General features: G+C 70.5%; 94 protein-coding genes, 1 tRNA gene and 2 pseudogenes (1 of these 97 running past the window's edge). 41 read left to right on the forward strand and 56 right to left on the reverse strand.

Annotated features, from left to right (window positions below):
* Nucleotides 1-202, forward strand: partial view of an MMPL family transporter gene (locus JAV51_RS09930; protein ID WP_197320384.1) — the 3' end only. The gene continues 1,982 nt to the left of window position 1, outside the view; the window shows 202 of its 2,184 coding nt (coding positions 1,983-2,184); its start codon lies beyond the left edge, outside the window; its stop codon occupies nucleotides 200-202.
* Here the strand turns inward: JAV51_RS09930 and JAV51_RS09935 are convergent.
* From JAV51_RS09935 to hisD, 4 genes are read right to left on the reverse strand one after another with little or no spacing between them, the layout of a single operon-like run.
* Nucleotides 199-357, reverse strand: a complete 159-nt coding sequence (locus JAV51_RS09935) for a hypothetical protein (protein ID WP_197320385.1) — start codon at nucleotides 355-357, stop codon at nucleotides 199-201. The genes JAV51_RS09930 and JAV51_RS09935 overlap by 4 nt on opposite strands.
* Complete coding sequence (hisB, locus tag JAV51_RS09940) at nucleotides 358-957, reverse strand: imidazoleglycerol-phosphate dehydratase HisB (RefSeq protein WP_197320386.1); 600 nt, start codon at nucleotides 955-957, stop codon at nucleotides 358-360.
* Nucleotides 954-2,054, reverse strand: a complete 1,101-nt coding sequence (locus JAV51_RS09945) for a histidinol-phosphate transaminase (protein WP_197320387.1) — start codon at nucleotides 2,052-2,054, stop codon at nucleotides 954-956. Before JAV51_RS09945 ends, hisB begins: the two co-directional genes overlap by 4 nt.
* Nucleotides 2,051-3,376, reverse strand: a complete 1,326-nt coding sequence (gene hisD, locus JAV51_RS09950; protein WP_197320388.1) for a histidinol dehydrogenase — start codon at nucleotides 3,374-3,376, stop codon at nucleotides 2,051-2,053. Before hisD ends, JAV51_RS09945 begins: the two co-directional genes overlap by 4 nt.
* A 48-nt stretch (nucleotides 3,377-3,424) precedes the next feature.
* On the opposite strand from hisD, the gene JAV51_RS09955 reads away from it, so the two are divergent.
* A complete protein-coding gene (locus JAV51_RS09955) occupies nucleotides 3,425-4,234 on the forward strand; it encodes a carbon-nitrogen hydrolase family protein (RefSeq protein ID WP_197320389.1) in 810 nt (269 codons plus the stop codon).
* Between the two features lie 13 nt (nucleotides 4,235-4,247).
* Here the strand turns inward: JAV51_RS09955 and nadC are convergent, their stop codons facing one another.
* From nadC to nadA, 3 genes and pseudogenes are all read right to left on the reverse strand, one after another.
* On the reverse strand, nucleotides 4,248-5,105 hold the full coding sequence (gene nadC / locus JAV51_RS09960; RefSeq protein ID WP_307845834.1) for a carboxylating nicotinate-nucleotide diphosphorylase: 858 nt from the start codon (nucleotides 5,103-5,105) through the stop codon (nucleotides 4,248-4,250).
* Nucleotides 5,102-6,736 carry an L-aspartate oxidase gene (locus JAV51_RS09965; protein WP_197320391.1) on the reverse strand — a complete coding sequence of 545 codons (1,635 nt, stop codon included), beginning with the start codon at nucleotides 6,734-6,736 and terminating at the stop codon, nucleotides 5,102-5,104. Before JAV51_RS09965 ends, nadC begins: the two co-directional genes overlap by 4 nt.
* A pseudogene (gene nadA, locus JAV51_RS09970) lies at nucleotides 6,733-7,743 on the reverse strand (quinolinate synthase NadA); the annotation flags it as partial. The gene JAV51_RS09965 and the pseudogene nadA, both read right to left, overlap by 4 nt.
* Nucleotides 7,744-7,843: 100 nt before the next feature.
* On the opposite strand from nadA, the gene JAV51_RS09975 reads away from it, so the two are divergent.
* Both JAV51_RS09975 and JAV51_RS09980 read left to right on the forward strand, forming a co-directional pair.
* The gene (locus JAV51_RS09975) at nucleotides 7,844-8,563 is read left to right on the forward strand and encodes an NUDIX domain-containing protein (RefSeq protein WP_197320393.1); all 720 of its coding nucleotides are present in this window, start codon (nucleotides 7,844-7,846) and stop codon (nucleotides 8,561-8,563) included.
* Nucleotides 8,564-8,579: 16 nt separating this feature from the next.
* Nucleotides 8,580-9,302: an LON peptidase substrate-binding domain-containing protein gene (locus JAV51_RS09980; protein WP_197320394.1), complete on the forward strand. Its 723-nt coding sequence runs from the start codon at nucleotides 8,580-8,582 to the stop codon at nucleotides 9,300-9,302.
* Between the two features lie 6 nt (nucleotides 9,303-9,308).
* Here the strand turns inward: JAV51_RS09980 and JAV51_RS09985 are convergent, their stop codons facing one another.
* The 6 genes from JAV51_RS09985 to JAV51_RS10005 form a co-directional block, all read right to left on the reverse strand.
* Nucleotides 9,309-9,884: a DUF2567 domain-containing protein gene (locus JAV51_RS09985; RefSeq protein ID WP_197320395.1), complete on the reverse strand. Its 576-nt coding sequence runs from the start codon at nucleotides 9,882-9,884 to the stop codon at nucleotides 9,309-9,311.
* A 46-nt stretch (nucleotides 9,885-9,930) separates the two neighbouring features.
* Nucleotides 9,931-10,140: a hypothetical protein gene (locus JAV51_RS20450; protein ID WP_307845835.1), complete on the reverse strand. Its 210-nt coding sequence runs from the start codon at nucleotides 10,138-10,140 to the stop codon at nucleotides 9,931-9,933.
* A 10-nt stretch (nucleotides 10,141-10,150) separates the two neighbouring features.
* Nucleotides 10,151-11,167: a biotin synthase BioB gene (bioB, locus tag JAV51_RS09990; RefSeq protein WP_197320396.1), complete on the reverse strand. Its 1,017-nt coding sequence runs from the start codon at nucleotides 11,165-11,167 to the stop codon at nucleotides 10,151-10,153.
* A 72-nt stretch (nucleotides 11,168-11,239) separates the two neighbouring features.
* Nucleotides 11,240-11,965, reverse strand: coding sequence for a dethiobiotin synthase (gene bioD, locus JAV51_RS09995; protein ID WP_307845836.1), 726 nt, complete (start codon nucleotides 11,963-11,965; stop codon nucleotides 11,240-11,242).
* 35 nt (nucleotides 11,966-12,000) lie between these two features.
* A complete protein-coding gene (locus JAV51_RS10000; RefSeq protein WP_197320397.1) occupies nucleotides 12,001-14,265 on the reverse strand; it encodes a SulP family inorganic anion transporter in 2,265 nt (754 codons plus the stop codon).
* 301 nt (nucleotides 14,266-14,566) lie between these two features.
* Nucleotides 14,567-15,859 carry an adenosylmethionine--8-amino-7-oxononanoate transaminase gene (locus JAV51_RS10005; RefSeq protein ID WP_197320398.1) on the reverse strand — a complete coding sequence of 431 codons (1,293 nt, stop codon included), beginning with the start codon at nucleotides 15,857-15,859 and terminating at the stop codon, nucleotides 14,567-14,569.
* A 42-nt stretch (nucleotides 15,860-15,901) separates the two neighbouring features.
* Between JAV51_RS10005 and JAV51_RS10010 the strand changes: the two genes are divergently transcribed.
* Nucleotides 15,902-16,546: a uridine kinase gene (locus tag JAV51_RS10010; protein ID WP_197320399.1), complete on the forward strand. Its 645-nt coding sequence runs from the start codon at nucleotides 15,902-15,904 to the stop codon at nucleotides 16,544-16,546.
* Nucleotides 16,547-16,559: 13 nt separating this feature from the next.
* Here the strand turns inward: JAV51_RS10010 and JAV51_RS10015 are convergent, their stop codons facing one another.
* The 5 genes from JAV51_RS10015 to JAV51_RS10035 all read right to left on the reverse strand — a co-directional run bounded on the left by JAV51_RS10015 (nucleotide 16,560) and on the right by JAV51_RS10035 (nucleotide 22,283).
* On the reverse strand, nucleotides 16,560-17,756 hold the full coding sequence (locus JAV51_RS10015) for a glycosyltransferase family 4 protein (RefSeq protein WP_197320400.1): 1,197 nt from the start codon (nucleotides 17,754-17,756) through the stop codon (nucleotides 16,560-16,562).
* A gap of 45 nt (nucleotides 17,757-17,801) precedes the next feature.
* Complete coding sequence (locus tag JAV51_RS10020) at nucleotides 17,802-18,854, reverse strand: C40 family peptidase (RefSeq protein WP_197320401.1); 1,053 nt, start codon at nucleotides 18,852-18,854, stop codon at nucleotides 17,802-17,804.
* 459 nt (nucleotides 18,855-19,313) lie between these two features.
* Nucleotides 19,314-19,559 (reverse strand): hypothetical protein, encoded by a 246-nt coding sequence (locus JAV51_RS10025; protein ID WP_197320402.1) that lies wholly within the window; start codon nucleotides 19,557-19,559, stop codon nucleotides 19,314-19,316.
* Nucleotides 19,560-19,596: 37 nt separating this feature from the next.
* Nucleotides 19,597-20,805, reverse strand: coding sequence for a M15 family metallopeptidase (locus JAV51_RS10030; protein ID WP_197320403.1), 1,209 nt, complete (start codon nucleotides 20,803-20,805; stop codon nucleotides 19,597-19,599).
* A gap of 74 nt (nucleotides 20,806-20,879) precedes the next feature.
* Nucleotides 20,880-22,283 (reverse strand): NYN domain-containing protein, encoded by a 1,404-nt coding sequence (locus JAV51_RS10035; RefSeq protein ID WP_197320404.1) that lies wholly within the window; start codon nucleotides 22,281-22,283, stop codon nucleotides 20,880-20,882.
* 118 nt (nucleotides 22,284-22,401) lie between these two features.
* Here JAV51_RS10035 and JAV51_RS10040 point away from each other — a divergent pair, with 118 nt between their 5' ends.
* Together JAV51_RS10040 and JAV51_RS10045 are read left to right on the forward strand one after the other, a co-directional pair.
* Nucleotides 22,402-24,096 (forward strand): DEDD exonuclease domain-containing protein, encoded by a 1,695-nt coding sequence (locus JAV51_RS10040; RefSeq protein ID WP_197320405.1) that lies wholly within the window; start codon nucleotides 22,402-22,404, stop codon nucleotides 24,094-24,096.
* A gap of 81 nt (nucleotides 24,097-24,177) precedes the next feature.
* Nucleotides 24,178-24,462, forward strand: coding sequence for an Lrp/AsnC family transcriptional regulator (locus JAV51_RS10045; RefSeq protein ID WP_197320494.1), 285 nt, complete (start codon nucleotides 24,178-24,180; stop codon nucleotides 24,460-24,462).
* 136 nt (nucleotides 24,463-24,598) lie between these two features.
* Here the strand turns inward: JAV51_RS10045 and JAV51_RS10050 are convergent, their stop codons facing one another.
* The 4 genes from JAV51_RS10050 to JAV51_RS10065 all read right to left on the reverse strand — a co-directional run bounded on the left by JAV51_RS10050 (nucleotide 24,599) and on the right by JAV51_RS10065 (nucleotide 29,008).
* On the reverse strand, nucleotides 24,599-26,260 hold the full coding sequence (locus JAV51_RS10050) for a cytochrome bc complex cytochrome b subunit (RefSeq protein ID WP_197320406.1): 1,662 nt from the start codon (nucleotides 26,258-26,260) through the stop codon (nucleotides 24,599-24,601).
* Nucleotides 26,257-27,405: a ubiquinol-cytochrome c reductase iron-sulfur subunit gene (locus tag JAV51_RS10055; RefSeq protein WP_197320407.1), complete on the reverse strand. Its 1,149-nt coding sequence runs from the start codon at nucleotides 27,403-27,405 to the stop codon at nucleotides 26,257-26,259. Before JAV51_RS10055 ends, JAV51_RS10050 begins: the two co-directional genes overlap by 4 nt.
* Before the next feature lie 104 nt (nucleotides 27,406-27,509).
* Entirely contained in the window at nucleotides 27,510-28,334 is an 825-nt protein-coding gene (locus JAV51_RS10060) for a cytochrome c (RefSeq protein WP_197320408.1), read from the reverse strand.
* Nucleotides 28,335-28,378: 44 nt separating this feature from the next.
* Nucleotides 28,379-29,008, reverse strand: coding sequence for a heme-copper oxidase subunit III (locus JAV51_RS10065; RefSeq protein ID WP_197320409.1), 630 nt, complete (start codon nucleotides 29,006-29,008; stop codon nucleotides 28,379-28,381).
* Nucleotides 29,009-29,167: 159 nt separating this feature from the next.
* Between JAV51_RS10065 and JAV51_RS10070 the strand changes: the two genes are divergently transcribed.
* On the forward strand, nucleotides 29,168-29,578 hold the full coding sequence (locus JAV51_RS10070; protein ID WP_197320410.1) for a hypothetical protein: 411 nt from the start codon (nucleotides 29,168-29,170) through the stop codon (nucleotides 29,576-29,578).
* A 173-nt stretch (nucleotides 29,579-29,751) separates the two neighbouring features.
* Nucleotides 29,752-30,777, forward strand: coding sequence for an anthranilate phosphoribosyltransferase (gene trpD, locus JAV51_RS10075; RefSeq protein WP_197320411.1), 1,026 nt, complete (start codon nucleotides 29,752-29,754; stop codon nucleotides 30,775-30,777).
* Between the two features lie 186 nt (nucleotides 30,778-30,963).
* Here trpD and JAV51_RS10080 read toward each other — a convergent pair whose 3' ends face one another.
* Together JAV51_RS10080 and coxB are read right to left on the reverse strand one after the other, a co-directional pair.
* Nucleotides 30,964-31,380: a cytochrome c oxidase subunit 4 gene (locus JAV51_RS10080; RefSeq protein ID WP_197320412.1), complete on the reverse strand. Its 417-nt coding sequence runs from the start codon at nucleotides 31,378-31,380 to the stop codon at nucleotides 30,964-30,966.
* Between the two features lie 50 nt (nucleotides 31,381-31,430).
* Nucleotides 31,431-32,378 carry a cytochrome c oxidase subunit II gene (coxB, locus tag JAV51_RS10085; protein WP_197320413.1) on the reverse strand — a complete coding sequence of 316 codons (948 nt, stop codon included), beginning with the start codon at nucleotides 32,376-32,378 and terminating at the stop codon, nucleotides 31,431-31,433.
* Between the two features lie 137 nt (nucleotides 32,379-32,515).
* On the opposite strand from coxB, the gene asnB reads away from it, so the two are divergent.
* Nucleotides 32,516-34,444: an asparagine synthase (glutamine-hydrolyzing) gene (gene asnB, locus JAV51_RS10090; protein WP_197320414.1), complete on the forward strand. Its 1,929-nt coding sequence runs from the start codon at nucleotides 32,516-32,518 to the stop codon at nucleotides 34,442-34,444.
* 23 nt (nucleotides 34,445-34,467) lie between these two features.
* Here asnB and JAV51_RS10095 read toward each other — a convergent pair whose 3' ends face one another.
* Entirely contained in the window at nucleotides 34,468-35,877 is a 1,410-nt protein-coding gene (locus tag JAV51_RS10095; RefSeq protein WP_197320415.1) for an FAD-binding oxidoreductase, read from the reverse strand.
* A 229-nt stretch (nucleotides 35,878-36,106) separates the two neighbouring features.
* A complete protein-coding gene (locus tag JAV51_RS10100; protein ID WP_197320416.1) occupies nucleotides 36,107-36,484 on the reverse strand; it encodes an iron-sulfur cluster assembly accessory protein in 378 nt (125 codons plus the stop codon).
* A 138-nt stretch (nucleotides 36,485-36,622) separates the two neighbouring features.
* Here JAV51_RS10100 and JAV51_RS10105 point away from each other — a divergent pair, with 138 nt between their 5' ends.
* Together JAV51_RS10105 and JAV51_RS10110 are read left to right on the forward strand one after the other, a co-directional pair.
* Nucleotides 36,623-37,294, forward strand: a complete 672-nt coding sequence (locus tag JAV51_RS10105) for a DUF3043 domain-containing protein (RefSeq protein ID WP_197320417.1) — start codon at nucleotides 36,623-36,625, stop codon at nucleotides 37,292-37,294.
* Between the two features lie 427 nt (nucleotides 37,295-37,721).
* A complete protein-coding gene (locus JAV51_RS10110; RefSeq protein ID WP_197320418.1) occupies nucleotides 37,722-38,717 on the forward strand; it encodes an aldo/keto reductase family protein in 996 nt (331 codons plus the stop codon).
* Between the two features lie 61 nt (nucleotides 38,718-38,778).
* Here JAV51_RS10110 and JAV51_RS10115 read toward each other — a convergent pair whose 3' ends face one another.
* Nucleotides 38,779-39,501: a 2-C-methyl-D-erythritol 4-phosphate cytidylyltransferase gene (locus JAV51_RS10115; protein WP_197320419.1), complete on the reverse strand. Its 723-nt coding sequence runs from the start codon at nucleotides 39,499-39,501 to the stop codon at nucleotides 38,779-38,781.
* A gap of 93 nt (nucleotides 39,502-39,594) precedes the next feature.
* Here JAV51_RS10115 and JAV51_RS10120 point away from each other — a divergent pair, with 93 nt between their 5' ends.
* Nucleotides 39,595-40,563: a nicotinate-nucleotide--dimethylbenzimidazole phosphoribosyltransferase gene (locus tag JAV51_RS10120; RefSeq protein WP_197320420.1), complete on the forward strand. Its 969-nt coding sequence runs from the start codon at nucleotides 39,595-39,597 to the stop codon at nucleotides 40,561-40,563.
* 42 nt (nucleotides 40,564-40,605) lie between these two features.
* On the opposite strand, the gene JAV51_RS10125 is transcribed toward JAV51_RS10120, so the two are convergent.
* On the reverse strand, nucleotides 40,606-41,709 hold the full coding sequence (locus tag JAV51_RS10125; RefSeq protein WP_197320421.1) for a branched-chain amino acid aminotransferase: 1,104 nt from the start codon (nucleotides 41,707-41,709) through the stop codon (nucleotides 40,606-40,608).
* A gap of 54 nt (nucleotides 41,710-41,763) precedes the next feature.
* Here JAV51_RS10125 and JAV51_RS10130 point away from each other — a divergent pair, with 54 nt between their 5' ends.
* Nucleotides 41,764-42,075 (forward strand): hypothetical protein, encoded by a 312-nt coding sequence (locus JAV51_RS10130; protein WP_197320422.1) that lies wholly within the window; start codon nucleotides 41,764-41,766, stop codon nucleotides 42,073-42,075.
* Between the two features lie 2 nt (nucleotides 42,076-42,077).
* Here JAV51_RS10130 and JAV51_RS10135 read toward each other — a convergent pair whose 3' ends face one another.
* Nucleotides 42,078-42,971, reverse strand: coding sequence for a hypothetical protein (locus JAV51_RS10135; protein ID WP_197320423.1), 894 nt, complete (start codon nucleotides 42,969-42,971; stop codon nucleotides 42,078-42,080).
* A 127-nt stretch (nucleotides 42,972-43,098) separates the two neighbouring features.
* Here JAV51_RS10135 and JAV51_RS10140 point away from each other — a divergent pair, with 127 nt between their 5' ends.
* Nucleotides 43,099-44,595, forward strand: coding sequence for a leucyl aminopeptidase (locus JAV51_RS10140; protein WP_197320424.1), 1,497 nt, complete (start codon nucleotides 43,099-43,101; stop codon nucleotides 44,593-44,595).
* A gap of 27 nt (nucleotides 44,596-44,622) precedes the next feature.
* Entirely contained in the window at nucleotides 44,623-45,663 is a 1,041-nt protein-coding gene (locus tag JAV51_RS10145; RefSeq protein WP_374059007.1) for an SMI1/KNR4 family protein, read from the forward strand.
* Between the two features lie 18 nt (nucleotides 45,664-45,681).
* Here JAV51_RS10145 and JAV51_RS10150 read toward each other — a convergent pair whose 3' ends face one another.
* Entirely contained in the window at nucleotides 45,682-46,059 is a 378-nt protein-coding gene (locus JAV51_RS10150) for an oxidoreductase (protein ID WP_197320425.1), read from the reverse strand.
* A gap of 215 nt (nucleotides 46,060-46,274) precedes the next feature.
* On the opposite strand from JAV51_RS10150, the gene lpdA reads away from it, so the two are divergent.
* The 5 genes from lpdA (at nucleotide 46,275) to lipB (ending at nucleotide 51,919) form a co-directional block, all read left to right on the forward strand.
* Nucleotides 46,275-47,648, forward strand: coding sequence for a dihydrolipoyl dehydrogenase (gene lpdA, locus JAV51_RS10155; RefSeq protein ID WP_197320426.1), 1,374 nt, complete (start codon nucleotides 46,275-46,277; stop codon nucleotides 47,646-47,648).
* Between the two features lie 80 nt (nucleotides 47,649-47,728).
* Complete coding sequence (gene sucB, locus JAV51_RS10160) at nucleotides 47,729-49,510, forward strand: 2-oxoglutarate dehydrogenase, E2 component, dihydrolipoamide succinyltransferase (RefSeq protein WP_197320427.1); 1,782 nt, start codon at nucleotides 47,729-47,731, stop codon at nucleotides 49,508-49,510.
* A 77-nt stretch (nucleotides 49,511-49,587) separates the two neighbouring features.
* Entirely contained in the window at nucleotides 49,588-50,475 is an 888-nt protein-coding gene (locus JAV51_RS10165) for a TIGR01777 family oxidoreductase (RefSeq protein WP_197320428.1), read from the forward strand.
* Between the two features lie 12 nt (nucleotides 50,476-50,487).
* A complete protein-coding gene (locus tag JAV51_RS10170) occupies nucleotides 50,488-51,159 on the forward strand; it encodes a phosphatidic acid phosphatase (protein ID WP_374059008.1) in 672 nt (223 codons plus the stop codon).
* 10 nt (nucleotides 51,160-51,169) lie between these two features.
* Nucleotides 51,170-51,919, forward strand: coding sequence for a lipoyl(octanoyl) transferase LipB (gene lipB / locus JAV51_RS10175; protein ID WP_197320429.1), 750 nt, complete (start codon nucleotides 51,170-51,172; stop codon nucleotides 51,917-51,919).
* Between the two features lie 18 nt (nucleotides 51,920-51,937).
* Here lipB and JAV51_RS10180 read toward each other — a convergent pair whose 3' ends face one another.
* Entirely contained in the window at nucleotides 51,938-52,873 is a 936-nt protein-coding gene (locus tag JAV51_RS10180; protein ID WP_197320430.1) for an LLM class F420-dependent oxidoreductase, read from the reverse strand.
* A 19-nt stretch (nucleotides 52,874-52,892) separates the two neighbouring features.
* Nucleotides 52,893-53,528, reverse strand: a complete 636-nt coding sequence (locus JAV51_RS10185; protein ID WP_197320431.1) for a TetR/AcrR family transcriptional regulator — start codon at nucleotides 53,526-53,528, stop codon at nucleotides 52,893-52,895.
* A 141-nt stretch (nucleotides 53,529-53,669) separates the two neighbouring features.
* Here JAV51_RS10185 and JAV51_RS10190 point away from each other — a divergent pair, with 141 nt between their 5' ends.
* The 4 genes and pseudogenes from JAV51_RS10190 to JAV51_RS10205 all read left to right on the forward strand — a co-directional run bounded on the left by JAV51_RS10190 (nucleotide 53,670) and on the right by JAV51_RS10205 (nucleotide 57,004).
* Nucleotides 53,670-54,215 carry a hypothetical protein gene (locus JAV51_RS10190; RefSeq protein WP_197320432.1) on the forward strand — a complete coding sequence of 182 codons (546 nt, stop codon included), beginning with the start codon at nucleotides 53,670-53,672 and terminating at the stop codon, nucleotides 54,213-54,215.
* Between the two features lie 19 nt (nucleotides 54,216-54,234).
* Nucleotides 54,235-55,166 (forward strand): annotated as a pseudogene (locus JAV51_RS10195) (oxidoreductase).
* 37 nt (nucleotides 55,167-55,203) lie between these two features.
* The gene (gene lipA / locus JAV51_RS10200) at nucleotides 55,204-56,211 is read left to right on the forward strand and encodes a lipoyl synthase (protein ID WP_197320433.1); all 1,008 of its coding nucleotides are present in this window, start codon (nucleotides 55,204-55,206) and stop codon (nucleotides 56,209-56,211) included.
* Between the two features lie 139 nt (nucleotides 56,212-56,350).
* Nucleotides 56,351-57,004 carry a DedA family protein gene (locus tag JAV51_RS10205; protein WP_197320434.1) on the forward strand — a complete coding sequence of 218 codons (654 nt, stop codon included), beginning with the start codon at nucleotides 56,351-56,353 and terminating at the stop codon, nucleotides 57,002-57,004.
* Between the two features lie 246 nt (nucleotides 57,005-57,250).
* Here JAV51_RS10205 and JAV51_RS10210 read toward each other — a convergent pair whose 3' ends face one another.
* Nucleotides 57,251-58,720, reverse strand: coding sequence for an MFS transporter (locus JAV51_RS10210; RefSeq protein ID WP_197320435.1), 1,470 nt, complete (start codon nucleotides 58,718-58,720; stop codon nucleotides 57,251-57,253).
* A 25-nt stretch (nucleotides 58,721-58,745) separates the two neighbouring features.
* Nucleotides 58,746-62,315: a DNA polymerase III subunit alpha gene (gene dnaE, locus JAV51_RS10215; RefSeq protein WP_197320436.1), complete on the reverse strand. Its 3,570-nt coding sequence runs from the start codon at nucleotides 62,313-62,315 to the stop codon at nucleotides 58,746-58,748.
* Nucleotides 62,316-62,528: 213 nt separating this feature from the next.
* On the opposite strand from dnaE, the gene JAV51_RS10220 reads away from it, so the two are divergent.
* A complete protein-coding gene (locus JAV51_RS10220) occupies nucleotides 62,529-63,293 on the forward strand; it encodes a PP2C family serine/threonine-protein phosphatase (protein ID WP_197320437.1) in 765 nt (254 codons plus the stop codon).
* Between the two features lie 91 nt (nucleotides 63,294-63,384).
* Here JAV51_RS10220 and JAV51_RS10225 read toward each other — a convergent pair whose 3' ends face one another.
* Nucleotides 63,385-63,972 carry a DUF4383 domain-containing protein gene (locus JAV51_RS10225; RefSeq protein WP_197320438.1) on the reverse strand — a complete coding sequence of 196 codons (588 nt, stop codon included), beginning with the start codon at nucleotides 63,970-63,972 and terminating at the stop codon, nucleotides 63,385-63,387.
* Between the two features lie 120 nt (nucleotides 63,973-64,092).
* On the opposite strand from JAV51_RS10225, the gene JAV51_RS10230 reads away from it, so the two are divergent.
* Nucleotides 64,093-64,617, forward strand: coding sequence for a 2'-5' RNA ligase family protein (locus tag JAV51_RS10230; protein ID WP_197320439.1), 525 nt, complete (start codon nucleotides 64,093-64,095; stop codon nucleotides 64,615-64,617).
* A gap of 3 nt (nucleotides 64,618-64,620) precedes the next feature.
* Here the strand turns inward: JAV51_RS10230 and JAV51_RS10235 are convergent, their stop codons facing one another.
* From JAV51_RS10235 to JAV51_RS10250, 4 genes are all read right to left on the reverse strand, one after another.
* Nucleotides 64,621-65,583, reverse strand: a complete 963-nt coding sequence (locus JAV51_RS10235) for a neutral zinc metallopeptidase (RefSeq protein ID WP_197320440.1) — start codon at nucleotides 65,581-65,583, stop codon at nucleotides 64,621-64,623.
* Nucleotides 65,584-65,796: 213 nt separating this feature from the next.
* A tRNA-Val gene (locus tag JAV51_RS10240) sits at nucleotides 65,797-65,871 on the reverse strand.
* Between the two features lie 45 nt (nucleotides 65,872-65,916).
* Nucleotides 65,917-66,372, reverse strand: coding sequence for a peroxiredoxin (locus JAV51_RS10245; RefSeq protein WP_197320441.1), 456 nt, complete (start codon nucleotides 66,370-66,372; stop codon nucleotides 65,917-65,919).
* Between the two features lie 111 nt (nucleotides 66,373-66,483).
* Nucleotides 66,484-66,909, reverse strand: coding sequence for a DUF3052 domain-containing protein (locus JAV51_RS10250; protein ID WP_005444257.1), 426 nt, complete (start codon nucleotides 66,907-66,909; stop codon nucleotides 66,484-66,486).
* Between the two features lie 405 nt (nucleotides 66,910-67,314).
* Here JAV51_RS10250 and aceE point away from each other — a divergent pair, with 405 nt between their 5' ends.
* The 6 genes from aceE (at nucleotide 67,315) to JAV51_RS10280 (ending at nucleotide 75,226) form a co-directional block, all read left to right on the forward strand.
* Nucleotides 67,315-70,128: a pyruvate dehydrogenase (acetyl-transferring), homodimeric type gene (aceE, locus tag JAV51_RS10255; protein ID WP_197320442.1), complete on the forward strand. Its 2,814-nt coding sequence runs from the start codon at nucleotides 67,315-67,317 to the stop codon at nucleotides 70,126-70,128.
* A 249-nt stretch (nucleotides 70,129-70,377) separates the two neighbouring features.
* Entirely contained in the window at nucleotides 70,378-71,607 is a 1,230-nt protein-coding gene (locus tag JAV51_RS10260; RefSeq protein ID WP_197320443.1) for a CdaR family transcriptional regulator, read from the forward strand.
* A gap of 125 nt (nucleotides 71,608-71,732) precedes the next feature.
* On the forward strand, nucleotides 71,733-72,650 hold the full coding sequence (locus JAV51_RS10265; protein ID WP_307845841.1) for an ACP S-malonyltransferase: 918 nt from the start codon (nucleotides 71,733-71,735) through the stop codon (nucleotides 72,648-72,650).
* Nucleotides 72,647-73,627 (forward strand): beta-ketoacyl-ACP synthase III, encoded by a 981-nt coding sequence (locus JAV51_RS10270; RefSeq protein ID WP_197320445.1) that lies wholly within the window; start codon nucleotides 72,647-72,649, stop codon nucleotides 73,625-73,627. Before JAV51_RS10265 ends, JAV51_RS10270 begins: the two co-directional genes overlap by 4 nt.
* A gap of 73 nt (nucleotides 73,628-73,700) precedes the next feature.
* A complete protein-coding gene (locus JAV51_RS10275) occupies nucleotides 73,701-73,946 on the forward strand; it encodes an acyl carrier protein (RefSeq protein ID WP_005462424.1) in 246 nt (81 codons plus the stop codon).
* A gap of 32 nt (nucleotides 73,947-73,978) precedes the next feature.
* Nucleotides 73,979-75,226: a beta-ketoacyl synthase gene (locus tag JAV51_RS10280; protein ID WP_197320446.1), complete on the forward strand. Its 1,248-nt coding sequence runs from the start codon at nucleotides 73,979-73,981 to the stop codon at nucleotides 75,224-75,226.
* A 72-nt stretch (nucleotides 75,227-75,298) separates the two neighbouring features.
* On the opposite strand, the gene JAV51_RS10285 is transcribed toward JAV51_RS10280, so the two are convergent.
* Nucleotides 75,299-75,790: a DUF3145 domain-containing protein gene (locus JAV51_RS10285; protein WP_197320447.1), complete on the reverse strand. Its 492-nt coding sequence runs from the start codon at nucleotides 75,788-75,790 to the stop codon at nucleotides 75,299-75,301.
* Between the two features lie 367 nt (nucleotides 75,791-76,157).
* Here JAV51_RS10285 and JAV51_RS10290 point away from each other — a divergent pair, with 367 nt between their 5' ends.
* Complete coding sequence (locus JAV51_RS10290; protein WP_197320448.1) at nucleotides 76,158-77,453, forward strand: hypothetical protein; 1,296 nt, start codon at nucleotides 76,158-76,160, stop codon at nucleotides 77,451-77,453.
* A gap of 6 nt (nucleotides 77,454-77,459) precedes the next feature.
* On the opposite strand, the gene JAV51_RS10295 is transcribed toward JAV51_RS10290, so the two are convergent.
* Nucleotides 77,460-78,872: an NAD(P)/FAD-dependent oxidoreductase gene (locus JAV51_RS10295; RefSeq protein ID WP_197320449.1), complete on the reverse strand. Its 1,413-nt coding sequence runs from the start codon at nucleotides 78,870-78,872 to the stop codon at nucleotides 77,460-77,462.
* Nucleotides 78,873-78,981: 109 nt separating this feature from the next.
* On the opposite strand from JAV51_RS10295, the gene JAV51_RS10300 reads away from it, so the two are divergent.
* A complete protein-coding gene (locus JAV51_RS10300; RefSeq protein WP_197320450.1) occupies nucleotides 78,982-79,410 on the forward strand; it encodes a histone-like nucleoid-structuring protein Lsr2 in 429 nt (142 codons plus the stop codon).
* 1 nt (nucleotide 79,411) lies between these two features.
* On the opposite strand, the gene JAV51_RS10305 is transcribed toward JAV51_RS10300, so the two are convergent.
* From JAV51_RS10305 to JAV51_RS10315, 3 genes are read right to left on the reverse strand one after another with little or no spacing between them, the layout of a single operon-like run.
* The gene (locus tag JAV51_RS10305) at nucleotides 79,412-80,791 is read right to left on the reverse strand and encodes an NAD(P)(+) transhydrogenase (Re/Si-specific) subunit beta (protein ID WP_197320451.1); all 1,380 of its coding nucleotides are present in this window, start codon (nucleotides 80,789-80,791) and stop codon (nucleotides 79,412-79,414) included.
* The gene (locus tag JAV51_RS10310) at nucleotides 80,788-81,099 is read right to left on the reverse strand and encodes an NAD(P) transhydrogenase subunit alpha (RefSeq protein WP_197320452.1); all 312 of its coding nucleotides are present in this window, start codon (nucleotides 81,097-81,099) and stop codon (nucleotides 80,788-80,790) included. The genes JAV51_RS10305 and JAV51_RS10310 overlap by 4 nt, the downstream gene beginning before the upstream one ends.
* Complete coding sequence (locus JAV51_RS10315) at nucleotides 81,100-82,215, reverse strand: NAD(P) transhydrogenase subunit alpha (RefSeq protein WP_197320453.1); 1,116 nt, start codon at nucleotides 82,213-82,215, stop codon at nucleotides 81,100-81,102.
* A 122-nt stretch (nucleotides 82,216-82,337) separates the two neighbouring features.
* Here JAV51_RS10315 and JAV51_RS10320 point away from each other — a divergent pair, with 122 nt between their 5' ends.
* Nucleotides 82,338-82,748: a secondary thiamine-phosphate synthase enzyme YjbQ gene (locus tag JAV51_RS10320; protein WP_197320454.1), complete on the forward strand. Its 411-nt coding sequence runs from the start codon at nucleotides 82,338-82,340 to the stop codon at nucleotides 82,746-82,748.
* A gap of 13 nt (nucleotides 82,749-82,761) precedes the next feature.
* Here the strand turns inward: JAV51_RS10320 and JAV51_RS10325 are convergent, their stop codons facing one another.
* On the reverse strand, nucleotides 82,762-83,781 hold the full coding sequence (locus tag JAV51_RS10325) for a hypothetical protein (RefSeq protein ID WP_197320455.1): 1,020 nt from the start codon (nucleotides 83,779-83,781) through the stop codon (nucleotides 82,762-82,764).
* Between the two features lie 12 nt (nucleotides 83,782-83,793).
* A complete protein-coding gene (locus tag JAV51_RS10330; protein WP_197320456.1) occupies nucleotides 83,794-85,542 on the reverse strand; it encodes a proline--tRNA ligase in 1,749 nt (582 codons plus the stop codon).
* Nucleotides 85,543-85,702: 160 nt separating this feature from the next.
* Between JAV51_RS10330 and yaaA the strand changes: the two genes are divergently transcribed.
* Nucleotides 85,703-86,446 (forward strand): peroxide stress protein YaaA, encoded by a 744-nt coding sequence (gene yaaA / locus JAV51_RS10335; RefSeq protein WP_197320457.1) that lies wholly within the window; start codon nucleotides 85,703-85,705, stop codon nucleotides 86,444-86,446.
* Here the strand turns inward: yaaA and JAV51_RS10340 are convergent.
* Nucleotides 86,433-87,545 carry an FAD-binding oxidoreductase gene (locus tag JAV51_RS10340; RefSeq protein WP_197320458.1) on the reverse strand — a complete coding sequence of 371 codons (1,113 nt, stop codon included), beginning with the start codon at nucleotides 87,543-87,545 and terminating at the stop codon, nucleotides 86,433-86,435. The genes yaaA and JAV51_RS10340 overlap by 14 nt on opposite strands.
* Before the next feature lie 274 nt (nucleotides 87,546-87,819).
* On the opposite strand from JAV51_RS10340, the gene JAV51_RS10345 reads away from it, so the two are divergent.
* Nucleotides 87,820-89,148, forward strand: a complete 1,329-nt coding sequence (locus JAV51_RS10345; RefSeq protein ID WP_197320459.1) for a DEAD/DEAH box helicase — start codon at nucleotides 87,820-87,822, stop codon at nucleotides 89,146-89,148.
* A 9-nt stretch (nucleotides 89,149-89,157) separates the two neighbouring features.
* On the opposite strand, the gene JAV51_RS10350 is transcribed toward JAV51_RS10345, so the two are convergent.
* Nucleotides 89,158-89,892, reverse strand: a complete 735-nt coding sequence (locus JAV51_RS10350) for a PIG-L deacetylase family protein (RefSeq protein ID WP_197320460.1) — start codon at nucleotides 89,890-89,892, stop codon at nucleotides 89,158-89,160.
* A gap of 42 nt (nucleotides 89,893-89,934) precedes the next feature.
* Here JAV51_RS10350 and JAV51_RS10355 point away from each other — a divergent pair, with 42 nt between their 5' ends.
* Nucleotides 89,935-91,125 carry an 8-amino-7-oxononanoate synthase gene (locus JAV51_RS10355; protein ID WP_197320461.1) on the forward strand — a complete coding sequence of 397 codons (1,191 nt, stop codon included), beginning with the start codon at nucleotides 89,935-89,937 and terminating at the stop codon, nucleotides 91,123-91,125.
* 3 nt (nucleotides 91,126-91,128) lie between these two features.
* Here JAV51_RS10355 and JAV51_RS10360 read toward each other — a convergent pair whose 3' ends face one another.
* Both JAV51_RS10360 and JAV51_RS10365 read right to left on the reverse strand, forming a co-directional pair.
* Nucleotides 91,129-91,581 carry a GNAT family N-acetyltransferase gene (locus JAV51_RS10360; RefSeq protein ID WP_197320462.1) on the reverse strand — a complete coding sequence of 151 codons (453 nt, stop codon included), beginning with the start codon at nucleotides 91,579-91,581 and terminating at the stop codon, nucleotides 91,129-91,131.
* Nucleotides 91,574-92,359 (reverse strand): trypsin-like serine protease, encoded by a 786-nt coding sequence (locus JAV51_RS10365; RefSeq protein ID WP_197320463.1) that lies wholly within the window; start codon nucleotides 92,357-92,359, stop codon nucleotides 91,574-91,576. Before JAV51_RS10365 ends, JAV51_RS10360 begins: the two co-directional genes overlap by 8 nt.
* 273 nt (nucleotides 92,360-92,632) lie before the next feature.
* Here JAV51_RS10365 and JAV51_RS10370 point away from each other — a divergent pair, with 273 nt between their 5' ends.
* A complete protein-coding gene (locus JAV51_RS10370; RefSeq protein WP_197320464.1) occupies nucleotides 92,633-94,024 on the forward strand; it encodes a mycothione reductase in 1,392 nt (463 codons plus the stop codon).
* A gap of 4 nt (nucleotides 94,025-94,028) precedes the next feature.
* On the opposite strand, the gene JAV51_RS10375 is transcribed toward JAV51_RS10370, so the two are convergent.
* Both JAV51_RS10375 and JAV51_RS10380 read right to left on the reverse strand, forming a co-directional pair.
* Complete coding sequence (locus JAV51_RS10375) at nucleotides 94,029-95,249, reverse strand: MFS transporter (RefSeq protein WP_197320497.1); 1,221 nt, start codon at nucleotides 95,247-95,249, stop codon at nucleotides 94,029-94,031.
* Between the two features lie 81 nt (nucleotides 95,250-95,330).
* Nucleotides 95,331-96,581, reverse strand: coding sequence for an MFS transporter (locus JAV51_RS10380; protein WP_197320465.1), 1,251 nt, complete (start codon nucleotides 96,579-96,581; stop codon nucleotides 95,331-95,333).
* A 42-nt stretch (nucleotides 96,582-96,623) separates the two neighbouring features.
* On the opposite strand from JAV51_RS10380, the gene JAV51_RS10385 reads away from it, so the two are divergent.
* Entirely contained in the window at nucleotides 96,624-97,310 is a 687-nt protein-coding gene (locus JAV51_RS10385; RefSeq protein ID WP_197320466.1) for a FadR/GntR family transcriptional regulator, read from the forward strand.
* Nucleotides 97,311-97,316: 6 nt separating this feature from the next.
* Here JAV51_RS10385 and JAV51_RS10390 read toward each other — a convergent pair whose 3' ends face one another.
* The 4 genes from JAV51_RS10390 to map form a co-directional block, all read right to left on the reverse strand.
* The gene (locus tag JAV51_RS10390; protein WP_307845847.1) at nucleotides 97,317-99,155 is read right to left on the reverse strand and encodes a GAF domain-containing protein; all 1,839 of its coding nucleotides are present in this window, start codon (nucleotides 99,153-99,155) and stop codon (nucleotides 97,317-97,319) included.
* 4 nt (nucleotides 99,156-99,159) lie between these two features.
* The gene (locus JAV51_RS10395; protein ID WP_197320468.1) at nucleotides 99,160-100,482 is read right to left on the reverse strand and encodes an MFS transporter; all 1,323 of its coding nucleotides are present in this window, start codon (nucleotides 100,480-100,482) and stop codon (nucleotides 99,160-99,162) included.
* Between the two features lie 42 nt (nucleotides 100,483-100,524).
* On the reverse strand, nucleotides 100,525-101,277 hold the full coding sequence (locus tag JAV51_RS10400; RefSeq protein WP_197320469.1) for a 3-hydroxybutyrate dehydrogenase: 753 nt from the start codon (nucleotides 101,275-101,277) through the stop codon (nucleotides 100,525-100,527).
* Between the two features lie 101 nt (nucleotides 101,278-101,378).
* Nucleotides 101,379-102,236 carry a type I methionyl aminopeptidase gene (gene map, locus JAV51_RS10405; protein ID WP_197320470.1) on the reverse strand — a complete coding sequence of 286 codons (858 nt, stop codon included), beginning with the start codon at nucleotides 102,234-102,236 and terminating at the stop codon, nucleotides 101,379-101,381.
* Nucleotides 102,237-102,291 lie beyond the last annotated feature (55 nt).

Raw genomic sequence — 102,291 nt, forward strand, 5'->3', positions numbered from 1 at the left:
GGGTGTCGCGGTGGACGCCTTCGTGGTGCGGATGACGATCGTGCCCGCACTGATGTCGTTGCTGGGCCGCAGCGCGTGGTGGCTCCCGCGTTGGCTCGACCGCGTCCTGCCCAACGTCGACGTCGAGGGCGAGAAGCTGACCCGCGCGTCGACGGACGGCGACTCGACCGACGACCGCGAGCCCGAACCGGCCGCGCGCTAGGACGACAGCCAGATCACGGCGCCGCCGCCCGCGAGCAGGGCGGCGGCGCCGATCGCGAGCGCCAGCCCTTTCGACTTCTTCCACAGGCTGAAGGTGCCTCCGGCGAGGAACCCGGCGAGCGCGAACAGCAGCAGCCCGACGACGTCGCTCGACACCTACAGCACTCCCTTCGTGGACGGGATGCCGCCCGCCCTGGGGTCCGGTTCGGTGGCGGCCCGCAGCGCCCTCGCGACGGCCTTGTACTGAGCCTCGGCGATGTGGTGCGGGTCGCGGCCGTGGACCACACGCACGTGCAGGGCGATCTGCGCGTGGAAGGACAGCGAGTCGAACACGTGCCGGGTGAGCACGAACGGGTAGTTGCCGCCGATGGTGAAGCTGTTGAACTGCTCGGGCTCCCCGACGTGCACGCAGTACGGACGACCCGACACGTCGATGGCGGCATGGGCCAGCGTCTCGTCCATCGGGATCCACGCGTCACCGAAGCGTCGGATGCCCTTCTTGTCGCCCAACGCCTCCCGGACGGCCTGCCCGAGCACGATCGCGGTGTCCTCGACCGTGTGGTGGGCGTCGATGTGCACGTCGCCCTGCGCCTCGATCCGCAGGTCGAGGCTGCCGTGCACGCCGAAGGCATGCAGCATGTGGTCGTAGAACGGGACCCCGGTGGACACCTCCACCCGGCCGCTGCCGTCGAGGTCGACCTCGACGCGGATGGACGATTCCTTGGTGGTGCGCTCCACCTTGCCGACCCGGCTCACCGCGGGACCTCCTTGCTCACCTCTAGGAAGGTGTCGTTCTCCTCGGGCGTGCCGATGGACACGCGCAGATGACCCGCGATCCCGATGTCCCGGACCAGCACTCCGGAGTCCACGTAGGACTTCCAGGCCGCCGTCGGGTCGGTGAAGTCGCCGTACAGGATGAAGTTCGCGTCGCTGGGCACCGGAGTGAATCCGAGCTGTCGCAACGCCTCCGCCACCCGGTCACGCTCCGCGGCCAGAGTGGCCACCGACGCCAGCGTCGCGTCGGCGTGCCGCAGCGCCGCCCGAGCGGCGGCCTGCGTGAGCGCCGACAGGTGGTAGGGCAGGCGCACCAGTTGCAGGGCGTCCACCACCGCCGGAGCGGCGGCCAAGTACCCGAGCCGCCCACCCGCGAACGCGAACGCCTTGCTCATCGTGCGCGACACCACGAGCTTCGTCGGGTACGCGTCGAGCAGTCGCACGGCGCTCGGCTGCGACGAGAACTCCGCGTACGCCTCGTCGACGATCACGACCCCGGGAGCGGCCCGCAGCACCGCCTCAAGGTCGGCGAGCGGGATCGACCCGCCCGTCGGGTTGTTCGGACTGGTGAGGAACACGACGTCGGGAGCGCGCTCGGCCACCAGCGCGGCGGCCTTCTCGGCGTCCAGCGTGAAGTCCGACCGCCTCGGCGCGGGCAACCAGTCGGTGCGGGTCCCCGCCGCGATGATCGAGTGCATCGAGTACGACGGCTCGAAGCCCAACGCCGTCCGCCCCGGACCGCCGAACGCCTGGAGCAACTGCTGCAGGATCTCGTTGGAGCCGTTCGCCGCCCACACGTGCCGCTCGGTCAGCGGCACGCCCGTGGACGTCGACAGGTAGGCGGCGAGGTCCTGCCGCAGCGCGACGGCGTCGCGGTCGGGGTAGCGGTGCAGCTCCCTCGCCGCCGCACGCACGGCCTCGGCCACGTCGGCGACGAGTTCGGCCGGCGGCGGGAACGGGTTCTCGTTGGTGTTCAGCCGCACGGGGACGGCAAGCTGCGGTGCGCCGTACGGGCTCTTGCCCCGCAGGTCGTCGCGCAGGGGAAGCTGGTCGAGCGTGATCTCGTCGCCCGCGCTCACGCGTCGTCACCCGCCAGGCGCGCGGTGACGGCCTCGCCGTGGGCGGGCAGGTCCTCCGCATTGGCGAGCGCCACGACCTTGTCCGCTACCTCGCGCAGAGCCTGCTCGCTGTAGTCGACGACGTGGATGCCGCGCAGGAAGCTCTGCACCGACAACCCCGAGGAATGCCGGGCGAAGCCGCCGGTGGGCAGCACGTGGTTGGAGCCCGCGCAGTAGTCGCCGAGCGACACCGGCGCGTAGGGGCCCACGAACACCGCGCCCGCGTTGCGGACCCGCGCGGCCACCTCCCTGGCGTTCTCGGTCTGGATTTCCAGGTGCTCCGCGGCGTAGGCGTCCACGACCCGCAGTCCGTCGTCCACACTGGACACGAGCACGGTGCCGGACTGCGCGCCCCGCAACGCCTGCTCCACCCGTTCGCTGTGACGGGTCGAGGCGACCCGCTTCTTGAGCTGTTCGTCCACCTCGTCCGCGAGTCGCTCCGACGTCGTGACGAGCACGCTCGCGGCCAACGTGTCGTGCTCGGCCTGGCTGACGAGGTCGGCCGCAACGTGCGCCGGGTCGGCCGTCTCGTCGGCCAGGATGGCGATCTCGGTGGGACCGGCCTCGGAGTCGATGCCGATGAGCCCGCGCAGCATGCGCTTGGCCGCCGTCAGATAGATGTTGCCCGGCCCGGTCACGAGGTCGACCGGCTCCAGCTCGGCGCCGTCGGTGTCGGTGCCGCCATACGCGAGCAGCGCGACGGCCTGCGCACCGCCGACGGCCCAGACCTCGTCGACCCCCAACAGCGCCGCCGCCGCGAGAATCGTCGGGTGCGGCAAGCCACCGAAGTCGGCCTGCGGCGGCGAGCACAGCACCAGCGACTCCACGCCCGCCGTCTGCGCGGGCACCACGTTCATCACGACGCTCGACGGGTACACGGCGAGGCCACCCGGCGCGTACAGGCCGACCCGGCGCACCGGAACCCACCGCTCGGTGACAGTGCCGCCCTCGACGACCTGCGTGGTGACGTCCTGCCGACGCTGGTCGGCGTGCACTGCCCTCGCCCTGGCGATCGACTCCTCCAGCGCCTCCCGCACCGTCGGGTCGAGCTCGTCGAGGGCCTTCGCGAGTTCGGACTCCGGCACCCGGACGCGCTCCGGACGAACGCCGTCGAAGCGATCGGCGTACTCCAGCACAGCGTCGACCCCGCGCTCGCGCACCGCGTCCACCACCGGCCGCACCTGATGCAGCACCGCGTCCACGTCCACTTCGGCGCGCGGCAGCAGAGCGCGCAGCTGGGCCGGTGACGGAACGCGACCTCGCAGGTCGGTGCGGTTCAACATACCGACTAGGGTACGAGGCAGGACCGCGTCCGCGCCCGGGAGGTAGCCGTGCTCCGAGTCGGTTTGTGCCAGGTCACATCCAGTGCGGACCCCGAAGGGAATCTGCGCACGATACGCGAGTGGACGGCCACCGCCGCCGCCCGGGGAGCGCGTGTCGTCGTGTTCCCGGAGGCCATGTCGGCCCGCTTCGGGGTGCGCCTGACCTCCGTCGCCGAACCGCTCGACGGCCCGTGGGCTCACGGCGTCCGCGACGTCGCCGACGAGTTCGGCGTCCTCGTCGTCGCGGGCATGTTCACGCCGGACGGCGACCGGGTGCGCAACACGCTGCTGATCACCGGACTCGGCCACCACCTCGGCTACGACAAAATCCACCTCTACGACGCGTTCGGCTTCCGCGAGTCGGACACGGTGGCGCCGGGCGACCAGCCCGTGACGGTGACGGTCGACGACGTCACCCTCGGGTTCGCGACCTGTTACGACGTGCGTTTCCCCGAGCTCTTCCAGCACCTCGCCGAGGCGGGCAGCAGCGCGGTCGTGGTGCCCGCCTCCTGGGCCGGTGGCGAGGGCAAGCGCGAACAGTGGGAGCTGCTGGTGCGGGCCCGCGCCCTCGACTCGGGAACGTGGGTGCTCGGCTGTGATCAACCCGACCCGGCCACCGTCGGTCTCGACGTGCCTCCCACGGCTCCGAACGGCGTCGGTCACTCCACGGTCGCCGATCCCTTCGGCCGCGTCCACGCCCGACTCGGCGCGGGCCCGGAACTGCTGGTTGTGGACGTGGACCCCGCCCGAGCCGAGGCGTCCCGCGCGGCCACGGCCGTGCTCGCCAACCGGACCTGGGGCGCCGCCGCGCGCCGGTGACGCCCCCGCGTCGTCAGGCCGTCGGCAGGTCCATCCCGATGTCGAGCGCCGGTGCGGAGTGCGTGAGCGCACCGACGGCGAGGTAGTCCACGCCGGTCTCCGCGTACTCACGGGCCCGCGCGAGCGTGAGCCCTCCGGACGCCTCCAACCGCGTCTTCGGCGACAGATCGTCGCGCAGCTCGACCGCCCGTGCGCACTCGCTCGGACTCATGTTGTCGAGCAGCACCTCGTCGGCACCCGCTCGCAACGCCTCCCCGAGCTGGTCCAGGTCGTCGACCTCCACCTCACAGGGCAGACCACTCGCCCGCTCCCGTGCGAGCCGCAACGCCTCGGTCACCGAGCCCGCGGCGACCACGTGGTTGTCCTTGATGAGGACGGCGTCGCCCAGCCCCATCCGGTGGTTGACCCCGCCCCCGCACCGCACGGCGAACTTCTCCAGCATCCGAAGGCCGGGCAGCGTCTTGCGTGAGTCGCGGATCGCGCACCCGGTGCCCGCCACGGCGGTCACCCACGCCGCCGTCGCGGTGGCCACTCCGGACAGATGACACAGCAGATTCAGCGCCGTGCGCTCGACCGTCAGCAACCCGCGCACCGGACCGCGCACCACGAGCGCGGGCTCGCCCGCGCGCAGCGTCGCGCCGTCCTCGCAGGCCCACGTCACCTCGTGTGCGTCACCCAGCACCTCGTCGAACACGGCCTTCGCCACCTCGACACCGGCGATCACTCCCGCCGCCCGCGGGGTCAACTGCGCGGTAACCACCTGGCCCTCGGGCACGGTCGCCTCCGTCGTGACGTCCGGCCCGTACCGCAGGTCCTCGCCCAACGCCGTGGTGACGACACGTCGCACCTCGGCGGGATCCAGCTCACTCACGCCACACCCTCCAGGATCGGATCGGCCAGGACGGGCTGTCCCGACGGGTTCAGTCGCACGGTCTGACTCCGCAACCATCGACGGTCGTCGCGCTCGGGACGGTCGTGGCGCACATGGCATCCCCGCGTCTCCTCGCGGGCACTCGCCGCGGCCAGCACCGCGCGAGCCACCAACGTCAACGCCGCGTCCTCCACCGCCTCCACCGTCCACAACGGAACGTCCTGGGTGGAGACGTCGAGAGCGGACCCCGCGACGGCCATGCCGTCGGCGTCCCGTCCGATGGCGGCATAGCGGCTCATCAGCCGCTGCACCACGGGCCGCGACACCACGGGAGCCCTCGGCACCGGAGCAGCGATGCCCCGTTCCCTCGGCAACCGACCGGACGCGACGTCGGCGGCGACGGCCTCCACCGCCCGGCGTCCCATCACCAGTCCCTCCAGCAGGCTGTTCGAGGCGAGCCGGTTCGCACCGTGGAGTCCGGTGCGGGCCACCTCGCCCACCGCGTACAGCCCCGGGACCACGGTCCGCCCGTGCGGGTCGGTGATCACCCCGCCGCACGCGAAGTGCGCGGCCGGAACCACCGGGATCGGCTCGCGCGCCGGGTCGACCCCGGCCGCAGCACACGCCGCCGCCACGGTGGGGAACCGCTCGGCGAACCCGGCGATGCCGGTGGCGTCGAGATAGACGTGGTCGTCGACCCCGCCGGGCGCCGAGGCGAGCCGCCGGGTGATCGCCGCCGACACCACGTCACGCGGCGCGAGATCGCCGAGCGGGTGCACGCCCTCCATCACCCGTCGTCCCGCGGCGTCGACCAGCACGGCGCCCTCGCCCCGGACCGCTTCCGTGACCAGCGGGCAGCGGCCCTTCGCCTCGGGCGTGTAGAGCACCGTGGGGTGAAACTGCACGAACTCCAGGTCCGCCGCGGTCGCTCCCGCCCGCAGTGCCAGAGCCAGTCCGTCGCCGGTGGCTTGTTCCGGGTTCGACGTCGAGCGGTAGAGCTGACCGAGGCCGCCGGTCGCGAGGACCACCGCCCGGGCTCGCACGACGCCGGGCGTGGCGTCCGGCCCCGCGAGCACCCGCACTCCGCACACCTGCCCGGACGGCGCGGTGAGGGCGTCCACGGCGACGTGGTGCTCCAGCACGGCGAGCCCGTCGGCCGCGGCGCTCAGCGCCCGCTGCACCTCGGCACCCGTGGCGTCACCGCCCGCGTGGATGACGCGGAAGGAGCTGTGCCCGCCCTCCCGGGTGCGAGCGAGTCGCCCCGAATCGTCGGCGTCGAACCGGGCACCGCGGTCACGCAGGCGTCGCACGGCCTCGGGACCGTCCGCGACGATCGCGCGGACCGCCTCCACGTCACACAGCCCGCCGCCGGCCGCGAGCGTGTCGGACACGTGCGCGTCGAGGGAGTCCCCCTCGTCCGCCTCGTCGGGGAGGACGACCGCCACCCCGCCCTGCGCCCAGCGGGTGTTGCCGTCCGACAGGTGTCCCTTCGTCACGACCAGCGTCCGGAGTCCGAGTTCGGCCGCCCGCAACGCGGCGGTGAGTCCGGCGACCCCGCTGCCGATCACGACGACGTCGGCGTCGGCCTCCCACCCAGTTTTCGACTCGTGGTCGGAAACCAGCGGGCTCATTCCCCACCGCCGGGCGTACCGATCTCGACCATGCGCTGCACCGACGCCCGCGCCCGCGCGGCCACCTCCGGGTCGACGTGGACCTCGTCCAGCCCGTCCCGCAGCGAGCGGAGCAACGCGGCCGGGGTGATCATCTTCATGTAGCGGCAGGACGCCCGGTCGTTCACGGCCCGGAAGTCGATCTCCGGCGCAGCCTTGCGGAGCTGGTGCAACATACCCACCTCGGTGGCCACGAGCACCGAGGTGGCCTTCGTGTCCCGTGCCGCGGTCAACATGTCGCCTGTGGACAGGATCTTCACCCGCTCCGGCGCGACGGTGCCCTCACCGGCCAGATACAGAGCGGACGTGGCACACCCGCACTCGGGGTGGATGAACAGGTCGGCGTCGGGATTCGCCGCGGCCCGCTCGGCGAGCTCGGGTCCGTTGATCCCGGCGTGCACGTGGCACTCACCGGCCCACACGTGCAGGTTCTCCCGTCCAGTCACGCGCTTGACGTGCGCTCCGAGGAACTGGTCCGGGCAGAAGAGGACCTCCTTGTCGGCGGGGATCGAGGCCACGACGTCCACGGCGTTGGACGACGTACAGCAGACGTCGGTCTCGGCCTTCACCTCGGCCGTCGTGTTCACGTAGGACACGACGACGGCCCCGGGGTGGCGCGCCTTCCAGTCGCGAAGCTGCTCGCCGGTGATGGAGTCGGCCAGCGAGCATCCCGCTCGCTCGTCGGGGATGAGCACCGTCTTGTCCGGAGACAGGATCTTCGCGGTCTCGGCCATGAAGTGCACACCACAGAAGACGATGGTCGAGGCCTTGCTCGACGCCGCGACACGGCTCAGGGCGAGCGAGTCGCCGGTGTGGTCGGCGATCTCCTGGATCTCGGGAAGCTGGTAGTTGTGCGCGAGGATGACGGCGTCACGCTGCCGAGCGAGCTCGCGCACCTCCTCGGCCCAGGCCGCGTCCGCCACGACCCCGTCGTACGGAGCGAGCTCGTCAGTGTGTGCCGTCATGCTGGTCCTCCGGGTAGTTTTCGTCTTATAATCGAAAACCGTGCGATCTCATACTATCAGCAGCACCCCCCTGGCACACGAGGTTCTCGCGGCGGTTTTTCAGGTGCGCTCCACCACACGCCCCGGCACGTTCACGGGTGGCGCCGAACCGGCCACGCTGCGTGTCCTGCTGTGGCGTCGCGCGCTCGACCCGCACATCGGCCGGTGGTCCCTCCCCGGCGGCGGACTCCGCCACGACGAGGACACCGAGACGTCGATCCGCAGGCAGCTCGCCGAGAAGGTCGACGTCAAGACGCTGACGCACGTCGAGCAGCTCGGGGTGTTCAGCGACCCGGGCCGGGTCCCGGGCCCCCGCGTCGTCGCCACCGCCTACCTCGGCCTCATGCCCTCCGACGTCGACCCGGTGGTGCCCGAGGACACCGCGTGGCACGACGTCGACGCGCTCCCCCGCACGGCGTTCGACCACGCCGAGATCGTGCTGCATGCCCGCGAACGACTCCGCGCGAAGCTCAGCTACACCAACCTCGGGTTCGCCCTCGCTCCGAAGCAGTTCACCATCTCCGCGCTGCGGGACCTCTACTCCGCGGCCCTCGGACACTCCATCTCCGCGACCAACCTGCAGCGGGTGCTGTCCCGGCGAGGCGTCCTCGTCCCCACGGGTCGCACCGCGGCGCCCGGGCGCGCGGGAGGCCGCCCCGCGGCGATGTTCCGCTTCGCGCACCGCGACATCCGGGTCACCGACCCGTTCGCGGTCTTCCGGCCTCCGGCCGCCTCGTCGAGCGCGGCCACTCGTCGCTCGCGAACGCGCGGGCAGGGCTCCTAACCCGTAACGTGAGATCGTGACTCACTCGGAAGGACACGACAGCCGGCCGACTCCCCCGACCCTGCCTCTCTTTCCGCTGCACACCGTGGCGTTGCCCGGAGTGCACCTACCGCTGCACATCTTCGAACCCCGCTACCGCCAGCTCACCATCGACCTGGTCACCGAGGTGGTCCCCGACCGCCTCTTCGGCGTGGTGGCGATCAGCAACCCGACGATCAGCGAGGTGGACGCACTCACGGACGTGCATGCCACGGGGTGCGCCGTGCGGCTGCGGGAGGCCCGACGGTTGCCCGACGGGCGCTTCGACATCGTGGGCACGGGACACCGGCGGTTCCGCCTGCTCGATCTCGACGTCGACGGCGCGCCGTACCTGCGTGGCAGCGTGGAGTGGGTGGACGACGAGCCGCTTCCGGAGGGAGCTGAGGACGTCGCGGAGCGGCTGGCCGACACCAGCCGCGTCGCGCATCGCCGGTACTGCTCGGTGGCCTGGGAGTCCGAGGGTTGGCGGACACCGCCGCAGGACATCGAGCACTCCCTGCTGGCCTACCGCCTCGCGTCCGACTGCATCCTTCCGTTGGCCGACCGGCAGGCCCTGCTGGAAGAACGTCATCCCCTGCGCCGGTTACGGATGATCTGTCAGCTACTGGCCCGGGAAGCCGCCTTCGTGTCCGAGTTGAGCGCCGTCCCACCGCCTCAGCACGAGGTCAACGGCACGCTGCTGCGACCGAACCTCAACTGACGACGCTCAGCCCAGCCGTCTGCCGAGGTCGTCGCGAGCGTTCCAGGCGGCGAGCGTGCCGTAGGCGAAGGCCGTGGTGAGCGGCTGCGCGAGCAGCGCCCACCCGGTCTCCAACACGGGAGCCCGCTCCACCACGGCCCCGAGTTCCGCCGAGTCGGGGAACGGGAAACGCGCCTCGGCGAAGGCCGTGCCCATCCGCATCGCGAGCCACGCCCCGACCAGCGAGCCGAGGACGGCGCCGAGCAGCATCACGGGCCCTCGGCGGGCCCGCAACAGCCACGCCACCACGCCGACGAGCAACCCGGCAACCAGGCCGATCAGCAGGAAGACCGCGAGGTCGTCGAAGCGGTGCCAGCTCTCGGCCGTCAGGGGAACGACCTGCTGGTCGGGCGTGACAACACGCATCCGTTGCGGCGGAGCGAGCCGGGACCAGATCCAGCCGAGGGGCAGCCCCAACACCGCGACCAGCGACGCGACGCTGAACGCGGGCAGCAAATCCACGCGAACCGCCACCCTGGCCGCCGTGCCGGTCGGTTGGGCGAGCATCGCACGGCCTCGTTCGGCGCCTGCTTGCTCGGACAACTCCACACCCTCCCCCACGACGGCTCGCCTTGCCTCGACAGCGAGCCTAGCCGGTCGGAACGGAGTCGGAGGAGGAGGTTTCGCCGTGTCGACTGCACCGCGCCGTCCACCCCGTCGGGGTCACCTGCACCACCATCCGTCGCGCGCACTGGGGACAGTAGCGCGGTGGCTCCAGGGCAGTACGAGGATTCCGACACTGCTCGTGTGTCGACGCGGACAGCAAGCCGCCACAGTGGACACAGTGGACCTGGTTCACGTCACCTCACTCACAGGCTGTCGCTGAGCGCCTTGATCGGCATCTTCAACTCGTCCAGCATGTCGAGGTCCTGCTGGGCGGGACGACCGAGGTTGGTCAGGTAGTTGCCCACGATGATGGCGTTGACACCGCCGAGCATGCCCTGCTCGGCGCCCAGGTCGCCCAGCGTGAGTTCCCGGCCGCCCGCGAAGCGCAGCATCGTGCGCGGCATCGCGAGCCGGAACGCCGCGACGACCCGCAACGCGTCCTTGCCCTCCACGATCTCGAACGACTCGTACGGGGTGCCGGGCTGCGGGATGAGGAAGTTCATCGGGACCTCGTGCGGGTCCAGCTCGGCGAGCTGCACCGCGAACTCCGCACGCTGTTCCAGCGACTCGCCCATGCCGATGATGCCGCCGCAGCAGACCTCCATGCCCGCCTCGCGCACCATGCGCAGGGTCTCCCAGCGTTCCTCCCACGTGTGCGTGGTGACGACGTTCGGGAAGTGCGACCGCGCGGTCTCCAGGTTGTGGTTGTAGCGGTGCACACCCATCTCGACGAGCTCGTCGACCTGCTCCTGCGTGAGCATGCCCAGCGAGCACGCGATCTGGATGTCGTTGCCGGACTCCCGGATCGCCTTGATGCCGTCGCGGACCTGCGACATCAGCCGCGCGTCGGGCCCGCGCACGGCCGCCACGATGCAGAACTCGGTGGCGCCGGTGGCAGCGGTCTCCGCGGCGGCCTTCACCAGGCCGGGGATGTCGAGCCAGGCGGAGCGGACGGGGGTCGGGAACCGACCGGACTGGGAGCAGAAGTGGCAGTCCTCGGGACAGCCACCGGTCTTCACGCTGACGATGCCCTCGACCTCGACCTCGGGCCCGCACCAGCGCATCCGCACCTCGTGGGCGAGCGACAGCAGGGCGGGAATCTGGTCGTCGCCGAGCCGGAGCACCTCGACGACCTGGTCCTGCGACAACCCGGTGCCGTTCTCCAACACCTGCTGACGCGCGATCGTGAGGATCTCCGCCTCGGTGGCTGCTGCCGTCACGGCATCTCCTTCGGCTTGCGTTCTGTCATCACGAGTCTGACGGACGGGATCGGGGTGGCACAGCGACCTACGTCACGTCCCGGTCGCGGCCGCCGCCCGTACGAAGAGGTCGGCGTCGAAGGACCCGCCCAGCCACGGGGCCAGGCCCTTGCGCGCCTCGTCGAGGAAGTCGTGCCCGCTCACCGCCCCGAGTCCCGCGGGCAGGGCCCCGAGCAGCGGGGCACCGGCGGCCACGGGCAGGTCCGCGGCGTTGCACCGCGCGGCCAGGTCGGGATCGGACGGCCACGCACCGATCACCACGCCCAGCACGTCCAGACCACGTCGCGTGGCCACTTCCGCGGTCAGCGCCGTGGCGTTCAGCGTACCGAGGCCGGCCTCCGCCACGACGACCACCGGAGCCGCGAGCGCCCACGCCACGTCGGCGAGCGTGCCCCCGGTCGAGTCGAACCGCACGAGCAACCCACCCGCGCCCTCCACCAGCACCAAGTCGTGCTCGTCGTGGAGACGCGTGGCCGCTGCGGCCACGTCGGCGGGGGTCACCTCGGGGAGTCCGCTCCGGCGGGCGGCGGCCTCGGGTGACAGCGGGTCGGAATAGCGGCGGAGTTCGCAGGTCGTCACGGCACCGGCGAGGCGACGCACGTCGGCGAGATCGCCGGGTTCTCCGGCGGCGACCCCGGTCTGCGCGGGCTTGAGCACGGCGACGCGTTGACCGTCGTTCATCGCCAGCGCGGCCACGGCCGCCGTCACGACGGTCTTGCCCACACCGGTCCCGGTTCCGGACATCACCAGCACGGTCACGGCAGCGACACTAATACCGAGGAGCGCATCCACTCTCACCCGGCCTTCACACCGGCGGGTTGGAACCCGCCGCTGTCGGGATCGAGCAGGTACACCTGGGCGGCACCGACGTCGAAGTACATGCCGGTCAGCACGAGCGCGCCCGAGCGTTCGGCCTCCGCCACGCGGGGATCGGCTCGCAGGTGTTCGAGCTGCTGGAGCACGTTGTGCAGCGCGAGCGCGTCGGCCGGAGCCGTGGGTCTCTCGTCCGCCAGCAGCACCGGAGCCTGTGTCGCACGCCTGCGCAGCGTCGGGACTCCGTGCCGCAGCCAGCTCCGCACTGCCGGTGGCGCACCGTCTCCCCCGTCGTGGAGCGCCGCCATCGCACCGCACGACGAGTGACCACAGACCACGATCTCGCGCACCTCCAGCACCGTCACGGCGTACTCCACCGCCGCGCTCACGGACGACTCCGCCCTGCCGTCCGACTCACCCACCGGCACGAGGTTGCCGAGGTTGCGCACCGTGAAGAGGTCGCCCGGCCCGCTCGTGGTGATCACGTTGGGGACGAGTCGCGCGTCGCTGCACGTGATGAACAGCGTGTGCGGCGACTGTCCCGACGCCAGGCGCAGCAACGTGTCCTTCACGAGCGGAGCGGTACGCCACTGGAACTCCGAGGCACCCCGGTGCACCGGACGATGGCGCTGCTCCGGCACGACCACACCGCTCTCCTGCGCCATCCACGCCGACCACGGTGCCAGCCACCGGGGCGCCACCGTCCGCGCCTCCTGTCGACGCACCGTCGGCGACCGGGCCTTGCCGTTGGCGTACCAGGGGTGTCCGATCTCGTCGACGACCACCGTTCCCCCGGCCTGTTCGTACGCGTGTTGCCAGGTGGACAGACAGTCGAAGGCCGCGTGGTCGAGGTAGTCGACGACGAGTTCCAACCGCACGGTGCGTTCCGCCGGGATGTTCGCGAGCACCGCCGACAGCCGGGGCACGGACAGGAACGTCAGCACGCCCTCCACCACGATGCGAGGGTGCTCCGCGTGTTCGAGCACGTGGACGCCCGACCAGATGGTGCGGCGCAACACGAACACCAACGACGCCACGACGCCGAGGAGCACTCCGGTGAGCAGGTCGAGCACCACCACGCCGAGCAACGTCACGGAGTAGAGCGGCAGGTCGCCGTGGCCGCGCACGGTACGGATCGTGGGCAGGTTCACCAGCTTCGCACCCACGTAGACGAGCAGACCGGCCAACGCCGCGAGCGGGATGCTCTGGATCAGCCCGGCCAGCACCACGGTGAACAACAGCACCCAGACCCCGTGCAGCACGGCGGAGGCCCGGGTCCGGGCCCCGGCGTCGACGTTGGTGGAGCTTCGGACGATGACTCCGGTGACCGGCAGTCCACCCAGGACACCGGAGGTGATGTTGGCGGCGCCCTGGCCGACCAGTTCCCGGTTCAGATTCGTGCGCGGCCCCGTGTGCAGCCGGTCGACGGCCACGGCCGACAGCAGGCTCTCGACGCTGGCCACGAGCGCCACGGTCACCACCGCGAGCCCGAAGTCCAGCCCGTCCGTCGAGGGCAGGTCCGGCACGAGCGCGAGGTCGAACGACGACGCCGGGAGCTCCACCCGCTGGACCGGCAACGCCGCCACCGTGGCGACGAGGGTCACGAGCGTGATGGCCGCGAGCGGCGCCGGGATTCGGGAGACGGGTGCGGGCAGGCGTGGCCAGAGCACCAGCAACGCGATCGTCACGAGGCCGACGATCGCCGCGGCGTCGTGGTGCCCGACGATCTGTCCCGGCAGTTCGAGCAGGTTGTCGACCGCCGAGCTCTGGGGAGCGCCGCCGAGGACGATGTGGAGCTGCCCGAGCACCAACGTGACGCCGATTCCCGCGAGCATGCCGTGCACGACGGCGGGCGCGATCGCCAGAGCGGCCCGCGCGACCCGACTCATCCCGAGCAATATCTGGATCACGCCGGCACACGCCGTGACGGCGCACGTCACGGCCCATCCGAACGTGTCGATCGTCTCGGCCACCACCACCGTCAGCCCGGCAGCGGGACCGCTGACCTGTAGCGGAGCACCACCGAGGGCACCGGCCACCACGCCTCCGACGACGGCGGCGATCAGGCCGGCGGCGATCGGCGCGCCCGAGGCCAGCGCGATCCCGAGCGAGAGCGGAACGGCGACGAGGAAGACGACCAACGACGCCGGGACGTCGTGTCGCAGTGCCGATTGCCCGGCTCTCCATCGCGGTCCGGCGCGGACGCCCCTCCGGGAGTGACCGGCTGTGCGCGGGTTACCGGGCATGGTCGATCTCCTTGTTCCTGGTGTGGGCTGGGGCACCAGGTAACAGCAGATCGACGACGATGTCCGCTATCCGAAACGGTTTTCATGTTCGACACCACTGCACATCGTGACGGATCGAGCGTCCCGCCGCGGCGAGCACCGGTGCCGCGTGACACCGACCTCACCCGATCCAGAACACCGCACGGGATGCTCCTTTCGGAGCGTGTCGAAATCTCACCCCCACCGTCCGAAATCGACCGGATCGGGTGATTCTCGGCGTTCTCCGTGCCTCGGACGTGAACGGAACCGTTCACTCACCCGATCAGCACACGCCCGCAGTGGCCACCATCGCGTCGGTGACTAGAGCGAGGTCGTCGTCCGACGTGACGTAGGGCGGCATGGTGTAGAGGAGATCGCGGAACGGCCGCAGCCACACACCCCGCGACGTCAGCGCCTCCGTGGCCGCCGCCATGTCCACCGGACGGTCGAGCTGGATCACGCCGATGGCACCCAGCACCCGCACGTCCACGACCCCCGGCACGGCCGTCGCCGGGGCGAGCCCCCGGGTCAACCCGCGTTCGATACGCCGCACGTCCTCCCGCCACGCCCCGTCGGACAGCAGGCCGATCGAGGCGTTGGCGACGGCCGAGGCGAGCGGATTGCCCATGAACGTCGGCCCGTGCGCCAGCACCGGCACCTCCCCTCGGGAGATCCCGTCGGCCACCTTCGGCGTGCACAACGTCGCGGCCATCGTGAGGTACCCGCCGGTCAACGCTTTGCCCACGCAGAGGACGTCCGGCGTCACACCCGCGTGCTCGGCGGCGAAGAGCGCTCCGGTTCGACCGAAGCCGGTGGCGATCTCGTCGAACACGAGCAGCACGTCGTGTCGCTCGGTGACCTCGCGCAGCACCCGCAGGTAGGCGGGATTGTGGAACCGCATGCCGCCCGCGCCCTGCACGACCGGCTCCACCACCACGGCGGCGAGCTCGTCGGCGTGTTCCTCGACCGCGCGCACCAGCGTGTCCACATAGGAGTCGTCCACCGGCGTGTCGAAACCCGACGGTGGCTCGGGGACGAAGACCTGTTCGGGCAGCACGCCCCGCCACAGGGCGTGCATGCCGCCCTCGGGGTCGCAGACGCTCATGGGGTGGAAGGTGTCGCCGTGGTAGCCGCCCCGCCACGTCAACATCCTGGTCTTGTCCGTGCGCCCCGAGGAACGCCAGTACTGCAGACACATCTTGAGCGCGACCTCGACCGACACCGAGCCCGAGTCGCACAGGAACACGTGCTCCAGCCCCTCGGGCGTGAGGTCCACGAGCGTGGTCGCCAACCGGATGGCGGGCTCGTGGGTCAGCCCGCCGAACATGACGTGGCTCATCCTCCCGGCCTGCTCACGCAACGCGGCGTCGAGCACCGGGTGCCGATAACCGTGGATGGCCGCCCACCACGACGACATGCCGTCCACCAGCTCGGTTCCGTCGGCCAACCGCAGCCGCACCCCGGACGCCTCCTCCACCAGCAGCGGCGCCACCCTCGCCGGCATGGGCCCGTACGGGTGCCACACGTGGCGGGCGTCGAGGCGGAGCAGCTCGGAGATCGGCGAGTCGGACGTCATGCCCGGCACTCTACGACGCGCGATCGCGGCTACCGTGACGTCATGGCAGCCAGCGCGCGGTACCGGCCCGTCACGGTCGAACGCCTGGTGGCAGAGCTCACCGACCGTGTGGCCGACGTCGCCGTCCGTACCCGGTGGACCCGGGTGCTCGTCGACGGCGCCGACCACGCGACCGACACCGGCGCGCTCGCCGACGCCCTCGTCGACCCGCTGCGCGTCCGCGGTCACGCCGTCGAACGGGTGTCCGCCCGCGACTTCCTGCGGCCCGCGTCACTGCGCTTCGAACGAGGCAGGCACGACCCCGACGTGCGGTTCGAGGACTGGCTCGACGTCGCAGCGCTCCGCCGTGAGGTGCTCGACCCGCTGGGAGCCTCCGGCACCGGCGAGGTGCTCCCTGCCCTGTGGGACGCCCGGCGCGACCGCGCGTTCCGGTTGCCCCGACGACGCCTGCCCGACGGCGGTGTCGTGGTCGTCGACGGCGAACTGTTACTCGGGCAGGGCCTTCCGGCCGAGGTGAGCGTGCATCTGTGGCTCTCCCCCGGCGCGCTGCGACGGCGACTGCCCGACGACGTCCACTGGGCACTGCCCGCCTACGCCCGCTACGAAGACGAGGTCCGTCCGGTCGACCTCGCCGACGTCGTGGTGCGAGTGGACGATCCACGACACCCGGCGGTACGCGAGGGCTGAACGCCGAGCGTGGTCAGCGCCCGGTCCGCCCGCCACGGTGGGCGCGCAGTTCCGCGGCCCGACCGAGGGTGCGCCGACCGGCGAGGAGCTCGGAGAGCCGCTGGGCGAGGACGTCCCACCGCCAGTGCTTCGTGACCCACTGGCGACCGGCCTCGCCCATCCGCCGCGCCCGGACCGGGTCGGCGAGCAACGCGGCGAGGGTGTCGACCAGCGCGGCCTGTTCCCTGCCGTCGACGACGTGTCCGGTGACCTCGTCCAACACCGTTTCCGGCGCTCCGCCCGAGTTGCCCGCCACCACGGGCAGGCCCGACGCGGACGCCTCCAGATAGACGATGCCGAGGCCCTCGACGTCGAGCCCCTTGCCTCGCGTGCGCGCGGGCATCGCGAAGACGTCACCGGCGTTGTAGTGCGCGGGCAATTCCTCCCACGGCACCGAGCCCGTGAGGATCACGTGATCGGCGACCCCGCAGTGTTCGGCGAGTTGCGTGAGGGTGCGCCGGTACGGACCACCACCGACCAGCAACAACGCCGCGTCCGGAATGCGACGCCGCAATTCCGGCAGTGCCTTCACCAACATGTCCTGGCCCTTGCGCGGCACCAACCGCGAGACGCAGACGACCGTCGGCCGGTCACCCAGTCCGTAGCGGGCCCGCAACTCGGCACGCGCGGCGGGATCGGGACGGAAGACGGTTGGGTCCACTCCGGACGGAAGATGCTCCAATCCGGCCAGCGGCCCGAAGGCCGACGCGAACCGACGACGGGTGTAGTGACTGACGAACGTGAGCACGTCGGTGGTCCGACCGATGCGGCCCAGCGCCTGGCGCGCCACCGGAAGCATCGACCAGCCGACCTCGTGCCCGTGCGTGGAGGCGACCACCCGGTGGGCACCGGCCCGACGCAGGGGTTCGCCGAGGAGAGCGAGGGGCGCCGCGGCACCGAACCACACCGTCTCGCACTGCCGCGACCGCAGGAGTTGCTCCGCGCGACGGAGGACGTCGGGAGTGGGAAGCATGAGGGACGTGGGATGGCGCACGACCTCGAACGGCTGGTCGGCGTCGAAGCGCGAGTGCGAACCCGACTCCCGTTCCCAGGACGGCGCGTAGACCACCAGCTCGTCGGCGGGAAGCCGCGTGGCCAGAGCGTGCAGATAGGACTGGATGCCCCCTGGCCGAGGCGGGAAGTCGTTCGTCACCAGCAACGTGCGAGGCATGGTGCGAGACTATCCCGCCCCGGTGGGGTCGACGCGGCGCCGGGGTCAGGCGACCCGACGTGCGCCGCTGTAGTTGGCCTGCAACGGCGCGACCTTCACAACGTCGCCCTCCGTGGGCGCGTGGACCATGTTGCCGCCGCCGATGTACATGCCGACGTGGTGCACCGGCGAGCCGTAGAACACGAGGTCACCGGGCTGGAGCTGCGACCGGGGGATCGGCGTTCCGACCGTCGCCTGAGCCGCGCTGTTGCGCGGGAGGCTGATCCCCGCCTTGCCGTAGGCCCACAGCATCAGACCGGAGCAGTCGTAGCTGTTCGGGCCCGTCGCCCCCCACACGTACGGCTTGCCGCGCTGGCTCATGGCGGCATCCACCGCGATCTGCGCGGCCGGTCCCGGAGCCGTGATCGGGCCCGGGTCAGGACCGATGTCCTGCTGCTGAGCCCGGTCGGCGTCACTCAACAGACCGGCCTGGCGCTTGACCTCTTCGATCTGCTCGTCGAGCTTCTCCTTGCGGTCCTCCAGGTCCGCGGCAAGCTTGGCGGCCTTGTCCTTGGCCTCCTTGGCCTTCTGCCGCGCGTCGGCCGCCTCGCTCCGGCTGTTCTCCGCCTTCTCGACGGCACCTCGCAGGGCCTGCAGCGCCCGGTTCTTGTCGGTCGCGAGCAGGTCGATGGCCGAGGAACGATCGAGGAAGTTCTGCGGGGAGTCACCGGTGAGCAACGCCGACAGCTTGCTCAGCTGCGCGCCGCTGGTGAACGATGCGCCCGCGAACCGGTCGACCTCCTTGCGGAAGAGTTCCTCGTCCTCACGAGCGCTCTTCTCGGCCTTCTTGGCCTTGTCGAGCTTCTTCTCGTACTTGTCGAGTTCCTTCTTCTTCTTTTCGAGGTCTTCCTTCGCGGAGAGATACTGCTCGTTGAGCTTTTCGGCCTTGGTGGCGAGTTCCCGGTACTTCTCCAAGGCCTCAGAGGCACTCTGGGGCTGTTGTGGGGCGGGGATCGCGGGTGTCGCCGACGCAGGCGCCTCGATGAAGGTCACGGCCGCGACCACGGCGCAGGCCGCCAGCGCCCCTGACACCACGCGTTTCACGGGATGCGACTGCACGTCGCGTGGGTCTCCTTTGCTCTCCGGCCGCCGGCCGGGTAGCCGTCACGACGCGGACACCGACATGCCGAAGTGCACATCGTGTTGCTTGCTTTTCGACAACCGGCGTCGCCTTCGTCGCGTCCGGTCCGGCACAGCTCCCCGACAAGCTGTTTCGGCGGCGATCCCGCGTGCCGACCTCTGGTGGAACGGCTGCCTGGCGCGAGATCTCGGCCAGATTACGAAAGAGCGTTCTAGGAGTCCACCAACCCAGCGGAGGGAATCGGTGACCGTCCGTGCGTGAGCGTTCGGACCAGCACTTTGTCCGGCGCTGTGACCAGGGCAACACGTTGCGCTCATCAATCGACAGACCGTTCACCTGATCGGATGGACCGCTCACCGAATGACTGGCACAGAGTGATCAAACACCGCTCTCGATCGACCCAGTCGCCCGTTGCGAAGAAATGCACCGTGGTCCCGTCAGGCAGCCTCGTAACGCAACGGCGGCAGCAATCCCACGTCGGCCAACAGCGCCAGGGCCCGCAGTTCCTCCGGACCCCACCGCGGCGGCCCCACCCGGTCGACCATCGCGGTCACCACGCAGTTCCCGCAGGCACGATCCCGAAGCACGCACGAATGGCAGTCGACCGTGACGTCCCCGGTATTTCGGTCGCCTTCTCCGGGAGCACGGTCGCCCTCGGCGTCGGCGGATTCGAATTCGTCCATGCCGACGACCGTACGAACGACTCCGACAATTTGCACGTCATTCGCGAACGTACTCCCAGTGCCACGGTTCCTCTCTCGGGCTGCCCTCCCGTGCCCAGGAGGGATGCACCCAGCCGAACTCCGCCGCGTGCCGCTGCATCCACCGGTGCTCACGACTGCCGAACCGTTCCACCCCGCCACAGAGATCCACCGCCAACCCCCAGCCGTGATTGCTCGTCCCGGGAGTGGCCGACAGTTCCGGTTTCCGACGTTGCAGATCGAGTTGCATCGCCAGAGTCCGGTAGGAATCGGTCAGACACAACGGCTCGCCGAGATCGTCGGCGTAAGCCTCCGAAAGCGCGGAAAGGTCGTAGGCGGCGTCGCAACGCAACGCGTGTGGTTCCTCCTCCAACGGACAGAGAACGTCGCCGGGAATCAACCCGTTCGGATACCCCGCCCACCCCCGGCGAGCCGGGCCGTCACTATGCGACGGGCTCAGTCCGCCGCACCGCCAGGCCAACGCCCCGGCGCCGTCACCGCCGTCCGCACCGGCTCCACCGGCCACCACCTGGTCCGCCGACCGGCGGCCGAGGCTCGGCCGAACCACCCCGAGCACCGTGCTCGGATCGGGCAACCTCGCCACCACCACCCTCGCCGACCGGGCGTCCGCGACCACCATCTCGTCGTCCCCGACCACGATGCCGATCGACTGGAGGCCGTGGCGCTGCGAGCCCACGACGACGAGATCCCCCGGCACCGCGTCCTCGAAGGCCACCGGTCGCCCCGTGGCCCACTGCGCCACCGCCGACGTCGGCACGTCGATGCCCACCCTCCGGTAGAGCGCGTGCACCAGGCCGTCGCACGAGAACGCGTGCGGCCCGTCCCCGTCGTCGGAGTACGGCTTGCCGACCGCGTTCAACGCCCCCGACACGACAGCCGTCACCTCCCGGGGCACCACCATCGTCCCTGCCTCCGGTGCCCAGGCGACACCGTGTTGGACGGACCCGTCCGCCGCACGCGCGGGTCGCAGCCTCGGCGGGAGCCGGTCCAGGTCGAGCAGGGCGCGCCTCGGCGGTATCCGCACCCCCGCCCGTTCGAGTTCGGTGAGCCGGCTTCGCCACGACCGGACCGCCTGTGCCTCCGGCTGTGGCTCGACCACCCCGCTCACCTCGCTCCCCACGCGAGCGAGCGGCGCCGCCTGCGACGGCGAGGACGGACACACCGTCAGCAGCACGAGCATCGACAGCGACACTCCGAACACGCGCATACCGCCTCCGCGACGACGTCGACCGAGTCACCGGGGAATACCACCTCACGAAGCGGCGGAACGCGGAGAAGGAGTCAGACTCGCCCGAGCCGGGTCAACAGCACCGCGGCCGGAACGGCGTGGGCCCCCGCGGCACACACCGACGTCACGACGGCCTGGTCCGACGTGGCGACCACCAGCGGACGACCGGCGGGCTCCGACCGCACGATCGTGCGGATCACGTCGTCGGCCAGCACGCCCGGGTCGGAGAACAACACCCGCACCGTGCGCGGGCCCGCCGACGCGACCGTGGTGACGTCGGCACCGTCGAACACCACGGTGATCTCGGCTCCGGTCCGGGCCTTCAGCGCGCCCAACTGCCGCACCAGTCGCTGCCGTTGCTCGGCGAGGGAGAGGTCGGGATAGCCGGTCTTCGTGACGTTGTAGCCGTCGACGATCAGGTGCACGCTCGGCAGCGACAGCAGCGTGTCGAGCGTCCTCGGCTCCGAGACCCGACCGCCCCGCCGTCCCGGGTTGGCACCGCGCACGGTGTCCGCGGGACGGCGCGGGCTGCCGCCCACCGCCAGCTCACGACGCAACCCGTCCACTGCGCCGCTCAGCGTGTCCAACAGCATCGACAACCGCACCTCGTCGGCGTCGCGCGCCTCCCGCGCGGACTGGCGGGCTGCCTCCGCCTCCGCCATCGCCCGCTCGGCCCGAGCCCGTTCGGCTGCCGCCTTCTGCCGCTCCCGCTCGTACCGGGCGGTGATCGCCTCCACGTCGGCGTCCCGCTCCGCCTCGATGCGCTCACGCGCGGCCACGGCCTCTGCCGCCTCGTCCTTCGCTCGCCGCACCGTCACACCCTGCTCCCGCAGGCGTCCTCGGAGCTTGACGACCTCGTCCTCCCGTTCGGCGCGGGCGCGCTCCACCTCCTGGCGTGCCTGCTCCAGCTCGGCCCGCAGCCGCTCGACCTCCGACTCCAGCCGGCGCACCCGCGCCAGCGCGGCGTCCCGCTCGGCACGCAGCGTGGACTCCTCGGTGTGCCGCGCCACCAACCGCACCCGGGAGGAGGCACTCGACTCGTTGAGCAGCACGGCGGCAGCGGCCGCGGCGACGGGGTCGGCGACGTTCGGGTCGAGGGCGTCGACCCGGTGCTCACGCAACCACTCCAACACCGCGGTGCGGAACCGGGTCGAGTCGCGCAGCGCGGCCAACAGGGCCGAACCGCCGAGCCTCGCGCGCTTGGCCGGGGCGAACCGCGCCACCGGTCGCAGTTGTCGGGGCACGTCGTCAGCGGGCAACCGGCCCAGGGCGGCGGCGGCCAACTCCGCGACCCGGTCCCGGATCGGCTCGGGCAGCCCGAGCCAGTCGACGGGTTCGGTCACCGTCCGGTCCTCCTCCGCATCGGTGTGCCGGAGCTCGGTCGCACCGTCCGCCACGGGCGTCTCACCCGAAGGTGTCTCCCCGGGGTGCTCGGGATGCGCGGACGACGACAGCATCGGTCCAGCTTAGATTCTCGCCGTCGCCGACCGCGCCTCCGATCCGATGTCGCCGTCGATCACACACGCGCCACACCCGATCGAAGACTGTCGGTGTCACTGCCTAGGGTGTCCGCTCATGCAGCTTGCGTTCGACGAGCTGGGCACTCCCCTGCGCGACGTGACCTTCGTGATCGTGGATCTCGAAACCACCGGTGGCGCGCCCGACGGCGGCAACATCACGGAGATCGGTGCCGTGAAGGTCCGTGGCGGCGAGGTGCTCGGCGAGTTCGCGACGCTCGTCGACCCGGGAGCTCCCATTCCTCCCCAGGTGGTGGCCCTCACCGGGATCACCACGGCGATGGTCCGGTCCGCGCCCCGCATCGAACGGGTGCTGCCCGCCTTCCTGGAGTTCGCCGAGGGAGCGGTGCTCGTGGCCCACAACGCCGGGTTCGACACCTCGTTCCTCAAGGCCGCGTGCCGCGAACACGGCTACGACTGGCCGAGGCCGGTGGTGCTCTGCACCCTCAAACTCTCCCGGCGGGTGCTGCGGCACGAGGTGCGAAGCCACCGACTGTCCGCCCTGGCCGCCCTGTTCGGCTCGGCCACCACACCGACCCACCGAGCGCTGGACGACGCCAGGGCCACGGTCGACGTCCTGCACGGCCTGCTCGAACGCGTCGGCTCGCTCGGCGTGCAGTCCCTGGAGGAACTACTCGACTACCTGCCCGACGTCACACCGACCCAACGACGCAAACGCGAGCTCGCGAAGGACCTCCCCGAACGCCCCGGCGTGTACCTGTTCCGAGGACCGTCGGACGAGGTGCTCTACGTGGGCACCGCGAGCAACCTGCGCCGCCGGGTGAGGCAGTACTTCACGTCCTCCGAGAGCCGAGGGCGGATCAAGGAGATGGTGACGCTCGCCGAGCGGGTCGACACCGTGGAGTGTGCCCACGCGCTGGAGGCGTCCGTGCGGGAACTGCGCCTGTTGGCCGCGCACCGCCCGGCCTACAACCGCCGGTCGAAGAACCCCGGCAAGGCCTGGTGGGTCGCACTCACCGACGAGCCCTTCCCCCGCCTGTCCGTGGTGCGCCGACCCCGCGACGGCGCGCTCGGGCCGTTCAGTTCCCACCCTCGTGCCCGGACGGCCGCCGAGACCCTCGCCGACATCGCCTCCCTGCGGACCTGCACGATGCGCATCCCGGCGTCGGGCGCCTCGGGCAGCCCCTGCATGCTCGCGGAGCTGGGCCGCTGCGGTGCGCCCTGCACGGGAGCCCAGACGGTGGAGCAGTACCGCCCCGCCGTCCGCGCGGTGTCGGATCTCGTGGAGGGCGTGGACGCCGGACTGCTGCACCGGGCGCGCGACCGGCTCGACGAACTCTCGGCGGCCCACCGCTTCGAACGCGCCGCCCGCCACCGCGACGACCTCGCGGCCCTGCTCCGCGCCGTCGACAGGCGACATCGGCTCACCGCGCTGGCGTCCGTGGCGGAGCTGGTCGCCGCCGCACCCGACGGCTCGGGAGGTTGGGAGTTCGCCGTCGTGCGGTACGGCAGGCTGGCCTCGGCCGGGCTCGCCCGCCGAGGCGTGCCCCCGATGCCGGTGGTCGACGCCCTCGTCGTCTCGGCCGAGACCGTCCTCCCCGGCCCGGGTCCACTGCGAGGAGCCAATCCGGAGGAGACCGCGCTGCTGTGGCGCTGGCTGACTCGGCCGGGCGTCCGATTGGTGCGCACCTCCTCACCGTGGGCAGAACCGCTCCACGGTGCCGGAGGGTGGCGGTCGTGGCTCGACGCCGTCGACACCGCCACCGCACTGGAGAACGCGGGAACACCGTGAGCCCCGCGCGGCGCGTCCCCGTACGCTCGAAGGCCACGAAGCAGTCCGACCAGCGAGTCGTCAGACCACAAGGAGGCCGTGTTGGTTACCGCGATCGTGCTCATCAACGCCGCGACGGACAGCATCCCGGAGACCGCGCAGGCGATCGCGGACATCGACGGGGTGTCCGAGGTGTACTCGTGTGCCGGTGACGTCGACCTCGTCGCCGTCCTCCGGGTCGCCAACCACGAACAGTTGGCCGAGGTCATCCCCGCCCGCATCGGCAAGGTGCCGGGTGTGCTCGACACCGTCACCCACATCGCGTTCCGGTCGTACTCCCGCGCCGACACCGACACCGCGTTCGACATCGGCCTCGACGACGACTGACACCGCCTGACACCGACTACGCCGTCCGGGCGGAGTCAAGCGGAGTCGGCTCTCACCCGCGGCACGCACGACGAAGGCCCCCACCACCGAGGTCGGTGGTGGGGGCCTCGTCGTCTCGAGAACGGCTGGCTTCCGCCTACTTGGTGCCGGAGGAACCCGTCTGCTCCGGCTGCGGCGCTTCCAGCTCGCCGTCGGCGTGGTCGCCCTGCTGGGCCCGCGCCCGCTCCAGCGCAGCGGTCTCCTCCGCCGGGTCCGGCGACCACATCGAACCGGCCACCGGCTTGCCCGCGCTGCCGAGCTGGTTCATCTTCTTCGGCACCGTGGCGCCCTGGTACTCCAGCGGGACCGGGTGGCCGTGCTCGTCCACCGGGCCGAGCGGCTGGTGCACCTCGATGAACTCACCGTGCGGGAGCCGCTTGATGATGCCGGTCTCGACACCGTGCTCCAGCACCTCACGGTCGGAGCGCTGCAAGCCGAGGCAGATCCGGTACGTGATGTAGTACGCCAACGGCGGCAGCACCAGGAGACCGATCCGGCCCGCCCACGTCATCGCGTTCAGCGAGATGTCGTACTTGAACGCGATGATGTCGTTGAAGCCGGAGATCTCCAGCACCATGAAGAACGTCAACGCCATCACACCGAGACTGGTGCGTACCGGTGCGTCACGCGGACGCTGCAAGAGGTTGTGGTGCGCGGTGTCCTTCGACAGCTTCCGTTCGATGAACGGGTAGCCGATGAGCATCGTGAACAGGATGCCCATACCGATCGCACCGGCGAAGAACACCGGGGGAACGGTGTAGTTGCCCAGGTACAGCTCCCAGGCCGGGTAGATACGAAGGATGCCGTCGGCCCACGCCATGTACCAGTCGGGCTGCGACCCCGCCGACACCTGCGACGGGTTGTACGGCCCGATGTGCCAGACCGAGTTGATCTGGAACAGACCCGACATCAGGGCGATGAAGCCGGTCACCAGGGCGAAGAACGTCCCGGCCTTCAGGGCGAACACCGGCATGATGCGGACGCCGACGACGTTGGTCTCCTTGCGACGCGCACCCGGGAACTGGGTGTGCTTCTGGTACCAGACCAGCGCGAGGTGCGCCGCCACCAGCGCGAGCATGATGCCCGGAATGATCAGAATGTGCAGCGCGTACATACGCGGCACGATCATCGTCCCGGGGAACTCGCCACCGAAGAGCGCCCAGTGCAGCCACGTGCCGACCACCGGCACCGAGAGCACGATGCCGGACAGCGTCGCGCGGATACCCGTACCGGAGAGCAGGTCGTCCGGGAGCGAGTAGCCGAAGAAGCCCTCGAACATGCCCAGGATCAGCAGCAGCGCGCCGATGACCCAGTTGGCCTCACGCGGCCTGCGGAACGCTCCGGTGAAGAAGATCCGGAACATGTGCACGAACATGGACGCGACGAAGATCAGCGCCGCCCAGTGGTGCACCTGGCGGATGAAGAGTCCGCCGCGGACCTCGAACGAGATCTGCAGCGTCGACTCGAACGCCCGCGACATCTCGACGCCCTGCAGGTTCGTGTACGGGCCGTCGTAGACGACTTCCGCCATCGAGGGGTCGAAGAACAGCGTCAGGTAGATCCCCGAGAGGATCAGGATGATGAAGCTGTAAAGGGCCACCTCGCCCAGCAGGAACGACCAGTGGGTCGGGAACACCTTGTTCAGCTGGTGCCGAATCCCCTTGGCCATCACGTACCGCTGGTCGGCATTGTTCGCCGCCGCAGCGGCCTGCTTCGCCAGCAAGCCGGAGCCCTTCGTCGGCGTGGTGAGTGAGCTCATGACTTGCGCTCCCAGAAACCCGGTCCGATCGGCTCGATGAAGTCGTGCCGAGCAATGAAGTAGCCGTCCTCGTGCACCGTGATGGGCAGCTGCGGCAGCGCGCGAGTCGCCGGGCCGAACACGGGCTTGGCGTACTGCAGCATGTCGAACTGCGACTGGTGGCACGGGCACAGCAGCCGGTTGGTCTGCTGCTCGTACAACGACGCCGGGCAACCCACGTGCGTACAGATCTTCGAGTACGCGTAGTAGGTGCCGTAGTTGAAGTCTTCCTGCCCCTTGCGCTTGACGACCCGCTCGGCGTCCTCGGTGCGGAGCCGGATCAGCATCACGGGGTTGTCGGAGCGCTTGAGCGCCACCGACAGCGCGTGCGAGTCGCCCCGCTCGGACTCACGGAACGGGAACACCGTCTCCATGCCGCCCGCGTCCAGGTCCTCCGGTCGCACGAGCGAGATCTCGTGCGGGTCGCCGGTGTTGCGACGCAGGTAGACGATCTCGCCCGGGTACTGCGGCATCCATCCGGTGTGGGCCAGCGAGTCGGGGCTGTTCGGGTTCTCCCACGGGTTCTTGATGAAACCCGCGACCGGCAGCGCCACGGTGCCCAGACCGAGCACACCGGCGCCGAGCCCGGCGGTCCGCTTGATCATGGACCGGCGACCGATCGTGCTGCGCTCGCCCGCGTCAGCGAGCTGCGCGACCAGCGTCTGCCGGTCGATCTCGGCCGAGCCCTTGCCCATGTTGTCGGTGCGCTCCTGCACGGCGAGCTCGTTCGGGATGAACCGCTTCGTGTAGAGCAGGATGCCGATCGACAACGCGAGCACCGACACACCGAGCGAGATGCCCAGCACCGGCGTGTACAGGCTGTACCAGAAGTGACCGCTCTCGTCGTCCGCCGGAACGTACTCCGACGGCCACCAGATCAACGCGCCGATGAAGCCGAGACCCGCCAGCGTGGCGATGAGGAACCACAACGCCACCACTCGCTGGGCCCGGCGCTCGGCCTTGGTGCCCTTGACCGGCCAGGGGTCGGGGTAGTTGACGATCTCGACCCCGTCCAGCTTCGCACCGAGCCGGACGAGTTCGTCACGGCTCATACCCGCGAGCTCCTCGTCGCTCGGCCGCTGCTCCGGCCCGTTACCGCTACTCATGCTGTCTGAACCTGCCTCGCTGTGCTCCGCGTGCAGGGCGTAAGCCCCTCACCCTTGGCCTTCCCGGCTGAACGCCGCCGTGGCTCGACTGGCGTGTGCATGCCTTACGCCCTCGATCCGATCCACAGAGTCGCGCCGATCAGCGCACCGATGCCGACAATCCAGGCGATCACACCTTCCGACGCCGGGCCGAGGCCACCGAGCGGGTTACCGCCGGGGGCGTTGTTGGTGCCCGAGACCGACTTCAGGTAGGCGATGATGTCCTGCTTCTCCTCGGGGGAGAGCTGACGGTCGGAGAACTTCGGCATGTTCTGCGGCCCGGTCAACATCGCGGTGTAGATCTCTTCCTCGGTGGCGGGTTCGAGCGGCGGCGCGTACTTGCCCGCCGACAGGGCGCCACCCTGCCCGGTGAAGTTGTGGCACGACGCGCAGTTCAGGCGGAACAGCTCCGCGCCACGCGCGGGGTTCTCGCCACGCAGCTCCGCGCCCTTCTCGGCGGGACGCTGCGGCCCACCGCCGTTGGCCTGGATGTAGGCGCCGACCGCGTCGATCTCCTCGGGGGAGAGCCTCGGCGGCTTGCGCGACGCCTGAGCCTCCTGCCGGACCATCGGCATACGACCGCTCGCGGTCTGGAAGTACACCGACGCCTCGCCGACACCGATGAGGCTCGGGCCGCGGTCCTCGACACCCTGCAGGTTCTCGCCGTGGCAGCTGATGCAGCTGTTGTTGTAGACCTCCTCACCCTTGCGGATGAGGGCCGGGTCCTCCTGCGCCTGCGCCGTCTGCGGCTCCGGCGCGAACACCGTGTACAGACCGCCCGCGCTCAACAACGCCACGCCGAGGGCCAGCGTGCTGGCCATGCGACGACGGAATTTCGTGCGACGAGCCGATCGCCTCTCCGCGGCGACGGGCTTCTTCTTGAAGAACATCTTCTGCGGCAACCCTTGCTGTCAGTTCGGCCGAATACTCGAGATCAAGGAACGATGTAGATCACCGCGAACAGGCCGATCCACACGATGTCGACGAAGTGCCAGTAGTAGGACACCACGATCGCCGAGGTCGCCTGAGCCGGTGTGAACTTGCTCAGCTTCGTCCGCGCCAACAGCAGGACGAACGCGATCAGACCACCGATGACGTGCAGACCGTGGAAGCCCGTCGTAATGAAGAACACCGAACCCCAGGGACCTGACGGAATGGTCACGCCCTCGCTGATGAGCATGGCGTACTCGCCCGCCTGCCCCAGGGTGAAGACCGTCCCCATGAGCAGGGTGATGAGGTACCAGCGGCGCAGTCCGAAGACGTCGCCGCGCTCGGCCGCGAACACACCGAACTGGCACGTGAAGGACGATGCCACCAGGATGATCGTGAACGGCAGCGCGTACGCGATGTCCAGGTGGATCGGCTCACCCGTCGCCGGATTGAGCGGCGGCCAGATGCCGGAGTCGTTCTGCGCCTTGACCGTGAAGAACATGGCGAAGAGGCCAGCGAAGAACATGAGCTCGCTGGACAGCCACACGATCGTGCCGACACTCACCATGTTCGGCCGGTTCAGCGAGTGCACTCGCTGGCTGATGGAAGGAGCTGCCGTTGTCACGGCTCGCATTATGTCTCCCCTCGACCGAGCGCCGCAGATCGGGTCCTACGGACGGTCGTGCACGGAGCGAAAACGCTACCGAAAGGACCTTGAACCCGCTGGGTAACGAGGGGGTACGCCCGTTAGCATGAGCCTCGTCACCATCGTCGAGGCGCAAAGGACGCGAGGATGAGCGAGCCGGCCAAGAAGATCCTGGTTTTCAGCCACAAGCCGGAGGTGCGCGACTCCATCGTCAACGCAATCGGCCGTCGACCGGCCCCGGATCTGGGAAAGGTGTCCTACGTCGAGGCCGCGAGCGTGGCCGAGGTCATCACGGAGATGGACTCGGGTGAGATCGATCTCGCCATTTTCGACGGTGAGGCACAACCCACCGGTGGCATCGGTCTCACCCGTCAGTTGAAGCACGAGCTGTCCGACTGTCCGCCTATCGTGGTGGCCGTCCGACGCAGGGACGACCGCTGGCTCGCCACCTGGTCGCAGGCCGACGCCGTGCTGGTCCACCCGCTCGACCCGCTCACCGCGGCGGAGACGGTCGCGGACGTGCTGCGGGCCCAGCGTGTGCCCGCAGTGAACGGCTGACCGGGCCGATACCGTTCTCCTACGGGGCGGCCGTCATATCGGTCGCCCCTGGTGAGGTTTCGGTCACCGTCGACCGGCTCCTGACCTGCCCCCGGCTCACCTCGCCGTCGGGAGATGAGCCTCGAATCACAGTGGCCGCACCTCGCGTGGTGTCGGCGTCTTCGGAGATGAGCATGTCTGAACACACCTGGCCGACCGTCCTCAACGAGCTCATCGAGCACGTCGACCTCTCCGAGGACGCCACGGCGTGGGCGATGGACCAGGTGATGTCCGGCACGGCCACCCCTGCACAGATCGCCGGATTCGCCGTGGCGCTGCGGTCCAAGGGCGAGACTCCGGCCGAGATCGCCGGCATGGCGCAGGCCATGCTCGCGCACGCCAAGCGGATCGAACTGGACATTCCCACCGTGGACATCGTGGGCACGGGCGGCGACCGCAAGGGGTCTGTGAACATCTCCACGATGACCTCCCTGGTGGTCGCGGCCGCGGGCGCTCCCGTCGTCAAGCACGGCAACCGCGCCGCCTCGTCGAAGTCGGGGGCCGCCGACGTGCTGGAGGCGCTCGGCGTCACGATCGACTCCGAACCCGACGACGTCCGCCGCTGTGTCGAGGAACTCGGCATCGGCTTCTGCTTCGCGCCCGTGTTCCACCCCGCCTACCGCCACACCGGCCCTCCCCGGCGCGAGCTGGGCGTCTCCACGGCGTTCAACCTGCTCGGCCCGCTCACCAACCCCGCGCAGCCGACGTCGGGGCTCATCGGGTGCGCCTACGAGGACAAGGCCCCCGTGCTCGCCGAGGTGTTCGCGCGCCGCGGCCACAGCGTGCTGCTCGTCCGGGGTGACGACGGGTTCGACGAGCTCACCACCACGACCACCAGCACGGCGTGGGTGGTGTCGAACGGCGAGGTGCACCGGACGGCCGTCGACCCCACGGACCTCGACATCCCGCTCTCCGACGCCGACGCGCTCCGCGGTGGCGACGCCGCGGCGAACGCCGAGGTCGTGAAGGACCTCGTGGCGGGCACGAAGGGTCCCGTGCGCGACGCGGTCCTGCTCAACGCAGCCGGAGCGCTGGCCGCGTTCACCGGCTTCTCCGGCGACCTCACCGCCGACCTGCAGGCGGGACTGCAGCGAGCCACCGAGGCCCTGGACTCCGGCGCCGTCGCGGACCTGCTGGACCGCTGGATCAAGCGCGGCTGAGCACCTCACCGAACCTGACCTACGCCCGGCGTGCCGGCCGTCTCGGCCGCCGCCGGGCGAACGTGTGCGCTCCCCCGGTCGTCGTGACCGCAGCCGCCGGCTCGACGAGCAGCGCGGTCGGCCGCCCACAGCACGAAACGAGGGGCCCCGGTCGCAGACCGGGGCCCCTCGTCAGGATCGGAAAAATCAGTGGCTGGGGCCGGTGTGGTACTCGAAGACCAGACCCGCGACCGAGATGATGACCACCACGATGCCGACGATGATCAACCACGGCTGCCAGAACGCCAGCGCCAGGCTGAGCAGAGCAGCCGCCGCGGCGACCCCGACGGGCCAGTAGCTACCCGGGCTGAAGAAGCCCAGCTCACCGGCGCCGTCGCTGATCTCGGCGTCCTCGTGGTCCTCGGGACGGGGCTCGATCCGGCGAGCGACGAACCGGAAGTAGCTCCCCACCAGCAGTGCCAGACCACCGGACAGCAGGAGCGCGATCGTGCCGATCGGCTCGATGCCGTCGTCCGTCATCTGCGCGGTCAGCACCCCGTAGACGATGGCGACGACGAAACCGAAGATCGCGACGATGTCGAAAACCCGAGCTTCGACCTTCATGAGCGTGTGTCCTTCTTACTCGATCGCTGGGTCACTTCTCGAGGCCCGACCTAGTTCGACGCGGTCCGCAGCGTGCGGTCGGTCGAGAACGGGCTCGTGGTCGTGGCGACCGGGCTGCACAGCTTCTCGTCGCAGCCTTCGCCCTGCATGATCGCCAGAGCCTCGGCGGCGGTGTTCGGCTGACCCGTGTCCGGGTTCATCTGCTTGCGCAGCTCGATGTACCGGTCGAACTTGTCCGGCGACAGAGCACGGACCTCGAAGTTCATCATCGCGTGGTAGGTACCGCACAGCTCGGCGCACCGGCCGACGAAGGCACCTTCCTGGTCGATGGTGTTCTGGAACGAGTTGTCCTGGTTGTTCTTGTCCGGGTGCGGCATGACGTCCCGCTTGAAGTGGAACTCCGGCACCCAGAAGGAGTGGATGACGTCCGCGGACACCAGGTTGTACTGGATCGTCCGGTCGGTGGGGACGACCAGCAGCGGAATCTCGCTGGAGCTACCGACCGTGGTGACCGGCTGGCCGTTCTCGGCCTCCTCCTCCGGGTAGGTGAACTCCCAGTTCCACTGGAAACCGGTCACGTCCACGACCACGTCGGGGTCGTCCTCCTCGGCCAGCACCGACTGCTCGGTGACCGCCGTGAAGAAGAACAGGACACAGACCATGACGACCGGGAGCACGACGACGAAGAGCTCCAACGGCACGTTGTACTGGAACTGCCTCGGCAGAGGCTCGTTCTTGCCCTTCTTCTTCCGGTGGAAGGCCATCGACCAGAAGATGAGCCCCCACACGATCACACCGACGCCGAGCGCGGCCACGACCGACCAGGTCCAGAAGGTGCGCATCTTGTCGGCCTCCGGCGTGACACCTTCGGGCCACCCGAACCGCAGAATCTCCTCGCCCGAGCAACCGGTGACCGTCAAAGCGACGAGCGCGGCGAGCGCGGCTAGTTTGCCGGCCTTGCCTCGTCGTGTGCCCCGGGTGCGCTCAAGAACGCCCACTCCGTGATGCCTCCTCGCCCGATCCTTGCAACGCATGGGACTCTAGCCGAGACCCGGGACAGCGGCGTCACCGCCTTCCCCGGCATACTTGCGACTTACGACTCAGGCTTTGACTAACAAAGGGTGTGTGAAACGGCGTGTGCGGCCTGCTTGGACTGGTCTGTGGCAGTGAGGACGACGCGGCGAACGCGCGGGAGGCCGTCGGCCGCGCCCTGCGCTGCCAGCGGCATCGCGGCCCCGACGAGACCGACACCTGGGCCGATGGTCGGATCGTCTACGGCTTCAACCGCCTCGCGATCATCGACCTCGAACACTCTCACCAGCCGCTGACGTGGGGTCCCGAGGACAACCCGACCCGGTACACCATCAACTTCAACGGTGAGATCTACAACTACCTCGAACTGCGTGAGGAGTTGGCCACAGAACACGGTGCGAAGTTCGCCACAGAGGGCGACACCGAGGCCATCGTGGCCGCCTACCACTACCTCGGCACCGCCGCGGTGGGCCGACTCCGCGGCATGTTCGCGTTCCTCATCTGGGACTCCGAGCGCGAGGTCCTCTTCGGTGCACGGGACCCGTTCGGCATCAAGCCGCTGTTCTACGCCTCCGGCCCCAACGGAGTGGCGTTCGCGAGCGAGAAGAAAAGCCTGCTGGAGCTCACCGACACCCTGGGCATCGCGCAGGAACTCGACCGCACGGCCCTGCAGCACTACCTGACGCTGCAGTACGTCCCCGAGCCGGAGTCGCTGCACCAGAACATCCGCCGTATCGAGTCCGGCACCTCGTTCACGGTGTCGCCGGGCGGCGAGCCGCGGATCGAGCGCTACTTCTCCCCCGAGTTCCGCGCGCAGCCGGTGTCGGGTGCGGCTCAGGTGGCGGCGCTGCACGAAAGCATCGCCGAGGTCCTGCGCGACTCGGTGGCCAAGCACATGCGCGCGGACGTCACGGTGGGTTCGTTCCTGTCGGGCGGCATCGACTCCACGGCGATCGCCGCGCTGGCCAAGGAGCACAACCCGAACCTGATCACGTTCACCACCGGCTTCGAGCGTCAGGGCTACTCCGAAGTGGACGTCGCAGCCGAGTCGGCCGCGGCCATCGGCGTGAAGCACGTCGTGCGCACGGTCTCCGCCGAGGAGATGATGGAGACCCTGCCGCTCATCGTGTGGTACCTCGACGACCCGGTCGCCGACCCTGCGCTGGTGCCGCTGTGGTTCATCGCGCGCGAGGCTCGTAAGCACGTCAAGGTCGTGCTGTCGGGCGAGGGTTCGGACGAGCTGTTCGGCGGCTACACCATCTACCGCGAACCGCTGTCGCTCGCGCCGTTCGAGAAGGTCCCGGGCGGCGTCCGCAAGCTCATCGGCAAGGCGTCCACGCTGATCCCGGAGGGCACCCGGGGCAAGGACCTGCTGCGCCGCGGCGCGCTGTCGTTGGAGGAGCGCTACTACGGCAACGCGCGCCTCTTCCGCGACGACCAGTTGAAGCCGATCCTGCGGACGTTCCGCGACGGCATCGGACACCGCGACGTCACCGCCCCGTGGTACGAGCTGTCGCGCGGGTGGGACCCGGTGGCGCGGATGCAGCACGTCGACCTGTTCACCTGGCTGCGCGGCGACATCCTCGTCAAGGCCGACAAGGTGACGATGGCCAACTCGCTGGAGCTGCGGGTGCCGTTCCTGGACGCCGAGGTGTTCCGGGTGGCCTCGACCATCCCGTTGGACCAGAAGATCACCAGGGAGACCACGAAGTACGCCCTGCGTCGGGCACTCGACGGCATCGTGCCCGCGCACGTGCTCAACCGGCGCAAGCTGGGCTTCCCCGTGCCGATCCGGCACTGGCTGCGGTCCGAGATGTACGACTGGGCCCGCGGCATCATCAACGACTCCAAGACCGACGAGCTGCTCGACAAGCGCGCCATCCTCGCGATGCTGGCCGAGCACAAGGCGGGCACCCTCGACCACAGCAGGCGGCTCTGGGCGCTGCTGGTCTTCATGTTGTGGCACGGCATCTTCGTCGAGCACCGCATCAAGCCCGAGGTGCCGGAGCCGCACTACCCGGTCAAGCTCTGACGCTCACCCGATGACGGCGGGCGTCAGTCGGCGCCCGCCATCGTCGGTCGGCTCGGCCGGATGTCGTGCCAGCGGTGGAAGACGTCGTCAGGGTCGTACTCGGCCTTGATCCGCGCGAGTCTCCGGTAGTGCCGTTCGCCGAATCCCGCCACGACGCGGTCGTGTCCTTCGTCACCGATGAAGTTGAGATACGCGTCACCGGTCCCCCACGGCCGGACGTCGGCGCACAGCCCACGTGACCACGCCCTCACGCGCGCGTCGTCAGCCGGGTCGAGGTACACGCCGAACGGGTGGACCGCCCAGGCCGCGCCACGGTCGAAGCCCGGCCACTCACGTCCCCGGGAGATCGCGCCGCCCCAGGGGAACAACAGTTGCTGGGAGGCCGAAGGCACCGGCATCTCCTGCGCGCGGTCGCAGAAGCGGTCGATCGCCGCGTCCGGAAGCTCCCGCAGGTTCTCGTCCGACCAGTAGTTGCGATGTCCGGGCGGGTCGTCGAGCATGCGCTGGAACTCGGCGTAGGGCACTTCGGCCACGAACTCGCCACGCGGTTGCGCGGCGCGGAGCGGTGCGACGAACTCGCGCAGCTCCCCGATCGGCCCGGTGTGGGTCACGAGCACGGCGCAGCACAACGTGTCCACCAGCTCAGGCGGAACGGGGTCGTCCTCCGCCGCCGTGTGGTAGATCACCCCACCGCCGACAGCCTCCGGCGCCGTGTCGATCAGGTCGCGGTAGAGCCGGGCAACGTCGCGGCCCTCGGACTCCGGCCACACCAGCAGCGCGATGCAGAACTCCGGCAGCGGGCGCAGCTCGAATGTCAGGGACGTCGCGACACCGAAGTTCCCACCACCACCGTGCACGGCCCAGAACAGGTCGGGTGTGCTCTCCTCGTCGACGTGCAGCCGCTGTCCGGCCGCCGTGACGAGATCCACCGCGAGCAGATTGTCGCAGGCCAACCCGAAGCGCCGCTCCAACCAGCCGGAGCCACCGCCGAGAGTCAGCCCCGCGACACCGGTGGTGGACACCCGCCCACCCGTCGTGGCCAGGTGGTGGGGTTGGGTCGCCGCATCCAAATCGGCCCACGTCGCTCCGCCTCCGACGGTGACGGTGCGCCGGTCGACGTCGACGCTGACCTCGTTCATCGGCCGTAGGTCGATCACCAGCCCACCGTCGGCCAGACTGGCTCCGGAGACGCTGTGACCGCCCGCGCGCACCGCCACCTCCAGCCGGTGGTCGGCGGCGAACGCCAACGCCGTCGCCACGTCGTCGGGTGTGGCGCAGCGCGCGATCACCGCCGGGCGCGCAGTGATCATGGAGTTGAATACCTCGCGGACGTCCTCGTAGTGCGGATCGCCCGGGGTCACGACCGTGCCGGTGAGCGCCGTGTCCAGGCCGCGCACGGCGCGGTCGTCCGGTTCTCGTGACGTGGTGGACATCGTGCCTCCTTCCCTCTGGCTTCGAGGGAAGTCGCAGGCACGGTGCCCGTGTTACGCCGGGCAGTCGTCACGTCGAGCCCGGCTCTCCGGTCGTCTCGCTCGGCGGCATGCGACGGTGTCGCCGCCGCCACCCACTGTCACCGACCCACCTCACGACAACGCTCCCAGGGTCGGCGACGGGCGCGGCCCTGGGAGCGGTGAGGTCGGTCGGTGACCGGTCGAGCGGGACTCAGTGGAAGGAGTCGCCGCAGGCGCAAGAGCCACCGGCGTTCGGGTTGTCGATCGTGAAGCCCTGCTTCTCGATGGTGTCGACGAAGTCGATCTCGGCGCCTTCGACGTACGGAGCGCTCATGCGGTCGACAGCCACCCGGAGCCCGTTGAACTCACGGAACAGGTCGCCGTCCAGCGTGCGCTCGTCGAAGAAGAGCTGGTAGCGCAAGCCGGCACAGCCACCGGGCTGCACGGCGATGCGCAGGTGCATGTCGTCCCGACCCTCCTGGTCGAGCAGCGCCTTCGCCTTGGCAGCGGCGGCCTCGGTCAGCGTGACGCCGTGTGTCGCCTCGCCGGCGTCGGCGGCGGTGTTGCCGGTCTGCTCAGCGGTCGTCATGACTCTCCCTCACGGTTCGTGGTTCAGGCGGGTACCCGGCTCCAACACGCCGACCACCCGTTCTGTTCCCGCGTTCCATGGTGTCACATTCGCCGCCCGGATGAACATGCCGACTGTGGGCTGCAATACCCTGGTGAGGTGAAGTTCCTGCGTCGATCGAGCACCACAGAGGCCGACACCACCGACGGCACCGCCGAGTCCGGCACCACCGTCGAGGACGCCGCCTCCGCCGAGGCCCGTCGCAAGGGCTACACCCCGGGCAAGGGACGTCCCACGCCCAAGCGCCGCGAGGCCGAGGGCAAACGGCGCGGCCCGGTCGCTCCGCCTCCGCAGACCACCCGGGAAGCCATCCGCCGGAGCCGTGAGCTGCGGAAGAAGAACCCGGTCAGCAAGGAGGAGCGGCGCGCTGCGGCGCGCGAGCGGCGGGAACGCATGCTCGCGGGTGACGAGCGTTACCTGCTCCCCCGGGACCGTGGTCCGGTGAAGGCGTACGTCCGCGACCTCGTCGACTCGCGGCGCAACGTGCTCGGGCTGTTCATGCCCATGGCGATCGTGGTGTTCATCACCCTGCTGATCCCGATCATGGTGGTCCAGCAGTACGCGACGCTGCTCACCACGGTGCTGCTGCTCGGCATGATCGTCGAGGGCTTCCTCAACGGCAGGCGGATCAGCAAGCAAGTGCGCGAGAAGTTCCCGAAGGAGACGATCCGCGGCTCGTCCATCGGGTGGTACGCCTTCGTGCGCGCGAGCCAGCTGCGCAAGCTCCGCGTGCCCAAGCCGCGCGTGAAGCCCGGCGACAAGGTCGACTGAGGCACCTCCTCCCCCGGCGTGTCCGCGAGTTGCGCACGCGTGTCCCCAGTCCCCGTACGGATGTCCTGGGCTCGTGTACGGGTGTCCGCACCCCACGTACGGGTGTCTGCAGCTCACCTACGGGTGTCGGTGGCTCCCGCGCTGGTGTCCGCACCCCACGCACGCATGCCCCCGCCTCCGGGCTTCGTGTCCGCACCCCACGCACGCGTGTCCCTGGCTCGTGGCCTCGTATCGGCACCTCTCGCAGTTGTCAGCAACTCTGAACGCAAGTCCGTCGCTCGGAGGGGAGACAAGGAGGGCAACTGCGGACACCCGTGCACAGACAGCGGACACGAGTTCACGAAGTGCGGACACGATGACGCAGGCGGCGGACACGACCACGGCAGGTCGTTAGCTTTGCGAAACAACTGAACGTTACGCTTACGGCATGGAGTTTCGTCGTCTCGGCCGTAGTGGCCTTTCCGTCAGTGAAATCGCCTACGGCAACTGGCTCACCCACGCCTCCCAGGTCGAGGAGGAGCAGGCCCACGCCTGCATCAAGGCCGCGCTCGACGCCGGCATCACCACCTTCGACACCGCCGACGTCTACGCGAACACCGCGGCGGAAGCCGTGCTCGGCCGCGGGCTGGCCGGCCAGCGCCGGGAGAGCCTGGAGATCTTCACCAAGGTCTTCTGGCCCACCGGCCCCAAGGGCCCGAACGACAAGGGCCTCGGCCGCAAGCACATCATGGAGTCGGCCCACGCGTCGCTGAAGCGCCTCGGCACCGACTACATCGACCTCTACCAGGCACACCGCTTCGACCACACCGTGCCGCTCGAGGAGACCATGACCGCCTTCGCCGACCTGGTGCGGCAGGGCAAGGTCCTCTACATCGGCGTGTCCGAGTGGGACGCCGAGCAGATCGCGCGGGGCGCCGCGCTCGCCCGCGAGCTGAAGATCCCGTTCGTGTCCAACCAGCCGCAGTACAACATGCTGTGGCGGGTCATCGAGGACCAGGTCGTGCCCACCTGTGAGCGCGAGGGCCTCAGCCAGATCGTGTGGTCGCCCATCGCGCAGGGTGTGCTCACCGGCAAGTACAAGCCGGGTCAGCCGCCGCCCGCCGGTTCCCGCGCCACCGACGAGAAGGGCGGCGCGCAGATGGTCGGGCGTTACCTGAACGACGACGTGCTGACGCGGGTGGAGCGGCTGCAGCCGCTCGCCGAGCAGGCCGGCCTCACCCTGGCTCAGCTTGCCGTGGCGTGGGTGCTGCAGAACAGCAACGTGGCCTCGGCCATCATCGGCGCCTCCCGCCCGGAGCAGGTGCAGGAGAACGTGAAGGCCTCGGGCGTGAAGCTCGACGACGACCTCATGACGGCGATCGACGAGGTCCTCGACGGCGTCGTGGAGCGCGACCCGAGCCAGACGAAGAGCCCGATCCTCTGACGCCTCGCTGACGCCCCACTGATGACACGAGAGCGGGCGTGATCGGACGGCAGCCGTCCGGTCACGCCCCTCCGGTGAGGACCTGCTCCGCGATCACGAGGTCGTGCGGGTAGGTCACCTTGATGTTGCTCTCCTCACCGTCGAGCCAGTGCACCGGCAGCTCGGAGAAGCGTTCCATGCACGACGCCGTGTCGGTGCCGACGAATCCCTCGGCCTCGGCGCGCTCGTAGGCGGCCAACAGCGGCGCCGCCCGGAACCCTTGCGGTGTCTGCGCCCGCACCAGCGTCGCCGCCTCGGACGCGGTGACCGACTCCCCCGTCGCGTCGAGAGCCACGATGTCGTCGGCGCGGAGACCGGGCAGAGCGCCACCGTGCTCCCGCGCCACCCGCAACACCCGTTCGACGAGCCCCGTGGTCACCAACGGACGCGCCCCGTCGTGCAGCAGCACCGTGTCGATCTCGCCGGAGGCGATCCGCGACCGCAGATGTCGCAGCGCGAACAGTTCGGACTCCTGCCGTGTCCGTCCACCGTGGACGACCTCGACGGAGACGTCGGGCACCTCGTCGCGACACACCCGCTCGACGAGTTCGGCGTCGACGGGCCTGGTCACGAGGACGAGGGCCGAGATGCCCTCGGCACGGGCGAACGCCTTCAGCGACCACGAGACGATGCTGCGCCCCGCGAGGGGCAGATACACCTTGTTCGTCGCGGCTCCGACTCGCGTGCCCGCGCCGCTGGCCAGCACGACTCCGGCTGCGCCCGGTGCTTTCCGCCCACCCACCATGGCGCCCGATCTTAGAGCCCGCTCGCAGTCCCCTGTGGTCGGACGCCGACGACGTCGGGCAGCCCTCGCGGTTCGCCCCGGTACGGTAGGCGCGTGCCTATCGAGTTCGCCGAGGTTCCCCGTCCCGACGACGTCCGGCGCCGGACGAACCGTCCCCGGTTCGGCAGGCTCGACGCGTTCGGCGACTGGCTCGCCGCCCGTCAGGGGCGTCCCGAGCCCACCGCACCGCAGCGTCCCCGCGTCGTGGTCTTCGCCGCCGACCACGGTGTCGCGGCGCGAGGCGTGTCGGCTCGCTCGCCCGAGTACACACGCGAGGCGATCCGTGAGCTTCGCGCCGGTGGGACGCCTCTGGGCCTGCTGGCCGAGCGTGCCGGTGCCGGGCTGCGCATCGTGGACGTCGCGGTGGACAGCGACGAGGAGTCCGAGTTCCGCGTCCGCCGGCGCTCCGGGTCCATCGACGTCGAGGACGCCCTGACGGCCGAGGAGACCGAGGCCGCCGTGGAGATCGGACGGCGGATCGCCGACGCCGAGGTGGACGAGGGCGCGGACCTGCTCGTTCCCGCCGAACTGGGCACCGGTGCGAGCACGCCCGCAGCCACACTCGTCGCCGCGCTCACGGGCACCGAACCGGTCGCCGTGGTCGGACGCGGATCGGGCATCGACGACAACGCGTGGATGCGCAAGGCCGCCGCCATCCGCGACGCCCTCCGCAGGGCCAAGCCGGTGGTGACGGAGCCGTTCGACCTGCTGCGCACCGCCGGTGGGGCGGACCTGGCCGCGCTGACGGGTTTCCTCGCGCAGGCCGCCGTGCGTCGCACCCCCGTGCTGCTCGACGGCCTGTCGGTGTGCGCCGCCGCCCTGCTGGCCGAGGAGATCGCTCCGGGCGCACGGGCGTGGTGGACGGCCGCGCACCGCAGCACCGAGCCCGCTCAGGTGCTCGCCCTGGAACACCTGGACCTGGAGCCGTTGCTGGACCTCGGCATCGCCGAGGGTTCCGGCACGGGCGCGGCCTTGGTCCTTCCGCTCGTCACGACGGCCGCGAGCCTCGGCCACACCCGCTGACGAGGAGCCGGGCATCGACCCGGCTCCTCGTCACGAGCGTGATCAACCGAGGGTGTGCATCCACCCGTGCGGGTCGGGCCGCGTGCCCTCCTGGATGCCGGTGAGTTCGTCGCGCAGCTTCATGGTGATCTCACCGGGAGTGCCGTCACCGATCGTGAACTCGCCCCCGGCGTGCTTGACGCGACCGACAGGGGTGATCACGGCAGCGGTCCCGCACGCGAAGACCTCGGTGAGCTCGCCCGACGCCGCCGCCTTCTCCCACTCGTCGGTGGTGATCCGGCGTTCCTCGACCGCGTACCCGAAGTCGGAGGCCAGCCGCAGCAGCGAGTCGCGCGTGACACCGGGCAGCAGGGACCCGCTCAGCTCGGGCGTCACGACCCGAGCCTCCGAACCCGAGCCGAACACGAAGAACAGGTTCATGCCGCCCATCTCCTCGACGTAGCGGCGTTCGTTGGCGTCGAGCCACACCACCTGGTCGCAACCCTGCTCCACCGCCTGCGCCTGAGCCACGAAGGAGGCGGCGTAGTTGCCTGCGCACTTGGCCTCGCCCGTTCCGCCGGGCGCCGCGCGCACGTACTCGGTGGACAGCCACACGCTCACCGGCTTGACCCCACCCGAGAAGTAGGAACCCGCGGGCGAGGCGATGAGCAGGTAGAGGTAGCGCGACGACGGGCTGTTGACGCCGAGCCCGACCTCCGTGGCGATCAGGTACGGACGCAGGTACAGCGAGTCGCCCTGCCGGGTCGGCACCCAGCGCTCGTCGGCGGCGATCAGCTCCCGGATCGAGCCGAGGAACAGCTCGTCGGGCAGTTCCGGCATCGCCAGGCGACGGGCCGAGCGGCGGAACCGGGCGGCGTTGACCTCCGGGCGGAACGCCTTCACGGTGCCGTCCGGCTGCCGGTACGCCTTCAGGCCCTCGAAGATGGCCTGGCCGTAGTGCAGCACGGCCGACGCGGGGTCCAGCGCGATCGGCTCGTAGGGCCGAAGCTGCGCGTCGTGCCAGCCCGTGCCTTGCGTCCACTCCACCGTCGCCATGTGGTCGGTGAAGTTCACCCCGAACCCCGGCTTCGCCAGTACCTCAGCTACCCGCTCCGCCGAAGCCGGACGGGTGCTGGGACGGTGGCTGAAGGGGATCGTGGTAGTCATGGGCGTCAGCATAACTCCGCCGACGACCACACCAGAGCCCCGCACGCCCCTAGGATGTGGCCCGTGACCTCGCAGCCTCAGCCCAGTTCCGTCCCCAACTCCGTCTCCGCCGGGCCCGCGTCGGACGCCAAGGCGTTCGGCGCCGCCGCGCTGCTGACCTTCGCGAGCGGCATGGTGGCCCTCATCGGTTTCGTGTTGGTCCACGTCTTCGGCGTCATCCTCGCCATCGCCGGCATCGTCTTCGGCCTCGTGTGGTGGAAGGAGCGGCACGGTCAAATGCTGCCCCGCGACCTGCCCGGCAAGTCGGTGGCAAGCCTGGCCGTGGTGTCGCTGCTGCTGTTCGGCCTCGTGCTGCTGATGGTCTGAGTTCAGGTATCCTCTCGCCCTCGGGTGACGAGCCGGTGGACGATTCCGGCGAGCGTCACCACACCGGCCAACTGCGCGGCACCGGCCGGTCCGAGGGCGGCCGCCGCCACACCGGCCAGAGCCACGGCTCCCAGGGCTGCGGGGCTCCACCCCGTACGGCGTCCATCATGGCCGGACCGGGACGCGGCGCGTCTCACCGCGGCCGCGTACCGCAGGGCTCCGAGGAGCCCGGTGCCGACCGCCACCACCACGAGCAGCGACGTGAGCGCGGAGGCGTCGGCCGCCACGAGCACGTCGCGCATCGACGTCACCGACAACCCGAGTCGGAACGGGCCGAGCTGGTAGAGCACCGCCGCCGAGAGCACCGTCGCGACGCCGACCCCGACACCGAGCGCCACGCCGCGCAGCTCGGCGAAGAGCGGAGTGAGCACCACCACCGCCACGAGCAGGCCCACGGGTGTCGGGGGTTCGGTCGCCCCGATCGTCGGCCCCGCGGGATCGATCGCCACGCACACGGCCACGAACGCCGCCAGGACAAGCACGCCGAGCCCCGCGACCCACCGCGGCACCCGCGCCGGGAGACGGGCACCGGTGGCGTCGGCACCGGTGACGACGAGCACGACGACGAGGGCCACCACCACGTACGCCACCTGCGTCGAAGCTACCGAGCGCAGTTCGGGTGCGACGTACGCGGCCGGGACACTGGCGCACAACGCGAGCAGGCACCACGCACGGGCCGCGGCCAGCGCATGAGCCACCCGTCCCTCCGGCGCGTCTGCGCCCACTCCGCCGGCCCACGCGAGGGCGCCGGCCAACGGCAGCGCGGCGAGCAGCCACCAGCCTGCCGCCGACGCGGCGACGGCGAGAACGACGAACAGTCCTGCGGCGAGTGCCATCTGCCGACCTACCTCCGCGCGGGATGACGGGTGTCGCCAATAGCATGGCGGGTGAGATCGACGAGAGCGGCGCGTCACCCCGACCCGGGGTGCGCCGGCCGCACGTGCTGACACAGAGGAGCCTGACGTGAGCGTGCCGAAGCTGACCCTGTCCGAGAACTCCGAGGGGGCGTTGGCCAAGTCCCGCGCCGAGGTGATCGTGGTGGGCACCCTCCAGGGAGCCGACGGGGTCGAACTGGCCGCGGGCGCGGAGGCCGTGGACGACGCCTTCGAGGGCACGCTCACCGAGGTACTCGCGACGCTCGGCGCGACGGGCAAGAGCGAGGAGATCGTGAAGGTCCCGACGCTCGGCCGCGTCCCGGCCGGACTCGTGCTCGCGGTGGGCCTCGGCAAGGCCGACGACGTCACGCCCGAGCGGGTCCGCCGCGCCGCGGGCGCCTCGGGACGCGCCCTGAGCGGCCACAAGCGAGTCCTCACCACCCTGTCCGAACTGGACCTGCAGGCCACCGTCGAGGGCACCGTCCTCGGTACCTACTCGTTCACCGAGTACAAGTCCGAACCGGGTGAGGCCGCACCGTCCACCATCGAGGTCGCTGCTCCCTCCGAGGGCACGACGCGGGCGCACAAGGCGACGGTGAAGGCGGCCACGGCCATCGCCGAGGCGGTCGGCGTCGCTCGCGACCTGGTCAACACGCCGCCCAACGACCTGTACCCCGGTTCCTTCGCCGAGCGCGCCAAGGACCTCGCCGACACCGCCGGACTGGAGTTCGAGGTGCTCGACGAGAAGGCGCTCAAGCGCAAGGGCTTCGGCGGCATCCTCGGCGTCGGCGGTGGTTCGTCGCGTCCGCCTCGGCTGCTGCGGGTCGCCTACCGCGGCGCGAAGGCGAAGAAGACGGTCGCGCTCGTCGGCAAGGGCATCACCTTCGACACCGGCGGCATCTCGCTCAAGCCCGCGGCGGGCATGGACAGCATGACCTCCGACATGGCCGGCGCCGCCGCCGTGCTGGCCTCCGTGGTGCTGGCCGCGAAGCTGAAGTACCCGCTGGAGGTCGTCGCGCACATCCCGCTGGCGGAGAACATGCCCTCGGGCACCGCGTACCGCCCGGGCGACGTGCTGACCATGTACGGCGGCAAGACGGTCGAGGTGCTCAACACCGACGCCGAAGGTCGCCTGATCCTCGCCGACGCGATCTCGCGGGCCTGCGAGGAGGAGCCCGACTACCTGATCGAGACCTCCACGCTGACGGGTGCGCAGATCGTGGCCCTCGGCGAGCGGACGGCGGGAATCATGGGCTCGGACGACTTCCGCGACCGGGTCGCCACGCTGGCCCAGGCCACGGGTGAGAACGGCTGGCCGATGCCGCTGCCGGAGGAACTGCGGTCCGGGCTCGACTCCAAGATCGCCGACCTGGCCAACGTCACCGGTCAGCGCTGGGGCGGCATGCTCGCGGCGGGCATCTTCCTCCGTGAGTTCGTGAGCGGGGACCTGCCGTGGGCGCACATCGACATCGCGGGTCCGTCGTACAACAGCGGCTCGCCGTGGGGCTACACCGCCAAGGGCGGCACGGGTGTGCCGGTTCGCACCATCGCCGCGGTGTTGGCCGACATCGCCGACTACGGCTGATCACCGTCCGGTGAGGAGAAGGGCAGCGTGCACACCGAGATGGACTCGCTGACCGCTCCCCCGCCGGAGGACTTCGTCGAGGCCGCCGTGCGCACCGTGCTCACGGCGGCCGATGACGTCGTGGACGTCGAGATCGGACAGGCCGCGTTGCTGGCGTTCTGCGTCGGGGCAGCCGAGCACGGCGACCGGCTCGTCCGGCACTGGCGGCACACGACCGGTCGATCGGTCACCCGGCTGGTGCGTCGCCCGGTGGCGGCCAGGGCGTGGGCCATGCTCCTGTCGGGACGACGCGCCCCGGACTGGGCCGGTGAACTTCCCCCGCTCGATCTTGACGCGGAGGAACGCGCACACCGCGCGCATCTCGCGCGGCTGCGTGCGACGTCGGGAGTGGACGCGGTGCTCGCCGACCTGGTCGACCGCGCCTGGACCCAGGCCGAGGCCGGTGCGATCGCCGACGCCCGCGCGACGATCGACACCTGGGCCGAGCACGCCAGAGCCATTCCCCGGCCCGATCTCGCGACCCTGGCGGGAGCTCGTCCGCTGGCCCGGCTGCTCGCCGACGGCGCGCTCACCGTCCCCGCCGGGTGGACGGACCACTACGTGACGGCGCTCGTGGCCGCGCTGACCACGCGGTATCGCACCGACACCACCCGATCGACCGATGGATCGTGGCGCGAACTGATCGACGACGTGTTGTGGCTGAGGGGCACTCCGGGCGCCGCGCCACCGCCCGCACCCGCCCGGGACATCGCCGAGGCGGAGCACCGCCTCGGCCGCGCTCTGCCCGACGGCTACCGGCGCTTCCTCGCCACCTGCGACGGACTGCCCGCCGACGTGGTCTTCCCCCGGCTGCTGTCGGCCTCGGAACTGACAACCCTCGTGGTCGGGCCGGACGGCACACCGGGCTGCCTCGTGATCTCCGAGCCCGCGACACTCGTCCTGCGTACCGGCACCGGCGAGGTCGTGGAGGACGACCCCGTCTTCGGGATCAGCGTGCACCAGGACGTCGCGGCCCTGCTCGACCACCACCGCGAGTTGCTGCGGGCGGCCGGAACGTCGGACCTGTGACCGCGCTCGACGGCCGCATCAGGTCGCGTCGCGTTCCTGTTGCGCCTTCTTCCGCAGCACCCGCTGCCGTTCCGTGTAATCCCGCATCCGCTTCGGATATCCCGTCTTGGCGACCTCGTACACGGGGATGGACCGCTTGCGTCCGAACCGCTGGGCGGCGTCCAGGCTCCCGATCCGCCGCCGGGTCCACTCGCCGTCGTGGGCCACGAGCACGACGGTGGTCTCCGTGACGGTCGTCCTCGGCTCCACGTACGCCTCGACGCCGCGATGGCTCGCGGCCCACTGGTCGAGGTAGGCGGTGTCGGCCGGACTCGCACCGCGCAACGTGCCGGGTTTACCCTGCTTTCCCCTGCTCCTGCCACCTCGGCGACGACGAAATGCGTCGAACAGGCCCACCGCGACCACACTCCTTCCCCTTCGCACTGTGCATTATCCCGATCACAGCGCGACGTCGAGCTCGTCACATCCGCACTAGGTCGCAGGCCGTTCGAGCGAAGTGACAAGATGAGGTGACATGAGCGCCGTCCGCGCCTGTGCACCCGACATGCGGGCCGTACGGACGACGACGACGTACGACACGACGTACGAGACTGCCTGCCGAGGAGTGAGAAGTGACCGACGCTGAAGCCGACCTGGTGATCCTTGGTGGCGGATCCGGTGGTTACGCCGCGGCGTTCCGCGCGGCCGAACTGGGCCTTTCCGTCACCCTCATCGAGAAGGACAAGCTGGGCGGCACCTGTCTGCATCGTGGCTGCATCCCGACCAAGGCGCTGCTGCATGCCGCCGAGGTCGCCGACTCGGCTCGGGACGGCGAGCAGTTCGGTGTGAAGACCGTGTTCGAAGGCGTCGACATCGCCGGCGTCCACAAGTACAAGGACTCCGTCATCTCGCGCCTCTACAAGGGGCTGCAGGGTCTGGCGAAGGCCAACAAGGTCAACCTCGTGCAGGGCGCGGGCACCTTCGTCGGCGGCACCACCGTGGAGGTCGAGGGCACCCGCTACACCGGCAAGAACCTGATCCTCGCCACGGGCTCGTACTCGCGGACGCTGCCCGACCTGGAGCTCGGCGGTCGGATCATCACCAGTGACGACGCCCTCACGCTCGACTTCGTGCCGAAGAAGGCCGTCGTGCTGGGTGGTGGCGTGATCGGCGTCGAGTTCGCCAGCGTGTGGGCGTCCTTCGGCACGGAGGTCACGATCGTCGAGGCGCTGCCCCGGCTCGTGCCCGCCGAGGACGAGTTCTCGTCGAAGCAGTTGGAGCGGGCCTTCCGCCGCCGCAAGATCGCGTTCAAGACGGGCGTGAAGTTCACGGGCGCGAAGCAGGACGAGAACGGCGTCACCGTGTCGTTGGAGTCCGGCGAGACGCTGGAGGCCGACGTCCTCCTCGTCGCCGTCGGCCGAGGCCCGAACACGGCCGGGCACGGCTACGACGAGGCCGGTGTCCGGATGGAGCGCGGTTTCGTGCTCACCGACGAGCGGCTGCGCACCAACCTGCCGAACGTCTACGCCGTCGGCGACATCGTGCCCGGCCTGCAGCTCGCCCACCGCGGCTTCCAGCAGGGCATCTTCGTGGCCGAGGAGATCGCGGGGCTCACCCCGACGCCGATCGACGAGTCGGGCATCCCGCGGGTCACCTACTCGCACCCCGAGGTCGCGTCGGTCGGTCTCACCGAGGCGCAGGCGCGTGAGAAGTACGGCTCGGACATCACGACCTTCACCTACGATCTGGCGGGTAACGGTAAGAGCCAGATCCTGAAGACATCCGGTGCGGTGAAGCTCATCAAGGCTCCCGACGGCCCCGTCGTCGGTCTGCACTTGGTCGGGGACCGCGTCGGCGAGCTGATCGGCGAGGCTCAGCTCATCTACAACTGGGAGGCCTTCCCCGAGGACGTGGCCCCGCTGATCCACGCCCACCCCACCCAGACCGAAGCTCTCGGCGAAGCGCACCTCGCCCTGGCGGGCAAGCCGCTGCACGTGCACGGCTGAGCTGTTTCGACAACAGCGCGGGCGGCACAGCCGACGCAGCAACTCGGACCACACCAGCACACACAAGGAGTCAGCAAACGATGGCGTACTCCGTCACACTGCCGGAGCTCGGTGAGAGCGTCACGGAGGGCACCGTCACCCGGTGGCTGAAGCAGGAGGGTGACAGGGTCGAGGTCGACGAGCCGTTGCTCGAGATCTCCACCGACAAGGTCGACACCGAGGTCCCCTCGCCGGTCGCGGGCACTCTGCACAAGATCGTGGCGCGTGAGGACGAGACCGTGGAGGTCGGCGGCGAGCTCGCCGTGATCGACGACGGTTCCGGCGGCACCGCCGAGCCCGCGCCGAGCGCGGAGGCGGCCCAGCCCGCGGAGCAGGCCCCGGCCCAGCAGGAAGCCCCCGCGGCCCCCGCCGCGCAGCAGGCGGCTCCGGCGGCACCGGCCCCCTCGGCCGGCGCGGCGTCGGGCACGCCGGTGACGCTCCCCGAGCTCGGTGAGAGCGTCACGGAGGGCACCGTCACCCGGTGGCTCAAGCAGGTCGGCGACACGGTCGAGGTCGACGAGCCGCTGCTTGAGATCTCCACCGACAAGGTCGACACCGAGGTCCCCTCGCCGGTCGCGGGCACGGTGCTGGAGATCAACGTCGCCGAGGACGAGACCGTGGAGGTCGGCGGGCAGCTCGCCGTCGTGGGTTCGGCCGACGCCGCGCCCGCGCCGAAGGCCCCCGCGGAGCCCACGCCGCAGCCGCAGCAGCAGGCAGCGCCGGAGCCGACTCCGGAACCCGCCGCCCCGCAGCCGTCGGCTCCCGCCCCGGCGCCCCAGGCCCAGCAGCCCGCCGCGAAGCCCGCTCCCGAGCCCGCGAAGGCTCAGCCCGCCGCACCGGCCCCGGAGCGCGACGGTGCGGGAACGCCGTACGTCACGCCGCTGGTGCGCAAGCTCGCGGCCGAGCACGGCATCGACCTGAACACCGTGAAGGGCAGCGGCGTCGGCGGCCGTATCCGTAAGCAGGACGTGCTGGCCGCCGCCGAGGCGAAGCAGAAGCAGCAGGAGACCGCGGCCCCGGCTCAGCCCGCGGCTGCCGCGGCCTCCGCTCCGGCCAAGTCCAGCGGTCCGGCGCCGGTGTCGGACGCCGAGAAGGCCGCGCTGCGCGGGACCGTGCAGAAGGCCAACCGCATCCGCCAGATCACGGCGATCAAGACCAAGGAGTCGCTGCAGGTCTCGGCTCAGCTCACGCAGGTGCACGAGGTCGACGTCACCAAGGTCGCGCAGCTTCGGAAGCGGGCGAAGGCCGCGTTCCGCGACCGCGAGGGCGTGAACCTGACGTTCCTGCCGTTCTTCGCCAAGGCCACGGTCGAGGCGCTGAAGCAGCACCCGAACGTCAACGCCTCGTACAACGAGGAGACGAAGGAGATCACCTACCACGCCTCGATCAACCTCGGCGTGGCCGTGGACACCGAGCGTGGTCTGCTGTCCGTGGTGATCCACGACGCGGGTGAGCTGAGCCTGGCGGGCCTGGCCCACCGCATCGCCGACCTGGCCGACCGGGCTCGCAACAACAAGGTGACCCCGGACGAGCTCACCGGCGGCACGTTCACGATCACCAACCTGGGCAGCAACGGCGCGTTGTTCGACACGCCGATCATCGTGCAGCCGCAGTCCGGCATCCTCGGTGTCGGCGCGGTCGTGCGACGCCCGGTGGTCGCCAGCGACGCCGACGGCAACGACACCATCGCCGTCCGCTCGATGGCCTACCTCCCGCTGACCTACGACCACCGTCTCATCGACGGTGCCGACGCGGGCCGGTTCCTCACGACGATCAAGCAGCGTCTCGAGGAAGGCAACTTCGAGGACGAGCTGGGTCTCTGAGCCGCCGCTTCACGCACGCGGGGGCGTCCGCCGACACAGCGGGCGCCCCCGTGGCGTGTGCGGCCTAAGGTGTGTCCATGCGGGTTCTCGTGGCCGGTTCCAGCGGGCTGATCGGTTCCGCCCTTCGTTCCCGGTTGCGGGAACTGGGGCACGACGTGGTGCGGCTCGTCCGCCGTGCTCCCTCCGCACCGGACGAACGTGGTTGGGACCCGCCGTCCGGCCGGATCGACGACCACGCCTTCGACGGCGTCGACGCCGTGGTCGACCTGTGCGGGGCCCCGCTGGCGTCCGGGCGATGGAGCGCCGCCCGCAAGCAGGTGCTGCACGACTCGCGTATCGAACCCACCGAGGTCCTCGCCGAGGCCGTCGCCGACCACGGTGTTCCGGTCCTGATCAACGCCTCGGGCATCAACTACTACGGCGACACGGGCGACCGCGAGGTCGACGAGTCGGCTCCCGCCGGCCACGGCTTCCTGCCACGGCTGTGCGCGGAGTGGGAGGCCGCCTGTTCACCGGCCTCGCGCGCCGGGAGCCGGGTGGTGTTCCTGCGCACCGCCCCGGTCCTCACGTGGCAGGGAGGCATGCTTCACCTGCTCCGCCCCCTCTTCCTGCTCGGCCTGGGCGGCACGCTCGGCTCGGGGCGGCAGTACTTTCCGTGGATCAGCCTCACCGACATGGTGGAGGCGATCGTCTTCTGCCTCACCACCGCCGAGGTCTCCGGGCCGGTGAACGTCACCGTCCCCCACCCGGTCACCAACGCCGAGTTCACCAAGGCGATGGGGCGCGCGTTGCGCAGGCCGACGCCGTGGCGCGTTCCGGGGCCGGTCCTTCGCGGCGTGCTCGGCGAGGCCGCCGACGAGATGGTGCTCACGGGGCCACGGGCCGTTCCCGGCGTGCTCACGCGACACGGCTTCCGCTACGCCGTCGAGGATCTCGACCGGGCGCTGTCGACGTCGGCTCCGTAGGTCATCGCCGTCGTGATCCGCACCGGGACCCGGACACACCCGTACGTCCTGCTCGGCGTCCTGTGCTGTGCGGCGTTCGTCGGGCTGGGTCTCGTGGTGCGCCACGCCCCCGGCCCGCTCGACCGGCTGCTGCGCGACACCGTGGGCACGTTGTGGCAGGGCGAGTTCGGCACGGTCGCGTGGCTGCTCAGCGCGGTGCTCGGGCCTGTGCTGCCGCTCCTGCTCGGGGCGGGGCTGCTGGTCGCCACCGTGCTGTGGCGTCTCCGAGGCGACCCGCGTGCCGGGGTGACGCTGCGGGTGCTCGTGCTCCTGCTGCTCTGTCGCCTCACCTCGTGGGTGGCCAAGCCGCTGTTCGCACGGCAGCGGCCCCGCGAGTACGCCGACTTCTCGTACCCCAGCGGGCACGTCGTGTCGGTGGCCTGCACGGGTGTGGCCGTGGTGGTGCTGTGCGTGTGGCTCGCGCCCACCGTCACGTCCCTCGCACGCACGGCGGCGGTGACGGCCACGCTGCTGGCCTGCGCCGCCCGCCTCACCTACGGGGTGCATTGGCTCACGGACGCCCTGGGCGCCGTGCTGGCCGTGTCCGGGGTCGCGCTGTTGGCGTGCCCGGCGTTGCGGTTGCTGCCCGCTCCCCGACCCGGCCCGACCACGGCGAAGGACGGCACCACCGGCGCCGAGCGGTAGCCTCGATGCCGTGAGCCAGAAAGCGACCCGTTCCTGCCGCGAATCCACCGACCCCGTGGACGTCCGCCCCATCGGCACCATCGACTACCTCGAAGCCTGGGACCTCCAGCGCCGACTGGCCACCGCCCGCGCGGACGGCGAGGCTCCCGACACGATGCTGCTGCTCGAACACCCGTCGGTGTACACGGCGGGCAAGCGCACGCAGCCCGAGGACCGCCCCACCGACGGCACGCCGGTGATCGACGTCGACCGCGGTGGCCGCATCACGTGGCACGGGCCGGGCCAGCTCGTCGGGTACCCGCTCGTGAAGCTCGGCGATCCCATCGACGTCGTCCAGTACGTGCGGCGGATCGAGCAGGCCCTGATCTCGGTGTGCGACTCCTTCGGCCTGTACGCCGGACGGGTCGAGGGTCGCAGCGGCGTGTGGATTCCCGCCGACGACACCCGACCCGAGCGCAAGATCGCCGCCATCGGCATCCGCGTGCAGCGCGGTGTCACGATGCACGGCTTCGAACTGAACTGCGACGCCGACCTCAGCGCCTTCGACCGCATCGTGCCGTGCGGCATCTCCGACGCGGGCACGACGTCGCTGACGCAGGAGCTGGGCCGCACGGTGACCGTCGAGGAGGCCCTGCCCCTCGCCAGGGACGCGGTGCTGGCCGCGCTGGACGGCGACCTTCCGGTGACCGACGATCGCTGGATTCCGCGACCGCAGCCACCGGAGGCCGCCGGGGTGACCTTCGCACTGCACCGGTCCTGACGTCCGGCCGACCGCCGGTCAGGCGACCTGCGGCATGATCTCCGAGGCGATCAGCTCCAAGTGGTCGAGGTCGCTCAGGTCGAGCACCTGCAGGTAGAGGCGGCTGATGCCGGTGGCCTCGCGCCACCGGCCGATCGTGTCCACCGCCTCGGCCACGCTGCCCGCGACGCCGTTGGTCTTGAGTTCGTCGACCTCGCGACCGATGGCGTCGGCCCGGCGGGCCACCTCGGCGTCGTCACGTCCCACGGCCACCACGAGCGCCGCCGACCGCGTGATGTCACCACGCTGCCGCCCCAGCGCCTCGGCCGCCGCGTCGACCCGTTCGTACTGCGCCTTGGCCGTCTCGATGTCGTTGAAGGGCACGTTGAACTCGTCGGCGTAGCGGGCGGCGAGTTCGGGGGTGCGCTTCTTGCCCGTGCCGCCCAGGATCACCGGCGGGCGCGGACGCTGCGCAGGCTTGGGCAGACCGGGTGCGTTCTTGAGCGTGTAGTGCTCGCCGTCGAAGGAGAACGTCGTGTCCTCGGGCGTGTCCCACAGGCCGGTGATGATCGCGAGCTGCTCGCTGTAGCGGTCGAACAGCTCACGCGTCGGGGGCAGGTCGATGCCGTAGGCCGTGTGCTCGTCGGCGTACCAGCCGGACCCGAGCCCGAACTCGATGCGTCCGCCGGACATCTGGTCGACCTGGGCGACCGAGATGGCCAGCACGGACGGGTGCCGGAAGGTCGCCGCCGTCACCAACGTGCCCAGGCGGATGCGCGACGTCTCCCGCGCCAGCCCGGCGAGCGTGATCCAGGCGTCGGTGGGCCCGGGAAGGCCGCTCACCGATCCCATCTTGAGGTAGTGGTCCGATCGGAAGAATGCGCCGAATCCGGCGTCCTCGCTGGCTTTGGCCACGCGCAGCAGGTCGTCGTAGGACGCGCCCTGCTGGGGCTCGGTGAAGATCCTCAGTTCCACGTGGTCGAGCGTAACGGGGTCACTGCTGCCGCGAAGCCGCCCTCACCTGCTCGAGTAGCGCGACGACGACCTGCTCCACCTCGGCCCCGACCCGTTCCGGTTCGGCCGAGCTCGCGATCTCGGTGGCGGCGCTGGACAGCGCGCCGAACAACAGGCGCGTGGTGACGTCCACGGGCACGCTCACGAGGTCGCCCGCGTCGATGAGGTCGCAGAGTGCGTCCTTGATGAGTCCGAAGCTGTAGCGGTCCTCGGCCTCCCGCCACCGCGCCCACCCCATCACCACCGGCGCCTCGTGCAGCGCGATCCGCTGGTACGCGGGGTCGAGGCAACTGGAGATGAACTCCCTCAGCGCGAGCAGCGCCCGGTCCCACGGCGGCTGGTCGCCCTTGAGGATCTTCTCCAGCCGCCCTTTGACGTCGCTCTCCACCGCGTCGAGCGCGGCCTCGAAGATCGCTTGCTTGCCGTTGAAGTGGTGGTAGAGCGCGCCCTTCGTCACCCGCGCGCGGCGGGCGATCTCGTCGAGCGACGTCCCCGCGTAGCCACGGTCGGTGAACAGCGCCACCGCGCTGTCGACCAACGCCTGTCGTGTCGACTCGGCGTAGCCGTCCCGTCGTGACCGGGCCGCGCCCGGCCCCGTTGCTCTCGTCGTCGCCACGATCCCGACCTTACGCGGCCCTGTTGTACTCCCAGGAGGTCACATACCAATGGTATGGTGATCACTGGGACATACCGGCAGTATGCATCAGACCACCGGTATGGGGACGTCCCTGCAGGCACGCCGGAAGGGAACAGGCCGATGGGTTGGAGCGACTTCCACCGCCGCCGCGCCGTCATGGATCGCGTGCTGGCCGAGGCCCGCCGCGAGGGCCGCATTCCGTTCGACCTCCCTTCGGACCTCGTCGCCGAGGTCCGTGACGTCTTCGGCACCGAGGAACGACTGCTCCAGGCGTTGCACCACCGCTGGTCGCAGGTGCTCGCCGGACATCTCCGCGCCGAGGGCGTGGAACCCGAGCAGGCCGAGACCGCCGACGAACACGCCGACGGCGTCGACGCCGTGTCGCGCGCCTGGCGAGCCGCGGTGCGGCGGCACCCGACGTTGCACGCCGTGGTGACCGCCTCCGTCGCACGTCACCCGTCCCTGCGCCGGGCGCACGAGGAGCAGCTTCGACTGCTCGCCCTGTTGTCGGGCCTGGCCGAGCCCCACGAGCCGCACGACGAGCTGGTCGCGGTCGGTGCCACGGTCGTGGCCCTGTTCGGTCGCCGTGAGGCCGAACGCTCCGAACGCCGCCCCGCCGCGTCCCCGCTGGGTCAACTGCTGCGCCGCCTCGCGCCGACGGCCTGAGCACCCGATCCTGAAGACGATGCGCTCCTGGACCGACGCCGACATCGGCGATCAGACCGGCCGCACGGTGCTTATCACCGGCGCCAACTCCGGCCTCGGGCAACGCACCGCCGAGGTGCTGGCCCGCCGCGGCGCCACCGTGCTGCTCGCCTGCCGTTCCGCCGACCGGGGCCGGCGCGCGCTCGCCGCCGTCGAGTCCGTCGCGACGGCACGTCCTCACCTGCTGTCCTGCAACCTTGCCGACCTGGCGTCCGTACGACGCGCCGCCGACCGGGCCAGGGAGCTGACCGGCGACCGCCTCGACGTCCTCGTCAACAACGCCGGGATCATGGCCCCGCCGCGCGCGACCACCGCCGACGGCTTCGAGCTGCAGTTCGGCGTCAACCACCTCGGTCACGCGGCCCTGACGTGGCTGCTGGCCCCCGCACTGCGCCGGGGCACCGACGCCAGGATCGTCACCGTCGCGAGTCTGGTCGGGCACCGAGGCAGGGTGCACCTCGCCGATCCGAACTTCCGCCGACGCCGCTACAACCCGCTCGCGGCGTACGCCCAGTCGAAGCTGGCCAACCTGCTCTTCGCACGGGAGTTGCACCGCAGGCTCGCGGGCACGTCGGTCAGCAGCCTCGCCGCGCACCCCGGCTACTCCGCGACCGGCCTCGTCACCACCATGGCGCGGGCCTACCCGCCACCGCTGCGCCGGCTCGCGGTGCCGTTCGCCCGTGTGGCCGACCTCGTCGGCCACACGGGCGAACGGGGGCTCTGCCGCAGCTCCACGCCGCCACCTCACCCGAGGTGACCGGGGGCGACTACGTGGCCCCCGGCGGGCCGGGCGGCCTGCGAGGACGTCCCCGCCCGGTGCCGTGGCCACGCCGGGCCCTCGACCCGGCCCTCGGCGCCGCGCTGTGGGAGCTGACCGCCGAGTTGACGGGCATCACCCCCGATCCCGTGTAGTCGAGTTGTCTCACCCCACGGGCGTAGGCTGGTCCGCGTGACTGTGGTGCCGGAAGGTCGGAAGCTGCTGCGGCTCGAGGTCCGCAACAGCCAGACACCGATCGAGAAGAAGCCGTCGTGGATCAAGACCCGCGCTCGCATGGGCCCCGAGTTCACCGAACTCAAGGGACTGGTTCGCAGCGAGGGCCTGCACACCGTCTGCGAGGAGGCAGGGTGTCCCAACATCTACGAATGCTGGGAGGACCGCGAAGCCACCTTCCTCATCGGCGGCGACCAATGCACGCGGCGCTGCGACTTCTGCCAGATCGACACCGGTAAGCCCGCCGAACTCGACCGCGACGAGCCGCGGCGTGTCGCCGAGAGCGTCAGGGCCATGGGCCTGCGCTACTCGACGGTGACGGGCGTCGCCCGCGACGACCTGCCCGACGGCGGGGCCTGGCTGTACGCCGAGACGGTGCGGCAGATTCACGCGATGAACCCGGGAACGGGCGTGGAGCTGCTCATCCCGGACTTCAACGCCGACGACGAGCAGCTCGCCGAGGTGTTCTCGGCCGAGCCCGAGGTCCTCGCGCACAACGTCGAGACCGTCCCCCGCATCTTCCGCCGCATCCGGCCGGGCTTCCGCTACGAGCGGTCGCTCGAGGTGATCCGGCGGGCCCGTGAGGCCGGGCTGGTCACGAAGTCGAACCTGATCCTCGGCATGGGCGAGACGCCGGAGGAGGTCGAGCCCGCGATGCGCGACCTCGTGGAGGCGGGCTGCGAGATCCTCACCATCACGCAGTACCTCCGGCCGTCGGTCCGCCACCACCCGATCGATCGCTGGGTCAAGCCCGAGGAGTTCGTGGAGCACACGAAGACCGCCGAGGCGCTCGGCTTCGCCGGGGTCATGGCGGGCCCGCTGGTCCGTTCGTCGTACCGGGCGGGCAAGCTCTTCGCCCAGACCAAGGCCCACCGCGGTGAGCCGCTCCCCGAGAACCTGCAGCACCTCGCCGCAGCCGCCCCTGCCGCCCAGGAGGCCAGCAGCGTTCTCGCCCGACTGAGCTGACCGTACGGTTCGACAACGAATCAGGGAATTCACCGGAGATGGGCGAACCGAACGGCCGCTACCGTCGTCGTAACTCATGGCCCCGCCCACTCGTCCGTCCGGGCGAGGGCATCAGTTCACGACACGCAGGGGGACACCGGTGGTAACTGAAGTGCTCAATTGGCTGCAGAGCCTGCCGCAGCCGGCACTGGTCGGAGCGACGGGACTGCTGGTCCTGCTTGAGTGCACGGTCGGTCTGGGGTTCATCGCGCCCGGTGAGTCCGGGCTGCTGATCGCCGCCACGACCGCCACGACGGTCCCCCGGTTCGCCGTCCTGGTTCTCGTCGTCACGGTGTGCGCCGGGATCGGCGACTCGATCGGCTACGCCATCGGTCGCCGGTTCGGCCCCCGGCTGCGCGAGACGAAACTGATTCAGCGCTACGGCACCGACGCCTGGGACAAGGCCACCGGAATCCTGCAACGTCGCGGCGCGTGGGCCGTGTTCTTCGCCCGCTTCCTGCCGGTGGTCCGCACGCTCACGCCCGCGGCCGCGGGCACCTCGGGCCTGCCGTACCGGAAGTTCCTTCCCGCCGTGGTGAGCGGCGCGTTCTGCTGGTCATGCCTGCACGTCGGACTCGGTGCCGCGCTCGGAGAGGCCGCCCGCAGGGTGGAGGGAATGCTGAGCACCGGAGGCGCGATCGTGGTCGGCGTGCTGGCCGTCGTCGCCGTGTTCTTCCTCGTGCGGTTCAAGAAGAAGAAGGCCGCGGCGGCGCTCACCACTGCGGCGAACTCGCCCACGGACGACCGCGACTGAGCGCGAGAGAACAGAGTTCGGGTGGGTCCCGTCCCCTTCCAGCCGGGGCCCACCCGAAACAGCAACCTCCGAAGCGGTCCCGGTCGATCCCCCGCGGTCGCCGAGTGCCGTCACTGCGAGTTACCACGACCTGAGTCGAGCGTCCCTCCCCAACCCGGAAATCGGTGGGGTCTCGCCGAAGGTTGACTCAAGGGTCACCCAACCGTTCGGGCTACGCCAGTTGAGATGAACGGCCTAGCCCGAGCATCACTCCAACGGAGTAGTGGCGCGGGCGGTTCGCTGTCGCCGCTGCGGATCGACGCCCGGGCGTCGACGGAGGTCGACGACCGCGAGCGCCAACGCGAGCGCGACCAGCGCCACGGCGCTGAGCATCGCCCATCGGAGCCCGTCGTCGTAGCCGCCGTCCGACTCGATACCGATGTGGAAGACGGACGCCAGCACGGCCACGCCGATCGCGGTGCCGATGCGCTGCCCCGTCTGCAACGCTCCCCCGGCGACTCCCGCCATTCGTGTCGGGACGGCCTCCAGGGTGAGCGTGGTGTTCGGAGAGATCACCATGCCGCCACCGAACCCGGCGACCACCAGCGGCAACGCGACCGCGAACCCGGTGATCGACGCGTCGACCATCGGGCCGACGACACCGACGGCACCCAGTCCCAACAGCACGAGACACAGCCCGACGAGGGTCAGCACCCGCCCGAGGCGCGCCACCAACCGACCGGCCAGCGTCGCCGACACCGCGGCCCCGATGGCGAACGGCGTCACAACCAGGCCCGACTCCAGCGGCGTGTACCCGAGACCCTGCTGGAAGTAGAGCGCGAAGACCAACCAGATACCGGCGAACCCGGCGAAGTACACCGTGCCGATCGCGGCGCCCGTCGCATACCCCGGCGTCTCGGTGAACAACCGCACGTCCAGCAGCGGCGCTCCCCCACGCCGGACCACGCGCCGCTCCCACCACACGAAGGCGACCACACACGCCACCGCGACCAGCGGCATCCACCACAGCGTGCTCCACCCGCCCTGCTCCGACCGCACGAGCGGGAACAACACCCCGAGCACCGCGAAGCCCAACAGCACCACCCCGACGAAGTCGAGCTGCGAACGCAGGGGCGTCGTCCGTCTCGGTGCCTTGGGCAGCCACCGCAGGGCGAGCACGAACGCCAATGCGCCGATCGGGATGTTGACGAGGAACACCCAGCGCCACCCGTTCTCGGCGCCGAACAACCCGATGATCGCCCCGCCGAGGACCGGCCCCACGGCCGTCGACAGCGACACGGTCGTCCCGAACGCCCCGAACGCCCGGCCGCGTTCCGCCCCGCTGAACATCTCCTGGATGAGCCCGCTGTTCTGGGGCGTGAGCATGCCCGCCGCCATGCCCTGGAGCAGCCGCGCCGTCACCAGCATCGTCTCGTTCATCGCCGCGCCCGCCACTGCGCTCGTCAGCACGAACGCCGACAGCGCGATCAGGAACATGCGGCGTCGGCCCAGGGCGTCCCCGAGTCGTCCGCCCGACACGAGGACGAGGCCGAACGTCAACGCATAGCCCGACACGACCCACTGCACGCCGGCGGTGGACGCGCCGAGGCCCTCCTGGATGGAGGGCAACGCCACGTTCACGATGCTGACGTCGAGCAGCGACATGAACCCCGCAGTCAACGTGACGGCGAGTGCCCGCCACCGACGCGGATCGGGTTCGGCGGTCTGCGAGGTCACCACCTCACAGTAGAAAGAGCCGGCATCACGCGCTCGCCGCGATCCCGGGGATGCCCTTGAGCTCTCCCATCAGCATCGAGCTGACCGTCACCGAGTAGTCGTAGAGCGCGAACGTCGTCTCCGACGAGGCCCCGACCAGCTTCAACCGCACCGGGGTGTCACCGCGATGCGCCTGCAGGGTCTGCTTCAGCTCCGTCACCACGCTGTGCGTGATCTTCTCCGCCGACGCGACCAGCATCAGCGGCGGCTCCCCCTCACCGAGCGCGACGTCGCTCAAGTCGAGTGGCACCAGACCGGCGGCGAAGACCGACATCTTGTCCTCCCGCCAGTTCACGCGGCCCTTGACCACCACCGCGTTGTCCTCGACGAGATCGGCGGCGAACAGGGCGTAGGACTTCGGGAAGAACAGCACCTCCAGCGAGGCGTCCATGTCCTCGACCGTGCAGATGGCCCAGGGCTCACCCTTCTTGTTCACCCGTCGTTCGAGGGCGGTGATGAGACCCGCGATCTCGATCTCGCCTTCCTTCGGCGGGTCCGCCAGGATGGCCGCGATCGGTCGCTTGGCGTGCTTGCGCAGGATGCGTTCGGCACCGTCGAGCGGGTGCGCTGACACGTACAGGCCCAGCATCTCGCGCTCGTAGCCGAGCTTCTGCTTGCGCGGGTACTCCTCGTCGTCGAACTTCAGGTGTGCGAGCGGGGACGACGCCGTGCTCGGTGGCTCGCCGTCCTCACCACCGGTGCCGAAGAGGTCGAACTGCCCCATGGCTTCCTGGCGCTTGAGCGGCACCACCGCGTCGACGGCGTCCTCGTGCACCCGCATCATCGACAGCCGGGTGGCTCCGAGCGAGTCGAACGCACCCGCCTTGATCAGCGACTCGATGACCCGCTTGTTGCACGCCACCAGCTCCGACTTGTCCAGGAAGTCGGTGAACGAGGTGTACTTCCCCTTCTTCTCCCGCGTGGAGATGATCGACTCGACGACGTTGGCACCCACGTTGCGGATCGCGCCGAGCCCGAAACGGATGTCGTTGCCGACGGCCGCGAACCGGCGGTCGGACTCGTTGACGTCCGGAGGCAACACCCGGACCCCGAGCCTGCGGCACTCGGAGAGGTAGACCGCCGACTTGTCCTTGTTGTCGCCCACCGACGTGAGCAGCGCCGCCATGTACTCGGCGGTGTAGTTGGCCTTGAGGTAGGCCGTCCAGTACCCGACGAGCGCGTAGCCCGCCGCGTGCGACTTGTTGAACGCGTAACCGGCGAACGGAAGAATCGTGTCCCACAGGGCCTGGATGGCTTCCTTGGAGAACCCGTTCTCCTTCATCCCGGCCTCGAAGCCCTCGAACTCCTTTTCGAGAACCTCCTTCTTCTTCTTGCCCATCGCGCGACGCAGCACGTCGGCTCGACCCATCGAGTAGCCGGCGACCTTCTGCGCGATCTGCATGATCTGCTCTTGGTAGACGATCAGACCGTAGGTCTCGGAGAGGATGTCCGCGAGCGGCTCCTCCAGCTCCGGGTGGATCGGCGCGACCTTCTGCCGCCCGTTCTTGCGGTCGGCGTAGTTGTTGTGCGTGTTCATCGCCATCGGGCCCGGCCGGTACAGCGCGTTGACCGCGGCGATGTCGGCGAACTCGGTGGGCTGCATCCGGCGCAGCAGGTCCCGCATGGCGCCACCGTCGAGCTGGAACACACCCAGCGTGTCACCGCGACCGAGGAGCTTGTACGTCTCCGGGTCGTCCACGTCGAGCGTGTCGAGGTCGATCTCGATGCCGCGGTTGACCTTGATGTTGTCGATCGCGTCACCGATGACGGTGAGGTTGCGCAGCCCGAGGAAGTCCATCTTCAACAGACCGATGGCTTCACACGAGGGGTAATCCCAGCCGGTGATGATGGCGCCGTCGTCACGCTGCCACAGCGGAATGGCGTCCATCAGCGGCTCGCTGGACATGATGACCGCGCACGCGTGCACACCCGCGTTGCGGATCAGCCCTTCGAGCCCACGGGCCGTCTCGAAGATCGTCTTGACCTCGGGGTCGGTCTCGACGAGCGTGCGCACCTCGGCGGCCTCGGCGTAGCGCTCGTGCTCCGGGTCGACGATGCCCGACAGCGGAATGTCCTTCGCCATGATCGGCGGCGGCAACGCCTTGGAGATCTTGTCGGCGATCGCGTAGCCCGGCTGGCCGAAGTGCACGCGGGCCGCGTCCTTGATGGCGGCCTTGGTCTTGATGGTGCCGAAGGTGATGACCTGGGCGACCTTGTCGGCGCCGTACTTCTCCGTGGCGTAGCGAATCATCTCGCCGCGCCGGCGGTCGTCGAAGTCGATGTCGATGTCGGGCATCGACATGCGTTCCGGGTTGAGGAACCGCTCGAACAGCAGACCCAGCGGAATCGGGTCGAGGTTCGTGATACCCAGCGCGTACGCGACGAGCGCCCCCGCGGCCGAACCACGACCGGGACCGACCCGGATACCCACGCTGCGCGCGTAGTTGCAGAGGTCGGCGACGACGAGGAAGTACGCCGGGAACCCCTTCTGCGCGATGACGTTGAGCTCCATCTCGGCCCGCTCGACGTACCCGTCCGGGATGCCGTCGGGGAACCGCCATTCGAGGCCCTTCATGACCTCGTGGTGCAGCCACGACTCCTGCGTGTGGCCCTCGGGGACCTCGAAGACCGGCATCCGGTCCTTGTGGGCGTAGACGTCGGCATAGGACTCGACGCGTTCGGCGATGAGCAGAGTGGAATCGGTCGCCCCGGGAACCTCCTTGTCCCAGAACGCGCGCATCTCCTCCGCGGACTTCAGGTAGTAGCCGTCGCCGTCGAACTTGAAGCGGGTCGGGTCGGAGAGCGTCTTGCCCGACTGGACACACAGCAGCGCGGCGTGCGACTCGGCCTGGTCCTTGGTGACGTAGTGCGAGTCGTTGGTCGCCAACGGCCGCAGCTTCAACTTGTCGGCGATGTCGAGCAGTCCTTCGCGGACGGACCGCTCGATCGGCAGGCCGTGGTCCATCAGCTCCAGGAAGAAGTTCTCCTGGCCGAAGATGTCGCGGTAGTCGGACGCCGCCTGCAACGCCTCCTGCCGCTGTCCCAACCGCAGGCGCGTCTGCACCTCACCGGACGGACAGCCGGTGGTGGCGATGATGCCGTCGGCGTGTTCCGCGATCAGCTCGCGGTCCATTCGGGGCTTGCGGTAGTAGCCCTCCATGCTCGCCAACGAGGACAGCTTGAAGAGGTTGCGCAGCCCGGTAGCGTTGGCCGCGAGCATCGTCATGTGCGTGTAGGCACCGCCGCCGGAGACGTCGCCGCCCTCACCGAACTCGTCGGTGCCACGCTGCCCCTGGTGTCCCCAGAACACGGGCTTCTTGTGGAAGCGGCTCTCCGGCGCGACGTAGGCCTCGATACCGATGATCGGTTTGATGCCGGCCTTCGTCGCCTGCTGGTAGAACTCGTCGGCACCGTACATGTTGCCGTGGTCCGTCATCCCCACGGCCGGCATTCCCAACCGAGTCGCCTCGGCGACCAGCGGGGCCACCTTGGCCGCGCCGTCGAGCATCGAGTACTCGGTGTGGACGTGCAGGTGGACGAAGGAATCGTTCGACACCGCGGGAAAACCTCCGCAAACACCCAGGGACGGCCAAGACGTGGCGCCAGCTTAGCCCCGGCGACCGTCCGTCCCGGGACGGCATGCCGGGCGTGGCGCACGCCATCGCGAAGCCGCTCCCGGGGGTGCCCGAAGTGTGCCGGTTCGGCAAATCGAAACCAGTTGGCGTACTGTTATGCCTCGCCGCTCACCGCGCAATGGTTCACTGCACTCATGACACACGACCAGGCCCTCATCCTCCGCTACGCCGCCGGCTCCGACGTGGGGCAACACCGCGGCGGGAACGAGGATGCCTCCTACGCGACCGCGCGGCTGCTCGCCGTCGCCGACGGAATGGGTGGACACGCCGCGGGTGAGGTCGCCAGCGCCGAGGCGGTCGCCGCGCTCGAAGAACTCGACACGCGACTCGCTGACGCGAACCTGGACGAGGTCGATCTCGGCGCGGACCTGGCCGACGCGATCCGGGCCGCCGCCACCCGCCTCGAAGACCGTGTCGCGGACGATCCGGAACTCACCGGCATGGGCACCACGGTCACCGCGATGCTGTGGAACACGCCGCAGTTCGCGTTGGGTCACATCGGGGACTCGCGGTGCTACCGGCTCCGCGGCGACGAGCTGACACAGCTCACCCACGACCACACCATGGTGCAGACCCTCGTCGACCAGGGTCGTCTCACGCCCGAGCTCGCCGAACGCCACCCCAGTCGGTCGGTGCTCGTACGCGCGCTGCTCGCGGGCGTGTCCGCCGAGCCGGACATCACGCTGGACACCGCCGAGGCCGACGACGTGTACCTGTTGTGCTCCGACGGGCTCACCGACGTGGTCAAGGCCGACGGCATCAAGCAGGTGCTCCTGGAGGTCACGAGCAAGGGAACCTCGCTGGAGGACGCCGTCCAGGCCCTCATCGACGTCGCCAACGCGGGCGGTGGGCCGGACAACATCACCTGCGTGCTCGCGCACGTCGTCCCCGCCGAGTAGCGAGTCCCGTCGCCCTACGCTCGACACCCCGACACCCGGGTGGGCCCGAGGCCGCCGCCCCGGGTCCACCCGAAATCCCGCCTTCCGGCGGTCAGTGCGCCGCGCCGCGCCGCCAGATCCGCCGTCCCGGCGCGTGGCGGGTGCGGGTCGCGTCCGACCGCTCGGCACGGTCGTCCATCGACCCTCGCATCGAGCCCTCCGTCGGTTCCCGGTCCGCCCTGGGCATGCCGGTCACCTTCTTGCGGGCCGGCATGACCGCGAGCACGAGGCCGAGCACCGCCGTTCCGAGGTGCAACCAGTTGTCCGCCGTGTTGAGCGCCAACGGGTTGCCCAGGCCTCTCACCGGGTTCTCGGCGAACACACCCGTGATCGCGAGCCCCCACAGCAGCAGGACACCGAAGACGCCGAGCAACAGCCAGCCGTAGGTCCGAGCCGCACCCGAGTTCAACGCCATGAGCACGCCGAGCGCTCCGACGACGATGTTGACGACGTTGTGGAACGGGTTGATCGAGAACAACCAGAGCGTGCTGTGGGTGGCGTCCCCGAACCCGCCGAAACCGGTGATGATCAGTCCGATGATGCCGAGCGCAAGATAGATCAACCCGATCAGCCCGGCCAGCACCTGCACGGGCTGCAGCCCTCGCCGACGAGAACGGACTCGGGTGTCGGGACGGGTCATGACGGCCTCCTCCTCGGTGTGTGACATGCCTCGGTGTGACGGGCGCCGCTCACCTCGCGAATACCCGAGTGGGGGACACCGAAACGGCGAGTCAGGAGGCGGCACCCTAGGGTCGTCGACGTGGCACTGGGCGTCTGCCTGCTGTTCGACTCACGGTCGGCACGCGCGCTGCGCGGTCTGTGGTCGCGGCTGGAGGCGGCGGGCGTGTCGACCCTCCAGACGCACACCCACGGCAGACACCATCCGCACCTGTCGTATGTGGTGTTGCTGGACTGGGACGTCGACGCGGTGCACGACGCCGTCGCCACGTTGCCCGACGGCGGCCCCTTCGAACTCACCTTCGACGCGATGGCGGCGTTCCGACGCGGCCGGGTGTCCCTCGTGCCCGCCCCCGCCACCGACCTGCTCACCCGGCAGCAGGCTGTGGTCCGGGCGGTCAGCGCCACGGGAGCCACCGTCCACCATCACTACGCGCTCGACCGCTGGCTGCCGCATGCCTCCGTCGCCACCCGCTCGACCACGCAAGAGCTGCCCGTGGTCGCAGCCGCCGTGTACGAGGTACTGCCTCTCACGGTGCGAGTCACGAGCGCGGCGCTCATCGACAGCGCCACGGGGCGGACCTGGCCGCTGCCCGTGGTGCCGTGATCGTCAGGCCACGTCCTGGCTCGCGGCGTGCCAGGTGTTGCAGTGCCCCACGTCCGCATGCCGGAACCCGCGCGCCGCCCACGTCCACTGGGTGTCGCTCGTGCCGTGGGTCTCGCTGTCGACCCAGTTGCGGAAGTCGTCCACGGCCGCGTCGCCCAGCTCCTCCGTGATCGACCCCCGACCGACCGCACTCGCCAGGAACACCCCGGCGAAGCAGTTGGCCTGCAGTTCGACCCGCCTGCCCAGTTCCCGGTCTGCTGCGCTCCCGGCCGGATAGTGCTGCAGTTGCTCGTTGGCGTCGGCGAGGATGCCACTGAGGTGCTGCACGTGATGGCCGTACTCGTGGGCGAGCGTCGCGAGGTGGGCCTGTTCGGTGAGACCGAACGCCTCCAGGGTGCGCTTGCGCGGCAGGTAGATGGTGGCGTCCTCCGCGCAGTACAGACCGGTGGCCTCGTCGGAGGGCGGCAGCGCACCACACGCGGTGGTCGGGTCGTCGGTGATGCTCACGTTCACCGGGGCGAACGCGATCCCCGCCTCGTCCAACGCGGGTTCCCAGGCACGGTCGAGACAGTGCAGCTCGGCGGTGTAGAAGGCCTCCAGTCGCTCCGGCGCGCTGCCGAGCGCGGGCAACTCGCACCGCACGTCGGCGAGCACGGCCCCGGACTGCAGCAGTCGGTTGTCGCCGATCGAGGCAAGCGAGGGCACCGCGTCCGAGGGTGCCTGCGCGCTGCCGCTTCGGACGTGGCCTCCGTCCAGCGACGGCACGACCGCCACCAGCACGCCCACGAGCACCACTGCGAGGGCGACCGGCAACGCCGCACGCCACCACGATCTGCGCCGGGAACGCGGTCTGGACTCAGTCGTCGCGTCCGAGTCCCACAGCTCCAGCGGAAGATCGTCAAGGTACGGCCGAACGGGCCCGCGTTCATCTGCGGGTTCGTCTGCCGCGTCGCCGACAGTGTGCACAGCAGCCTTCACGGTTGACGTCACATCTCGGCGACGAGGATAGAGCCTCAGGTCTCGTTCGCACATACCGCCATGTCACGAAGCTGACACGGCCGGTGTCCCGCCCCTGCGACAACGCGACGGACGTGCGTCGTCGGCCGCGGCTTTCGAGAGGTCGGGGGAACGGACCGGAAATGCGGACACGTGTGCGTAGGACGCGGACACGCGCGTTCGTGGTGGGCGCAGCAGGGTTCGAACCTGCGACCCCCTGCTTGTAAGGCAGGTGCTCTCCCGCTGAGCTATGCGCCCCGAACGGCTCCCGGCGACCGGGAGCCTTCGCACAGGAGCCGACTCTCAGCCGAGGTCGGCGATCGCCTTCTTCCACGCCTCCTGGTCGCGCGCCTCGCCCGGCTGGTTCACCTCGGCGAACCGCACGACACCCTCGGTGTCGATCAGGAAGGTACCGCGCAGTGCCAGACCGGCCTGCTCGTTGAACACACCGTACGCCTTGGCCACCTCACCGTGCGGCCAGAAGTCCGACAGCAGCGGGAACTGGTACTTCTGCTGCTCGGCCCACGCCTTCAGCGCGAACGGCGTGTCCACGGAGACACCGAGCACCTGCACGCCGGGGTACTGGTCGTACTCGTCCCGCAGCTGGCACAGCTCGCCCTGGCAGACACCGCTGAAGGCGAACGGGTAGAACACGAGCAGCACCGGCTTGTCGCCGCGGAACGACGACAGCGTCACCGGCTGCTTGTTGTAGTCGTTGAGCGTGAAGTCCGGAGCCTGGGAACCGACCTCGACGGCCATGGGCGACAACCTTTCGCTGGTCCGACATTACGGCGCGCAATCGTCGACTCCGCCGACGCGAGTGCCGCAGCAAACCCTATCGCGGGATCGACCCGGAAGAACCGACCGGGCTCAGCGCCGTGACGTGGACCTCGGAACCAGACGGGTGGCAGTCCACCCGGAGCCGAGACTCAGGTTGGAGGTCTGCGACATCCCGACCGTGGGCACCGCTTCGGCGATCTCACTGGGCTCGACGTGACCGGGCTGACCGGTCTTCGGGGTCAACACCCACACGACGCCGTTCTCGTCGAGCGGTGCCCGAGCGTCCACGAGCGCGTCCCCGAGGTCGCCGTCGCCGTCGCGCCACCAGAGCAGCACCACGTCGATGACCTCGTCGGCGTCCTCGTCGAGCAACTCGCCACCGATGTGAGCCTCGACGGCGGCGCGGACCTCCTCATCGACGTCCTCGTCCCAGCCCAGCTCCTGGACCACCATGTCCGGCTTGATCCCGAGCTTGTCGGCGACGCTGTTCTGGTCAGCGTCTCCCGCGGCGACCACGACTTCTCACTCCTCCAACAGGATGTGTGCGGCCTGTAGACGATCGCTCACCTTGTGCGATCGACCGCACTGCGTACACGGATGGGCATAGCGAACACCGCAACGGCCCGGAGCGCAACCGTCCACACCGGAGGCCACACGTGTCGAGCCGGGGGCGCAACGATATGTCACGACACGACAAGGAACGAGGGCACGGTCTTCTGAATCCAGACAGTTCCGATCCCGAGCGCCTCAACTAGGGTGGGAGGCGCGGTCCATACGGTGTTTCCGCGCAGGATCGCCGCAACACGACACGGTGTTACGAACAGCTCAATGTTACCGAACAGTAGTAGCTGACGCGCGCCGTGTCCACAGTCACGATGACAACAAGAGAACGAGCAACCCGAATTTCGGCGAGGAGATCCCTTGGCCCCCCAGAACGACGAGGCCGGGCGCGGCGCCACAGGCGCCTCCGGCCAGGGAGCACCGGCGCGTGTCCGCGTCATCCGCGACGGACTGGCGGCGCACTTGCCCGACATCGACCCGGAGGAGACGGCCGAGTGGCTGGACTCCTTCGACGCCGCAATGGCGAGGGGCGGTCAACAGCGCGCGAGGTACCTGATGCTCAGGATGCTGGAGCGTGCCCGTGAGCGCAACGTGGGCGTGCCTCCGCTGACGACCACGGACTACGTCAACACCATCCCGACGGAGAACGAGCCGTGGTTCCCCGGCGACGAGGAACTCGAACGCCGTTACCGCGCCTTCATCCGCTGGAACGCCGCCATCATGGTGCACCGCGCGCAGCGCCCGGGAGTCGGCGTCGGTGGTCACATCTCCACCTACGCGTCGTCGGCGGCGCTCTACGAGGTGGGCTTCAACCACTTCTTCCGCGGCAAGGACCACTCCGGCGGCGGCGACCAGATCTTCATCCAGGGGCACGCCTCCCCCGGCATCTACGCCAGGGCGTTCCTGGAGGGCAGGCTGACCGCCGAGCAGCTCGACGGCTTCCGCCAGGAGTACTCCCACGCCGGTGAGGGCGGCGGGCTTCCGTCCTACCCTCACCCTCGGCTGATGCCGGACTTCTGGGAGTACCCCACCGTGTCCATGGGTCTCGGCCCGATGAACGCGATCTACCAGGCACGGTTCAACCGCTACCTGCACTCGCGCGGCATCAAGGACACGAGCAACCAGCACGTCTGGGCGTTCCTCGGCGACGGTGAGATGGACGAGCCGGAGTCCCGGGGCCTCATCCACGTGGCCGCCGGTGAAGGCCTGGACAACCTCACGTTCGTCATCAACTGCAACCTGCAGCGCCTCGACGGCCCGGTCCGCGGCAACGGCAAGATCATCCAGGAGCTGGAGGCCTACTTCCGCGGCGCGGGTTGGAACGTCATCAAGGTGATCTGGGGTCGTGAGTGGGACGCCCTGCTGCACGCCGACCGCGACGGCGCGCTCGTGAACCTGATGAACCAGACGCCGGACGGCGACTTCCAGACGTACAAGGCCAACGACGGCGCGTACGTGCGGGAACACTTCTTCGGTCGCGACCCGCGGACGAAGGCCCTCGTCGAGAACCTCACCGACGAGCAGATCTGGAACCTCAAGCGCGGAGGGCACGACTACCGCAAGGTGTACGCGGCGTACAAGGCCGCGATGGAGCACCACGGCCAGCCGACCGTGATCCTCGCGCACACCATCAAGGGCTACGGCCTCGGTCCGGCGTTCGAGGGCCGCAACGCCACCCACCAGATGAAGAAGCTGACGCTCGACGACCTCAAGCTGTTCCGGGACGCGCAGCGCATCCCGATCAGCGACGAGGAGCTGGAGCGCGACCCGAAGCTGCCGCCGTACTACCACCCGGGCGAGGACTCGCCGGAAATCCAGTACATGAAGGGTCGTCGGCAGGCCCTCGGCGGCTACTTGCCGGAGCGCCGGTCCACCGCCAAGCCGCTCGTGCTGCCCGGCGACAAGGTGTACGAAGCCATCCGCAAGGGCTCGGGCAAGCAGGACGTCGCCACCACGATGGCGTTCGTGCGGCTCGTGCGTGAGCTGGCGAAGGACCCGGAGATCGGGCACCGGATCGTGCCGATCATCCCGGACGAGGCGCGGACCTTCGGTCTCGACTCGATGTTCCCGACAGCGAAGATCTACAACCCGCAGGGCCAGAACTACACGTCCGTCGACGCCCAGCTGATGCTCGCCTACAAGGAATCCGAGCAGGGCCAGCTCCTGCACGAGGGCATCAACGAGGCGGGCTCCACCGCGTCGTTCACGGCCGTGGGCACCTCGTACGCCACGCACGGCGAGCCGATGATCCCGATCTACATCTTCTACTCGATGTTCGGGTTCCAGCGCACCGGCGACGGGCTGTACGCGGCGGCCGACCAGATGACGCGCGGGTTCGTCCTGGGCGCCACCGCAGGCCGCACGACGCTGACCGGCGAGGGCCTCCAGCACGCCGACGGGCACTCGCAGCTACTGGCCGCGACGAACCCGGCCGTGGTGGCCTACGACCCGGCGTGGTCGTTCGAGATCGCCCACATCGTGCGTGACGGGCTGCGCCGCATGTACGGCGAGACGGGGCCGGATGGCAACGGTGAGAACGTCATGTACTACCTCACCGTCTACAACGAGCCGTACCAGCAGCCCGCCGAGCCGGAGAACCTCGACGTGGAGGGCCTGCTCAAGGGTCTCTACCACTACCGGTCGGCGTCGGAGGGCGACGGCCCCAAGGCGCAGATCCTGGTCTCGGGCGTGCTGATGCCGGAGGCGTTGCGCGCTCAGGACATGCTCGCCGAGGAGTGGGGCGTGCGGGCCGACGTGTGGTCGGCGACCTCCTGGTCGGAGTTGCGTCGGGAGGCCGTGGAGGTCGACCGCGACAACTTCCTGCACCCGGCCGACACGCCGCGCGTGCCGTACGTCACCGAGGTGTTGTCGAACGTCGAGGGTCCGGTCGTGGCCGTGTCGGACTGGATGCGCGCCGTGCCGGACCTCATCCGGCCGTGGGTGCCCACCGACATGCTCACGCTCGGCACCGACGGGTTCGGGTTCTCCGACACCCGTCCCGCGGCTCGCCGGCACTTCCTCGTCGACGCCGAGTCGGTCGTCGTCGGGGTGCTGGCGATGCTCGCCCGCCGGGGCGAGGTCGCGCAGGAGAAGGTCGTCGAGGCCGCCCGCCGATACCAGATCCACGACGTCACGGCGGCCGGTCCGCAGACGTCCGACTCCGGCGTGGCCTGAGCAGTTCGCACGGTGTCCTCAGTGGACCGAGGCACGGCTCGCCGCCGGCGCTCACGATCGGGTGAGTCCGGTGGCGGGTCGTGATCTCGCACTTCATAGTGGGGACACCGGTGGGGACCGGGGAAGTGAGATCGCCCGACGCAGCCGACAGGCGCGTCGGGCGATCTCGTTTCGACCCCCCGTCACGGGCGAGGCCGCACCGTGCGACCCCCGGCGTCCGAGACGTCCCGCGTAGGATTCGGCACCAGCATGTCCACTGAACCGTTTCCGGCCTTGTCCGACCACGAATCCGCACTCCCTCGGCACGGCTTGTCCGAGGCCACGCTGCGAGCGCTCGAACGGGCCTCCGGACGGCTCGCCAAGGCCAGCGTCAGCGCGATCGAGGAACGGCTGCCGTGGTTCGGTCGGCTTCCCGCCGACCAGCGAGCCAGCGTCATGCTGATCACCCAGGCGGGCGCCGCCGGATTCGTGCGCTGGATGCGTGACTCGCAGGAGGCGCTGAAGCTCACCACCGAGGCGTTCCGGTCGGCGCCGAGGGAGTTGTCCCGGTGGGTGAGTCTGCGCCAGACGGTGGAACTCGTCCGCCTCGCGCTCGACGTCTTCGAGGAACAACTCCCCCGCTTCGCAGCGGACGCGGCGGAGCGCGCCGTGTTGACCGAGGGCATCCTCCGGTACGGGCGGGAGATCGCGTTCGCCGCCGCCAACTCCTACGCCGCCGCGGCCGAGGCGCGAGGCGCGTGGGACGCCCGACTCGAAGCGCTCGTGGTCGACGGTGTGGTGCGTGGTGACGCCGAGGAGTCGGTGCTGTCGCGGGCCGCCGCGTTGGGCTGGGACCCGGCGGCCGACGCCACGGTCCTGGTCGGCAACCCGCCGTCGGACGACCCGCCGTCGGTCGTCTTCGAGGTCCGCAGCCGGGCCGCGCGGGTGGGCAGGCCCGTCCTCCTCGGAGTGCAGGGTTCCCGACTGGTCGTGGTGGTCGCGGGCCCGACGACCGGCTCCGAGAAGGCCGAGGACGTCCTCCCCGTGCTCTCCACCGCGTTCGCCGAAGGACCGGTTGTCGCGGGTCCCACGGTCAGCAGTCTCGCCGAGGCCCACCGCAGCGCCGCCGAAGCGCTGTCCGGATTGCGCGCCGTGGTCGGCTGGCCGTCGGCTCCCCGCCCCGCCCGATCGATCGACCTGCTCCCCGAGCGCGCGCTCGCGGGGGACGCCGAGGCCGAACGCGTGCTGGTCGAGGAGATCGCCCGCCCGCTGGAGGAGGCCGGGCCCGCACTGCTGGAGACCATCGAGACCTACCTGGAGACCGGCGGTGTGCTGGAGACGTGTGCTCGCCAGCTCTTCGTCCACCCGAACACCGTGCGGTACCGCCTGAAGAAGGCCACCGAGCTCACCGGCCGCAATGCCGCCGACCCTCGGGACGCGCTCGTGCTGCGGACGGCTCTCACCGTCGGGCGGCTCGCCCGCTCGCGCGGGATCTGGTGACATCCCGTGACCAGCGACACAACGTCACAGTGGTCACACGTTCTCTCGTCGCTGTTTGTAGGGAGTCCACAACGCGATTCGAAGGACTTGGTGACATGGAGGCATGCCCGCGAGGGCCACGTCCCGTGTTCCCTACACATGTGACCTCCGCTCTCCTCTGCCCCGGACAGGGTTCTCAGGCCCCCGGCATGCTCACCCCCTGGCTCGAACTCGACGGAGCTCGCGACCGCCTCGAACAGTGGTCGCAGCAGTGCGACCTCGACCTCGTGAGACTCGGCACCGAAGGGTCCGCCGAGGAGATCCAGGACACGGCGGTCGCCCAGCCGCTGATCGTCGCCACGTCGTTGCTCGCGTTCGAGTACCTTCCGTCCTCCGTCCCGGCCGACGCGCCGGTCGCGGGCCACTCCGTGGGCGAGCTGGCCGCCGCCGCCATCGCGGGGGTTCTCCCGGCGGGCGACGCCGTCGCACTCGCCGCCGTCCGCGGCGCCGAGATGGCCGCCGCGTGCGCCGCCGAACCCACGAGCATGGCCGCCGTCATGCTCGGCGACCCCGACGAGGTCGTGGCCTGGCTGCACGAGCACGGACTGGAAGCCGCCAACCGCAACGGGGCCGGACAGATCGTCGCCTCGGGCGCGCGCGACGCGATCGAGCGAATCGTGGCGGAACCGCTGGCAGGCACGAAGGTGCGGGCCCTCAAGGTGGCCGGGGCGTTCCACACGAAGTACATGGCCTCGGCCGAGGAGGCCCTGCGCGTGCACGCCGGCAAGCTCGCGCCGTCCGACCCGACGCGTCCGCTGCTGTCGAACGCCGACGGCAAGGTCGTGTCGAGCGGGGCGGAGTATCTCGATCGCCTCGTCTCCCAGGTGACCCGCCCGGTGCGGTGGGACCTCACGATGCGCGAGCTGGCCGAGCTCGGCGTCGACCGGACCGTCGAGCTGCCGCCCGCGGGCACGTTGACCGGCTTGGTCAAGCGTGAACTCAAGGGCACCGTCACCACGCCGGTGGCCGTGAAGACTCCCGCGCAGTTGGAGGAGCTGGCATGACCCGCCCGACGCTCTCCCTCGCGCAGGGCGCGAAGGCCAGCCGCGTGCTGGGTGTCGGCAGCACACAGCCCGACCGCGTCGTCACGAACGACGAGCTGTCGCAGTACATGGACACCAGCGACCAGTGGATCCGCGACCGCGTCGGCATCATCGAACGCCGATTCGCCGCCGAGGACGAACGACTGGTCGACATGGCCGTCACCGCGGGCGCGAAGGCACTCGCCGACGCCGGTGTCGCACCGTCCGAGGTGGACACGGTGATCGTGCCCAACTGCACGTTGCCCGCGCCGATCCCGAACGCCGCCGCCCAGGTGGCCGACCGCATCGGCATCAAGGCCGCGGGAGCCTTCGACCTCAACGCCGCGTGTGCCGGGTTCTGCTACGGCCTCGGCGTGGCGTCGGATCTCATCCGCGCCGGGTCGGCGAAGAAGGTGCTGGTCATCGGCGCGGAGAAGCTCACCGACGTCGTGGACCCGACCGACCGCTCGACGGCGATCATCTTCGCCGACGGCGCCGGTGCGGCCCTGGTGGGCCCGTCCGACGAGCCGGGCATCGGCCCCGTCGCCTGGGGCAGCGCGGGCGACATGGTGGACGTCATCTACATGCGGGACAACCGCTATCTGCACCAGGAAGGCCAGCCGGTGTTCCGGTGGGCCACGACGCAGATCGCGCCCGTGGCCAAGCGGGCCGTCGACCTGGCGGGCCTGCAACTGTCCGACATCGACGTCCTGATCCCCCACCAGGCGAACCTGCGCATCGTCGAGGCCATCGCCAAGCGCCTGCGCGCCCAGGGTGCCCGCGACGACATGGTGGTGGCCGACGACATCCGGTACTCGGGCAACACGTCGTCCGCCTCCATCCCGATGGCCCTCGACCACATGCGGGCCGCAGGCACCGTGAAGCCCGGCGACATCGTCCTGACCGTCGGGTTCGGCGCGGGCCTGTCCTACGCCGGACAGGTGCTCATCTGCCCCTGACCTTCGCCCGACCACAGACGCCGACGGCACAACACCCGTCGCGACCCGAATAGCACACCAGAAAGGAAGCCCAGTGGCAGACAAGAACGAGATCCTGGCCGGCCTCGGTGAGATCGTGGAGGAGGTCGCCGGTGTGTCCGCCGACGACGTCACCGCCGAGAAGTCCTTCGTCGACGACCTCGACATCGACTCGCTGTCCATGGTGGAGATCGCGGTCCAGGCCGAGGACAAGTTCGGTGTGAAGATTCCGGACGACGAGCTGGCCAACCTGAAGACGGTCGGCGACGCCGTGGACTACGTCGCGGCCAACGCGAAGTAGAGCTTCTCGCAACACACCTCGGGGAGACACCAATGAGCAATATCGACGTCGTGATCACCGGACTCGGTGCCACCACACCGCTGGGCGCGGACGTCCCTTCCACCTGGGACGGACTGCTGGCGGGCCGGAGTGGCGTTCGCGCGCTCGACGCCGACTGGCTCGAGAAGAGCGACCTTCCGGTGAAGATCGGCGCCGTGCTCGCCGAGGAGCCGACGGAGAAGATCCCGCGTGTGCAGGCCCGGAGGCTGGACCGCTGCGAGCAGGTCGCTCTGCTCGCGGCGCGCGAGGCGTGGGCCGACGCCGGTTTCGAACCCCCGACCGACGAGTCGCAGGACGTCGAACCGGAACGTCTCGGTGTCTCGATCGGCACGGGGATCGGTGGCCCGGTCACGCTGCTCAACCAGGACGACCTGCTGGAGCAGCACGGTATCCGCAAGGTGTCGCCGTTGACGGTGCCGATGCTGATGCCCAACGGTCCGGCGGCACACGTGGGCATCGACCTGAAGGCCCGGGCGGGGGTGCACTCCCCGGCCTCGGCGTGCGCGTCGGGCGCCGAGGGCATCGCCAACGGGGTCCAGATGATCCAGTCGGGCCGGGCCGACGTCGTGATCGCCGGTGGTGCGGAGGCGTGCATCGCCCCGATCACCATCGCGGGGTTCGCTCAGGCCCGGACCGTGTCCACCCGCAACGACGAACCCGAGCGGGCGTCGCGGCCGTTCGACGTCGACCGGGACGGCTTCGTCCTCGGTGAGGGCGCGGGTGTGGTGGTGCTGGAACGCGCCGACCGGGCCGCCGCGCGAGGCGCCCGCGTCTACGCGCGCGTGGGGGGTTACGGCATCACCGCGGACGCCTACCACATCACCGGGAACCACCCGGACGGCATCGGCCAGATCGCCGCGATGCAGCAGGCCATCCGCATGGCGGGGCTGACGGCCACGGACGTGGGCCACGTCAACGCGCACGCGACGTCCACCGTCGTGGGCGACGTCGGTGAGGCCGCGGCGATCCGCAAGGCCATCGGCGAACACGCCGTGGTGACCGCCCCGAAGGGCGCGCTCGGCCACCTGGTCGGCGGCGCGGGAGCCGTGGAGGGCATCACGACGATCCTGTCGATCTACCACGGCATCGTTCCGGCGACGTTGAACCTGGAGAACCAGGACCCGAAGGTCGAGCTCGACGTGGTGTCCGGTGAACCACGCAAGATCGACCTCGCCGCCGCCATCAGCAACTCCTTCGGCTTCGGCGGTCACAACACCGCCTTGCTGTTCACGAAGGCGTAGCACTCAGCGCGAACGACGAAGGCCACCTCGATCCGTTCGAGGTGGCCTTCGTCGTCTCTGTCGTCGACCCGCTCAGCCGACCTGGTGGAGCCAGGTCACCGGTGCGCCGTCGCCCGCGTGCCGGAATGGTTCGAGTGCCTCGTCCCAACTCGCGCCGAGCATCTGGTCCAGTTCGTGGGCGAGCTGCTCACCGGCCCGGTTCTTAGACACGAGCGTCCGCAGCCGGTCCTCGCCCACCACGATGTCGCCGTTGGCGCTCGTGCGGGCGTGCCACAGTCCCAGTCCGGGGGCGTAACAGAACCGCTGCCCGTCCACACCGGGACTCGGTTCCTCCGTGATCTCGAAACGCACCATGGGCCACGCCTTGAGGGCGGTGGCGAGCTTGCCACCCGTACCGGCGGGCGCGCGCCATTCACATTCCGCACGCAGTTGCCCGGGTGCGGCGGGCTGTGCCGTCCACCGCAAATCCACCCGGCTTCCCAACGCACCGGAAATCGCCCACTCGACGTGCGGGCAAACCGCAGACGGCGACGAGTGGACGTACACCACGCCACGAGTGCTCACTGCTTACCTCCGCTACTCGACGAGGGGCGTCTTCCCCTACGACCTCGTCGGTGAAGCGGATTAATCAACCCGCGGCGACTCCCTCGTTATTCTGCACGCGACTCACCCATTTGGCCACACAAGCCCTGGAAATCACACCACTGCGCCGAAGCGCTGAGCCACTGCTCGTTCCAGGACTTTTCGGCTCTACCGACAGCAGAGACGACAGGTGTCCACACCAAGCAATAGCCGTCGTGGAAACGCGGGGGTAGCCGCCATATCGGTGATGACGAGGACGGCGATTGTCACCTTCCGCGCACACCGCCCAGCGGCAGCGTGAGGGGTCGGCTATAAAAACGTAGCGAGCGAGGCGTCAGGGAGGGGTCACGTGCGAGTCGTCCGGTTCCCGACGAGACCCACCCGCGTCGCCGACGACGTCCGCGCGGCACTCACGTCGTTGGGTCGGGGCCAATCCGTCGTGGGCGGGGTCGCGGTGCTCGGTGTGACTCCCCCGGACTCGGATCTACGCCTCGACGCGGTGCTCGTGCTCCCCCGAGGAGTGTTCGTCGTGGTCGGCGTCGACCTGCCCGACCCCGCCATGGTCCTGTCCGCACCGCTGCACGCGGAGTGGAAAGCCGACGGGTGGCCACTGGTGCGACCCGACCGCGAGGACGCCACCGAGGTCAACCCGGGGCTTCCCGCACTCGCCCTCGCCGGACGACTCGCCGACCGCGTCCACGCCGTGGACCCGACCATCGCGGTCGGAGTCGTGATCGCGGTCGGCCCTTACGTCAAGACCGTCGAACAACCTCCCGAGGACGCCGCGGGCCCGGTTCGCGTGGTCTATCCGACGGCGGCGTCGATCCTGGACGCCCTCGACGCCCTTCCCGTCACCCCGCGCCGCCTCACGACCCAGCAGCTCCGGGCGGTGCTCGCCGACCTCGCTCCCGACGCACCGGAGTTCGAGGACGCCGTCCTGATCGCCGAGGGCTTCAGCACGGCCACCCCGCCGGCCGACCCGGCACCCGCCGTCCCGCCGTCCCGCGTGTCACCGGCCGGGCCGCCGGACACGCCACCGATGTCGTCGCAGGACACGTTCCGCAGCTCCCCTCGCCGCCGCGTCGCGCTCGCCGCCGCCGCGTTGTTCGTCGTGACGCTGATCGCCGTCACCGTCCTCACCGTCAGCTCCCGCGAGGCTCCACCACCCGCCGCGGCAGGCCCCGGGTCCGGACAGGAGGCACCGGTGACCGTCGCGGGCGTGGCGTTCACCCCGGTCGCCCGGGACGCCGCGTCTCGGTGCGGACCCCACCACGCGGTGGGCGACGTCCAGTCCTTCCTGCTCGAACACGGGTGTGTCGAGCTGCTGCGCGGGAGCTTCACGACGACGGTGGACGGCCGGAGCGTGTCGGTGTCGGTCGGCGCGGTGACGTTCGCGGACGACACTGTGGCGGGTCGGTTCGAGGAACTCGCCACCACACCCGGGACGGGCATCCTCACCGACGTCGCGACCGAAGCGGGCCGTTGGGCACACACCGCACCGACGTTCGAGGGCGCCGCCTACACCACCCGGCGCGACGGTGCCACGGTGAGGACGGTCCTCGCCCAGGTGGACGACCCGGCCGGAAAAGAGGAAAAGCTGACCTCCCGGGTGGCCCAGACCGCGCTCGATTTGCCGCTGCGCTGAGTCGCGTCAGAGCCCGTACTCCTCCAACCACCGCAGCCACACCTCGCTGACGGTGGGAAATGCGGGGACGGCATGCCAGAGGCGACGCAGCGGTACCTCGCCGACGACGGCGACGGTGGCCGCGTGCAGGAGTTCGGCGACGTCCTGACCGACGAACGTCGCGCCGAGCACCACCTCGCGTTCGGTGTCCACGACCAGGCGCGCCCGCCCCGCGTAGCCGTCGGCGTGCAGTGCCGCTCCCGCCACGTCGATGTCGAGGTCCAGGACCCGCTGGGAGGGTTCGGTGGCCTCGACCGCCCCGACCGACGCGACCTCGGGATCGGTGAACACGACCTGGGTGACCGCGTGGTGGTCGGCGGTCGCCGCGTACCGGCTCCAGGGCTCTGCCCGCACCTGCTCGCCTCGACTCCGCGCGGCCAGGACGTCTCCGACGATCCGCGCCGCGTACTTGCCCTGGTGCGTCAGGAGAGCCCGGCCCGTGACGTCTCCCGCGGCGTAGAGCCATTCTCCGGCGACTCCGGACACCAGGCCGGTGTCGTCGACGGCGAGCGGACGCCCCGGCGTGAGCCCGACGGTGTCGAGCCCCAGGTCGTCGGTCGCGGGTCGGCGTCCCGTGGCCACCAGCAACCGCTCGGCGGTGATCGAGTCGCCGTCGGCGAGGTCGAGCCGCACCCGCTCGCCCTCACGACGGACCCGCCGCACCTCGGCACCGAGCCGCACCCGCACCCCGTCCGCGCGCAGGGCCTCCGCCACCGCCTCCCCCGCGAACGCGGGCATCCTCGGCAGGACGCGGTCCCCCCGGGCGACGACGTCCACGCTCGCGCCGAGGCGCGCCCACGCCTGCGCCATCTCCACCCCGACGACTCCGCCGCCCAGCACGGCCAGCGACTCGGGAACGCTCGACGCGGACGTCGCGTCCCGGGAGGTCCACACCGGCACGTCGGCAAGACCCTCCACGTCGGGGACGACCGGGACACTGCCGGTGCACACCACCACCGCGTGGGCCGCGCGCAACACCAGCCGGTCGTCCACGGTGACCTCACGGTCCCCGGACAGCCGCGCCCGGCCCCGGACGACGGTGATCCCGGCTCCCTCGGCCCAGTCGACCTGTCCGCCGTCGTCCCACTGGGAGACTCGCTTGTCCCGCCACGCGAACACGGCATTCGGGTCGATGCGGCCGTCGCTCGGCACGCCCGGAACCCGTCGTGCCGCCGCCCACGCGTTGCCGGGCCGCAGCAGCGCTTTGCTCGGAACGCAGGCCCAGTACGAACACTCCCCGCCGAGCCGCTCGTGCTCCACCAGAGCGGTGCGCAGCCCACCGCGCACCGCTCTGGCAGCGACGTTCTCGCCCACCGGACCGGCGCCGATCACCACGACGTCGAGGTCCTCACGCAGTTCGTCCACAGTGCTCCTCGCCATATCTTCTGAAGCGCACCGCACCGGCGCTCACTCCGCAACCGGAGCAGTTGGGGGGCCAGCTATCCTTGCCGCGCACGAGTGTCCGAATCGGCTGGCGGTGGAGGTTTGCTTGGCCAGGAGCACAGCGATCTACACGGTGGACGACATCACGGGCGAACCCGCCCACGAGACCGTGTCGTTCGCTTTCGACGGTGTCGCCTACGAGATCGACCTCACCGCCGAGCACGCGGACCAGCTTCGTGATCTCCTCGACCGCTACATCCGGCACGGACGACGCACGGGAGGCCGCAGGCTCCGGCCTCGGCTGGTGACCAATCCGGTGCGCGTGCTCGCCGAGCCCGCGCCGCGCTCCTCACGTGCGACCAAGCGTCCGCGTCGCGGCAGCGCCGAGCCGGTCGCCGCCCCGACGACGCAACCGACGGCACGCAAGGCTCCCCGCCCGACGCGACGCCGGACGAAGCGTGCCTCGACGACCGCCCCGACGAAGACGCGCTCGGCGAGCGTGCCCGAGGTACGGTTCTCCGCGCCGGAGGCATGACTCAGAGGTTCTTCAGCTCGTCGACCACCTCGGACACCGACGACTTCGCGTCGCCGAAGAGCATCGTGGTCTTCGGGTCCGTGAACAGCTCGTTGTCGACCCCGGCGAACCCGGTGCCCAGCGACCGCTTCACCACGATCACCGACCGACTCGACACCACGTCGAGCACGGGCATGCCGTAGATCGGTGAGGCGGGATCGGTGCGGGCGGCGGGGTTGACGACGTCGTTGGCGCCGATCACGAGAGCCACGTCGGCCTGCGGCAGCAGCGCGTTGCTCTCGTCGAGGTCCTTGAGCGACTCGTACGGCACGTCGGCCTCGGCGAGCAGCACGTTCATGTGGCCGGGCATCCGACCCGCGACGGGATGCACCGCGTAGCTCACCTCGACGCCCTTGCCCTGCAACAGGTCCGCCATCTCCCGCACGGCGTGCTGGGCCTGGGCCACGGCGAGTCCGTACCCGGGGACCACGACGACCCGGTTGGCGTAGGCGAGCTGGATGGCGGCATCCGAGGCGGTCGTGGACCTGACGGGCCTGTCGTCCCTCGGGCCCGCGGCGGCTCCCCCGACCGCGCCGAAACCGCCCGCGAGGATCGACAGCAGTGACCGGTTCATCGCCTTGGCCATGAGGTTGGTCAGGATCGAACCGGACGCGCCCACGAGCATGCCCGCGACGATCAGCGCGGTGTTGTCGAGCGCCAGCCCCATCGCCGCCGCGGACAGCCCGGTGGCGGCGTTGAGCAGGGAGATCACGACGGGCATGTCGGCACCACCGATGGGCAGCACCATGAGCACGCCGAAGAACGCCGAGGCCACCAGCAGACCGATGACCAGCCACTCCGACGTGAAACCCACCATCACGACGATCGCGTACGCGCCCGCGGCCGCGAGTGCCACGGCGGTGGCGGGGCGATGCAGTGTCCCGACCGTGATCGGGCGGGTGGGCAACCACTCCTGGAGCTTGCCGAACGCGATCAGCGAGCCCCAGAACGACACGGAGCCGATGAGCGCGGCGAACAGCGAGGCCACGACGACGTACAGCGGCAGTCCGAGATAGCCGAAGGTGTCGCGGAACTCCACCCACGCGATGAGCGCCACCGCACCACCGCCGACGCCGTTGAACAACGCCACCATCTGCGGCATCGCCGTCATCTTCACGCGTCGGGCCGCCGGGACCCCCACAGCCGTCCCCAGCAAGAGCCCCAGCACGATCAGCCACCAGTCGCCCATGCCGGGCAGCAGCAGTGTCGAGACGATGGCGACCACCATTCCCGCTGCCGCCGTCCAGTTGCCACGCACCGCCGTCCTCGGGCTCGTGAGCCCCATGAGACCGACGATGAACAGCGAGAACGCGATGATGTAGCCGACAGCGGAGACGGTCATGAGCGGCCTCCCCGAGGCGAGTCGGAGTCACTCGGTCTGCGCTTGAACATTCCGAGCATCCGATCGGTGACGAGGAACCCGCCGACGACGTTGATGGTGCCGAACGCGATCGCGATCACGATCAGGAACTTGTTGAGCACCCCCTCGGTGCCCAGGCCCAACACCATGAGCGCACCAAGCAGCACGATGCCGTGGATGGCGTTGGTGCCGGACATCAACGGCGTGTGCAACGTGGTGGGCACCCGCGAGATCACCACGAAGCCGAGGAAGCCCGCGAGCACGAGCACGGCCAGGTTCTGGACCAACATTCAGTCCTCCTCGTCTCTCGCGGTGGCCGGCGCGGTGACCCGAGCGCGCGTGAGGATCTCGTCGTCGCTGTCGAGGGCGAGCCGACCCTCGTCGTCGAGCAGCAGGCCGAGCAGCTCGACGAGGTTGCGGGAGTAGAGGTCGCTGGCGTGCACCGCGCATTCCGACGGCAGATTGAGCGGCGCGCAGATCGTCACGTCGTGCACCACCGTCTCCCGGCCCGGCACGGTGAGTTCGCAGTTGCCTCCGGACTCGCCCGCCAGGTCCACCACCACGCTGCCCGGCCGCATGCTCCGCACGGCCTCGGCGGTCACCAGGGTCGGCGCCCGACCGCCCGGCACCTGCGCGGTGGTGATCACGACGTCGAAGCGCGAGATCGCCTCGGCGAGCCGTCGTTGCTGCGTGATCCGCTCGTCGTCGGTCAGCTCGCGCGCGTAACCGCCCTCGCCCTCCGCCGTCACCCCGAGGTCGAGCCAGGTGGCCCCCACCGACCGCACCTGGTCGGCCACCTCGGGACGGACGTCGTAGCCCGTGGTCCTGGCTCCGAGCCGCTTGGCGGTGGCCAGCGCCTGCAGGCCCGCGACGCCCGCGCCGAGCACGAGCACCGAAGCCGGGGGCACGGTGCCCGCCGCCGTGGTCATCATCGGCAGGAACCGGGGCAGTTTCTCGGCCGCGAGCAACGCCGCCCGATACCCTGCGACGCCGGCCTGTGACGACAGCGCGTCCATGCTCTGGGCCCGCGAGATACGCGGCACGGCCTCCATCGCGAACGCGTGGACACCGGCTTCCCGCAGCGCCGCGATCTCGTCCTGGCGGGTCGCGGGCGCGAGAAACCCGATCAGCACCGTGCCCGGGGCCAGCTTCCGCACCACCGACGCGCTCGGCGGGGTGACCGTGAGCACGACGTCGGCGGACCAGGGGTCGCCCAGCTCTGCGCCCGCCGCACGGTAGTCGTCGTCGCCGTACCACGCCCCCGCGCCCGCCCCGGGCTCGCAGACCACCCGCAGTCCTCGGCGCACGAGCTGCTCGACGTGGGTGGGCACCAGCGCCACCCGGCGTTCTCCCGGAGCGGTCTCGGCGGGTATCCCGACCCGGACCGGCGTCGGTGTGTCGGCCACTGGCGACCTCCTCGCAGCGGGGACGGCGGCGGACCCGCTCTCCCGTTACGGTATGACCTCGCGTGACCCACGCCATAGCGCAGCCGGTGGACAACCACCGGGACGGACTACCGTCTTGAAGCATGTACTCGACCGAGATCGACGTCAGGACCGGCTCGACGGCAGTGGTGCACGACCTCACCGACGACGCCCGCCGTTTCCTCGCCGAGGCCGGGGCGACGGACGGCCTGCTACACGTCTGGGTGCCGCACGCGACCGCGGGCCTCGCCGTGATCGAGACCGGAGCGGGCAGTGACGACGACCTGCTCGCCGCGCTCGACGATCTGCTCCCGAGGGACGGCCGGTGGCGTCACCGGCACGGCAGTCCCGGTCACGGCCGCGACCACGTCCTGCCCGCGTTCCTCCCTCCGTACGCCACGGTGCCCGTGCTGAACGGCGCGCCGACGCTGGGAACCTGGCAGTCGATCTGCCTCGTCGACACCAACGTCGACAACCCCGTTCGTCGCGTGCGGCTGTCGTACCTGGCGGGCTGACCTCCGCGAGAAGTCAGCGAGTGGGCGTGACGACCGTCGTCTCCCGATCGTCCTCGGGCACCGTGCGCAGACTCGTCAGGAGCGTGACCAACTCCTCCTTCGAGGTGCTGCCCGAGTCGTCCTGACCGTCGTGGGCGAGCAGGACGACCGACTGTCCGGCGGTGCCGAACGCGAGTGCCCCCACGAGCGCCCGCTCGGGGAGGCACTCGCCCCCGTCGGACACGGTCACCTCGACGAGCACCAGCTCCGCCTCCGTGCCCGACTCCCCCACCGCCACCTCGACCGGGTGCTGCTCGATCACCTCGACGTCGGGCCGTCGGCCACCCTCGGGCGTGTAGGCGAGGCGGGCGAGCTGCTGCGCCCTCTCGGACGCCTCGGCGGCGGGAGGGGCCTCGCCCATCGTGACTCCGCTGCTGCCTCGCTCGGCGAGCCCCTCCGCGTCACAGGCCCCGATTCCGACGAACGCGCTCGTGGCGAGTGTGAGGGGATCGTCGCCTTCCCAGCCGTGCACCACGGTGGGCCGCGGCTCCCACTCCGGAGGCACGTCGTAGGCGTAGACGCCGTCGCGCTGGACGACGGGCTGCCAGCCCTCGATCAGCTCGGGCACCAGAACCCGGGTCTCGGGTGGCGACGCATCAGGCGTCGGCGCGACGGACGCGGAAACCGCCTCGTCGCTCGACGTGCTCTCGCGGGACTGTCGTGACAGCACGCCACCGGCGACGATCAGCATGATCACCAAGACCAGGCAGCCGCATCCGAACACCTGGGGGCGACGCGACGGCGGGGCGGTCCGCTGCCTGCCCAGCCGCACGTCCGGTGCCTTGGGCAGGCTGGACGGGCGGCCCGGGTCGAGCCCGTGCGTCACGGACCGGGTCGGTGAGGTCGGTGTCACCGAGGGCCGTGGTGGCTCGGGCACCCCGAACGTCGGTGTGGGTTCGACGGGTTCATACCCGCCGAACCCCTTCAGGGCAGCCTTGTCCTCGTAGCCCGAGAAACCGCTCTGCCGATCACTGCGCCTGCGACGACGTCCCACGAAGGCGGGACCTTACCCGCGAACGAGCTCCACCAGGTGGTCGACGACCGAATCGACGGCGACCTCGGTGCGCTCGCCCGTCGCGCGGTCCTTCACCTCGACGACGCCCTTGGCCAGTCCCCGGCCGACCACCACGATCGTCGGGACGCCGATCAGCTCCGCGTCGGCGAACTTGACGCCGGGCGTGGCCTTGCGGTCGTCGAACAGCACGCGGATCCCGCGCTCCGAGAGCTGGGCCACCAGCCGCTCGCCGCCCTCGAAGATGCTCTCGTCCTTGCCCGCGACGACCACATGCACGTCCGCGGGTGCCACGGAACGCGGCCACACGAGACCGAGGTCGTCGTGGTGCTGCTCGGCGATCGCGGCCACCAAGCGGGAGACGCCGATGCCGTACGAGCCCATGGTGATCCGGACCGGCTTCGAGTCGGGGCCCAACGCGTCGACCCCGAACACGTCGGTGTACTTGCGGCCCAGTTGGAAGATGTGGCCGATCTCGATGCCGCGCGCCGTCACGAGGGTGCCCTGACCGTCGGGCGAGGCGTCGCCCTCCCGCACCTCGGCGGCCTCGACCGTGCCGTCGGGCGTGAAGTCGCGCCCGCACACCAGGTCGACGACGTGGTGGTCCGGCTTGTCCGCGCCGGTCACCCAGGCCGTGCCCCGCACGACGCGCGGGTCGACCAGGTAACGCACGCCGTTGGCCTGCAACGCGCCCGGGCCGATGTAGCCCTTGACGAGGAACGGGTTCGCGGCGAAGTCGGCGTCCTCCAGCAGCTCCACCTCGGCGGGCGAGAGCGACGCCTCCAGGCGCTTCATGTCGACCTCGCGGTCGCCCGGAATGCCGACGCCGAGCAGCTTCCACTCCTTCTCGCCGGGCATCCGGGTCTTCACCAGCACGTTCTTGAGCGTGTCCGCCGCGGTGAAGGTCCGCCCCAGGTCGGCGTTGTTGAGGAAGTCCACCAACGTCTCGATGGTCGGCGTGCCCGGCGTGTGGTGCACCTGCGCGGCGGGCTTGTCCTCCACCGACTGCTCCGGCGGCGCGGGGGTGACCACGGCCTCGACGTTGGCCGCGTAGTCGGAGTCGGTGCTCCGCACGTAGGTGTCCTCACCGGTGGCGGAGACGGCGAGGAACTCCTCCGACGCCGAACCGCCCATCGCACCGGAGGTGGCCGCGACGACGACGTACTCCAGGCCCAGCCGGTCGAAGATCTTGAGGTAGGCGTCGCGGTGCAGTTGGTAGGACCGCGACAGGCCCTCGTCGTCCAGGTCGAAGGAGTACGAGTCCTTCATGACGAACTCGCGGCCACGCAGGATGCCAGCGCGGGGACGCGCCTCGTCGCGGTACTTCGTCTGCACCTGGTAGAGGATGACCGGGAAGTCCTTGTACGAGGAGTACTCACCCTTCACGGTGAGCGCGAACAGCTCCTCGTGTGTCGGGCCGAGCAGGTAGTCGGCGCCCTTGCGGTCGACGAGGCGGAACAAGGTGGGGCCGTACTCCTCCCACCGTCCCGACTTCTCGTAGGGCTCCTTCGGCAGCAGCGCGGGGAACTGGATCTCCTGCGCGCCGATCGCGTTCATCTCCTCGCGGACGATCGCCTCGATGTTGCGCAGCACCGTGAGCCCGAGCGGCAACCAGGTGAACCCGCCCGGAGCGACCCGCCGAACGTATCCGGCCCTGACCAGCAGCTTGTGGCTCGGCACCTCGGCGTCGGCCGGGTCCTCGCGCAGGGTGCGCAGGAACAGCGACGACATCCTGGTGATCACGGTGTTCTCCTTGGCGTATCGACACGGGACGGCCCGCGAGAGGCGTGCATCGAAGACTAGTCGGCACCGCGTCGGACGCGGCAACCGGGATTTGTCGGCGGACCCGACCGCGCCGACCGCCCGCCGTCGCGGTCACGTCGTCGTGATTAGGCTGCCCGGCGTGCTCGTGTTGCTTCCTCCCTCCGAGACCAAGGCCGACGGCGGCGAGGGCCGGTGCCTCGACCTCGACGCGTTGTCGTTCCCGACTCTGACCCCGGTGCGCCGCAAGCTCGTCGACGCCGTCGTGGAGCTGGCGAAGGACGTTCCCGCGAGTCTGTCGGCGTTGGGCCTGTCGTCGCGGCAGGTCGGTGAGGTGGAGCGCAACGCCCGGCTGTGGTCGTCGCCGACGACTCCGGCGCTCCTGCGCTACACCGGTGTCCTCTACGACGCCCTCGACGCGCGGTCGCTGACCGCGGCCCAACGTGAGCGCGCCCACGACAGGCTCGTCGTCGCCTCTGCCCTCTTCGGCCTGGTGCGGGCGGGCGACGAGATCCCGGCCTACCGGTTGTCGGGCGGCTCCACCGTGCCGGGCCTCGGCTCGTTGCGCTCGGTGTGGCGGCCCGTGCTCGAACCGGTCCTCGCCGAGGTGGACGACCTCGTGGTGGATCTGCGTTCGGGCGCGTACGCCGCCCTCGCCCGGGTGCCCGCCGCGATCACCGTGCGCGTCGTCACCGAGGACGCCGAGGGGAAACGGAAGACGGTCAGCCACCACAACAAGGCGTACAAGGGCAGGCTCGCCGCCGCACTCGCCACCACCGACACCGACCCGACCGACGCGGACGACGTCGTCGCCGTGGCCGTCGCGGCGGGCCTGCGGTGCGAGCGGACGGGACCGACCGCCCTGGAGCTCGTCACCGGCGGCTGAAGCGCCCCGGCGCGACCTCGTCGAGGGCGACCTCCGGTTCCTCCCCCAGCACGAGCTGCGCGGCGAGTCGCCCCGCGAAAGGGGCCACGGTGAGGCCCGCGGGCCCGAAGCCGGTGGTCAGAACCACCTCGGGGTGGCCGTCGAGCGAGCCGACGATCGGTGCGCCGTCCGGCGTGGCGGGCCGGAACCCCACACGCGTCTCGGTCAGGGTCGCCGCGCCCAGTCCGGGCGCGACACGCAACGCGTGCTCCAGCACCTCCCGTTGTCCCTCCGCCGTGACGCGGTGGTCGAATCCGGACCCGGTTTCGCGCGTGGCTCCCGCCACGACGTGGGAGCCGGGGAAGGCCAGCAGGTAGTGCCCCGTCGGCGGCAGCACCACCGGCCACGCCGTCGTGTCGGCGCCGGGCACGGCGAAGTGGCTGATCTGCCCGCGCTGCGGCTCGATCGGCAGCCGCACCCCCAGTGGGGCGAGGACCTCCGGCGTCCAGGCCCCTGCCGACACGACCACGGCGTCGGCCTCGACCCGTTCGCCGTCGACGACGACACCTCGCACCCGCTCCCCCTCGACGAGCAGCCCGGCCCGTCCGGTCAGACAGCGCAACCCCCGACGCTGTGCCGCACGCAACAACGCCTCCCGCAGCACTCGGCCGTCCACCCGCCCCGCTCCCGAAACGTGGACGGCCCCGAGCTCGTCCGACAACGGCGGGAACAACTGCCGTGCCTGTGCCGCGTCGAGTCGGCGGATCTCCCCCAGTTCGGGCCACTGCCGGGCCCGCTCCGTCAGCCGTTCCACGACACCGGCCAGGTCGGCGTCGCTGTCCGAGACCGCGAGTGCCCCGACGATCTCGAACGACACGTCCTGCTCACCGTCCTCGCCGAGCAGCTCGACGAGCGTCGGGTAGTACGCGCCCGCCCGTGCCGCCAGCCCGAAACCCGGGCCGACCTGCCGCGCCGTCCACGGGGAGACGATGCCCGCCCCCGCCGACGTGGCCGCGCCGACGACCTGGTCGTCGACCACGACGACCTCGACCCCACGGCGCACCAGGTGGTAGGCGCACGACGCGCCCCCGATTCCCGCCCCGATCACGATCACGCGCATGGTGGTCAGCGTCGCGCCCCGACACGGACGGGCGCAACCGGATCCGCCGCGTGTGCGGTACCGGGACACGCCGCCCGCGGGCGGCGTACGCCGATTCGGGTAGACTCGGGGACGCACCGCCGCCCACAGGGCCCGTTCGCGGTGCGATTCATCCCATCAACGGCGCGTCCGTGCGCCGGGTTCGTCCTTGGTCACGCCCACCGCAACCGTGTCGCGGCTGCCCGATTCCGGGTGGAAGGGCCTCCTTGTGACGCGCCACGTCCGAGAGGCATCAGTGACACAAACCCTAGCGACAGCAGAACCGACGGCCCCGGTGATCACCTTCGCCGAGCTGAACCTTCCCCAGCCGCTCCACCGCGCCCTGAGCAGGGCCGGGATGGAGACCCCGTTCCCCATCCAGGCGGCCACGCTGCCCGACGCGCTCGCGGGTCGCGACGTGCTCGGTCGAGCCCAGACCGGGTCGGGCAAGACGCTCGCCTTCGGCCTCGCTCTGCTGTCCCGCTTGCACGGTGGCAAGGCCACCGCGCGCCGGCCGAGGGCTCTCGTCCTCGTTCCCACCCGTGAGTTGGCCATGCAGGTCGCCGACGCCCTGATCCCGCTGGCCAAGGCCGCGGGACTGTGGTGCCGCACCGCCGTGGGCGGCATGTCGATGCAGCGGCAGGTGGACGCGCTCGCGCGCGGGGTCGACCTGCTCATCGCCACGCCGGGCCGCCTGTCCGACCACGTGCGCCAGGGCACCTGCGTGCTCGACGCCATCGAGATGGTGGCGTTGGACGAGGCCGACCAGATGGCCGACATGGGCTTCCTCCCGCAGGTGCGGGAGATCCTCGACCTGACCCCGCGGGACGGTCAGCGCCTGCTGTTCTCCGCCACGCTCGACGGCGCGGTCGAGAACCTCGTCCGCGCCTACCTCACCGACCCGGTGACCCACTCGGTGGCACCCGCCACGGCCAGCGTCGACACGATGGACCACTACCTGCTGCAGGTCGACCACCGTGACAAGCAGGCCATCGTCACCGAGATCGCCGCACGGGAAGGCCGCACGATCCTGTTCGTGCGCACCAAGCACCACGTCGACCGGCTGACCACCCGACTGCGTGCCAGCGGCGTCCACGCGGGCGCGCTGCACGGCGGCAAGACGCAGGGCCAGCGCAACCGTGTGCTCGACGACTTCCGCAGCGGTCGGGTCCCGGTGCTCGTGGCCACCGACGTCGCCGCGCGCGGCATCCACGTCGACGACGTGAGCCTCGTGCTCCACGTCGACCCGGCCGCCGACCACAAGGACTATCTGCACCGTGCCGGACGGACCGCGCGAGCGGGCGCGTCGGGCACCGTGGTGACGCTCGTGACGCGGGAGCAGCGTCGCACCGTGCGTCGGATGACCGACCAGGCCGGGGTGCGGCCGCGCTCGGCCACCGTGCGTCCGGGCGACCCGGAACTCCAGCGCATCACCGGTGCGCGCACGCCCAGCGGGATTCCCGTGGTGGAGCGCGCTCGTCCCGCCAGGCCCGCGCGCTCGAACGGTCCCGGCCGTCGCTTCCAGCCGCAGCGGGGACGTGGCCCGCGCCGCGGTTCCGGCGGTCGCCGCAACGCCGCCGCCTGATGCCGAGCGTCACAGGGAGACGAGTTCGAACTCCGTGGCGAGCGCGCCGCCGAACCGACGGCCGCTCGCCACGGCGATCTCCCGGAGGAACCGGCGCGCGTCGTCCTCCGACTGCCCCAGCCCCTCCAGGTACGCGCGGTGGCGCAGGAGCGACTCCACCGCGCGGTCGAACGTCGCGGTGATGTCCACGGCGTGCGTGGCCTTCGGCGACGCCGCCACCGCGGCGTACCGCACGCCCGACCACGGCAGTAGGCCCTCCATGAGCAGGTCGCGGAAGACCCACCGGTTCGCCGCGTCCCGCACCGCATCCAGCGCGGCCTGCCCCACGACGCGGTGGTCGGCCATGTTGAGCGCTCCGCCCGCCCAGGTGTCGTGGTGGTTGATCAGCAACACGAGCTCCGGCTGGTGGCGTCGGATCGCCGCGGCGATGTCCCTGCGCAGATCGAGACCGTATTCGAGCACGCCGTCGGGGTGGTCGAGGAACTCCACCCGCTCGACCCCCACTGCGGCGGCACTCGCGAGCTGTTCCCGCTCCCGCACTGCCGCGGCCTCGTCGGGTGGCATGTCGTCGATGCCTGCCTCCCCTCGCGTGGCCAGCAGATACCCGACCTCCCGCCCGGCGGCGGTCCACGCGGCCACCGCCCCTGCGGCGCCGTACTCCATGTCGTCGGGATGGGCCACCACGGCCAATGCCCGACTCCAGTCCTCGGGCATCGGCAGCAACTCGCGCACGTCCTCGCTCACCCTGTTCCTCCTCCCCGCGCCCACCGGTGCGAGACTGCCAGCGTGAGCGCATCCGGTTCCACGCCCAGGGCAGCCCTTTCCCCTGAGCACGTGTTCGACTGGCTCGACGACACCGCCGCGCAGCGCGCCGAGGCGGGCCTGGTCCGGACACTGCTCCCGCGCCCTGCGATGACGACGCAGCTCGACCTCGCGGGTAATGACTACCTCGGGCTGGCCAGGGACAAGCGCGTCGCCGGGGCCTCGGCGGCGGCAGCCCTGAAGTGGGGCGCGGGTGCCACGGGGTCTCGCCTGGTCACCGGGTCCACGGAGGTCCACGCCGAGCTGGAGTACGAGCTCGCGCGGTTCTGCGGCGCGCAGGCCGCCCTGGTGTTCTCGTCCGGGTTCGCCGCCAACCTCGGCGCCGTGACGGCGTTGAGCGGTCGGGACGCCGCGATCGTCACCGACAAGTACATCCACGCCTCGCTGATCGAGGGCTGTCGGCTGTCCCGCGCCGACGTCGCCGCCGTGGCCCACAACGATCCCGCTGCCGTCGAGCACGCGCTCGCGACGCGCCGCAAGGCTCGCGCGCTGGTCGTCACCGACTCCGTGTTCTCCGTGGACGGCGACCTGGCCCCGCTGCCCGAGTTGTCGGCCGTGTGCCGACGGCAGTCGGCGGCGCTGCTCGTCGACGACGCCCACGGGCTGGGTGTGCTCGGCGAGGGCGGCCGAGGCGCCGTGCACGCGGCGGGCCTCGCGGGCGCGCCCGACGTCGTCACCACCGTGACGTTGTCGAAGTCGCTGGGCGCGCAGGGCGGCGCCGTTCTCGGCCCACGACGCGTGATCAAGCACCTCGTCGACACGGCCCGGAGCTTCATCTTCGACACCGCTCTCGCCCCGGCGAGCGCGGCAGCCGCCCTCGCCGCGCTCCGCGCGCTGCGCGACGAACCGGAACTGGCCGACCGCGTACGCATGCGCGCCCGTGAACTGTCCACCCGGCTCGCCGAGGCCGGACTGTCGGTGACCACGCCCGACGGTGCCGTGGTGTCGGTGCACGCGCCGGGACCGGACGAGGCCGTGGCGTGGGCGGCGCGCTGCGCGGAGCGTGGCGTGCGCGTGGGCTGCTTCCGCCCGCCGTCGGTACCCGACGGGGTGTCGCGTCTCCGGCTGACCGCGCGGGCGGACCTCACCGACGCCGACGTCGACCGCGCCGTGACGGTCGTCGCCGAGACCGCCCCGGTGCCCGTCCGCTCCTGACGGTCACCGACGCCGCATTCGGATGTGCGGGATGCCGTCCTCCAGGAACTCCTCACCCTCGGGGCGGAAGCCGAACCGGGCGTAGAACCCGCTGGCGTACGTCTGGGCGTCGAGCACGCTCTCGGCGTCGCCGACGAGCTCCATCGCCGCCGTCATCAGCCGCGCGCCGACACCGGTGCCGCGCGCGAAGTCGGCCGTGCAGACCCTGCCGATGCGCTGCACGCCGTCCTCGTCGAGGACGCGCAGACAACCCGCGACCCGACCGTCGTCGGTGAGCGCCCACACATGCCGCGTCCCGGGGAGCAGGTCCCTGCCGTCGAGCTCCGGGTACGGGCACTCCTGCTCGACCACGAAGACGTCGACCCGTAACCGCAACAGGTCGTAGAGCTCGAAGGTGCTCAGCTCGGTGCCGGACCGAACGACGAGGGACGCGGCTTCGGGACGTGCATCAGTCACCCGTACTGCGTACCAAACGGCGCGCGAGCTCGTCGCTGTAGGTCACCACCCGCGTGTACACGCCGGGCACGCCCGGCTCCGCACACCCGTCGCCCCACGACACGATGCCGACGACCGTGCCGTCGACCAACAACGGACCGCCGGAGTCGCCCTGGCAGGCGTCGATGCCGCCTTCCTCCCAGCCCGCGCACACCATGCTGTCGGCGTCGAAGTCGGCGAACACGCCGGCGCACTCGGCGTCCGACACCAGCGGCACGTCGGCGGCGCGCAGCGACCCGGGCTTCGGTCCGTTCTCGAACAGGCGGCCCCACCCCACGACGGTCGCCATGGTGCCCGCCCGGTAGAGGTGCGTGTCGGAGCTGCTCGGCAGGCGCGCGGCGGGCGCGGACACCGGCTCGGACAACGTCAGCACGGCGATGTCGTCCCCCGAGAGCGGATCGCTGTAGCCGGGCGCGACCCAGATGCCGGAGACACCCACCCGCTCGCCCGCGTTCGAGGCCACGCGCTCACGCCCCACGACCACGTCGAGGTCGGACATGCGGACGGCCAGAGCGCAGTGCGCCGCCGTCAGGATCTGGGTCGACGACAGCACGGTGCCGCCGCAGTACTGGGTCCCCCGCGCGTCGACGAGGAAGGCGGCGTACGGGTAGTCCTCGATCGAGGCGGACTCACCGCCCACGACGGGCTGCATCCCGACGGCGTGGCCCGCGGAAGCGCACATGACGCTCGCCAAGCCGATCACGGCCACTCCGATTCGACGCCTGATCTTCGTGAACACGCTGGTCTCTCCCCTCCTACGGACGTCACAACCCTAAGTCGAAACGTCGTCACTCGCTGTCGCTGAAAGGAGTGGTTACGCCCGTCGAGGGGCCGCGATCACCCGATGAGTTCCGGTCGGAGCGGCGATGCCGGAGTCGATCTCCGTCCGCCTCGGTCTCCCGTGCTTCCCGTCCCCGCCCGAGCCGGGAACAATGCGGGCGCCGACCCTGTTCGAGCACAGTGGCGTGGTGCAGACCCCACGCCTGCCGTGCAGATCGCGAAAGGTGCCGCCGTGCCGCACTACGACCTCGTCATCGTCGGGACGGGATCGGGCAACTCGATCCTCGACCCCCGCTTCGCCGACCAGAAGGTCGCCATCGTGGAGAAGGGAGTGTTCGGAGGTACGTGCCTGAACGTGGGGTGCATCCCGACGAAGATGCTCGTCCACCCCGCCGACCTCGCCTCCACCCCGGAGTCCGCCGCGCGGCTCGGGGTCGACCTGGAGCTACGGTCCGTACGGTGGCGGGAGATCCGCGACCGCGTGTTCGGCCGCATCGACGCCATCGCCGAGGGCGGGCGCCGCTACCGCATCGAACACGAGGACAACGCGGGCGTCACCGTGTACGAGGGCGAGGCCCGCTTCACCGGGCACAAGGAACTCACCGTGCGCCTGCCCGACGGTGAGGAGACGCTGACGGCCGACCGGTTCGTGCTCGCCGCCGGAGGTCGAGCCGTGGTGCCCGACATCCCCGGCCTGGCCGACGTCGACTACCACACCTCCGACACGGTCATGCGCATCGACGAGCTGCCCCGCCGGATGGTGATTCTCGGCAGCGGATTCGTCGCCGCCGAGTTCTCCCACGTGTTCGCCTCCTTCGGCGTCGAGGTGACCGTGATCGCGCGCTCGGGCACGTTGTTGCGCAGCGAGGACGACGACATCAGCCGCCGCTTCACCGACCTCGCATCGCAGCGGTTCGACGTGCGGCTCAACCGCCGCACCGTCGCGGCGCGCCGCACCGCCGACGGGGTGGCGCTCGACCTCGAAGGGCCCGGCGGGCCCGAGACCGTCGAGGCCGACCTCCTGCTGGTCGCCACCGGTCGCACGCCGAACTCGGACCTGCTCGACGTGGCGGCCACCGGCATCTCCACCCTGCCCAGCGGGCACGTCGTGGTGGACGAGTACCAGCGCACCGAGGTGGACGGCATCTACGCGCTCGGCGATCTGTCCTCGCCGTACGAGCTGAAGCACGTCGCCAACCACGAGGCCCGGGTCGTCCAGCACAACCTGCTGCACCCCGACGACCCGATCGCCTCCGACCACCGCTTCGTGCCCCACGCGGTGTTCACCTCGCCGCAGATCGCCTCGGTCGGCCTCACCGAACGCGACGCCGCCGCGCGCGGCATCCCGTACGTGACCGCGACGCAGGAGTACGGGGGCATCGCCTACGGCTGGGCGATGGAGGACACCACCGGTTTCGCGAAGCTGCTCGCCGACCCGGACACGGGTCAACTCCTGGGTGCACACATCATCGGCGCGCAGGCTCCCACGCTGATCCAGCCGCTGATCCAGGCGATGAGCTTCGGGCTCGACGCCCGGTCGATGGCCCGCGGCCAGTACTGGATCCACCCGGCGATGCCCGAGCTGGTCGAGAACGCGCTGCTCGCGCTGCCGCTCGACGGCTGAGCCGTCATACGTACCGAGGTTTCCCCGCCACGTACCCGAACCCGATCTGGGCGAGGGCGACGACGAGCAGGAGCAGCAACGGGATGGTCCAGGCGCCGGTGACGTCGCGCAACAGTCCGAACAGGAACGGCCCCACGGCCGCCGCGAGATAACCGAACCCCTGGGCCATCCCGGACAGCGCGGTGGTGTCCGCGTTGTCCCGCGCCCGCAGCGTGATCGTGACCAGCGCCAGCGAGAACGCGCTCATACCCAGCCCGAGCAGAACGGACCACAGCAGCGGCGACGCCGACGGCGCGAGCACGAGACCGAGCACGCCCGCCGCTCCGACCACGCCCAGGAGCACGATCCAACCGCTCTGGCTCCCACCGCGCGCGGCGAGCGCCGGGAAGACGAAGCTGACCGGCAGCGCCAGCAGCGACACCAGACCGAGCAGGAGACCGGCCTCGGCGCGGTCGACTCCCGCGTCCATGAGCACCTGGGGCAGCCAGCCCATGACGACGTAGGCCAAACACGCCTGGCAGCCGAAGAACCCGGTGACCGCCCAGGCCAACGGCACCCGCAGCAACGACCGATGGCCGCCGTCGCCCTCGGTCGGTGCTCCGGGAATACCGGCGTTCGTCGCGACCCACCACGCCACGAGGGCCGCGACGGCGAGCACCGCCCAGCTCACCAACGCCGGGCGCCACCCACCGAGCGCGGTCTCCAGCGGTGGAGTCGCCGCCGACCCCACGGCGGCTCCCGCCTGCAGCGCGGCGGTGTAGAGACCGGTCATCAATCCGACCTTGGTGGCGAACGACGCCTTGACGACGACCGGCACGAGGACGTTGGTCAACGCGATCCCGCCGCAGGCCACGACCGTGCCGACGAGGACGAACGACGGTCCACCCAGGACACGCAGCACGAGGCCCGCGGCGAGGGCGAACAACGCCGCCGTGATGGCGGACCGCAGTCCCGTCCTGCGGCTCAGGCGCGGCGCGACCAGCCCGCCCACGGCAAAACACAGTCCGGGCAGCGTGGTGAGCAGTCCGGCCCAGGTCACGGAAGCGCCGAGGTCGACCCGCAGCTCGTCGAGCACCGACCCCACCGAGGTGACGGCGGGACGTCGGTTGAACCCCGCCAGCACCACGGCGACGGCCAGCAGCAGACCTCCGCCGAGCGCCACGTTCGTCCAGCGAGTGTCCTCGACCGACTCCGGCACACCCCGTGGGGCCACCTCGCGCTGCATCGACACGCGGCGTACGGTATGTCGCTTTCCCCGAGGTCGACCGCAATCCGTCAGAGTCTTGTCACAGTCGTCCTGTCACGGTCACACGTAGCGGGGCCGCCCGGCGAGGTAGCCGAGCACGATCTGCGCCACCACCACGACGAGCAGGAAGACGAACGGCACCGTCCAGTCACCCGTCAGGTCGTGCAACAGACCGAACAGGAACGGGCCCGCCGCGGCGAGCAGGTAGCCAAGCCCCTGCGCCATGCCGGACAACGCGGCCGTGTCCGCGCTGGTGCGCGCCCGGAGCGCGATGGTGGTCAACGCCAGGGAGAACACGCTCATGCCGAGTCCCAGCAGCACCGACCAGAGCAGCGGCGACGCCGACGGCGCGAGCATCAGCCCACCGACAGCCACGACGCCGAACACCCCGAGCGTCACGATCCAGCCGCTCTGACTGCCTCGGCGTGCGGCGAGCGCGGGAATCGTCAGGCTGACGGGAAGCCCGAGCAGCGACACCAGTCCCAACAGCAGTCCCGCCTCGCCCCGGCTGACCCCGGCATCCATGAGGACCTGCGGCAACCAGCCCATGACGATGTACGCCAGGCATGCCTGGCAGCCGAAGAACCCGGTGACGATCCACGCGAGCGGGACCCGCAACAGCGAGCGGTGCTCCTCCTCGCTGCCGGGGGTCGGCGTCGCGCGCGTCAGTGCCGACGCGGCGGAGCCACGGGTGACCGTCGTCGCGACCAACCACACCACGAGAGCCACCACCGCGAGCACCGCCCAGCTCGCCAGGGCACCACGCCAGCCGCCCAGCACGGGTTCCAGCGGAGGGGTCACCGACGAACCCAACGCACCGCCCGCTTGCAGCGCGGCGGTGTAGACGCCCGTCATGAGGCCCACCCGAGCCGCGAACGACGCCTTGACCACCACCGGGATGAGGACGTTGGCGAGCGCGATCCCGGTACAGGCCACGAGCGTGCCACCGAGCACGACGGCGGGCCCGTCGAGCACACGCAGCACGAGACCGAGTCCCAACACGAACAGAGCGACCGCGACGGCGGCGCGTAGTCCGATGCGCCGGGCCAGCCTCGGGGCGGCCAGCCCCGCCACCGCGAAACACAGTCCGGGCAGGGTCGTCAGGGCGCCCGCCCACGTGTGCGAGGCGCCCAGGCCGTCGCGCATCTCGTCGAGCACCGACCCGACCGAGGTGATGGCGGGTCGGAGGTTGGTCGCCGCGAGGACGACCGCCACGGCCAACAGCAGACCGGCGAGCACGCGCGGCGTCGCGTCGGTCGACGGGCTCTCCCCGGTCACGTCCCGCACGGACGCCTCGCGCTCGATCGGCATGTCCGGTACCGTAACAAATTCGTAGGATGACCGGCTGAAAGGATGTCCACGGTGCCGTTGTCCTCCACCCAGCGAACGGGACTGGTCGACCAGGTCATCGAGCAGATGCGCGACGCGGTGCGCCAGGGCGAATGGGCGATCGGGGAACGGATACCCACCGAGCCGGAACTGGCGGCCAGCCTCGGCGTGGGCCGCAACACCGTCCGCGAGGCCGTTCGCGCACTGGCCCACAGCGGCTTGCTCGACGTGCGCCAGGGTCAGGGCACGTTCGTCCGCGCCACCAGCGAGGTCTCAGGTGCGCTCCGCCGACTCTGCGGGGCTCGACTGCGGGAGGCGTTGCACGTCCGGCGCCTGCTGGAGGTCGAAGCGGCACGACTGGCCGCCACCGAGCGCACGGACGACGACCTGGCCACACTGCGACGGCTGCTGGAACACCGCGACGAGTGCTGGGCACGGGGCGACCTCGACGCCTTCGCCCGCACGGACGCCGCCTTCCACCTCGCCGTGGTCGACGCCGCACACAACAGCGTGCTGAGTGAACTCTGTCGCGGGCTCTCGGAGGTGATGGCCGCGAGCATCGCCACCACCTGTCGAGCCGACGCCCACGAACGGCATCCCGCCGACCACCGCACAGTGGTGGACGCCATCGCCGCGCGGGACGCCGACCGCGCCGCCTCGCTCACGCGCGACTTCCTGGACCTGCTGCTCGCCCGCAACGCCGAGAGCTGACGGGGCTCAGCTCGACAGCGTGTGCAACCGCAGCGCCAACTGCAGCTCCAACGCCCGGTCCGGCTGTTGCCAGTCCGCACCCAGCAACGACCCGATGCGCTCCAGCCGTTGGGCGACCGTGTTGACGTGCACGTGCAGCGTGTCCTTGGCGCGCGTGAGATTTCCTCCGGCTGCGAAGTACGCGCGCAGGGTGCGCAGCAGTTCGGTGCCACGCGCCGCGTCGTAGTCGAGCACCGGGCCGAGCGTGGTGCGCACGAACGCCTCGACGTCGGCCCGGTCGCCCAGTACGAGGCCCACGAAGCCCAGGTCTCCGAACGCGGCACCGTGTCCCTGCCGCCCGAGCGCGAGCAACGCCCGCACACAGCGCACCGACTCGGCGTGCGCCCGAGCCAGCTCGGCAGGCCCCGACGCCGGTCCGGCCGCGCCGACCGTCACGGGACACCCGAGCACCGAGCCGAGTTCGGAGGCCGTGCGTCGTGCGAGGTCGCCGGGCCGGTCGGTGGCGACGAGCATCACGACCTGTTCGGCGAACACCCCGGCGAGCGCGGCACGCCGGGCCGCCACGGTGGTCAGCCGCGCCCGCGACACTCCCTCCGCCTGCAGGGTGAGCACCGCGTGCGGGGCGGTCAGGTCCACCCCGAGCCTGCGGCCCCGGTCGAGCAGGGCCTTGGGGTCGCGTTCGGGCGCGGTGAGCAGGTCGGCCACGAGTTCCCCACGCACCCGGTCCTCCGCCTCGGCGGCCGAGCGACGCAACAGCAACAGCAGCGCGGCGACCACGCTGGACCGTTCGAACAGGCGTCGATCGGCGTCGCCCAGGTCGGGTCGCCCGGTGAGCGTGATGCTGCCGAGCAGTTGCGGACCGGCCATCACCGCGCACACCCACTCGTCGCCCTCGGCGACGGCCTTCCCCGCCGCACGGGACGCGGCGAGCGCGCGCGTCGACGCCGCCCGCGACGGACCCGTCCCGGCACGACCGAGTTCGGTGCCTTCGGCGTCCCGTACCACGATGCCGCCCCCGAGCACCGAGGCCACCGCCGCCGCCACCTCGGGCACGTCCGCCCCACCGAGCACCAACTGCGTCAGCCGGTCGTGCGCGTCCTGCGCCCGCGCGAGGCTCTCGTGGTGGGCCTTGATGGTCTCGTTCGCCTCGCCCAGCTCGGCGAGCGCGGCCGTGCTCTCCTCGATCAGCCGGGCGTTGTCGATGGCGATGGCGGCGTGGTCGGCGAAGGACGACAGCAACGCCACCTCGTCCGGGGAGAACGACCGGGGCCGACGTTCCGAGGCGAACAGCACGCCGATCACGCGCTCCCCCAACGACAGCGGGACCCCCAGGATCGCCACGAGCCCCTCGTCGTTCACCGCGTCGTCGATGGGACCCGTGTGGTCGAACCGCGCGTCGTTCGGGTAGTCGCGGGTGGCGTAGGGCCGGGCGGTCTGCGCGACGAGACCGCCCAACCCCTCCCCCGCACCCAACCGCAACTGCTGGAACAGCGCGGACGCCGAGCCGTCCGTGACCCGCATGTACGTGCTGCCGTCGTCGGAGTGGTCGTTCAACGTGAGGTACGAGACGTCCGCTCCGAGCAACATGCGGGCCCGGCGCACGATCGAACGCAGCACCGCGTCGAGATCCCGCAACCGCGCGAGGTCGCTGGCGGTGGCGAACAACGCGGTCAGCTCGGCCTCACGGCGACTGTGTGCGTCGAGCGTGCGGCGGATCTGCATGGCGAGCTGCATGGTGCCGCTGTCCGCAGGCACCCGAGCGAGCTCGGCGCTGCTCGCGCCCGCGGCCAGCAACTCCAGCAGCCGCCGTGCGTCCGTCGCCGTCTCCGGACGTGTGTCGGTCACACGCTCATGCTGCCACCGAAGGCTCACGATCCGGGTCGGCGAGCGAGGTACCACGGGTCTCCTTCGCGACGTAGACGGCGATGAACGTCACCACGCACGTGGCGGCCACGTAGATCGAGATGGGCAGGCTGGTGCCGTACGCGTCGAGCAACGCGGTGGCGATCAGCGGTGCGACACCGCCCGCCGCGATCGAGGCGAGCTGATAGCCGATCGAGGCACCGGAGTAGCGCACCTTCGTGCCGAACAGCTCCGAGAAGAACGCCGCCTGCGGGCCGTACATCGCCCCGTGCAGGAACAGGCCGATCGACACCGCCGCGATCGTGGCGAACGGGGTCGCGCCGTCGAGCATCGGAAAGAACACGAAGCTCCACACCAGCATGCTCGCGGTGCCGAACAAGTACACGACGCGGCGGCCGACGACGTCGGAGAGCCAACCCCACATCGGGATCGTCACGAAGTGGATCGCCGACCCGACGAGCACGGCGTTGAGGCCGAGCGACTTGGGCAGCCCCAGGTGCGTCGTCAGGTACACCAGCACGAACGCCGTGATGACGTAGTAGGACACGTTCTCGGCGAACCGGGCGCCCATGGCGATGAGCACCTGCCGCCAGCTCTTCCTGAACACCGCGACGATCGGGGCCTTCTCCGCCGCGACGGGCTTGTCCGCGGCCTTCTTCACGGCCTCGACGAACACCGGCGACTCCTCGACGGCGAGCCTGATCCACATGCCGATCAGCACGAGCAGCCCGGACAGCAGGAACGGGATGCGCCAGCCCCACGAGTTGAACGCCTCGTCGCTCTGCACCACCGCGAGGATCGCCAGCACCGCCGTCGCCAGGAGGTTGCCCGCCGGAACACCGGCCTGGGGCCACGACGCCCAGAAGCCGCGCCGACGGTCGTCACCGTGTTCCGACACGATGAGCACCGCGCCGCCCCACTCGCCGCCGACGGCGAAGCCCTGGATCAGGCGGAGCAGCACCAACAGCAGCGGCGCGCCGACCCCGATCATGGCGTAGGTGGGCAGCAGGCCCATCGCGAAGGTCGCGCCACCCATCAGGAGCAGGCTGAGCACCAGCAGCTTCTTGCGGCCGATCTTGTCGCCGTAGTGGCCGAACACGAGACCGCCGAGCGGTCGCGCGACGAACCCGACGGCGAGTGTGGCGAACGCCAGCATCGTCCCCACGAGCGGATCGCTCTCGGGGAAGAACTGGGTGTTGAAGACCAGGGCGGCGGCCGACCCGTAGAGGAAGAAGTCGTACCACTCGACCGTGGTGCCGATCATGCTGGCGGCGACCACGCGTTTGATGGACGTACCCGGTGAGGACATTCGATCACCACTTCGTTGTGCTGACGGGGGACGGGGGGAAGTTCAGGTGGCGGTCCAGCCGCCGTCGAGCGGGAGCGAGGCGCCGGTGAGGTAACCGGCCTGCTCGGTGCACAGCCACACCACGAGTGCGGCCACCTCCTCCGGCTCGATCAGGCGCTTCACCGCGGTGCGCCGGAGGAAGACCTCGTCGACGACCTCGTCGACGGAGATGCCGCGAGTGGCGGCCTGCGCCTCGATCTGGTTGGTCACGAGGTCGGTCCGCACGTAGCCGGGGTTGACGCAGTTGCTGGTGACCCCGTGCGGGGCGCCCTCCACGGCGGCGACCTTGGACAGCCCTTCCAGGGCGTGCTTGGCGGCGACGTAGGCGGACTTGTGCGGGCTCGCGCGCAGCCCGTGCACGCTGGAGACGTTGACGATCCGACCCCACCCGCGCTCGTACATGGCGGGCAGGCAGTGTCGCATCAGCAGGAACGGCGCCGTGACCATCAACTGCTGGAGGAACGCGAAGCGTTCGGGCGGGAACTGCTCGATGGGCGCGATGTGCTGCACCCCCGCGTTGTTCACGAGGATGTCGACGGCGCGCGGCAGCGACTCGACGGCGTCCGGAGCGGTCAGGTCGACGACGTGGGCCACGGCGTCGTACTCCGACGCGGTGGCCTCCGCGGCGTCACCGTCGACGTCGACGAGGTGCACCGTGGCCCCGGCGTCGCGAAGCGCCGCGACGCAGGCTCGTCCGATCCCCTTCGCGCCGCCGGTGACGAGTGCCGTCTTCCCGGTCAAGAAGCTGGTCGACATGACAGCCGACAGTAGAAGCCGGCTGCCCTGTCAACCATGTGTGAATCCACTACAAGTCGGGAGCCGGCAGTGTGGTGAGCCGACTCCCGTTCCGCGACCTCTCAGGGCAGCGTGAGGATCTCCACGCCATCCTCGGTGACCAGCACGGTGTGCTCGAACTGGGCCGTCCACTTCTTGTCCTTCGTGGTGACCGTCCAGTCGTCGTCCCAGACGTCGTAGTCGATCGTGCCGAGCGTGATCATCGGCTCGATCGTGAACGTCATGTTGGGCTCGATGATCGTCGTCACGGACGGCTCCTCGTAGTGGAGCACCGTCGGGGCTGTGTGGAACGCCGGACCCACACCGTGACCCGTGAAGTCCCGCACGACGCCGTAGCCGAACCGCTTGGCGTACGACTCGATGACCCGGCCGATGACGTTGAGCTGACGGCCGGGCCGCACCGCCTTGATCGCGCGGTTCGTGGCCTCCCGGGTGCGCTCGACCAGCAGGCGCACCTCCTCGGAGACGTCACCCGCGAGGAAGGTGGCGTTGGTGTCGCCGTGCACGCCGTCGATGTAGGCGGTGACGTCGATGTTGCAGATGTCACCGTCCTGGATCACCGTCGAGTCGGGGATGCCGTGGCAGATCACCTCGTTGAGCGACGTGCAGCACGACTTCGGGAAGCCCCGATAGCCGAGGGTCGACGGGTACGCGCCGTGGTCGAGCAGGAACTCGTGCACCACGCGGTCGATGTCGTCGGTCGTGTTGCCCGGCTTGACGGCCTTGCCGCCCTCCTCGAGCGCCTGCGCCGCGATCCGACTCGCCTTGCGCATCGCCTCGATGACCTCCGGCGAGCGCACCCCGTTGCCGGTGTCGCGCTTCGGCGCGGGCTTGCCGACGTACTCGGGACGGACGATGGACGCGGGAACAGGGCGCGGCGGCGACTGCACGCCGGGCGTCAATGGTGCGCGTTCGGGCATGACCTCCAGCCTACGACTCGCCGCCCCCGGCCTTCCCTCCCCGCCACCCTCAACC

Source organism: Saccharomonospora sp. NB11 (genome assembly GCF_015910535.1).
Classification (GTDB): Bacteria; Actinomycetota; Actinomycetes; order Mycobacteriales; family Pseudonocardiaceae; genus Saccharomonospora.

Coding starts and splice junctions, on each gene's coding strand:
- hisD (WP_197320388.1), bottom strand. CDS start 3,376: ATGTTGAACCGCACCGACCTGCGAGGTCGCGTTCCGTCACCGGCCCAG.
- JAV51_RS09965 (WP_197320391.1), bottom strand. CDS start 6,736: ATGAGCCCGCTGGTTTCCGACCACGAGTCGAAAACTGGGTGGGAGGCC.
- JAV51_RS10000 (WP_197320397.1), bottom strand. CDS start 14,265: ATGCCCGGTAACCCGCGCACAGCCGGTCACTCCCGGAGGGGCGTCCGC.
- JAV51_RS10005 (WP_197320398.1), bottom strand. CDS start 15,859: ATGACGTCCGACTCGCCGATCTCCGAGCTGCTCCGCCTCGACGCCCGC.
- JAV51_RS10010 (WP_197320399.1), top strand. CDS start 15,902: ATGGCAGCCAGCGCGCGGTACCGGCCCGTCACGGTCGAACGCCTGGTG.
- JAV51_RS10015 (WP_197320400.1), bottom strand. CDS start 17,756: ATGCCTCGCACGTTGCTGGTGACGAACGACTTCCCGCCTCGGCCAGGG.
- JAV51_RS10025 (WP_197320402.1), bottom strand. CDS start 19,559: ATGGACGAATTCGAATCCGCCGACGCCGAGGGCGACCGTGCTCCCGGA.
- JAV51_RS10030 (WP_197320403.1), bottom strand. CDS start 20,805: ATGCGCGTGTTCGGAGTGTCGCTGTCGATGCTCGTGCTGCTGACGGTG.
- JAV51_RS10035 (WP_197320404.1), bottom strand. CDS start 22,283: ATGCTGTCGTCGTCCGCGCATCCCGAGCACCCCGGGGAGACACCTTCG.
- JAV51_RS10040 (WP_197320405.1), top strand. CDS start 22,402: ATGCAGCTTGCGTTCGACGAGCTGGGCACTCCCCTGCGCGACGTGACC.
- JAV51_RS10050 (WP_197320406.1), bottom strand. CDS start 26,260: ATGAGCTCACTCACCACGCCGACGAAGGGCTCCGGCTTGCTGGCGAAG.
- JAV51_RS10055 (WP_197320407.1), bottom strand. CDS start 27,405: ATGAGTAGCGGTAACGGGCCGGAGCAGCGGCCGAGCGACGAGGAGCTC.
- JAV51_RS10060 (WP_197320408.1), bottom strand. CDS start 28,334: ATGTTCTTCAAGAAGAAGCCCGTCGCCGCGGAGAGGCGATCGGCTCGT.
- JAV51_RS10065 (WP_197320409.1), bottom strand. CDS start 29,008: ATGCGAGCCGTGACAACGGCAGCTCCTTCCATCAGCCAGCGAGTGCAC.
- JAV51_RS10070 (WP_197320410.1), top strand. CDS start 29,168: ATGAGCGAGCCGGCCAAGAAGATCCTGGTTTTCAGCCACAAGCCGGAG.
- trpD (WP_197320411.1), top strand. CDS start 29,752: ATGTCTGAACACACCTGGCCGACCGTCCTCAACGAGCTCATCGAGCAC.
- JAV51_RS10080 (WP_197320412.1), bottom strand. CDS start 31,380: ATGAAGGTCGAAGCTCGGGTTTTCGACATCGTCGCGATCTTCGGTTTC.
- JAV51_RS10095 (WP_197320415.1), bottom strand. CDS start 35,877: ATGTCCACCACGTCACGAGAACCGGACGACCGCGCCGTGCGCGGCCTG.
- JAV51_RS10100 (WP_197320416.1), bottom strand. CDS start 36,484: ATGACGACCGCTGAGCAGACCGGCAACACCGCCGCCGACGCCGGCGAG.
- JAV51_RS10110 (WP_197320418.1), top strand. CDS start 37,722: ATGGAGTTTCGTCGTCTCGGCCGTAGTGGCCTTTCCGTCAGTGAAATC.
- JAV51_RS10115 (WP_197320419.1), bottom strand. CDS start 39,501: ATGGTGGGTGGGCGGAAAGCACCGGGCGCAGCCGGAGTCGTGCTGGCC.
- JAV51_RS10125 (WP_197320421.1), bottom strand. CDS start 41,709: ATGACTACCACGATCCCCTTCAGCCACCGTCCCAGCACCCGTCCGGCT.
- JAV51_RS10130 (WP_197320422.1), top strand. CDS start 41,764: ATGTGGCCCGTGACCTCGCAGCCTCAGCCCAGTTCCGTCCCCAACTCC.
- JAV51_RS10135 (WP_197320423.1), bottom strand. CDS start 42,971: ATGGCACTCGCCGCAGGACTGTTCGTCGTTCTCGCCGTCGCCGCGTCG.
- sucB (WP_197320427.1), top strand. CDS start 47,729: ATGGCGTACTCCGTCACACTGCCGGAGCTCGGTGAGAGCGTCACGGAG.
- JAV51_RS10165 (WP_197320428.1), top strand. CDS start 49,588: ATGCGGGTTCTCGTGGCCGGTTCCAGCGGGCTGATCGGTTCCGCCCTT.
- JAV51_RS10190 (WP_197320432.1), top strand. CDS start 53,670: ATGGGTTGGAGCGACTTCCACCGCCGCCGCGCCGTCATGGATCGCGTG.
- JAV51_RS10220 (WP_197320437.1), top strand. CDS start 62,529: ATGACACACGACCAGGCCCTCATCCTCCGCTACGCCGCCGGCTCCGAC.
- JAV51_RS10225 (WP_197320438.1), bottom strand. CDS start 63,972: ATGACCCGTCCCGACACCCGAGTCCGTTCTCGTCGGCGAGGGCTGCAG.
- JAV51_RS10245 (WP_197320441.1), bottom strand. CDS start 66,372: ATGGCCGTCGAGGTCGGTTCCCAGGCTCCGGACTTCACGCTCAACGAC.
- JAV51_RS10260 (WP_197320443.1), top strand. CDS start 70,378: ATGTCCACTGAACCGTTTCCGGCCTTGTCCGACCACGAATCCGCACTC.
- JAV51_RS10270 (WP_197320445.1), top strand. CDS start 72,647: ATGACCCGCCCGACGCTCTCCCTCGCGCAGGGCGCGAAGGCCAGCCGC.
- JAV51_RS10280 (WP_197320446.1), top strand. CDS start 73,979: ATGAGCAATATCGACGTCGTGATCACCGGACTCGGTGCCACCACACCG.
- JAV51_RS10295 (WP_197320449.1), bottom strand. CDS start 78,872: ATGGCGAGGAGCACTGTGGACGAACTGCGTGAGGACCTCGACGTCGTG.
- JAV51_RS10305 (WP_197320451.1), bottom strand. CDS start 80,791: ATGACCGTCTCCGCTGTCGGCTACATCATCGCGTTCTCGCTGTTCATC.
- JAV51_RS10310 (WP_197320452.1), bottom strand. CDS start 81,099: ATGTTGGTCCAGAACCTGGCCGTGCTCGTGCTCGCGGGCTTCCTCGGC.
- JAV51_RS10320 (WP_197320454.1), top strand. CDS start 82,338: ATGTACTCGACCGAGATCGACGTCAGGACCGGCTCGACGGCAGTGGTG.
- JAV51_RS10340 (WP_197320458.1), bottom strand. CDS start 87,545: ATGCGCGTGATCGTGATCGGGGCGGGAATCGGGGGCGCGTCGTGCGCC.
- JAV51_RS10375 (WP_197320497.1), bottom strand. CDS start 95,249: ATGCAGCGCGAGGTGGCCCCACGGGGTGTGCCGGAGTCGGTCGAGGAC.
- JAV51_RS10380 (WP_197320465.1), bottom strand. CDS start 96,581: ATGCCGATCGAGCGCGAGGCGTCCGTGCGGGACGTGACCGGGGAGAGC.
- JAV51_RS10385 (WP_197320466.1), top strand. CDS start 96,624: ATGTCCACGGTGCCGTTGTCCTCCACCCAGCGAACGGGACTGGTCGAC.
- JAV51_RS10395 (WP_197320468.1), bottom strand. CDS start 100,482: ATGTCCTCACCGGGTACGTCCATCAAACGCGTGGTCGCCGCCAGCATG.
- JAV51_RS10400 (WP_197320469.1), bottom strand. CDS start 101,277: ATGTCGACCAGCTTCTTGACCGGGAAGACGGCACTCGTCACCGGCGGC.
- map (WP_197320470.1), bottom strand. CDS start 102,236: ATGCCCGAACGCGCACCATTGACGCCCGGCGTGCAGTCGCCGCCGCGC.